Annotated in this window: 102 protein-coding genes and 3 pseudogenes (1 of these 105 only partly in view); 54 read left to right on the top strand and 51 right to left on the bottom strand. The window is 73.2% G+C overall.

Going from position 1 to position 112,189, the window contains the following annotated elements:
• Positions 1–24 precede the first annotated feature (24 nt).
• The 3 genes and pseudogenes from ACZ4V6_RS04620 (at position 25) to ACZ4V6_RS04610 (ending at position 3,454) form a co-directional block, all read left to right on the top strand.
• A complete protein-coding gene (locus ACZ4V6_RS04620) occupies positions 25–1,203 on the top strand; it encodes a GDSL-type esterase/lipase family protein (protein WP_467822471.1) in 1,179 nt (392 codons plus the stop codon).
• A 453-nt stretch (positions 1,204–1,656) separates the two neighbouring features.
• Positions 1,657–2,115: pseudogene (locus ACZ4V6_RS04615) on the top strand (NUDIX domain-containing protein); the annotation flags it as partial.
• A gap of 298 nt (positions 2,116–2,413) precedes the next feature.
• Entirely contained in the window at positions 2,414–3,454 is a 1,041-nt protein-coding gene (locus ACZ4V6_RS04610; protein ID WP_467822469.1) for a LacI family DNA-binding transcriptional regulator, read from the top strand.
• A 51-nt stretch (positions 3,455–3,505) separates the two neighbouring features.
• On the opposite strand, the gene ACZ4V6_RS04605 is transcribed toward ACZ4V6_RS04610, so the two are convergent.
• The 4 genes from ACZ4V6_RS04605 to ACZ4V6_RS04590 all read right to left on the bottom strand — a co-directional run bounded on the left by ACZ4V6_RS04605 (position 3,506) and on the right by ACZ4V6_RS04590 (position 8,912).
• Positions 3,506–4,216, bottom strand: coding sequence for a TSUP family transporter (locus tag ACZ4V6_RS04605; RefSeq protein ID WP_467822467.1), 711 nt, complete (start codon positions 4,214–4,216; stop codon positions 3,506–3,508).
• Positions 4,213–5,628 carry an amidohydrolase family protein gene (locus tag ACZ4V6_RS04600; RefSeq protein WP_467822466.1) on the bottom strand — a complete coding sequence of 472 codons (1,416 nt, stop codon included), beginning with the start codon at positions 5,626–5,628 and terminating at the stop codon, positions 4,213–4,215. The genes ACZ4V6_RS04605 and ACZ4V6_RS04600 overlap by 4 nt, the downstream gene beginning before the upstream one ends.
• Positions 5,625–7,139, bottom strand: coding sequence for a uracil-xanthine permease family protein (locus ACZ4V6_RS04595; protein WP_467822464.1), 1,515 nt, complete (start codon positions 7,137–7,139; stop codon positions 5,625–5,627). The genes ACZ4V6_RS04600 and ACZ4V6_RS04595 overlap by 4 nt, the downstream gene beginning before the upstream one ends.
• A 564-nt stretch (positions 7,140–7,703) precedes the next feature.
• The gene (locus tag ACZ4V6_RS04590) at positions 7,704–8,912 is read right to left on the bottom strand and encodes a Cmx/CmrA family chloramphenicol efflux MFS transporter (protein ID WP_467822463.1); all 1,209 of its coding nucleotides are present in this window, start codon (positions 8,910–8,912) and stop codon (positions 7,704–7,706) included.
• 289 nt (positions 8,913–9,201) lie between these two features.
• Here ACZ4V6_RS04590 and ACZ4V6_RS04585 point away from each other — a divergent pair, with 289 nt between their 5' ends.
• The 3 genes and pseudogenes from ACZ4V6_RS04585 to ACZ4V6_RS04575 all read left to right on the top strand — a co-directional run bounded on the left by ACZ4V6_RS04585 (position 9,202) and on the right by ACZ4V6_RS04575 (position 13,162).
• Entirely contained in the window at positions 9,202–9,798 is a 597-nt protein-coding gene (locus ACZ4V6_RS04585) for an ankyrin repeat domain-containing protein (RefSeq protein WP_467822461.1), read from the top strand.
• Positions 9,795–10,940: pseudogene (locus tag ACZ4V6_RS04580) on the top strand (YncE family protein); the annotation flags it as partial. The gene ACZ4V6_RS04585 and the pseudogene ACZ4V6_RS04580, both read left to right, overlap by 4 nt.
• Positions 10,941–11,080: 140 nt before the next feature.
• Positions 11,081–13,162 (top strand): SpoIIE family protein phosphatase, encoded by a 2,082-nt coding sequence (locus ACZ4V6_RS04575; RefSeq protein WP_467822459.1) that lies wholly within the window; start codon positions 11,081–11,083, stop codon positions 13,160–13,162.
• Between the two features lie 153 nt (positions 13,163–13,315).
• Here ACZ4V6_RS04575 and ACZ4V6_RS04570 read toward each other — a convergent pair whose 3' ends face one another.
• Complete coding sequence (locus ACZ4V6_RS04570; protein WP_467822458.1) at positions 13,316–13,801, bottom strand: GNAT family N-acetyltransferase; 486 nt, start codon at positions 13,799–13,801, stop codon at positions 13,316–13,318.
• 573 nt (positions 13,802–14,374) lie between these two features.
• Here ACZ4V6_RS04570 and ACZ4V6_RS04565 point away from each other — a divergent pair.
• Positions 14,375–15,046, top strand: a complete 672-nt coding sequence (locus tag ACZ4V6_RS04565; protein WP_467822456.1) for a CBS domain-containing protein — start codon at positions 14,375–14,377, stop codon at positions 15,044–15,046.
• Between the two features lie 80 nt (positions 15,047–15,126).
• On the opposite strand, the gene ACZ4V6_RS04560 is transcribed toward ACZ4V6_RS04565, so the two are convergent.
• The 4 genes from ACZ4V6_RS04560 to ACZ4V6_RS04545 all read right to left on the bottom strand — a co-directional run bounded on the left by ACZ4V6_RS04560 (position 15,127) and on the right by ACZ4V6_RS04545 (position 18,237).
• On the bottom strand, positions 15,127–15,735 hold the full coding sequence (locus ACZ4V6_RS04560) for a DUF998 domain-containing protein (RefSeq protein ID WP_467822455.1): 609 nt from the start codon (positions 15,733–15,735) through the stop codon (positions 15,127–15,129).
• A 52-nt stretch (positions 15,736–15,787) separates the two neighbouring features.
• Positions 15,788–16,363 (bottom strand): TetR/AcrR family transcriptional regulator, encoded by a 576-nt coding sequence (locus ACZ4V6_RS04555; RefSeq protein ID WP_467822453.1) that lies wholly within the window; start codon positions 16,361–16,363, stop codon positions 15,788–15,790.
• Between the two features lie 12 nt (positions 16,364–16,375).
• Positions 16,376–16,957, bottom strand: a complete 582-nt coding sequence (locus ACZ4V6_RS04550; protein ID WP_467822451.1) for a sugar O-acetyltransferase — start codon at positions 16,955–16,957, stop codon at positions 16,376–16,378.
• An 80-nt stretch (positions 16,958–17,037) separates the two neighbouring features.
• Positions 17,038–18,237: an MFS transporter gene (locus ACZ4V6_RS04545; RefSeq protein WP_467822450.1), complete on the bottom strand. Its 1,200-nt coding sequence runs from the start codon at positions 18,235–18,237 to the stop codon at positions 17,038–17,040.
• 166 nt (positions 18,238–18,403) lie between these two features.
• Between ACZ4V6_RS04545 and ACZ4V6_RS04540 the strand changes: the two genes are divergently transcribed.
• Positions 18,404–19,210 carry an SAM-dependent methyltransferase gene (locus tag ACZ4V6_RS04540; protein WP_467822448.1) on the top strand — a complete coding sequence of 269 codons (807 nt, stop codon included), beginning with the start codon at positions 18,404–18,406 and terminating at the stop codon, positions 19,208–19,210.
• A 65-nt stretch (positions 19,211–19,275) separates the two neighbouring features.
• Positions 19,276–20,178, top strand: a complete 903-nt coding sequence (locus ACZ4V6_RS04535; RefSeq protein WP_467823129.1) for an endonuclease/exonuclease/phosphatase family protein — start codon at positions 19,276–19,278, stop codon at positions 20,176–20,178.
• Between the two features lie 260 nt (positions 20,179–20,438).
• Here the strand turns inward: ACZ4V6_RS04535 and ACZ4V6_RS04530 are convergent, their stop codons facing one another.
• Complete coding sequence (locus ACZ4V6_RS04530; protein ID WP_467822446.1) at positions 20,439–20,939, bottom strand: GtrA family protein; 501 nt, start codon at positions 20,937–20,939, stop codon at positions 20,439–20,441.
• Between the two features lie 280 nt (positions 20,940–21,219).
• Between ACZ4V6_RS04530 and ACZ4V6_RS04525 the strand changes: the two genes are divergently transcribed.
• Positions 21,220–21,789 carry a tellurite resistance TerB family protein gene (locus tag ACZ4V6_RS04525; RefSeq protein WP_467823127.1) on the top strand — a complete coding sequence of 190 codons (570 nt, stop codon included), beginning with the start codon at positions 21,220–21,222 and terminating at the stop codon, positions 21,787–21,789.
• A 69-nt stretch (positions 21,790–21,858) separates the two neighbouring features.
• On the top strand, positions 21,859–22,794 hold the full coding sequence (locus tag ACZ4V6_RS04520) for an aminoglycoside phosphotransferase family protein (protein ID WP_467822445.1): 936 nt from the start codon (positions 21,859–21,861) through the stop codon (positions 22,792–22,794).
• Here the strand turns inward: ACZ4V6_RS04520 and paaE are convergent.
• The 5 genes from paaE to paaA are packed head-to-tail and all read right to left on the bottom strand — an operon-like array spanning position 22,782 to position 26,492.
• Positions 22,782–23,888: a 1,2-phenylacetyl-CoA epoxidase subunit PaaE gene (gene paaE, locus ACZ4V6_RS04515; protein WP_467822444.1), complete on the bottom strand. Its 1,107-nt coding sequence runs from the start codon at positions 23,886–23,888 to the stop codon at positions 22,782–22,784. The two genes, ACZ4V6_RS04520 and paaE, sit on opposite strands and share 13 nt — an antisense overlap.
• Positions 23,888–24,394 (bottom strand): 1,2-phenylacetyl-CoA epoxidase subunit PaaD, encoded by a 507-nt coding sequence (gene paaD / locus ACZ4V6_RS04510; RefSeq protein WP_467822442.1) that lies wholly within the window; start codon positions 24,392–24,394, stop codon positions 23,888–23,890. The genes paaE and paaD overlap by 1 nt, the downstream gene beginning before the upstream one ends.
• On the bottom strand, positions 24,388–25,215 hold the full coding sequence (paaC, locus tag ACZ4V6_RS04505) for a 1,2-phenylacetyl-CoA epoxidase subunit PaaC (protein ID WP_467822441.1): 828 nt from the start codon (positions 25,213–25,215) through the stop codon (positions 24,388–24,390). The genes paaD and paaC overlap by 7 nt, the downstream gene beginning before the upstream one ends.
• A 9-nt stretch (positions 25,216–25,224) precedes the next feature.
• The gene (paaB, locus tag ACZ4V6_RS04500; protein WP_356556211.1) at positions 25,225–25,518 is read right to left on the bottom strand and encodes a 1,2-phenylacetyl-CoA epoxidase subunit PaaB; all 294 of its coding nucleotides are present in this window, start codon (positions 25,516–25,518) and stop codon (positions 25,225–25,227) included.
• Positions 25,515–26,492 (bottom strand): 1,2-phenylacetyl-CoA epoxidase subunit PaaA, encoded by a 978-nt coding sequence (gene paaA, locus ACZ4V6_RS04495; protein ID WP_467822439.1) that lies wholly within the window; start codon positions 26,490–26,492, stop codon positions 25,515–25,517. Before paaA ends, paaB begins: the two co-directional genes overlap by 4 nt.
• A 243-nt stretch (positions 26,493–26,735) precedes the next feature.
• On the opposite strand from paaA, the gene paaI reads away from it, so the two are divergent.
• The 3 genes from paaI to ACZ4V6_RS04480 all read left to right on the top strand — a co-directional run bounded on the left by paaI (position 26,736) and on the right by ACZ4V6_RS04480 (position 29,947).
• On the top strand, positions 26,736–27,170 hold the full coding sequence (gene paaI, locus ACZ4V6_RS04490) for a hydroxyphenylacetyl-CoA thioesterase PaaI (protein ID WP_467823125.1): 435 nt from the start codon (positions 26,736–26,738) through the stop codon (positions 27,168–27,170).
• Positions 27,167–28,528, top strand: coding sequence for a phenylacetate--CoA ligase PaaK (gene paaK / locus ACZ4V6_RS04485; RefSeq protein ID WP_467822437.1), 1,362 nt, complete (start codon positions 27,167–27,169; stop codon positions 28,526–28,528). Before paaI ends, paaK begins: the two co-directional genes overlap by 4 nt.
• A 120-nt stretch (positions 28,529–28,648) precedes the next feature.
• Complete coding sequence (locus tag ACZ4V6_RS04480; protein ID WP_467822436.1) at positions 28,649–29,947, top strand: flavin-containing monooxygenase; 1,299 nt, start codon at positions 28,649–28,651, stop codon at positions 29,945–29,947.
• Between the two features lie 83 nt (positions 29,948–30,030).
• Here the strand turns inward: ACZ4V6_RS04480 and ACZ4V6_RS04475 are convergent, their stop codons facing one another.
• The 6 genes from ACZ4V6_RS04475 to ACZ4V6_RS04450 form a co-directional block, all read right to left on the bottom strand.
• Positions 30,031–31,158: a tryptophan dimethylallyltransferase family protein gene (locus tag ACZ4V6_RS04475; protein ID WP_467822434.1), complete on the bottom strand. Its 1,128-nt coding sequence runs from the start codon at positions 31,156–31,158 to the stop codon at positions 30,031–30,033.
• A gap of 204 nt (positions 31,159–31,362) precedes the next feature.
• Positions 31,363–32,712 (bottom strand): cytochrome P450, encoded by a 1,350-nt coding sequence (locus ACZ4V6_RS04470; RefSeq protein ID WP_467822432.1) that lies wholly within the window; start codon positions 32,710–32,712, stop codon positions 31,363–31,365.
• 14 nt (positions 32,713–32,726) lie between these two features.
• The gene (locus ACZ4V6_RS04465) at positions 32,727–33,320 is read right to left on the bottom strand and encodes a GTP-binding protein (protein ID WP_467822430.1); all 594 of its coding nucleotides are present in this window, start codon (positions 33,318–33,320) and stop codon (positions 32,727–32,729) included.
• Entirely contained in the window at positions 33,295–33,672 is a 378-nt protein-coding gene (locus ACZ4V6_RS04460) for a DUF742 domain-containing protein (RefSeq protein ID WP_467822428.1), read from the bottom strand. Before ACZ4V6_RS04460 ends, ACZ4V6_RS04465 begins: the two co-directional genes overlap by 26 nt.
• Entirely contained in the window at positions 33,669–34,070 is a 402-nt protein-coding gene (locus ACZ4V6_RS04455) for a roadblock/LC7 domain-containing protein (RefSeq protein ID WP_053126708.1), read from the bottom strand. Before ACZ4V6_RS04455 ends, ACZ4V6_RS04460 begins: the two co-directional genes overlap by 4 nt.
• A complete protein-coding gene (locus ACZ4V6_RS04450; RefSeq protein WP_467822426.1) occupies positions 34,067–35,239 on the bottom strand; it encodes a sensor histidine kinase in 1,173 nt (390 codons plus the stop codon). The genes ACZ4V6_RS04455 and ACZ4V6_RS04450 overlap by 4 nt, the downstream gene beginning before the upstream one ends.
• Before the next feature lie 325 nt (positions 35,240–35,564).
• Here ACZ4V6_RS04450 and ACZ4V6_RS04445 point away from each other — a divergent pair, with 325 nt between their 5' ends.
• A complete protein-coding gene (locus tag ACZ4V6_RS04445) occupies positions 35,565–36,314 on the top strand; it encodes a sulfite exporter TauE/SafE family protein (protein ID WP_467823122.1) in 750 nt (249 codons plus the stop codon).
• A 15-nt stretch (positions 36,315–36,329) separates the two neighbouring features.
• Here ACZ4V6_RS04445 and ACZ4V6_RS04440 read toward each other — a convergent pair whose 3' ends face one another.
• Together ACZ4V6_RS04440 and ACZ4V6_RS04435 are read right to left on the bottom strand one after the other, a co-directional pair.
• Entirely contained in the window at positions 36,330–36,989 is a 660-nt protein-coding gene (locus ACZ4V6_RS04440; protein ID WP_467822424.1) for a response regulator, read from the bottom strand.
• Positions 36,962–38,251: a sensor histidine kinase gene (locus ACZ4V6_RS04435; RefSeq protein WP_467822422.1), complete on the bottom strand. Its 1,290-nt coding sequence runs from the start codon at positions 38,249–38,251 to the stop codon at positions 36,962–36,964. The genes ACZ4V6_RS04440 and ACZ4V6_RS04435 overlap by 28 nt, the downstream gene beginning before the upstream one ends.
• 235 nt (positions 38,252–38,486) lie before the next feature.
• Between ACZ4V6_RS04435 and ACZ4V6_RS04430 the strand changes: the two genes are divergently transcribed.
• The 3 genes from ACZ4V6_RS04430 (at position 38,487) to ACZ4V6_RS04420 (ending at position 41,487) form a co-directional block, all read left to right on the top strand.
• Positions 38,487–39,203, top strand: coding sequence for a S1 family peptidase (locus ACZ4V6_RS04430; protein ID WP_467822420.1), 717 nt, complete (start codon positions 38,487–38,489; stop codon positions 39,201–39,203).
• A gap of 169 nt (positions 39,204–39,372) precedes the next feature.
• Positions 39,373–40,230: an ABC transporter ATP-binding protein gene (locus ACZ4V6_RS04425; RefSeq protein ID WP_467822419.1), complete on the top strand. Its 858-nt coding sequence runs from the start codon at positions 39,373–39,375 to the stop codon at positions 40,228–40,230.
• A 294-nt stretch (positions 40,231–40,524) separates the two neighbouring features.
• Positions 40,525–41,487: a YihY/virulence factor BrkB family protein gene (locus tag ACZ4V6_RS04420; protein ID WP_467822418.1), complete on the top strand. Its 963-nt coding sequence runs from the start codon at positions 40,525–40,527 to the stop codon at positions 41,485–41,487.
• 28 nt (positions 41,488–41,515) lie between these two features.
• Here ACZ4V6_RS04420 and ACZ4V6_RS04415 read toward each other — a convergent pair whose 3' ends face one another.
• The 4 genes from ACZ4V6_RS04415 to ACZ4V6_RS04400 form a co-directional block, all read right to left on the bottom strand.
• The gene (locus ACZ4V6_RS04415) at positions 41,516–42,391 is read right to left on the bottom strand and encodes an oxygenase MpaB family protein (protein ID WP_467822417.1); all 876 of its coding nucleotides are present in this window, start codon (positions 42,389–42,391) and stop codon (positions 41,516–41,518) included.
• 100 nt (positions 42,392–42,491) lie between these two features.
• A complete protein-coding gene (locus ACZ4V6_RS04410; protein WP_467822415.1) occupies positions 42,492–42,833 on the bottom strand; it encodes a transglycosylase family protein in 342 nt (113 codons plus the stop codon).
• Between the two features lie 154 nt (positions 42,834–42,987).
• Positions 42,988–43,524: a cysteine hydrolase family protein gene (locus tag ACZ4V6_RS04405; RefSeq protein ID WP_467822414.1), complete on the bottom strand. Its 537-nt coding sequence runs from the start codon at positions 43,522–43,524 to the stop codon at positions 42,988–42,990.
• 74 nt (positions 43,525–43,598) lie between these two features.
• The gene (locus ACZ4V6_RS04400; protein WP_467822412.1) at positions 43,599–44,411 is read right to left on the bottom strand and encodes a restriction endonuclease; all 813 of its coding nucleotides are present in this window, start codon (positions 44,409–44,411) and stop codon (positions 43,599–43,601) included.
• Positions 44,412–44,574: 163 nt separating this feature from the next.
• Here ACZ4V6_RS04400 and ACZ4V6_RS04395 point away from each other — a divergent pair, with 163 nt between their 5' ends.
• Together ACZ4V6_RS04395 and ACZ4V6_RS04390 are read left to right on the top strand one after the other, a co-directional pair.
• Positions 44,575–45,651 carry a right-handed parallel beta-helix repeat-containing protein gene (locus ACZ4V6_RS04395; RefSeq protein WP_467822410.1) on the top strand — a complete coding sequence of 359 codons (1,077 nt, stop codon included), beginning with the start codon at positions 44,575–44,577 and terminating at the stop codon, positions 45,649–45,651.
• A gap of 49 nt (positions 45,652–45,700) precedes the next feature.
• The gene (locus ACZ4V6_RS04390) at positions 45,701–46,732 is read left to right on the top strand and encodes a methyltransferase (RefSeq protein ID WP_467822409.1); all 1,032 of its coding nucleotides are present in this window, start codon (positions 45,701–45,703) and stop codon (positions 46,730–46,732) included.
• Positions 46,733–46,813: 81 nt separating this feature from the next.
• On the opposite strand, the gene ACZ4V6_RS04385 is transcribed toward ACZ4V6_RS04390, so the two are convergent.
• The 3 genes from ACZ4V6_RS04385 to ACZ4V6_RS04375 all read right to left on the bottom strand — a co-directional run bounded on the left by ACZ4V6_RS04385 (position 46,814) and on the right by ACZ4V6_RS04375 (position 49,635).
• Positions 46,814–47,974, bottom strand: coding sequence for a SchA/CurD-like domain-containing protein (locus ACZ4V6_RS04385; RefSeq protein WP_467822408.1), 1,161 nt, complete (start codon positions 47,972–47,974; stop codon positions 46,814–46,816).
• A 148-nt stretch (positions 47,975–48,122) separates the two neighbouring features.
• Positions 48,123–48,845, bottom strand: a complete 723-nt coding sequence (locus tag ACZ4V6_RS04380) for a class F sortase (protein WP_467822406.1) — start codon at positions 48,843–48,845, stop codon at positions 48,123–48,125.
• A 106-nt stretch (positions 48,846–48,951) separates the two neighbouring features.
• Complete coding sequence (locus tag ACZ4V6_RS04375; protein ID WP_467822404.1) at positions 48,952–49,635, bottom strand: hypothetical protein; 684 nt, start codon at positions 49,633–49,635, stop codon at positions 48,952–48,954.
• 255 nt (positions 49,636–49,890) lie between these two features.
• Here ACZ4V6_RS04375 and ACZ4V6_RS04370 point away from each other — a divergent pair, with 255 nt between their 5' ends.
• The 3 genes from ACZ4V6_RS04370 to ACZ4V6_RS04360 are packed head-to-tail and all read left to right on the top strand — an operon-like array spanning position 49,891 to position 53,950.
• The gene (locus tag ACZ4V6_RS04370; protein ID WP_467822403.1) at positions 49,891–52,089 is read left to right on the top strand and encodes an MMPL family transporter; all 2,199 of its coding nucleotides are present in this window, start codon (positions 49,891–49,893) and stop codon (positions 52,087–52,089) included.
• Positions 52,090–52,094: 5 nt separating this feature from the next.
• Entirely contained in the window at positions 52,095–53,315 is a 1,221-nt protein-coding gene (locus ACZ4V6_RS04365; protein WP_467822401.1) for a sensor histidine kinase, read from the top strand.
• Positions 53,312–53,950 (top strand): response regulator, encoded by a 639-nt coding sequence (locus tag ACZ4V6_RS04360; RefSeq protein ID WP_467822400.1) that lies wholly within the window; start codon positions 53,312–53,314, stop codon positions 53,948–53,950. The genes ACZ4V6_RS04365 and ACZ4V6_RS04360 overlap by 4 nt, the downstream gene beginning before the upstream one ends.
• A 162-nt stretch (positions 53,951–54,112) precedes the next feature.
• Here the strand turns inward: ACZ4V6_RS04360 and ACZ4V6_RS04355 are convergent, their stop codons facing one another.
• Positions 54,113–56,008, bottom strand: coding sequence for a SpoIIE family protein phosphatase (locus ACZ4V6_RS04355; RefSeq protein ID WP_467822398.1), 1,896 nt, complete (start codon positions 56,006–56,008; stop codon positions 54,113–54,115).
• Between the two features lie 168 nt (positions 56,009–56,176).
• On the opposite strand from ACZ4V6_RS04355, the gene ACZ4V6_RS04350 reads away from it, so the two are divergent.
• A complete protein-coding gene (locus tag ACZ4V6_RS04350) occupies positions 56,177–56,728 on the top strand; it encodes a GNAT family N-acetyltransferase (RefSeq protein WP_467822397.1) in 552 nt (183 codons plus the stop codon).
• 52 nt (positions 56,729–56,780) lie between these two features.
• On the opposite strand, the gene ACZ4V6_RS04345 is transcribed toward ACZ4V6_RS04350, so the two are convergent.
• A complete protein-coding gene (locus tag ACZ4V6_RS04345) occupies positions 56,781–57,221 on the bottom strand; it encodes an ATP-binding protein (protein ID WP_467822395.1) in 441 nt (146 codons plus the stop codon).
• Positions 57,222–57,659: 438 nt separating this feature from the next.
• On the opposite strand from ACZ4V6_RS04345, the gene ACZ4V6_RS04340 reads away from it, so the two are divergent.
• Entirely contained in the window at positions 57,660–58,043 is a 384-nt protein-coding gene (locus ACZ4V6_RS04340) for a hypothetical protein (RefSeq protein ID WP_467822393.1), read from the top strand.
• Between the two features lie 25 nt (positions 58,044–58,068).
• Here the strand turns inward: ACZ4V6_RS04340 and pgm are convergent, their stop codons facing one another.
• Positions 58,069–59,709, bottom strand: coding sequence for a phosphoglucomutase (alpha-D-glucose-1,6-bisphosphate-dependent) (gene pgm, locus ACZ4V6_RS04335; RefSeq protein ID WP_467822392.1), 1,641 nt, complete (start codon positions 59,707–59,709; stop codon positions 58,069–58,071).
• Between the two features lie 235 nt (positions 59,710–59,944).
• Positions 59,945–60,373, bottom strand: a complete 429-nt coding sequence (locus tag ACZ4V6_RS04330) for a hypothetical protein (protein ID WP_467822390.1) — start codon at positions 60,371–60,373, stop codon at positions 59,945–59,947.
• A 157-nt stretch (positions 60,374–60,530) separates the two neighbouring features.
• Between ACZ4V6_RS04330 and ACZ4V6_RS04325 the strand changes: the two genes are divergently transcribed.
• Positions 60,531–61,271: an SDR family oxidoreductase gene (locus ACZ4V6_RS04325; RefSeq protein WP_467822388.1), complete on the top strand. Its 741-nt coding sequence runs from the start codon at positions 60,531–60,533 to the stop codon at positions 61,269–61,271.
• A gap of 197 nt (positions 61,272–61,468) precedes the next feature.
• On the opposite strand, the gene ACZ4V6_RS04320 is transcribed toward ACZ4V6_RS04325, so the two are convergent.
• Positions 61,469–62,407: a LysR family transcriptional regulator gene (locus ACZ4V6_RS04320; protein ID WP_467822386.1), complete on the bottom strand. Its 939-nt coding sequence runs from the start codon at positions 62,405–62,407 to the stop codon at positions 61,469–61,471.
• A gap of 94 nt (positions 62,408–62,501) precedes the next feature.
• On the opposite strand from ACZ4V6_RS04320, the gene mdlC reads away from it, so the two are divergent.
• The 3 genes from mdlC (at position 62,502) to ACZ4V6_RS04305 (ending at position 66,943) form a co-directional block, all read left to right on the top strand.
• A complete protein-coding gene (gene mdlC, locus ACZ4V6_RS04315; protein ID WP_467822385.1) occupies positions 62,502–64,082 on the top strand; it encodes a benzoylformate decarboxylase in 1,581 nt (526 codons plus the stop codon).
• Between the two features lie 81 nt (positions 64,083–64,163).
• The gene (locus ACZ4V6_RS04310; RefSeq protein WP_467822383.1) at positions 64,164–65,618 is read left to right on the top strand and encodes a benzaldehyde dehydrogenase; all 1,455 of its coding nucleotides are present in this window, start codon (positions 64,164–64,166) and stop codon (positions 65,616–65,618) included.
• A 71-nt stretch (positions 65,619–65,689) separates the two neighbouring features.
• Positions 65,690–66,943, top strand: a complete 1,254-nt coding sequence (locus ACZ4V6_RS04305) for an MFS transporter (protein ID WP_467822381.1) — start codon at positions 65,690–65,692, stop codon at positions 66,941–66,943.
• A 75-nt stretch (positions 66,944–67,018) separates the two neighbouring features.
• Here the strand turns inward: ACZ4V6_RS04305 and ACZ4V6_RS04300 are convergent, their stop codons facing one another.
• Entirely contained in the window at positions 67,019–67,570 is a 552-nt protein-coding gene (locus tag ACZ4V6_RS04300; RefSeq protein ID WP_467822379.1) for a PepSY domain-containing protein, read from the bottom strand.
• Between the two features lie 279 nt (positions 67,571–67,849).
• The gene (locus ACZ4V6_RS04295; protein ID WP_467822377.1) at positions 67,850–68,839 is read right to left on the bottom strand and encodes a LysR family transcriptional regulator; all 990 of its coding nucleotides are present in this window, start codon (positions 68,837–68,839) and stop codon (positions 67,850–67,852) included.
• A 197-nt stretch (positions 68,840–69,036) separates the two neighbouring features.
• Between ACZ4V6_RS04295 and snpA the strand changes: the two genes are divergently transcribed.
• Both snpA and ACZ4V6_RS04285 read left to right on the top strand, forming a co-directional pair.
• Positions 69,037–69,720, top strand: coding sequence for a snapalysin (snpA, locus tag ACZ4V6_RS04290; RefSeq protein WP_467822375.1), 684 nt, complete (start codon positions 69,037–69,039; stop codon positions 69,718–69,720).
• Positions 69,721–69,851: 131 nt separating this feature from the next.
• Entirely contained in the window at positions 69,852–70,109 is a 258-nt protein-coding gene (locus tag ACZ4V6_RS04285) for a hypothetical protein (RefSeq protein ID WP_467822373.1), read from the top strand.
• A 74-nt stretch (positions 70,110–70,183) separates the two neighbouring features.
• On the opposite strand, the gene ACZ4V6_RS04280 is transcribed toward ACZ4V6_RS04285, so the two are convergent.
• Positions 70,184–70,873, bottom strand: coding sequence for an adenosylcobinamide amidohydrolase (locus tag ACZ4V6_RS04280; protein ID WP_467822372.1), 690 nt, complete (start codon positions 70,871–70,873; stop codon positions 70,184–70,186).
• Between the two features lie 243 nt (positions 70,874–71,116).
• Here ACZ4V6_RS04280 and ACZ4V6_RS04275 point away from each other — a divergent pair, with 243 nt between their 5' ends.
• Complete coding sequence (locus tag ACZ4V6_RS04275) at positions 71,117–71,467, top strand: hypothetical protein (RefSeq protein WP_467822370.1); 351 nt, start codon at positions 71,117–71,119, stop codon at positions 71,465–71,467.
• A 130-nt stretch (positions 71,468–71,597) separates the two neighbouring features.
• On the opposite strand, the gene ACZ4V6_RS04270 is transcribed toward ACZ4V6_RS04275, so the two are convergent.
• Together ACZ4V6_RS04270 and nsrR are read right to left on the bottom strand one after the other, a co-directional pair.
• Positions 71,598–72,794, bottom strand: a complete 1,197-nt coding sequence (locus tag ACZ4V6_RS04270) for a globin domain-containing protein (RefSeq protein ID WP_467822369.1) — start codon at positions 72,792–72,794, stop codon at positions 71,598–71,600.
• Positions 72,795–72,866: 72 nt separating this feature from the next.
• Complete coding sequence (gene nsrR / locus ACZ4V6_RS04265; RefSeq protein WP_467822368.1) at positions 72,867–73,313, bottom strand: nitric oxide-sensing transcriptional repressor NsrR; 447 nt, start codon at positions 73,311–73,313, stop codon at positions 72,867–72,869.
• A gap of 148 nt (positions 73,314–73,461) precedes the next feature.
• On the opposite strand from nsrR, the gene ACZ4V6_RS04260 reads away from it, so the two are divergent.
• Positions 73,462–73,893, top strand: coding sequence for a hypothetical protein (locus tag ACZ4V6_RS04260; protein WP_467822366.1), 432 nt, complete (start codon positions 73,462–73,464; stop codon positions 73,891–73,893).
• A gap of 12 nt (positions 73,894–73,905) precedes the next feature.
• Here the strand turns inward: ACZ4V6_RS04260 and ACZ4V6_RS04255 are convergent, their stop codons facing one another.
• Together ACZ4V6_RS04255 and ACZ4V6_RS04250 are read right to left on the bottom strand one after the other, a co-directional pair.
• Positions 73,906–74,589: an ABC transporter ATP-binding protein gene (locus tag ACZ4V6_RS04255; RefSeq protein ID WP_467822365.1), complete on the bottom strand. Its 684-nt coding sequence runs from the start codon at positions 74,587–74,589 to the stop codon at positions 73,906–73,908.
• Positions 74,586–75,671 (bottom strand): ABC transporter permease, encoded by a 1,086-nt coding sequence (locus ACZ4V6_RS04250; RefSeq protein ID WP_467822363.1) that lies wholly within the window; start codon positions 75,669–75,671, stop codon positions 74,586–74,588. The genes ACZ4V6_RS04255 and ACZ4V6_RS04250 overlap by 4 nt, the downstream gene beginning before the upstream one ends.
• Before the next feature lie 248 nt (positions 75,672–75,919).
• Here ACZ4V6_RS04250 and ACZ4V6_RS04245 point away from each other — a divergent pair, with 248 nt between their 5' ends.
• From ACZ4V6_RS04245 to ACZ4V6_RS04225, 5 genes and pseudogenes are all read left to right on the top strand, one after another.
• Complete coding sequence (locus ACZ4V6_RS04245; RefSeq protein ID WP_467823120.1) at positions 75,920–77,086, top strand: sensor histidine kinase; 1,167 nt, start codon at positions 75,920–75,922, stop codon at positions 77,084–77,086.
• Positions 77,083–77,727: a response regulator gene (locus tag ACZ4V6_RS04240; RefSeq protein ID WP_467822361.1), complete on the top strand. Its 645-nt coding sequence runs from the start codon at positions 77,083–77,085 to the stop codon at positions 77,725–77,727. Before ACZ4V6_RS04245 ends, ACZ4V6_RS04240 begins: the two co-directional genes overlap by 4 nt.
• 503 nt (positions 77,728–78,230) lie before the next feature.
• The gene (locus ACZ4V6_RS04235) at positions 78,231–78,920 is read left to right on the top strand and encodes a GAF and ANTAR domain-containing protein (protein ID WP_467822359.1); all 690 of its coding nucleotides are present in this window, start codon (positions 78,231–78,233) and stop codon (positions 78,918–78,920) included.
• Positions 78,921–79,035: 115 nt separating this feature from the next.
• Positions 79,036–80,231 (top strand): annotated as a pseudogene (locus tag ACZ4V6_RS04230) (cytochrome P450); the annotation flags it as partial.
• Positions 80,232–80,351: 120 nt separating this feature from the next.
• Positions 80,352–80,756 carry a hypothetical protein gene (locus ACZ4V6_RS04225; RefSeq protein ID WP_467823117.1) on the top strand — a complete coding sequence of 135 codons (405 nt, stop codon included), beginning with the start codon at positions 80,352–80,354 and terminating at the stop codon, positions 80,754–80,756.
• Positions 80,757–80,787: 31 nt separating this feature from the next.
• Here the strand turns inward: ACZ4V6_RS04225 and ACZ4V6_RS04220 are convergent, their stop codons facing one another.
• The gene (locus tag ACZ4V6_RS04220) at positions 80,788–81,936 is read right to left on the bottom strand and encodes an enolase C-terminal domain-like protein (protein WP_467822358.1); all 1,149 of its coding nucleotides are present in this window, start codon (positions 81,934–81,936) and stop codon (positions 80,788–80,790) included.
• Between the two features lie 112 nt (positions 81,937–82,048).
• The gene (locus ACZ4V6_RS04215; RefSeq protein ID WP_467822356.1) at positions 82,049–83,128 is read right to left on the bottom strand and encodes a PP2C family protein-serine/threonine phosphatase; all 1,080 of its coding nucleotides are present in this window, start codon (positions 83,126–83,128) and stop codon (positions 82,049–82,051) included.
• Between the two features lie 543 nt (positions 83,129–83,671).
• On the opposite strand from ACZ4V6_RS04215, the gene ACZ4V6_RS04210 reads away from it, so the two are divergent.
• Complete coding sequence (locus ACZ4V6_RS04210; protein ID WP_467822355.1) at positions 83,672–86,086, top strand: family 20 glycosylhydrolase; 2,415 nt, start codon at positions 83,672–83,674, stop codon at positions 86,084–86,086.
• A gap of 120 nt (positions 86,087–86,206) precedes the next feature.
• Here the strand turns inward: ACZ4V6_RS04210 and ACZ4V6_RS04205 are convergent, their stop codons facing one another.
• Positions 86,207–88,078, bottom strand: coding sequence for an exo-alpha-sialidase (locus tag ACZ4V6_RS04205; protein WP_467822353.1), 1,872 nt, complete (start codon positions 88,076–88,078; stop codon positions 86,207–86,209).
• 502 nt (positions 88,079–88,580) lie between these two features.
• On the opposite strand from ACZ4V6_RS04205, the gene ACZ4V6_RS04200 reads away from it, so the two are divergent.
• Entirely contained in the window at positions 88,581–90,383 is a 1,803-nt protein-coding gene (locus ACZ4V6_RS04200) for an RICIN domain-containing protein (protein ID WP_467822352.1), read from the top strand.
• A gap of 91 nt (positions 90,384–90,474) precedes the next feature.
• Here ACZ4V6_RS04200 and ACZ4V6_RS04195 read toward each other — a convergent pair whose 3' ends face one another.
• A complete protein-coding gene (locus tag ACZ4V6_RS04195; RefSeq protein ID WP_467822350.1) occupies positions 90,475–90,774 on the bottom strand; it encodes a hypothetical protein in 300 nt (99 codons plus the stop codon).
• Positions 90,775–90,978: 204 nt separating this feature from the next.
• Here ACZ4V6_RS04195 and ACZ4V6_RS04190 point away from each other — a divergent pair, with 204 nt between their 5' ends.
• Entirely contained in the window at positions 90,979–91,242 is a 264-nt protein-coding gene (locus ACZ4V6_RS04190; protein WP_467822348.1) for a hypothetical protein, read from the top strand.
• A gap of 314 nt (positions 91,243–91,556) precedes the next feature.
• Positions 91,557–92,357, top strand: coding sequence for a ribonuclease BN (locus tag ACZ4V6_RS04185; RefSeq protein WP_467822346.1), 801 nt, complete (start codon positions 91,557–91,559; stop codon positions 92,355–92,357).
• A gap of 76 nt (positions 92,358–92,433) precedes the next feature.
• Here ACZ4V6_RS04185 and ACZ4V6_RS04180 read toward each other — a convergent pair whose 3' ends face one another.
• The 3 genes from ACZ4V6_RS04180 to ACZ4V6_RS04170 all read right to left on the bottom strand — a co-directional run bounded on the left by ACZ4V6_RS04180 (position 92,434) and on the right by ACZ4V6_RS04170 (position 96,562).
• A complete protein-coding gene (locus ACZ4V6_RS04180) occupies positions 92,434–93,525 on the bottom strand; it encodes an SDR family oxidoreductase (RefSeq protein WP_467822344.1) in 1,092 nt (363 codons plus the stop codon).
• Between the two features lie 56 nt (positions 93,526–93,581).
• Positions 93,582–95,384: a thiamine pyrophosphate-requiring protein gene (locus ACZ4V6_RS04175; RefSeq protein WP_467822343.1), complete on the bottom strand. Its 1,803-nt coding sequence runs from the start codon at positions 95,382–95,384 to the stop codon at positions 93,582–93,584.
• A 110-nt stretch (positions 95,385–95,494) separates the two neighbouring features.
• Positions 95,495–96,562 (bottom strand): LacI family DNA-binding transcriptional regulator, encoded by a 1,068-nt coding sequence (locus ACZ4V6_RS04170; RefSeq protein ID WP_467822342.1) that lies wholly within the window; start codon positions 96,560–96,562, stop codon positions 95,495–95,497.
• 194 nt (positions 96,563–96,756) lie between these two features.
• Between ACZ4V6_RS04170 and ACZ4V6_RS04165 the strand changes: the two genes are divergently transcribed.
• The 5 genes from ACZ4V6_RS04165 (at position 96,757) to ACZ4V6_RS04145 (ending at position 104,382) form a co-directional block, all read left to right on the top strand.
• Positions 96,757–97,683 carry a carbohydrate ABC transporter permease gene (locus ACZ4V6_RS04165; RefSeq protein WP_467822341.1) on the top strand — a complete coding sequence of 309 codons (927 nt, stop codon included), beginning with the start codon at positions 96,757–96,759 and terminating at the stop codon, positions 97,681–97,683.
• Between the two features lie 7 nt (positions 97,684–97,690).
• Complete coding sequence (locus tag ACZ4V6_RS04160) at positions 97,691–98,641, top strand: carbohydrate ABC transporter permease (protein WP_467822340.1); 951 nt, start codon at positions 97,691–97,693, stop codon at positions 98,639–98,641.
• A gap of 101 nt (positions 98,642–98,742) precedes the next feature.
• Positions 98,743–100,086, top strand: coding sequence for an ABC transporter substrate-binding protein (locus tag ACZ4V6_RS04155; protein ID WP_467822338.1), 1,344 nt, complete (start codon positions 98,743–98,745; stop codon positions 100,084–100,086).
• Between the two features lie 87 nt (positions 100,087–100,173).
• Positions 100,174–102,219 carry a beta-galactosidase gene (locus tag ACZ4V6_RS04150; protein ID WP_467822336.1) on the top strand — a complete coding sequence of 682 codons (2,046 nt, stop codon included), beginning with the start codon at positions 100,174–100,176 and terminating at the stop codon, positions 102,217–102,219.
• A 126-nt stretch (positions 102,220–102,345) separates the two neighbouring features.
• Positions 102,346–104,382, top strand: coding sequence for an RICIN domain-containing protein (locus tag ACZ4V6_RS04145; RefSeq protein WP_467822335.1), 2,037 nt, complete (start codon positions 102,346–102,348; stop codon positions 104,380–104,382).
• 239 nt (positions 104,383–104,621) lie between these two features.
• Here the strand turns inward: ACZ4V6_RS04145 and ACZ4V6_RS04140 are convergent, their stop codons facing one another.
• Positions 104,622–105,080 (bottom strand): carboxymuconolactone decarboxylase family protein, encoded by a 459-nt coding sequence (locus tag ACZ4V6_RS04140; protein WP_467822333.1) that lies wholly within the window; start codon positions 105,078–105,080, stop codon positions 104,622–104,624.
• 88 nt (positions 105,081–105,168) lie between these two features.
• Between ACZ4V6_RS04140 and ACZ4V6_RS04135 the strand changes: the two genes are divergently transcribed.
• A complete protein-coding gene (locus ACZ4V6_RS04135) occupies positions 105,169–106,044 on the top strand; it encodes a sigma-70 family RNA polymerase sigma factor (protein WP_467822331.1) in 876 nt (291 codons plus the stop codon).
• 369 nt (positions 106,045–106,413) lie between these two features.
• The gene (locus ACZ4V6_RS04130) at positions 106,414–107,205 is read left to right on the top strand and encodes an SAM-dependent methyltransferase (protein WP_467822329.1); all 792 of its coding nucleotides are present in this window, start codon (positions 106,414–106,416) and stop codon (positions 107,203–107,205) included.
• Positions 107,206–107,227: 22 nt separating this feature from the next.
• Here the strand turns inward: ACZ4V6_RS04130 and ACZ4V6_RS04125 are convergent, their stop codons facing one another.
• The gene (locus ACZ4V6_RS04125) at positions 107,228–107,404 is read right to left on the bottom strand and encodes a hypothetical protein (protein ID WP_189229309.1); all 177 of its coding nucleotides are present in this window, start codon (positions 107,402–107,404) and stop codon (positions 107,228–107,230) included.
• A 179-nt stretch (positions 107,405–107,583) separates the two neighbouring features.
• On the opposite strand from ACZ4V6_RS04125, the gene ACZ4V6_RS04120 reads away from it, so the two are divergent.
• The 5 genes from ACZ4V6_RS04120 to ACZ4V6_RS04100 form a co-directional block, all read left to right on the top strand.
• Complete coding sequence (locus ACZ4V6_RS04120; RefSeq protein WP_467822327.1) at positions 107,584–108,777, top strand: spore photoproduct lyase family protein; 1,194 nt, start codon at positions 107,584–107,586, stop codon at positions 108,775–108,777.
• A 90-nt stretch (positions 108,778–108,867) separates the two neighbouring features.
• The gene (locus ACZ4V6_RS04115) at positions 108,868–109,431 is read left to right on the top strand and encodes an MSMEG_1061 family FMN-dependent PPOX-type flavoprotein (protein WP_467822326.1); all 564 of its coding nucleotides are present in this window, start codon (positions 108,868–108,870) and stop codon (positions 109,429–109,431) included.
• 100 nt (positions 109,432–109,531) lie between these two features.
• The gene (locus ACZ4V6_RS04110; protein ID WP_467822324.1) at positions 109,532–110,392 is read left to right on the top strand and encodes an ABC transporter ATP-binding protein; all 861 of its coding nucleotides are present in this window, start codon (positions 109,532–109,534) and stop codon (positions 110,390–110,392) included.
• Positions 110,389–111,372 carry an iron-siderophore ABC transporter substrate-binding protein gene (locus ACZ4V6_RS04105; protein ID WP_467822322.1) on the top strand — a complete coding sequence of 328 codons (984 nt, stop codon included), beginning with the start codon at positions 110,389–110,391 and terminating at the stop codon, positions 111,370–111,372. Before ACZ4V6_RS04110 ends, ACZ4V6_RS04105 begins: the two co-directional genes overlap by 4 nt.
• 7 nt (positions 111,373–111,379) lie before the next feature.
• On the top strand, positions 111,380–112,189 hold the 5' portion of the coding sequence (locus ACZ4V6_RS04100) for an iron ABC transporter permease (RefSeq protein ID WP_467822321.1). Its footprint extends 1,260 nt past the window's final position; the window shows 810 of its 2,070 coding nt (coding positions 1–810); the start codon lies at positions 111,380–111,382; the stop codon falls past the right edge of the window.

Genomic DNA, 112,189 nt, shown 5'->3' with positions numbered 1-112,189 from the left:
CGAGAACACCGACAGGCCGAGGCGATGAACACCGAAGACGACTGGGTCACCACACCCGTGACCGCGGACCTCCTGAGGGGCTTCCTCGACGTCGAGACGACCTCGCACGGCCTGCTGCCGCACCGCCTGCCCGCCCGGGCCCGCCGGCAGATCCCCGACGACCAGCTGGCCACGGCCGAGGCCCAGCCCTCCGGCGTGCGGCTGGTCTTCCGCACCCGGGCCACCGCCGTCGAACTGGTCACGCTGCCCACCAAGCGGGTCTACCGGGGCCTCCCGGCCCCGGCGGACGGCGTGTACGACCTGCTGGTCGACGGCCGCCTCGCCGCCCAGGCCACCGTGGCCGGGGGCAACGTCCGCACGGTCGTCGACATGGTCACCCAACGCGCCGAACTGAGCGAGGGACAGCCCGGCACCGCCCGGTTCACCGGTCTGCCGGCACGTGACAAGCACGTCGAGATCTGGCTTCCGCACACGGAGGTCACCGAGCTGATCACGCTGCGCACCGACGCACCGGTCGAGGCGGCACCGGACAGCGGGCGCCGGGTGTGGCTGCACCACGGCAGCTCCATCAGCCACGGCTCGAACGCCGCCCACCCCACCGCTGTCTGGCCGGCCCTGGCCGCGAGCCGGGGCGAAGTGGAGCTGGTCAACCTGGGTTTCGGCGGCGGCGCCCTGCTGGACCCGTTCACCGCCCGCGCTATGCGGGACACCCCCGCGGACCTGATCAGCGTCAAGATCGGGATCAACATCGTCAACGCCGACGTGATGCGCCTGCGCGCGTTCGTCCCCGCGGTGCACGGCTTCCTCGACACCGTCCGCGAGGGGCATCCGGCCACACCGCTGCTGGTCGTGTCGCCCCTCCTGTGTCCGGTGCAGGAGGACACCCCCGGCCCTCTCGCACCCGACTTCGGGGGCGGGACGGTGCGGTTCAAGGCCACGGGCGATCCCGCCGAGCGGGCCGCCGGACGCCTGACGCTCAACGTCGTCCGCGACGCCCTCGCCCGGATCGTCGAACAGCGGGCCGCCGACGACGCGCACCTGCACTACCTCGACGGCCGCGACCTGTACGGCGAGAAGGACTACGCGGAGTTCCCGCTGCCGGACGAGGTCCACCCCGACCCCGCCGGGCACCGCCGCATCGGCGAGAACTTCGCGCGGCTCGTGTTCGCGGACGGCGGTCCCTTCTCCGTCCCGGCCGGCTGACCGCGTCGCGCACGCGGCCGCCGGCCCCGCTCGGAGCAGGTCGCGCGGCATCCGGGGCAAGCGGGTCCTCGACGTGGGATCGGGACCCGGCCACCACGCCGTCCACCTGGCCCGCGAGTACGGCGCCCTCGTGGACGGTGCCGACCTGTCCCCACTCAGCACCGGCGCGCGCTGAACGATCACGGCCCGGAGCCCGGAGTCCGTTTCCTGTGCGCGGACGTCGCCGAGCACCTGCGGCGGGTGCGGCCGTACGACGCGGCGTACGGGCTGCGCACGTTCGCCTGCGTCGATCCCCGTCATCTGCTGCCGGCGCTGCGGGACGGACCGGTCGACGGCGCTCCCCTCGTCTTCTCCGCCCTGCACACCGACTCCGACGGGCTGGGTCCCTCCGAGGAGGTGGTGCCTCGCCCGGAGCTCATCCGGCTGCGGCGGGAGACGCCGATCCCCACCCTGATGTGGGTGCCCACGCCCCGGCTGTGGGGGGAGCTGCTGGGCGAGCACGGCTTCCGGGTGGAGGGGTGCGAACTCCTCCGCGCCCCGGACGGGGACGGCCCCGGGGTCCTCCAGCTGATCCGGGCCCGGCGCCACCGCACGGCCCGCGTCACCGCCCTGTCCGGCCGGCCGCGGACCGACCGGCCGCCCGCGCCCCACGCCGCGATCGGCGTCGGCGCCGTCGTGCTCGGACCGCGCGGTCTCCTGCTGGGCCGGCACCGGCACGGCACACGGGAGTTGCCCGGGGGCACCGTCGAGCCCGGGGAGGCCCTGCCGGAGACGGTCGTGCGGGAGCCGGCCGAGGAGACCGGGCTGCTCGCCCGCCCCGAGGACGTGACGCTGCTGGGCACGCTCGTCGACCACGTCGGCGACGTGGTGCGCGTCACCGTGGGCGCCGTCGTCGCGGCCTGGCGGGGCGAGCCCCGCGACCAGCCGGGCGAGAGCGTGGGCGACTGGCGCTGGTGGCCGCTGGACGGGCTGCCGCAGGGACTGTTCGAGTGCAGTGCCCAGGATCCTGACCTCCTGGCGTGCCGACCTGCCTCCCATCGACCGCCCACCCGCCCGTTTCACGCCGTTCGCGGATCCTCCGCCGCCGCCCGCGCGGCCGGACGGGACGGACTGACCCGGGCCCCGGCCCGGGGACCCTGTCCCGCCGGACGGCGCGTCGGCGAAGATGGTCGGCGTCAACCGCCCACGCCAGCGAGGAGTCCGAGCGCAGATGGCCATCTCCGCCCCCGGCCCGAAGCCGCCGACGATCGCCGACGTCGCACGCGTCGCCGGTGTGTCGCGCACGACCGTGTCGCACGCCCTGAACGGGCTCGGCAAGGTCGACCCCCGTACCCGGGAGCGCGTCAGGCAGGCCGCCGCGGACCTGGGCTACCGCCCCAACCTCCGGGCGCAGCGGCTGCGGCGCGGACAGGCGAAGGCCATCGCGCTGGCCTCCTCGATGCCGTTCGCGGTGGCGGGCGGGCCGTCCCGGCTCGGGTTCTACATGGAGGTCGCGGCGGCCGCCGCGGAGAGCGCCCTCCTCCACGACTACGCCCTCGTCCTCGTGCCGCCCGTCCAGTCGGGTTCCGCGCTGTACTCCGTCGACATCGACGGTGCCATCGTGGTGGAACCGGAGGTGGACGACGCCGCCGCCGCCCAACTGCGCGAACGCGGACTGCCGTACGTGGCGCTCGGCAGGCCGGTGTCGCCGCAGGAGGACGCGCCCTACGTGGACCTGCGGGGCGATCTGGTGGCGGAGCTGCTGCTCGCGCACCTGCACGAGCAGGGTGCCGTGCGGCCGGCGCTGATCGTCGGCTCCGGCACGCGGCACTCGTCCGTCGACGCGCTCACCGCCTACGGGCGGGCCGCCGAGCGGCACGGCTGGCCGCCGGTCGTGGCGAAGGTGCCGGAGTCGGGCGGTGAGCAGGCGGGGTACGAGCGGTGCGCCGCCCTGCTCGCCGAGCACCCGGAGGTCGACGCGGTGTGCGCCCTGGTCGACGCCTTCGCGGTGGGCGCGGTCCGGGCGATCCGGGACAGCGGGCGCAGGGTGCCGGACGACGTCATGGTCGTCACCCGATACGACGGTCTGCGGGCCCGTACCTGCGAACCGCCCCTGACAGCGGTCGACCTGCACCTGGACCGGGCGGCGTCCGACGCGGTGGAACTGCTGCTGGGACGGCTGCGCGGGGACACCGCCACCGCGTCGGTGGCGGTGTCCCCGCGGCCGCGGGTGATCGCCCGGGCCTCGTCGGTACGGACCGCCCGGGCCTGACGTCCCGTACGGGCCGCCCCGGCCCGAGCCGGTGACCGGCCCGTGGGCCCGTCAGGCCCCGAACATCAGGACCAGCCCGGAGACCAGCGCGAAGACCAGCACGAACAGGCGCATCCTGCGCGCGTCCAGACGGTGGTGCACCAGGCGGCTGAGCCAGGCGCCGACGGCGATCGCCGGCAGCAGCAGGGCCGCCTGGCCCAGCTCCGCGGCCTGTGCCTCGCCCGTCGCGAACAGCAGCACCAGGGAGGCGACCTCCCCCACGAGGAAGCACGCGGCGACCGTGGAGCGCAGTTCGGCGGGCGGCCGGTGCTGGTAGACCAGCGCGAGCGGCGGCCCTCCGACGCCGGTCGCGGTCTCCGTGAGCCCGGTGACCGCGCCCGCGCCGACGTAGGCGACCCGTCCGGGCGCGAACGCGGGCGCGGTCAGGCTGACGACGGCCGCGAGCACGGTGGCCACGCCCACGAAGAGGCCGAGACTGCGTTCCGGGATCAGCCACAGCAGCGCCAGCCCCGCAGGGGTGGCGGCGAGCCGCGCCCCGGTGATCCAGCCGGCGCCGCGCAGGTCGAGCGAGGCCCGTTCGCGCCAGGCGACGTACAGGTTGAGCGGGATCATCGAGGCCAGGACGAAGACCGGGACCAGTCCGGGGTCGACGATCCCGGCCACCGGCGCGACGATCAGCGCGAAGCCCAGTCCGCTGCTGCCCTGGACGAACGCGGCCACGGCCACCGTCACGCCGAGGACCGCCAGCACTTCCGTACTCATCGTGCCGTGCTCCGCCCCTGGGACACGCTCAGCGCCCGTGCCGCCGTCGACGTGGGGTGCACCCGGGTGACGCCGGCCCTGGCGACGGTGGCGCGGGCCAGTTCGGCGGCCCGTCTCACCAGTGCGGGCCCGTCCCAGTCGACCGGACGGCCGTGCCACACGCGCAGCCGTCCGGCGACGAAGACGGCGGTGATCTGGTCCCGGTTGCCGCGTCGTACGAGTTCCCACGGCAGGTCCCAGGAGAGCGCCGTCTCCGGGGTGTCCGTGTCGACGAGGAGGAAGTCGGCCGCCGCGCCCGGCGCGACGGTGCCGGTGCGGGCTCCGAGCCCGACGGCGTCCGCGCCCCCGCGGGTGGCGCGCTCCAGCCACGTCCAGCCGGCTCCGCACGACGAGTCGCCGGTCGCCAGGCCGTACGCCAGCCGCTGGGCGAACTCGGCGGCGTCCGCGAGCCGGAAGCCGTCGCCGCGGGTGCCGTCGGTACCGAGTCCGAAGCGGACACCGCGCTCGGCCAGGGCCGTCGCGGGGGCGACCGCGTTGCCCTTCCACGCGCTGGCGACGGGGTTGTAGCTGACGGCGGTTCCCGTGTCGGCGAGCAGGGTCAGTTCGCGCGGGGTGAGGAGCGTGGCGTGGGCTGCGAGCAGCTGGGGGCCGAGCGCGCCGACGCGGTGCAGGTGTTCGAGGGGGCGCAGCCCGTGCCGCACCAGGGAGCGTTCCACGCCGGCGAGGTGCTCGTTGACGTGGATCTGTACGACGGTTCCGGCCTCGGCGGCCAGGCGGGCGGTGGCGTGCAGGGTGCGTTCGGTGGCGGCCTCGGGGATCGAGACGGCCAGCGAGGGGTGGATCAGGGCGTCGCCGGTGTAGCGGGCGAGGTGCTTCTCGGCGTTCTCGAGGACGGCCGGACCGGTGCCGTCGCCGTCGTCCGCGTCGTTGCAGACCAGCCCGAGCACACAGCGGATCCCGGCGTCGCGCGCGGCCGACGCGATCACGTCCACGTCGACGTCGGCGCGGGTGCCGGCGTCGGCGACGGTGGTGAATCCGCCGCGCAGTGCTTCGAGAGCCGCCAGTTTGGCCGCCGTGTAGGCGGACTCCTCGTCCAGCGCGCCCTCCAGCGGTACCCAGACCCGGCGGAAGATCTCGGAGGGCTCCCCGAAGGCGAGTGCGGAGCCGAAGCTCTGGGTGAGGTGGTGGTGGGCGTCGACGAAGCCGGGCATCAGCAGGTGGCCGGGCAGCCGCACCGTCCGCGCGAGCGGGTGCGCGCGCTCCAGTTCGGCGGCCGGTCCGACGGCCTCGAAGCGGCCGTCGTCGACCAGGACCGCCCAGCCGTCGACGGGGCCTTCCGGCAGCAGGACCGCGCCGGGTACGAGGAGGAGCGGGCCGGGATGGGCGAGGGCGTCACGGTCGGTGGGGTTCATCGGTCGCTTCCTGTGCGTACGGAGGTCAGGCGGGCGACGACGCCGGGCCTGACGTGGTGGAAAAGGACGTTGAGGACGGCGGCGGCGAACGTGCCGACGGCGACGCCGCTTTCGAGGAGGATGCGGACGTTGGCGGGGAAGCCCCCGTAGACGCCCGGGACGAGGATCGGCAGCAGCCCCAGGGCGAGGGCGACGGCGCAGACGAAGGTGCTGGTGTGCCGGTCGAGGTCGGAGCGTCCGAGCATCTGGACGCCGAGCACGGTGATGACGCCGAACACGACCATGGCGGTGCCGCCGACGACCGCGGTCGGGATCACGCTGATCGCGCGGGTGACGGGGGCGAGGAATCCGATGACGACGAGCACGACGCCGGCCGCGGCGGTGACGAACCGGCTGCGCACTCCGGTGACGCGGACGATCCCGATGTTCTCCCCGCTGGTGACCATGAGCGGCAGACCGAAGAACCCGCCGAAGAGCGAGGTGAGCGCGTCCCCGCGGACGGTCTTCGGCACGTCGGTCCGCTGGTCGATCTCCTTGCCGACGGCTTCGGCGTTGATGACGGTCTGACCGGTGGCCTCGGCCATGGAGGCCAGGCTGTAGAGCATCAGCGGCAGCGCGGCGACGAGGTTGAACTGGGGGGAGCCGAAGGGCATCAGGTGCGGCAGGTTCACCAGGCCGCCGCCTGCCACGCCTCCCCCGTCGAGCGCGCCGGTCGCGGCGGCGAGCGCGGTGCCGGCGAGCAGGCCGAGCATCACGGCGAGTTGGCGCACCACGCCGCTGAAGAGCAGGTAGAAGGCGACGGTGAACCCGATCGTCGCCATGCCGAGACCCAGGTCGGTGGGGTCGGCGAAGCCCGGCGAGCCGGGTTGTCCGGTGACGAGGACCGCGCCGACCTTCACCAGGTTGACGCCGACGATGACGATCATCGTGCCGATGACGAGTGCGGGGAAGTACCTGAGCAGCCGGGAGAAGACCGGCAGGACGACGAAGGTGAACACCGCCGTCAGGACCACCGCGCCGGTGGCGGTGCGCAGGCCGTGCTGTTCGGCGATCGCGAGGAACAGGATGAGCGGTGCCCCGCCCGGCAGCATCACGAACGGCAGCCGCGGTCCGAACTTCCAGACGCCGAGCGACTGGAGGAGGGATCCCGCGCCGGAGAGGACGAAGGCGGCCGAGAGCAGGTCGACGGTGAGACCGGCGTCGAGCCGGAGGGTGGCGCTCATCAGGAAGATCGCCGAGATGGGGGTGGCGGCCATGACGAGGACGTGCTGGACGCCGAAGAGCAGGATCCGTCCCAGGGGACGCGCCTCGTCCACGGGGTGCACGGCGGGCGGGGCGGCGTCCCCGGGCGGGGTCCCGGCGCCGTCCGGGCGGAGGGTCTTCTCGGTCTCGCGGGGGTGGCCGGCCGTCCCGGCGGGAGCGGCGGGGTCGCCTGGCGGTCGTGCGGCCGCTTCGCGGCCGGTGGTCGGTGAGGCTCCGGCCGGGGGCCGGGTCTGGCGGGGACTGGACACGTTCGGGCTCCGTTCGGGCATACGGGCACGCTCGGATTTCAGCCGCGATCCGGCCCTGGACGGAGAGCCAAATCGATTTGGCCAAATCGATTTGGCCGTCAGTATGTTGTTCCGCCGACCGACCGTCAAGGGTGAGGGCGCCCCCGTGGTTCCCGGCGGGGGCGGCGAATGGGTCTGATGAGGGGGACGAGTGGTTCCCGGCCAGGGCGACGAGGAAAGGGGCGTCCCCCGGGCGGGTCCGCCCGGGACCGGTCCCGGAGCACCGGGTGCGGCAGGACGCGGACGGAGCGTCCGCCGGGCGTGCGCGCCGTCCGCGCGTCCGGCGACGGCGTCGATCCCCTCCACGCTGTCCAGGACCGCCGTGACCACCAGGTCCGGATCGGCCGGACCGAGCCCCTGCGGCACCTCGGCGACGCGCGGGGAGGACGCCGGCCCGTGGCCGCCGCTGCCGTGGCCGGACGCGGCGCCGGCCCGGCCCGGCGTCGGTGCGCCGCGCGGGCCGGACGCGCTGCGCGCCCGCACTCCACGGCGCGGGGCGGGCGGACCTTCCCGGACGGCCGGACGTCACACCCGCTGGGCGTGGTCCGTGTCCGCGGGTTCCGTGGCGAGGCTCCCCGCCACGATGCGGGAACGGCTGTGCAGACGCAGCGAGACGGCGACGAGGCCGATCGCGACCGCCGTCATCGCCGCGCCGGCCCAGGCCGTGGAGGAGAAGCCGAGGCCCGCGTCGATCACCGTGCCGCCGAGCCAGGGGCCGCCGGTGTTGCCGAGGTTGAACGCGGCGGTCGTCGTCGCGCCGGCGAGCGTGGGCGCGGCGCCCGCCACGTTGAACATGCGGGCGTTGAGCGCCGGGGCGGTGTAGAACGCGGAGACGCCCAGCAGGAACGACAGGGTGATCGCGACGGCGGGGCTGGAGGCGAACAGTGCCAGAGCGGCCAGCAGCACGGTCGAGGCGGTGGTGCCGGAGAGCAGCACGCCGAACAGGTGGGCGTCGGCGACCCGTCCGCCGATCGTCGTGCCGACCAGCGCGCCGATGCCGAACAGTGCCAGCACGGTCGGCACCCAGCCGTCCGCCAGGCCGGCCACGTCGGTGAGCAGCGGCGCGAGGTAGGAGAAGGCGCAGAACACGCCGCCCGCCGCGAGGGCGGTCACCGCGATGGAGAGCCACACCTGGCGGTCACGGTAGATCGCCGTTTCGCCCTTGAGCCCGGGCCGCCGCTCGGGCAGCGGGATGCGGGGGATCCTCGTCGCCACTCCGACGAGGGCGATCGCGGACGCCGCGCCCACGGCCCAGAACGCGGAACGCCATCCCAGGTGCTCGCCGAGGAACGCGCCCGCCGGGACGCCGAGGACGTTCGCGATCGACAGTCCGCCGATCATCACCGCCATCGCGCGGGCCCGCGAGGTCTGCGGCACCATCGCGATGGCCACGGCCGCGCCCACCGCCCAGAAGCCCGCGCACGCCAGGGCACTGACGACGCGTGAGACGAAGAGGACCTCGTACGTCGGTGCCAGCGCGCCCGCGACCTGACCGAGGCCGAAGACCGAGATCAGGGCGACCAGGGTGGTCTTCCGCGGCAGCCGCAGCGTCGCGACCGCGAGCAGGGGGGCGCCGATCACCATGCCGATCGCGAACGCCGATATCAGCAGTCCCGCCTGGGGGATGGACACGTCCATGTCGTCGGCGATGGGCGGCAGCAGCCCGGAGAGCATGAACTCGCTGGTGCCGAGGGCGAACACGGACAGGCCGAGGATGTGGACGGCGAGTGGCATGCGGGGCACCGCGGGCCGCGCGGAAGAGTCGGGCATGACAGGTGCCAACGAAGGCTTTCGTCCTGTCATTCCCGCCCGCCACCTCGTCTCACGGTGCGGTCGGCCCTCCGGCCGTCGCGCCCGTCGAGGCGCGGGGCCGCGGGGCGACCGGCCGGGGTCGTCCGATCGGACGACCCCGGCCGCCGGGCGAGGAGGTCAGGATGGACGTCGAGCGGGGCGGCGGTGGACCGGCCCCGGACGAGGGGCCGCCGGTGCGGCGACCGTCCCCGGGAACGCGAGGAGTGTCACGATGAACGATCCCGACCGCGCCCTCCTGGACGCCGCGGAGCGCGGTGACGCCGGGGCCGTGAAGGCCGCCCTGGGCGCCGGCGCCGCGGTGGAGGCCCGCGACGGGTGCGGCCGCACCCCGCTGCTGCTGTCCGTGCTCGGCGACCATGTGGCAGCCGCCGAGGTGCTGGTCGCCGCGGGTGCCGATCCCGACGCGCAGGACGACCGCCTCGACAGTCCCTGGCTGGTCACCGGCGTCACCGGCAGCGTCGCCATGATGCGGACCCTGCTGCCGGCCGGCCCCGACCTGTCGGTGGTGAACCGCTTCGGCGGCGTCTCCCTCATCCCGGCGAGCGAGCGGGGCCACGTGGACTACGTCCGTGCCGTGCTCCGCGAGACGGACATCGACGTCGACCACGTCAACAGGCTCGGCTGGACCGCCCTGCTGGAGGCGGTGATCCTCGGCGACGGCGGGGCGGCGCACCAGGAGATCGTGGAACTGCTGATCACCGCCGGCGCCACCCCGGACCTGCCGGACGGCGACGGGGTGACCCCGCTCCGGCACGCCGAACGGCGCGGTTTCACGGAGATCGCCGCGCTGCTGAGGGCCGTCCGGTGAGGCGGGCCGCCGTGCTCACCGCGCTCGCCGCGGCCGTCGCCCTCGGCGGCGGGTGCGCCGCTCCCCGGCACGACGCGGCCGGCACCGCCGCTCCCGCCGCGTCACGGGCGGACACGGCGGCACCCGGCACCGCCGGGGCCCCCGCGCCGTCCGCGCCGCCCGTGCGGACCCCGGCCGGTACGCTGCTCGTCGCCGACTTCGGCTCCGACACCGTCACCTTCGTCGATCCGGACCGGGGCGCGTTCGACTCCGTGGAGGTCGGCACCGCACCGTACGGACTCGTCGTCGGCCGCGACGGACGGGCCTGGGTCGCCACCGCCGAAGGGGTCGCCGTCGTCGACACCGGCACCCGGCGACGGCTCGCGCGCATCCCCTACGCGTCGGACGGCCTCGGGGAGCCGGCGCACGGCGAGTACCGGGGCGGCGGCATGGGGATCGCCCTCTCCCCCGACGGCCGCCGGGTGTACGTCGGCGTCAACCGGCCCGGCGGCGACGGCGCCCTGGAGGTGATCGACACCCGCGGCCTGGAGGTCACGGGCTCCGCCGGGGTGGGCCGCCGCCCCTTCGACGTCGACGTCTCGCGCGACGGCCGCGAGGTGTACGTGACGAACCACGACTCCTTCGACGTCACCGTCGTGACGGCCCGGTCGCTGCGGACCCGGCGCATCGAGGTCGCCCCCTACGGCACCGAGGGCGGGCTCGGTTCCTGGCTCAAGCCGCACTACGCCGCCGTACGCGGGTCGGACGGGAGGCTGCTGCTGCCGTTCGAGGGGGAGCGTCTGGTCGTCGTCGACCCGGTGACGGGCGCGTCGCGCGTCGAGAGGATGACCGCCGACACCCACCAGCACGGGGTGACCCTCACCCCCGACGGCACCCTGCTCGTCGTCGGCACCGGGGCGATCGACCCGGCGCGGGACGAGGGCCCCTCGCTGACGGTGCGCACCGCGCGGGGGCGGGAGAAGGTGATCCCCCTCGACGGCCCCCACGAGGCGGTCGCCGTGTCGCGCGACGGCCGCAGCGCCTACGTCACGGGCGGCTTCACCCGTGACGGCTACTGGAACGGCATCACCGTCGTGGACCTGGGCTCCGGCACGACCCGGCGCCTCGACGCGGGTGAACGGCCGCTGGGGATCGCGGTTCTCCGGGCGCCGTCCCCGGCGGCCGCGGACGCGCGCCGCGGACCGCGGGCGCGCAGAATGGGAGCAGGACATGCCGGCTCGGTGGCGTTCGGCCGCCTCAGGACGGGGCGCACCGATGCGACGCGACCTGCCGGGAGGCAGCGATGGAGCACTCCGGGGGCCGACGCGGCGATCCCTCCGCGCGAGGCGACCGGCGGGCCGCCGCGCATGTGGCTCTCGCCGTCAACGGCATGGGCAGTTTCACCTGGGACGTGCCCTGCGGGGTGATGCACTACGACGACGCCGCCCTCGCCGTGATGGGCTTCCGTCCGGGCGAGTTCGACGGCCGGCTGAGCACGCTCGGTGAACGCATGCTCCCGGCGGAGCTGCCCGCGGTGCAGGAGCGCGTGGACCGGGCCCTGCAGGACCGGTCCGGGTTCAGTCTCTACTTCCGCGTCCGGCATCCCGGCGGCTGGCTGCGCTGGACGCACACCCAGGGGCACGTCGTCTGCGACGCCCAGCGGCGTCCCCTCCAGGTCATCGGCATCGTGCGGGACGCCAGCCACGAGCTGCGGGCCATCGACCAGACCGAACAGCTGCGGCGGGCCAGGCAGGACCGGCGCCGGCAGGCCGACATCGTCGCCCACATCAGCGACGCGCTCATGCCCACGGTCACGGTGGACGACGTGGCGGACGCCCTCACCTCGACCCGGCTGCTGGAGCGGCTGGGCGCCTCGAGCATCGTCCTGGGGCTGGTCGACGGCGGCCGGATGGAGCTGATCGGCTCGAACGGTCTGAGCCGGCGGCTCGTCCGGGACTTCCACCTGTCCCGGCTGGACCAGCCGCTGCCGCTCACGGAGGCGGTGCGCACCCGCGAGCCCGTCTTCGTCACCGACCGCGCGGAGCTGACCGAGCGCTACCCGGCGCTGCTGCCGTACCTGAAGATGTTCTCCAGGGCGACGGCCGCCGTGTACCAGCCGTTGATCGCGCACGACACCCCGATCGGCGCCCTCGGCCTCACCTTCGACGGCAAGGAATCGTTCACGCAGGACGAGCGGACGGTCCTGAACGCCCTGGGCAAGGTGGTCGCCCAGTCGTTGCAGCGGGCCCTGCTGTACGACAGGGAGCACGAGCTGGCCGCCGGGCTGCAGACCGCGATGCTTCCCGGCCACATGCCGCCGACTCCCGGGCTGGTCACCGCCACCCGTTACCGTCCGGCGAGCGCCCGCGGCGGGATCGGCGGCGACTGGTACGACGCGCTCACGCTTCCGGACGGCCGGATCGTCGCCGTCGTCGGCGACGTGCAGGGCCACGACGTGACGGCCGCCGCCGTGATGGGCCAGCTGCGCATCGCCCTGCGGGCGTACGCGGCCGAGGGCCACCCTCCGACGACGGTCGTCGCGCGTGCCTCCGCCTTCCTCACCGAGCTGGACACCGACCGTTTCGCCACCTGCCTGCTCGTGCAGATCGACCCGCGCACCGGACGCACCGTGATCGTCCGGGCCGGCCACCTGGGGCCCGTGCTGCGGGGTCCGGACGGCACCTGTACGTGGCTGGACGTCCCCGGCGGCCTTCCGCTCGGTCTGTCGTCCCCGGGGTCGCAGCCCCTCCACCCCGCCGCCGAGACGGTGCTGGGCGCCGGTTCCACGCTCCTGCTGTGCACGGACGGGCTCGTCGAGTCGCGCGCCGCCGACATCGACGAGGGCCGCGACAGGCTGCTCGGCGCTCTCACCGCGGGGCCCGTGGAGCCGGAGAGCCTCGCCGACCACGTGCTGAGCTCCATGAGCGCCTACACGGGGGAGGAGGACGACGTGGCGCTGCTGGTCATCCGGCGCAACCGCCGCGTGCCCGAGGACACCGAGCTGCTGGAGGTCGCCATCAGGTCGGTCGACCCCGACTCGCTGCACACGGCCCGGCTGGCCCTGCGCAAGGCGCTGACCGACTGGTCGCTGGGGCCCCTGTCGGAGACGGCGGAGCTGCTCGCCTGCGAACTGGCCACCAACGCCCTGCTGCACGCCCGGGGCGACGCGACCCTCACGGTCTCGCCGGTGCCCGGCCGGGGCCCCGCCGTGCGGCTGGCCGTCACCGACGCGTCACCGGTCTCGCCGCGGCGCCGGGCCGCGACCGAGCGTTCGACGTCCGGCCGCGGAATGGTGCTGGTCGAGGAACTGGCGTCCGCCTGGGGGGTCGAGTCGCGGGGCACCGGCAAGTCGGTGTGGTGCGAGGTGACGCTGCCGCCGCCCTGACCGGCCGCGGCGTGCGCGGGCCGGACGGCGCGGCACTGGTGGCGGTGGCGTTGCGCGCGGCCCTGCGGCACACGCGGGCAAAGGCTCGTCCCCGGCCCTCCGGCGGGCAATGCCCGGCGGAGGACTCCCCGTCACGGCGAGGAGGGCCCTCCGTCATGGAAAGGCGTCTCCGGGACCGGAGACCACGCGGCGGTAGACCTGCCGGGAGCCGCCCTCCGGGCCAGGATCGGCGGCCTCGGCCGGGGTGAAGCCGAGGCGCTCGTAGAAGGCGCGCGCCCCGCTCGTCACGGCTCCCGGGTGATCGGCCCCGAAGGTCACCACCTCCACGGTGCCCGGTCCCCGCACGAACCTCCGCACGGCGTCCGTCATCAGTTCACGTCCGGCGCCCAGCCCCCGCGCGCGTTCCGAGACGACGAGCCAGTGGACGTGGTGGACGGGTCCCCGCACCCCGAACAGCAGCCCGCCGAGGACCTGGCCCGACGGCCCGGTGGCGGCCAACGCCATGGACCGGCGCAGGTGCTCCTCGACGGCGTCGTGGAAACCGGGCTCGTCGACCATCGGACCGAACCAGTGCTCCACCTGGGCGGCGAGGTCGAGGAACGCGGGAAAGTCGTCCTCCCCCGCAAGTCTGACGATCATCCCGCGAGTGTGGCAGACCCGGGGGCTCCCCCGTCGGCCCGCCCCGGGCCCTCCGGGCCACCGTGGCCGGCGGCGGTCGGCGGCTTCCCGGACGAAACCGTCCGGGTCGGTGAACGGGCCGGTGGTGCGGAGGAGAGCAGGAGCCGGTGCGATCCCGTGCCTTCGGCGGGGACGCCCGCGCCCTTGGCCGGCGCGCGGCGCTTGTACGGGGACAGCCCGACGTCGCCCGGCCCCGGGACACCACGAGCGGGAGGGTGAAACCGCGGAAGCCGGTCGTGGGCGCCTCGGAGCCGCGCAGCCGCACCCGCGACGGGCCCGGTCCGAGGGCGGCGACGTGGAAACGGGCGGCGGCCGCGGTGCCGGCCCCTTCCGGGGTGACGGAGCCGACGGCGTTCACGGCGTGACGGCAGGGGCGGCCCGGCCGCCGGCGCTTCTCGGGAACCGGCCTTTCCGGCCACCGCCCGTGTGCGCTGTCGGCGGACAGGGGCACGCTCGCGGCTCGCGGGGCGTTTCAGGTGGTGAGAAGGTCGGATGCCGGTCGACGCGGTCCGGCAGCGGAGAGGAAGTCCGGTGATGAAGCACCAGAGGGTGGGCGATGTGATGAGCGACGCCGTGGTCCGTGTGCAGGGCGGAACACCGTTCAAGGAGATCGCCCACCTGCTGCAGGACTACGACATCACCGCGGTGCCCGTGGTGGACGCGGCTGACCGGCCCGTCGGGGTGGTGTCGGAGGCGGACCTCCTGGAGAAGATGTGGGGCGGGGAGCCGGACGGGTCCGCGGGGCTCGGGGCGGGGACCGCGCCCGTCGGGGCCAAGGCCTCCGCCACCGACGCGGCGGGGCTGATGACGTCGCCCGCCGTCTGCGCGCGCGAGGACTGGAGTGTCGTCGAGGCCGCCCGCGTGATGGCGCGGCACGGCATCAAGCGGCTCCTGGTGGTCGACGAGGACGGGCGGCTGATCGGGGTGGTCAGCAGGAGCGACCTGCTGCGGGTCTTCCTGCGCAATGACCGGGCGATCCGGACCGAGATCATCGAGGAGGCCCTGGTGCGGACGCTCGGCCTGCCGCCCTCCTCCGTGCAGGTGGACGTGACGCACGGGCACGTCGTCCTGAGCGGCGGTCTCCCCCGGCACGTGTCCGTCTCCGTGCTGGAGGAACTCTGCCGGCGCGTCGACGGTGTCGTCGCCGTGGAGTTCCGGCCCACGGGGGAGCCCGGCGGCGACGGTACGGCGTCCGCCGCTTCCTGAGCGGCGGACGGGGAGCGGCCCCGTCCTCCGTGTGCCCCGGCGGCCGCCGGCGTCCGGTCGCGGCGCCGGCACCGCCCGTCCTACCGGTTCCGCCCGCCCCCTTCACGTCCCCCCGGACACGACAGGCAGGACGTGACCACCACGAAGGGCCACAGGGACTGCGCGAACGTCACCACCCGTTCGGCCACACCGGCCGCACCGTGCCGCGTCATCTCGAACAGGAACCACGCACCGCCGACGGCCATCAGGACGGTCGCCGTGACCGACGGCACGGGCCGCAGGGCCCAGGGGGCGTCCCCGTCGCCGTCGACGGCCAGGACCGGCCACAGCGCCAGCAGCGTGAACCCGACCACGGCCACCGTGCCGTGGCGCAGGGAGCCCCCGCTGCCCGGCGCCGGCAGCAGCACCACCGCGAACGCCGCCAGCCCGCCCCCGGCGAGCGCCGCCCGGCCGGCGGCCGAGGCCGCCCGCAGTCCCCACGCGGTCAGCAGATGGCAGAGCCCCAGTGCCAGGAACGCCCCGTTCATCACCCAGAACCCCGATGCCCCGTGGGAGCCCAGGACGCTGATCGTCTGGGTGGACGGGTCGTAGGCGGGACCCGTCAGCGACGCCGCGATCGCCCACCCTCCGGTCAGCAGGAGCGGTGCGCACCCCGACGTGAACAAGACCCATCTGGGAACGGTTCGCATCGAACCACCATAAAGCGGACGCTTCTCGGCGTCCCCGTACCCCGTTCGCGGCTCAGCACTGCACGTCGGCGCTTTCGGCGGACCGGCCGGCGGTGGTGATGCGGGTGACGGCTTCGAGGGTCAGGGCCCGGTCGTGCGGCGTGCGGGCCAGGGCGCGGTGGAGCGACAGGCCCTCGATGAGGGCGTCGAGCTGGCGGGCGGTGTCCGGGTCGAAGTGCTTCTCCAGGTGGATGCGGCTGCGCCGCATCCACTCGTGGGTGAGCTCCCGGTAGGCGGGCCGGCGCGCCGCGAGGGTGTAGAGCTCCTGGGTGAGCACGAGGTCGCGGGGGCTCCCCTCGGAGAGGGCGTGCACGAGGTCGGTCACCGCCCGCCGGGCCTGGTCGCGGTCGGCCGGGGCGGCGAGGTGGGCGTCGAACACGGCGACGATGTGGTCGGTGAAGCGGCCGAACGCTTCCCGGAGCACCTGGTCCATGCCGCTGAAGTGGTAGGTCATCGACCCCAGCGGGACACCGGCGCGTGCGGCGATCTTCCGGTGGGAGACCTGGGCGAGGCCCTCTTCGGCGATGAGGTCCAGGGCCGCGTCGAGAATGCGTTCACGGCGCTGGGGGTCCGCGTGTCCGGTAGCCATGGCGGAAGGATCTCAGAGGTCACGGACCGGGCGCGCGGGGTTGCCGACGGCGACGACACCGGCGGGGACGTCCTTGGTGACGACGGCGCCGGCGCCGACGACGGAGTCGTCGCCGATGGTGACGCCGGGCAGGACCACGGCGCCCCCGCCGAGCCAGACGTTGTCCCCGACGGTGATCGGCCGGGCGGCCTCCAGCTTGTCGCGCCGGGGCCGCGGCTCCAGCGGATGGGTGGGCGTGAGCAGCTGCACGCCGGGCCCGATCTGGCAGTCCTCTCCGATGGTGATCGCCGCGACGTCGAGTGCGGTCAGGTTGTAGTTGACGAAGGTGCGGGCCCCGATGGTGATGTTGCTTCCGTAGTCGACGTACAGCGGTGGCCTGACGTGTGCCTCCTCGCCCAGGAAGCCGAGCAGTTCGGCGAGGACCGGCCGGGCGGCGTCGACGTCCTCGGCGTAGGCGGCCTGGTAGCGGGCGGCCAGCCGCACGGCCAGTTGCTGCCGTCGGGCGATCTCGGGATCGTCGGCGATGTAGAGGTCGCCCGCCAGCATGCGTTCGAGGTTGGTGCGGGGGTCCTGTGCGAAGTGGTCCGTCGCCATGCGTACGACCGTACACCTCGGATCGGCGGACGTCCCGCATTCCGGCGGTGCCGTGGATCCCGCCCCGTCCCGGTGTCCGGTCAGCACTGGCGGGGCCGCAGCACGTGGGCGGTGAGGAGCACGGCCACCCCGGCGAGGGGCACCACGAGCAGACCCGCCCGGAGGCCGGCCGCGTCGGCGACCAGTCCGACGACGGGCGGCGAGAGCAGGAATCCCAGACGCATGAGCCAGGAGACGACCGTCAGTCCCGAACCGGGCCCCAGGCCCGGCAGTTCGTCGGCCTCGTGCATCGCGGCGGGCACCAGTGTCGCCACTCCGAGCCCGGCAGCCGCGAAGCCGAGGATCGTCCCGGGCACCGTGGGCACGGCCAGCGCCAGGCCCATGCCGAGCGCGGCGACGAGACCGCCGGTGCGGGCCACGGCGCGCTGCCCGAAGCGGTCGACGAGCCGGTCGCCGACGAGGCGGCCGACGAACTGGGCCCCCACCAGCGCGATGTAGCCGGACGCGGCCAGTGTCACCGACGCGTGCAGTGGGCCCGCGAGGTAGAGCGCGGCCCAGGAGTTGCCCGCGTCCTCGACGAGGGTCCCGGCGGTGGCGATGAGGACGAGCGCCGCCAGCACGCGGACGGTGCGCCGCGACGTCCGCCCCGGGCCCCGTCCGGGACCGCGGGCACCGGGTTCCGCGTCCGGTTCGGTGTCGGGACCGGGCAGGCAGTACCGCAGGGCGCCGCAGGCGACGACCGCGAACAGCGCCGCCGAGATCGCCAGGTGCTGCCCGAGCGACAGGCCGAGCGCGATCGCCGCGGCCGCCATGCAGCCGCCGGTGACGGCGCCGACGGACCAGACGGCGTGCAGGGAGTTGATGATGGAGCGTCCGTAGCGCCGCTGGACCCGCAGCCCGTGGGCGTTCTGCGCGACGTCGGTGACGGCGTCCATGGCTCCGGCCAGGAACAGCGCGGCCGCCAGCATCACCACGGAGTCGGCCAGGCCGGCGGCGAGGACTCCCGCGCCGGTCAGCAGCGTGCCGGCCGCCGCCGCGCGCGCCGAGCCGAGGCGGCGGATCACCGCTCCCGCCGCCAGGCCGGCCCCGATGGCGCCCGCCGGGAACGCCGCGACCGCCAGCCCGTAGGCGGTGTTGCCGATGCCGAGGTCCGCCTTGATCTGCGGGTACCGGGGCAACAGGTTGGCGAACAGGGCCCCGTTGGTGAAGAACAGCGCGGCTACGGCTGCGCGGGCCCTCCGTTCGACCGGGCCGGGCGGGCACAGGACATCAACAGTCATGCGCGGAGCCTACATGTCGAATGTACGAACGTACATTCCCTTCGGCCGGCCTCCACGGCGTGCACCCCGCGCAAAGCGGTGCGCGAACCCCCGTACGAGGAGGGAACGTTGGGACGTAGGTTGTGACGGAACAGTTCACGCCTCGGCCGAGAGACGGACCTTCCCCATGAGCGACCCTGCGACGACGCCCGGACCCGCGCACCAGAAGATCGACACCTCGGTGCCGCACTCGGCCCGGATCTGGAACTACTGGCTGGGCGGCAAGGACAACTACCCCGTGGACGAACAGGCCGGCGACGCCTACACCGCCGTCTTCCCCGGCATCGTCACCATCGCCCGCAGCAGCCGCGCCTTCCTGCGCCGCAACATCACCCATCTGGTCGCCGAGGCCGGCATCCGCCAGTTCCTGGACGTCGGGACGGGCCTGCCCACCGCGGACAACACCCACGAGGTCGCCCAGCGGATCGCCCCGGAGTGCCGGATCGTCTACGCCGACAACGACCCGATGGTCCTGGCGCACGCCCGCGCCCTGCTCACCTCCACCCCCGAGGGGGCGACGGCCTACATCGACTCGGACGTGCTCGATCCGGACCGCATCGTGGCGGCGGCCGCGGACACGCTCGACCTCGACCGCCCCGTCGCGCTCGTGCTGAGCAACATCCTGGGCCACATCCCCGACCACGACGTGGCGCGCTCCGTCGTCACCCGGCTGATGGACGCCCTGCCCCCGGGCAGCTACCTGTCCGTCAACGACGGTTCACGGGGCGTCGACCCGGACTTCGAACAGGCGCAGGACGCCTACAACGAGAGCGGAGCCGCGCCGTACGTGCTGCGCACCGTGGAGGAGATCACGGCCTTCTTCGACGGTCTGGAGCTCGTGGAGCCCGGCGTCGTGCCGGTCACCCTCTGGCGTCCCGACGACCCCTCCCCCGCTCCCATCGGTGAGCACGGCGGCCTCGCCCGCAAGCCGTGATTCCCGCGACCGGCCGCCGTCCGCCCTCCGCCGCCGCGTTCCCGCCGGCCCGGACGGGGGACCTGGTGGTGGCCGCGTCGGCGGTACCGGCCGCGGTCCTGCTGGCTTTCCCGGGGGCGGTGCCCAACTCCGTCGGGCGGGCGGGCAGCCTGCTGGAGACGTTCCTGCCGTGGCTCGGCCTGGTGGTCGTGGTGCTGCTCGGCCTGGCGCTGCTGCGCCGTTCGGCCCTCGCGCTGGTGGCCGTGCTGCTGCCGGTCGCCGTTTGGACGCACCACTTCGGCGGACTGCTGCTGCCCGCGGCACCGGGCGGCGGTGACGACCTGGTCGTGGTGCAGCACAACGTCAGCGACGAGAACCCCGACCCCGCCGGCACGGCCCGCGCCCTGGCCGGCGCCGGCCCCGATCTCATCGCGCTGGAGGAGCTGGTGCCCCGGGCGCTGCCGGTGTACGAGAGGACCCTCGCCGCCCGGTATCCGTACCACGCGGTCCAGGGCACCGTCGGGCTCTGGTCGAGGCATCCGCTGACCGGGGCCGGGCCGGTGGACATCAGACCGCGCGGGATCACGGAGGCCTGGGACCGCGGGCTGCGGGCGGTGGTCCACACGCCGCACGGCGAGATCGCCGCGTACGTCGCCCACTTGCCGTCGGTGCGCGTGCGGGCGAGCGGACTCGCGTCGTCGTGGCGCGACGAGAGCGCCCGCCTGCTGGGCGAGGCCGTCGACGGCGAGGAACGGGAGAAGGTGCTCGTGCTGGGCGACCTCAACAGCACGGTGGACGACCGTGGACTGCGCCCGCTGACCACCCGTCTGAACACCGCGGAGCGAGGACTCGCCTTCAGTTTCCCGGCCGGCTTCCCGCTCGTCAGGATCGACCAGGTCATGGCCCGTTCGGCGACGGTCCGGCACATCCGCGCCCTGCCCGCCACCGGAAGCGACCACCTGCCGGTCGCCGCCGGGATCGTCTTCTGAGCGGACGCACGCGAAACCCCCGCCCCCGGGAGACCGGGGACGGGGGTTCGATACGGAGCGCCGGGCAGGCCTTGCACCTGCATTTCCCCGCAGGAAGCGGGACGTCTTGCCTTAGACGACCAACGCGCGGACATCCGCCGTGTGGTGGCTGGACGACCTGGGACGACTCTAACGCAGTCGCCCGGAGGACGCATGCCGGGGGGGGGGAGGTGGCGGGCACCGGCCGCGAAGGCGGTTCGGGACCCGACGGAGGGGACGCGTCAGGGCCGGCGGCCACGGAAGACGGCCAGTCGCAGGACGGCGAAGCGCACGGCGGTGACCACGACCGACGTGCCGGTCAGGACGACGGCCTCCGCGGCCGGTGACGCCCCCGGGTCCGCGTGCCTGAGCCACAGCACGGCACCGGACGTCACCAGGTAGCCGAGCAGGAAGAGGCCCCCGGCGCCCAGATGGGCCCGGGCGGGTCGCACGGGGGCGTGCCGGAACGTCAGGCGCCGGTTGGCCTCGGTGTTGAGCACGGTCAGGACCAGCAGGGAGACGAGGTTGGCGACGACCGGGGGCCACCAGGTGCGCAGCAGCCAGTACACCAGCGCCTGACCGACGGTCGACACGATGCCGATGACGACGAACCAGCCGACCTCCCGCGACCACGCCCTTCCCCGAGGGGCGTCGCCGGGCGGCGGACCGCCCTGCCCGGTGTCCCCCGCCGGGCGGCGGACCGCCGTGGCGCGGGGGGTCCCGGGCATCCTCAGCCGAGCCATGCGTCACGCTCCCCCGCAGATCACCGGCCGTGGTACCACCACGTCGCCGTAGGTGTCGATGCCCTCCGTCCCCTTCCGGCACCCGTGGCTGCGGAGCCTACTACGGGCGCCCGCGCAGACTTCTCCGAGCCCGGCCGGGCTCCGTCCCCCAGGTGGCTTTGCTTTTCCTTTACGATTCGGGAACCGCTCCCGGCCCGGGAGCGTTCGACCTGACGGGTCGTGGCGTGACGCGATCACGGCCCACGACGGACACGCGACAGCAGAAGCCGAGGTGGCACGAGTGGCGATGTGGGACCGGATCAAGGACCAGGCCAGGACGTTCCAGCAGTCCCAGGGCGCGCGGGGAACGGGCGGGCACGGGCCGGGGCAGCAGCCGTCCGGCCGGCCGGGCTCGTCGTCCTCCGGTGGCTCCAAGGCCCAGTTGATCGGGTTGTTCAAGTCCCAGCTCGCGTCGGTTAAGACGGAGCTCAAGAGCGGCGCCTACCGGGACGCGAGCATGGCCATGTGCGCGCTGGTGGCGGCGGCCGACGGACGGGTCGAACCGGCGGAGCGGCAGCGGGTGGAGGAGCTCATCGTCTCCAACGAGGTCCTGCAGAACTTCCCGGCGGACCAGCTCCGGCAGCGGTTCAACCAGCACGTGGACCGGCTCCTGGGCGACTTCGAGGCGGGCAGGGCCGAGGCGTTGCAGGTGATCGCCAAGGCCGCCAGGAAGCCCGCGGAGGCCCGGGCGGTCGTCCAGACCGGCATGGTCGTCGCCGGCGCGGACGGGGTCTTCGAACCGGCCGAACAGTACGCGGTGCGTGAGGCGTGCACCGCGCTGGGGCTGTCTCCCGCGGAGTTCGGCGTCTGAGGGACTCTCCGGGCCGCCGGGCGGGAAAGCGTTTGACGCGCTTCGGCGTCCGGCGATCGGATGGCGTCCATGAGTTCAGGTCAGGCGCGTCCCGGCACGCACCCCGTCGACGACGACCTCGTGCGGCGCCTCGTCGCCGCCCGGTTCCCCCGGTGGTCCGGCCTGCCGGTGCGACGGTATCCGTCCGGCGGGACGGTCAACGCCATGTACCGGCTGGGCGACGGGTTGGTCGTGCGGCTGCCGCTGGTGGAGGGCGGGGCCGCGGACGTGGTGGCCGAGCGCCGCTGGCTGCCCCGCCTCGCTCCCCTGCTGCCCGCGTCCGTCCCCGAGGTGGTGGGCGCGGGGGAGCCCGCCGAGGGGTACCCGTGGCCCTGGTCGGTGTACCGGTGGCTGCCCGGCGAGATCCCCGAGGAGGGGGCGCTGAACGATCCGGTGGGTCTGGCCGGGGATCTGGCCGGGTTCGTGGCGGCGATGCGCGGGGTCACCCTGCCCGGGGCACCGCCGGCGTACCGCGGGGGGCCGCTCGCCTCCCTCGACGCGCCGACCCGGGCGGCGGTCGAGGAGCTGCGCCGCGTTCCCCAGGAGGGCGTCGACTGCGATGCCGTGACCGCCGTCTGGGACGACGCGCTGCGCGCGCCGGCCTGGGACGCGCCGCCGGTGTGGCTGCACGCCGATCTGATGCCGGGCAACCTGCTGGTCGAGGCCGGCAGGCTCTCCTCGGTGATCGACTTCGGTTGTGCGGGTGTGGGCGATCCGGCCTGCGACCTGTTCCCGGCGTGGAATCTGCTGCCGGCCGGTGCGAGGGAGGTGTTCCGCGAGGCGCTCGGCGTGGACGAGGCGACCTGGCGGCGCGGCCGGGGGCGGACGCTCTCCCAGGCGCTGATCGCGCTGCCGTACTACCGGGAGAGCAATCCGGCGATGGCGCGCACCGCCCGGCACGTGATCCGGGCGGTGCTGGAAGAGACCGGACTGCACGGTGCCGCGACGTCGCGTCAGCTGTCGTAGTCGACGGTCAGCGTGTCGGACGCCGGGTAGGACTGGCAGGTCAGGACGTAGCCGGCGTCGACCTCGGCGGGTTCGAGGGCGTAGTTGCGCCGCATGTCGGCCTTGCCGTCGGTGACCAGGGCGCGGCAGGTGCCGCAGACGCCGCCCTTGCAGGCGAACGGCAGGTCGGGCCGGGTCTGCTGGGCGCCGTCGAGGACGCTCCGCCCCCAGGACAGGGAGGCCGTCGTGGACCGGCCGTCCAGGACGACGGTGACCTCGCTGACCGGGCCCTCGGGTCCGGCCTCCTCGTGGCGCGCCTCGCGCACCGGCTCGTCGTCGGCGAAGAACAGCTCCCGGTGGACGCGGTCCGCGGGCACGCCGAGACCGGTCAGGACCCGCTGGGCGTCGAGGACCATGCCGTGCGGGCCGCACAGCCACCAGTGGTCGGCGTCCGGCACGTCGACCAGGGCGTCGATGAGCGCCGTGAGCCGTTCGGCGTCCAGGCGGCCGGAGAGCACCTCGGCCTCCCGGGGCTCGCGGGAGAGCACGTGGGCGAGCTGGAAGCGGGCGGGGTGCAGGTCCTTGAGGTCGGCCAGTTCGTCGGCGAACATCACCGTGTCGGTGCGGCGGTTGCCGTAGAAGAGGGTGACGGTGGAGCGGTCGTCGGCGGCCAGCACCGACTCGGCGATGGACAGCATGGGCGTGATGCCCGAACCCGCCGCGACGAGCACATGGTGGCCGGGAGCGGTCAGGTCGGGGGTGAACAGGCCGGTGGGGGCCATCACCTCGACCGTGTCGCCGGGCCGCACGTCGTTGACGAGCCACGACGAGAACAGGCCGCCCGGCACCACGCGGACCCCGATGCGCGGCGAGGAGCCGGCCGGCGAGCAGATCGAGTAGGAGCGGCGCTCGTCGCGGCCGTCGATCTCGCGCCGCAGCGTGAGCGACTGCCCCGGCGCGAAGGCGAACTCCGCGGCCAGTTCCTCGGGGATGTCGAAGCCGACGGCCACCGCGTCCGCGCACAGCCGCTGGACGGAGGCGACGCGCAGGCGGTGGAAGGCCGGGCGGCGGCGGACGCGTGCCGGGACGGCCGAGGCGGGGGCGGTCGGGGCCATCAGATCTCCTTGACGTACTCGAACGGTTCGCGGCAGGCCCGGCAGCGCCACAGCGCCTTGCAGGACGTGGCGGCGAAACGGGAGGTCTCCTCGGTGTCCGCCGCACCGCAGCGGGGGCAGGGCACCGTGCGCCGGGTGGGCGACAGCACGAGGGGGACCGGACCGCGGGGAGCGGCACCGGGCGGGGCGATGCCGTGCTCGGCGAGCTTGCGGCGGCCGGACTCGGTGATCCAGTCGCTGGTCCAGGGAGGGCTGAGCACCGTGCGGATCTCCACCCGCGCGTACCCCGCCTCCCGCAGCCGCGCGGCGACGTCCGCCCGCATCTCGGCCATGGCGGGGCACCCGGAGTAGGTGGGGGTCAGACTCGCGACCACCGTGCCGTCCTCGGTCGTCTCGACGTCGCGCAGGACACCGAGGTCGGCGAGGGTCAGCATGGGCAGCTCGGGGTCCGGTACCCGCTCGGCGATGCGCCGGGCGTGCCGGGCGTCCGGCCGGGTGGTCACCACGTCGCCTCCGGGTGGGCTCGGGCCACGCTCTGCAACTCCGCGAGCAGGGGCGCGAGGTGTTCGGTGTGCTCGCCGTCGCGGCCGGAGCCGGGCAGCGGCCGGTACACGGGCATGGGCAGTCCGGCCGCCTCGGTGACCTGGCGCAGGACGCCGGTGAGCTCGTCGCGCACGTCGTACGCGGTGTGCAGCTCGCCGAGGTAGGGGGCGACCTGCTCCAGTGCCGTGCGCATCCTGCGGTGGGACTCGTCCGTGCCGTCGCCGAGGCGTACCGCCCACTCGGCCGCGTACTGCCGGTGGTACGTCAGTTCCTTGACGCCCTTGGCCGCTACCGCCGCGAGGACCGGGTCGGGGTGGGTCACGAGCCGCTCGAAGTGCGCGAGCCGCCAGGCGGAGAGCACCAGCAGCCGGACGACGGCGAACGCGAAGTCGCCGCGCGGCAGTTCGGCCAGGCGCACGTTGCGGAAGTCGTCCGGGTCACGGAAGTAGGCGTAGGCGTCCTCGTCGCGGCCGGTGCCGTCGGCCTGGCCGGCCCGCGCGTAGAGCAGGCGGGCCTGGCCGAGGAGGTCGAGGCCGATGTTGGCCAGCGCCACCTCCTCCTCCAGCTCGGGGGCGCGGGTGACCCACTCGGCGAGCCGCTGGGCCGAGACCAGGGCGTCGTCGGCGAGCGCCACGCACTGGGCGGCCAGCTCGTCGGCGTCGACGCCCTCGGGCACGGTGGTGTCCACGCCGTGCAGCGGGTCCTCGAAACCGGTGCCGTAGGCCCAGCGGGTGTCGTCCTCGTGTCCCTCGGCGAGGGTCATGTAGACGTGGTCGTCGCTCATGCCCTGCTCCTAGATGTGGGGGACGTCGTCGGGGATGTCGTAGAAGGTCGGGTGGCGGTAGACCTTGTCGGCGCTGGGGGCGAAGAAGGGGTCCTTCTCGTCGCGGGTGGAGGCGGCGATGTGCTCGGAGCGCACCACCCAGATGCTGACGCCCTCGTTGCGCCGGGTGTAGAGGTCGCGGGCGTGGGTGAGCGCCATCGCGTCGTCGGCGGCGTGCAGCGAGCCGACGTGGACGTGGTTGAGGCCGCGCTTTCCGCGCACGAACACCTCGTACAGCGGCCAGTCCTGCTTCGCGGGGGTCATGCCGCCGCTCCCTTCTGCGTACGGGCGGCCTGCTTGGCCGCGTGGGCGGTGGCCGCCTCGCGGACCCAGGCGCCCTCCTCGTGGGCGGTGCGCCGCCGCTCCATGCGCCGGGCGTTGCACGGGCCGTCGCCCTTGATGACCCGCATCAGCTCGTCCCAGTCGGGGGTGCCGAAGTCGTGGTGCCCGGTCTCCTCGTTCCAGCGCAGTTCGGGGTCGGGCAGGGTGACGCCGAGCTTCTCGGCCTGGGGGACGGTCATGTCGACGAAGCGCCGGCGCAGTTCGTCGTTGCTGTGCCGCTTGATCTTCCAGGCCATCGACTGCGCCGAGTTGGGCGAGGCGTCGTCGGGCGGGCCGAACATCATCAGCGACGGCCACCACCAGCGGTTCACCGCGTCCTGCACCATCTCGCGCTGGGCGTCGGTGCCGCGCATCATCGTCATCAGCAGTTCGTAGCCCTGGCGCTGGTGGAAGGACTCCTCCTTGCAGATGCGCACCATGGCGCGCGCGTACGGCCCGTAGGAGCTGCGGCACAGCGGCACCTGGTTGCAGATCGCCGCGCCGTCCACGAACCAGCCGATCACGCCGACGTCGGCGAAGCTGAGGGTCGGGTAGTTGAAGATCGACGAGTACTTCTGCCGGCCCTCGATCAGCCGCTCGGTGAGGTCGGCCCGGTCGGCGCCGAGCGTCTCGGCCGCCGAGTACAGGTAGAGCCCGTGCCCGGCCTCGTCCTGCACCTTGGCGAACAGGATCGCCTTGCGGCGCAGTGACGGCGCCCGGGTGATCCACTCGCCCTCGGGCTGCATGCCGATGATCTCCGAGTGCGCGTGCTGGGCGACCTGCCGGATCAGCGTCCTGCGGTAGCCGTCCGGCATCCAGTCGCGCGGCTCGATCCGCTGGTCGCGCGCGATCGTCGCGTCGAAGTGCTCCTGCAGCCCCTCGGGGGGCGGCGCCTCGGCGGCGTGTGTCGTGGTCATCGATACCAGCTTCCCCTACCGACCATTCGTTCGGTATCAGTCTGACGTGTTTCCCCGGGCCGGGCAAGCCCCGGGGCCGGCCGCCTCCCCGGCCCGCGACGCGGGGCGGGCGTCCGCCTCTTGACAGGCCGCGATGCGGCTGGATTACTGGGCCGTGCCGCACGGTAACCGAATGGTCGGTCGGGACACAAGGTGGTGGATGGCGTGGCACAGGCCGCTGGGACGACGACGCCGGCGGAGGTGATGTTCGCCGCGGACGAGGCGTCCCGTCGCCTCGGCATCGAGCTGTTGGAGCACGGGGAGGGGACGGCCGTGCTCCGCATGACCGTGACCCCCGCGATGGTGAACGGACACCGGATCGCCCACGGCGGCTTCCTGTTCCTGCTCGCGGACACCGCCTTCGCCTGCGCCTGCAACAGCCACGGCCCCGTGACCGTCGCCGCCGGCGCCGACATCGTGTTCGTCGCCCCGGCGCGCGAGGGCGACGTGCTCGTGGCGAGGGCCGAGGAACGCACGCGGTACGGCCGCAGCGGCGTCTACGACGTGACCGTGCGGCGCGGCGAGGAAGTGATCGCGGAGTTCCGCGGGCGCAGTCGCAGCGTCCGGGGCTCGACGAAGGACACGGCGGCGGATCCGGCTGCGGACGGGACGCCGGGCACGACGAAGGAGTCGCGATGAGCAGCGAACCGACGACCGGCGGACCGACGGCCACCACGGCCACCGCCCCACGTGTCGGGCACCCCCTCCCCCAGGACCTGCTGGACGACGGCGAGCGTCTGACCGGCGGGCAGCTGCGCGAACTCCAGCTCGACCGTCTGCGCGCGACCCTGCGGCACGCCTACGAGAACGTGGAGCTGTACCGGAAGAAGTTCGACGCGGCCGGGGTGAAGCCCGACGACTGCCGCAGCCTGGCGGACCTGTCGCGGTTCCCCTTCACCACCAAGGCCGACCTGCGGGACACCTACCCCTTCGGCATGTTCGCCGTCCCGATGTCCGAGGTGCGGCGCGTCCACGCCTCCAGCGGCACCACCGGCCGCCCCACCGTCGTCGGGTACACGGACGGCGACCTGTCCATGTGGGCGGACGTCATCGCCCGCTCGATCCGGGCCGCCGGCGGCCGTCCGGGCCACAAGGTCCACATCTCGTACGGTTACGGCCTGTTCACCGGCGGCCTGGGCGCGCACTACGGTGCCGAGCGCGCCGGGTGCACCGTGATCCCCGCCTCCGGCGGCATGACGGCCCGGCAGGTGCAGATCATCCAGGACTTCCGGCCCGAGATCATCATGGTGACCCCGTCCTACATGCTCACCCTGCTCGACGAGTTCGAGCGGCAGGGCATCGATCCGCGCACCAGCTCCCTGGAGGTGGGCATCTTCGGCGCCGAGCCCTGGACCGAGGAGATGCGCCGCGAGATCGAGGAGCGCATGGACATCCACGCCGTCGACATCTACGGCCTGTCCGAGGTGATCGGGCCGGGCGTGGCGCAGGAGTGCGTGGAGACCAAGGACGGACTGCACGTGTGGGAGGACCACTTCTACCCCGAGGTGGTCGACCCGCTCACGGACGCGGTGCTGGCCGAGGGTGAGGAGGGAGAGATCGTCTTCACCTCGCTCACCAAGGAGGCGCTCCCCGTCGTCCGCTACCGCACCCGCGATCTGTCCCGGCTGCTGCCCGGGACCGCCCGGCCCGCCTTCCGCCGGATGCAGAAGGTCACCGGCCGCTGCGACGACATGATCATCCTGCGCGGGGTGAACGTCTTCCCCACCCAGATCGAGGAGATCGTGCTGCGCACCCCCGGTGTGGCGCCGCACTTCCAGATCCAGCTCACCGAGCGCGGGCGCATGGACCACATGGCCGTCCGTGTCGAGGCCCGCCCGGACGCCGGCCCCGAACAGCGCGAGGCCGCCGCGCGGGCGATCGGCCGGGGGGTGAAGGACGGTGTCGGCATCACCGTCGAGGTGGCCGTCGTCGACCCCGGGACGCTGGAGCGTTCGGTCGGCAAGCTCCGCCGGGTGAAGGACCTCCGCCGCCCCTGACCGGGGGAAACGTGAGCACCGACACAGCGGTTCACCATGCGTACTGGTGTGCGGGGAGATGCGGATGGGCAAGGAACGCATGATCGGGGGAGGTTCGTGTCCGTCCTGAGGGGAAAACCCGTGCGAGTGTGTGTGATCGGTGCCGGTCTGTCGGGGTTGGCTGTGGCCCGCGCCCTCGACGACCGCGGTATCGAGTTCGTCTGCCTGGAGAAGGCTCCCGACGTCGGGGGGATCTGGCGTCAGCCGCAGGCGGGTGAGCGCGGTCCGGGGTACCAGTCGCTGCACCTCAACACCGCCAAGCAGCTGACCTGTTACGCCGACTTCCCGATGCCCTCGTCGTACCCGCTCTATCCGCGGCACAGCGATGTCGCCGCCTACCTGCGGTCGTTCGCCGAATGGGCCGGGGTGCTGGACCGTGTCGAGCTGGGCACCGAGGTGGTCTCGGTGCGCCAGGAGGCGGACGGCACGTGGACGGTCACCGGCCGGGACGCGGACGGCGAGGTGTCCTCGCGTCGGTTCGAGCATGTGGTCGTCGCCTCGGGGCACCACAGCGAGCCCGCCCTGCCCGATCCCCTTCCGCCGGGCGCCGCCTCCTTCACCGGACGGATCCTGCATTCCCTCGACTACCGCGACGGCAGCGACTTCGCCGGGCAGCGCACCGTCGTGGTCGGCCTGGGCGCGTCGGCGGTGGACATCGCGGCGGACCTGTCCCGGCACGCCGAGCAGACCGTGCTGTCGGTGCGCCGGGGACTGCACATCGTGCCCAAGCAGCTCTTCGGGATGTCGGTCGACGAGATCGCCAACGCCCCCTGGTGGGCCGCGATGTCCTTCGACGAGCAGCGCCGCTTCGTGGAGCAGGCCCTGCTCGTCGCGCGGGGCAGGCTCGCCGACTACGGACTGCCCGAGCCCGACCACCCGGTCTTCTCCTCGGCCGTCACCCTCTCGGACGAGATCCTCAGCCGGATCCGGCACGGCGCGGTGACCCCGAAGCCGGCGATCGACTCCTTCGACGGCAGCCGGGTCGTCTTCACCGACGGCACCGGCGTGGAGGCGGACACGGTCGTCTACTGCACCGGCTTCCACATGGCCTTCCCCTTCCTGCCCGCGGGCTGCCCGCTGGGGCCGGACGGCTCGGTGGAGCTGTACCGGCGGATCGTCCCGGCCGACCGGCCCGGGCTGTACTTCGTCGGCCTGGTCCGGCCCGTGGGCGCGATCACCCGGCTGGTGGAGGCCCAGGCGCAGTGGGTGACGCGGATCATCGACGGCGAGGCGGCGCTGCCCGGGGCGGACGAGATGCGCGAGGAGATCGGCGCGTACCTCGACGGGATCGCCCAGCGCTACGGCAGGACCCGGGGCGCCTCGATCCAGGTCGACGTGGGCCCGTACCTGAGCGAGTTCCGCGAGACGCTCAACGCGTAGCCGCCCCGGCGCGCTCCGTCCGTGCCGGGAGGGCCCCTCGGTGACGTCCGCCGAGGGGCCCTCGGCCGTGCCGGGCGCTGCGCTCAGCGCGCCGCCACCGGGTCCCGGACCTCCCGGACGGCCGGCGGCCTGACCGCGTACGCCTCCGAGGAGAGGTACGCCGTCACCCGCGGCGCGCGGTCCTGCTGGTGGGCCAGCGCCAGGTAGGCGATCAGGCCCACGCCGTCCTCCGGCCGGCGCCCGGTCAGCGCGGCCAGGGACCGGCGGAGCACGGGGGTGTCGACGCCGTACCGGCGCAGCACGCTCACGCCCCGCGCGAGGGCCTCCCCGTCGTGCCGGGCGTAGTCCCGGACGGGGATGTGGAGGGTGAAGCCGCTCGGCCGCGCCGTGCCGGTGTCGGTGAAGGAGTGGCACGTCAGGCCGGGCCGCCCGTCGAGCCGCGCCACCCGGGTCGCGGCGCCCGCCGCCGTGAGGAAGAAGTCCTCGACCGCGGCGGGGTGGGGGCCCGGGTCCATGCGGGACAGCCGCCCGGCCCGTCCGGCCGTCAGGTTGTCGTGCCGCAGGTAGACCTTCACCCGGGGCTCCTCCCAGTCCCCCAGGTCGAGCGCGACGAACGGGTACCCGTCGGCGGCGGGCAGCGTGGCGAACGCCTGCCGGTGCCCCAGCCGGTGCAGGGCCTCGCGCACCGTCTCGACGGTGCGCTCCGGTCCGGAGGCGGCCGGGTTCAGGTACACCTTGACCTTGGGCACGCCGCCGGGCCGCAGTTCCAGCGCGCACCACAGGGCCAGCGGGCCCTGCGGGGAGCGTGGCAGGAACAGGTCCCGGACCGCGTCGAGCGGGCCGGTGGTGAAGTTCCAGCGTCTCGCCATCGCCCGCACCGTCTCGAGTCCGATGCGGCCGTTGTGAGCCAGGCTGTCTGCGCCGCAGCCGGGTTCCAGGAGCACCCGCAGTGCGGGGGCCGCGTCCGGCTGGAAGGAGAGGGAGAACTCCACCGGGGTGTGGTCGTCGGACAGGAAGGTGCGGTTGGGGGGCGGCAACGCCAACGACCTGTCGCTCTGGTCTCCCAGGGCATCCGTCAGGACGCGGGCGTAGGTGTCGGTGTCGGCCTCGGACAGACCCGCGACCGCGCCGAGTCTTCGCAGCTGACCGCTCGTGAAGGCACCGAGGGTCGCCGGGTCCGGCGGTCCGCCGCCCGTGGACGCCCCCGTCACCGGCCCGTCCCCCGTCGCAGGCGTACAAGAAGATACCCGCCCGTGCGGGCGGGTATCGGAGGGAGCGACTGCGGGAGAGCGGCGTTCGTGGATATGTGGTCCACGACACCTCCTTTTACTCGTGAGCAACTTGAGCCGCGTGCTCACTACCCGCGCCGCTGAACGTTTATGCGAAAGCGGCTGGTCGGGCGGATGTTGCGGATGTCACCGCGTGAGCCAGTTGAGGAACTGGCTCCACATACCTCCGCGTTCGGGCGTGCGCGCCGGTCCGGCCGTGGTCTCCTGCGTGGCTGCCGCGGAACCGTTCCGGGGGCCGGCGCTCCGGCCCGACCGCACCGGCGTGAAGCGGGCCGGAAGGGTGGCCAGGGCCCGGTTGAAGGGACCCGGCCGCCAGGTGAGGCTGTCCTCGGGGACGGCGAGTTCGACGTCGGGCAGCTCGTTGAACAGGTTCTCGATGGCCGTGACGGTGATGTGCCGGGCGGGTTCCTTGGAAGGACAGGCGTGCGGGCCCGCGCTCCACGCGAGGTGGGCGCGGTTGCTGCCGGCCTGCCGGGCGGCCCGGAGGGCGGGCCCGGTGTTGGCCGCGGCGAAGCTGACCAGCACCAGGTCGCCCGACTGCAGTCGCTGACCCGCGAGTTCGACGTCACCGGCCGGGTAGTGCGGTGCGTAGTTCGACATGGGAGGGTTCTCCCACAGCGTGTCGTCGAGGGCCTCGTCGATGAGCCCGCCCTCACGGGCGTACCGGTCGTGGGTGAGCAGCCGGTGCAGGGTGTTCCCGATGAGGTTGCGCAGCGGTTCCGCGCCGGCGCCCAGCAGCAGCGCCAGCTGGTGGACCATCTCCTCGTCGGTCAGACCCGCCTGGTGCTGCATCAGCCAGGAGGTGACGTCGTCGCCCGGCTTGCCGCGCTTGAGCGCGACGAGCTCGCCCGCGGCCTGGAACAGCACCTCGGTCGCCTTCTCCGCGTTGACCCCGTCGAACATGCCGGAGATGCCGAACAGCACCCGGTCGCCGATGTCGGCGGGGCAGCCGAAGAGTTCGTTGAACACGAACAGCGGCAGCTGCTTGGCGTAGTCGCCGAGCAGGTCGGCCGAACCCCGGGCGGCGAACTGGGAGATGAGGTAGCCGGAGATCTGCTCGGTGCTCCGGGTCAGCCGGCGGGTGTCCACGCGCGCCATGCTGTCGGTGACGGCCTGCCGCAGCCGCAGGTGGTCGGCGCCGTCGGTGAACATGCAGTTGTGCCGGTAGGCGAGCAGCGGGACGACCGGGCTGTCCGGGCCGACCTTGCCCTCGTTGTACGCCCGCCAGCGGCGCGCGTCCTTGCGGAAGGTCCCCGGGTCCTGCAGCAGCTGCAGGGCCGCCGCGTAGTCGGTGACCAGCGTCGCCTCCACGCCGGGGGCGAGTTCGACGGGGGCGGCGGGCCCGTAGTGGCGCAGGTACTCGTAGTACGCCTGGGGGGCGGCGGCGAACTCCGGCCCGTACAGCGGTACCCGGCCGCCGGAGCCGTGGGCAGGGCACCCGGGCGGGGGCACGGGGACCGTGTCGTGAGCGTCCATGTTGCTCTCAGTTCCTAGCGGGTGTGGTCCAGCAAGTAGCGGACCAGAGTGGTCAGTGCGGCGGCCGAGGACCTCTCGTCACGGGCGTCGCAGGTGACGACGGGGGTGTCGTCGAGCAGGTCCAGGGCTTCGCGCAGCGCCGCCTCGTCGCGCAGCGGAGCGCCGTCGAAGTGGTTGACGGCGATGGCGTACTGGAGTCCGTACTGCTCGATGAGGTCGATCACGGGGAAGGAGTCCGCCAGCCGTTCGGGGTCGACCAGCACCAGGGCGCCGAGCGCGCCGCGGGCCATGTCCTCCCACATCTGGACGAAGCGTTGCTGGCCGGGCGTGCCGAAGAGGTAGAGGACGACGCGGTCGCTGATGGTCAGACGGCCGAAGTCCATGGCGACCGTGGTGGTGGTCTTGCCCTGGACCCCCTTGAGGTCGTCGACCGACTCGGCGGCCTGCGTCATCGTCTCCTCGGTGGACAGGGGCTCGATCTCCGAGATGGACCCGATGAGGGTGGTCTTGCCCACGGCGAAGTGCCCGACGACGAGGATCTTGACCGCGGTCTGGGTCGCTCCGCCGCGGACGTAGGCCCGCTCATCCAAACTTGGCGCGGAGACCATTGAGCACCTCCTCCAGTATCTCCTTGTCCGCGAGGCGGGCGCGGGCCACCGGCGGGCGGGTCGTGAGGTAGCCGCCTTCCATGAGGGAGGCCAGCAGGATCCGCACCACGCCCAGCGGAAGGTGGCTGTGTCCGGCGATCTCGGCGACCGAGAGGTAACCGGCCGAACAGAGGTCGAGCAGGCCCTGCTCCTCGGGGGACAGCCGGGTCGGCCGCTGCGCGTGGTCGGCGGAGGCGGTGACCAGGGTGATGAGGGAGAGCTGCCCGTCGTCGGGCAGGCCGCGGCCCTTGGTGATGACGTACGGCCGTACTAATTCCGCCGCCTCCGGCTCCCAGCCGTCGTGGCCGGTCATGAGCGGGTGCCGAGGTTCTCGCGCGGCGGTGTCGTCAGCCGCTTGCCGAGCTGGGCGACGAGCTGCTGCATGCGGAAGGTGATGTCCGCCATGTCGACCTCGGGCGAGGCGGAGACGCCGAGGTAGGCGCCCTCGCCGGCGGAGATCAGGAACACCCAGCCGCCGTCGAACTCGACCAGGGTCTGCCGCCACGCCTGGTGCGGGTCCTCACAGAAGAAGGCGAGCGTCCGGCTGAGCGACTGCACGCCGCTCATCGCGGCGGCGACCCGGTCCGCGTCGTCCTTGTCGAAGTCCTGCGTCCGGGCCATCAGCAGGCCGTCGGCGGATATCAGGACCGCGTGCAGAGCCCCGGGAATCTCCAGGGCGCTGTCGAGCATCCATGACAGATCGTCGTTCACGAGACTCCATGTCCTTCGCTGCTTGCACCGGGTGTTCTGCTCGTGCCGTCCGCGTCCTGTGGCCGGCTGACGCGGCCGGACTGCGTGCCGCGCTGGAAGGCACCCATGATCTGTGCCTGTTCGGATTCGGAGCGGCCGGCGGGACGCTGGGCCGGGGTGTTGCCGGGCACGATGGCCATCGGCCGCTTGCGGCGCCGCCGGGGAAGTCCGTCACTGGTCCGGGACGGGGTGAGCGCGGCTTCCGGTCCGCCGTCCAGGACCGGCCGGGCCGTGCCCGCGGCGCCCGGGGCCGGTGCCTTCTTCTCCGGCATGGCGGTGAGCAGTTCGTGCGGCAGCAGGACGACCGCGCGCACGCCGCCGTAGGGAGAGGAGGAGTCCACCGACACCTCGAAACCGAAGCGTTCGCACAGCAGGCCGATGACCGCGAAGCCGAACTGCGGGGGGTTGCCGAGCCCGGCCACGCCCGAGGCGCGCTCGCTGGAGAGGAGCTTCTCGGCGCGGGTGCGCTCCTCGTCGCTCATGCCGACACCGGCGTCGTCGACGACGACGCAGATGCCCTTGGGCACGGTGCGGATGTTGATCTCGACGACCGTGTCCGGGCTGGAGTAGCTGGTGGCGTTGTCGAGGAGTTCGGCGAGGGCCAGGGCGACGGGTTCGACGGCGCGGCTGGTGATGCCGAAGTCGACCTGGGAGAGGATCTCCACCCGCCGGAAGTGCCGGATCCGGCCCTGGGCGCTGCGGACGACGTCGTAGACGGAGGCGGTGTCGCGCCGGCCGCCCAGCCAGCCGTCGCACAGGACGGCGATGGACTGGGCACGCCGGCCGAACTGCGAGTTGGTGTGGTCGATCTCCAGCAGGTCCTGCAGCAGGGCGGAGTCGCCGTACTTGGTCTGGAGCCGGGTGAGGACCAGCTGCTGTTCGGCGGCCAGGCCCTGGAGGGTGCGCATGGCGGATTTCAGGACGGTCTTCGTCTCGTCCTCGGCCCGCTCCTGAGCCGCCTGCACGGACTTCCCGTAATCGTTCTCCAGCTCTGTGTAGTGGTCCTTCAGGCCCCGTACTTCCTGCCGCAGCGCTCGGGCCGCCCTGCGCTGACGGCTGATGAGCACGGCGGCGGCGACCAGGGCGACGAGAAGGACCCACACCAGTGGGTTCCCTGTGTATTCCGTCATAAGACTCTCTTCAGGCGACTGACGGCTTGCTGAATTCCGTCCGTGCGGGCGGCCCGACGGACCGCCCGCACCGGGTTGCTGCCCGAGCCGTCCCTGAAGTCGGGGATGCCGTCTTTCACCCATCCGCCGCTCCGCAAACGCGGTGATCGTATCACCGCCGGATCTTGTGAATTAACGTCAAGAAGTGTGTGTGGAAGACCGGTTGGGGACCGACAAGGATCATGTCGGAGTCGGTCGGTACAGTCGGCCGCGTGACAGAAGCACAGGGCGCCCTCCGGCGGAGCGACCGGCCGGCCCGGGGCGGTACGACGTGACGCCGGAGGCCATGGCGGCGGTGTTCGCCGCGGGCGCCGGGGCCGGGGCGGTCAACAGCGTCGTCGGCTCGGGGACGCTGATCACCTTTCCCGTGCTGCTGGCCGCGGGACTGCCACCCGTCACCGCGACGGTGTCCAACGCCCTCGGCCTCATACCCGGTTCCGTCAGCGGCGCCATCGGCTACCGCGAGGAACTGCGCGGCCAGCGCCGGCGCGTCCTGAAACTGGGCACCGGCGCCCTGCTCGGGGGGCTCGCGGGGGCCACGCTGCTGCTGTCCCTGCCCGCCGACGCGTTCGAGACGATCGTGCCGGTCCTCGTCGGACTCGCCCTCGTGCTGGTCGCGTTCCAGCCCCGGCTCTCCGCCCTGGTGCGCCGGCGCCGCGAACGGACCGGTGGCGTCGCCCGCCGCGACGGCGGCCCGCTGCTGTTCGGCGGACTGACGCTGGCCAGCGTCTACGGCGGCTACTTCGCCGCCGCGCAGGGAATCGTCTACCTGTCCCTGATGGGCATGCTCCTCGACGAGCCCCTGCAACGCCTGAACGCCGTGAAGAACGTCCTGGCGGCCGTCGTCAACACCGTCGCCGCGCTCTTCTTCCTCTTCGCCGCGGACTTCGACTGGACGGCCGTCGTGCTCATCGCGGCCGGCTCCGGGCTCGGTGGCCACCTCGGGGCCAAGGTGGGCCGCCGCTTCAGCCCCGCGGTCCTGCGGGCCCTCGTCGTGACGATCGGCACCGTCGCGCTCGTCCAGCTGCTGCGCTGACCGGCTCCGCCGGCCTCACGCCCGCAGGTAGGCGAGGACCGCCAGGACCCTGCGGTGGGTCTCGTCGGCCGGGGGCAGGTCCAGCTTGGCGAGGATGTTGCCGATGTGCTTGCCCACGGCCGCCTCGGACACCACCAGTGCGCGGGCGATCGCGCCGTTGGACCTGCCCTCCGCGACCAGCGCCAGCACCTCCCGCTCGCGCGGTGTGAGCCGCTCCAGCGGGTCCCGGCGGCGGCGCAGCAGCTGACGTACGACCTCGGGGTCGACGACCGTGCCGCCGGAGGCGACCTCGGACAGGGCCTCGACGAACTCCTCGACCTGACCGACGCGGTCCTTCAGCAGGTAGCCGACGCCCGTGCCGTCGCCGGAGTCCAGCAGCTCGGAAGCGTAGGCGCGCTGCACGTACTGACTGAGGACCAGCACGGGCAGCGTGGGCCGCTTCTCGCGCAGGCGCACCGCGGCGTGCAGGCCCTCGTCCTGGAAGCCGGGGGGCATGCGGACGTCCGTGACGACGGCGTCGGGGGCGTGCTCCTCGACCGCGGCGAGGAGGGCCTCCGCGTCGCCGACCGCCGCGACGACCCGGTGCCCGCAGCGGTCGAGCAGGGCGATGAGCCCGTCCCGCAGCAGCACACTGTCCTCGGCCAGCACTACACGCAGCGGTCGGTCCACTCGCACGGCATCTCCACACGCAACAGGGTCGGTCCGCCCGGCGGGCTGGACAGGGAGAGTCTGCCATCGAGCACCGACACCCGGTCGGCGAGCCCGGTCAGTCCGCTGCCCTCCCCCGCCCTGGCGCCGCCCCGCCCGTCGTCCCCTATGTCGAGGACCAGCCGCCCGGCGCGGTGCCGGCCGCGCACCCGGGCCCGGCCGGCCCCGCTGTGCCTGGCGACGTTGGCGAGGGCCTCGCACACCACGAAGTAGGCGGCCGCCTCCACGGCCTGCGGCATCCGTCCGGGCAGCTCCAGGTCGAGGTCGACCGGGACGGCGGAGCGGTCGGCGGCGTCGGCGACGGCGGCCTCGAGGCCGTAGTCGGAGAGGACCTTGGGGTGGATGCCGTGGATGAGTTCGCGCAGTTCCTCCAGGGCCCGGCCCGCCTCCTGGTGGGCCTTGGCGAGCTGGTCGGCGAGCGGTCCGGGCGGGACGTCCAGGCGGGCCAGGCCGAGGGTCATCGTCAGCGCGACCAGGCGTTGCTGGGCCCCGTCGTGCAGGTCGCGTTCGATGCGGCGGCGCTCGGCCTCGAAGGCGTCCACCAACCGCACCCGGGAACGGGTGAGTTCGACCACCTCGGCGTCCAGGCCGCCGCCGCGCGGGGCGACCAGCAGGCGGGTCAGCCCGGCCCGGGCGCCGGCCGCCACGGCCAGGACGTAGGCGCCGAGGGCCAGCAGGACCAGCCCGAGCACAGCGGCCCCGCAGGCGGCCGGCCAGGTGGTGACCAGCCACTGCTTGAGCACCTTCGCCTCCTCGCCGTCGCCGGCCGTGGCCATGAGCAGCGGGGTCGCGACCACGGACAGGGGGAGGAACAGGGCGACGGTGAGCACGAGGGCGTCGAGGGGCCACAGCAGCACCGCGAACAGCAGGGCGTGGCCGAGTTCCTGCCAGGTCGCCTGCTCCCGCAGCCGGGTCGTCAGCCACGCCCACGGTCCCCTGCCGTCGGCCGGGCGGTGCGGGTCCGGCGCGGGTCCGGCGTCGACCAGGCGCAGCCGACGGCGCTCGACGCGGGCCACGGGGAGGCCGGCGAGGGCGGTGAGGAGCAGCAGCGGCAGGCCGACCAGGACGAGGGAGAGGACGGCGCCGAGCACCGCCGTGGTCACGATGCCCGCGAGAGCGGCGGCCCCCGCCGGCACACCGGTGAGCAGGTACCCGGCCGAGCGCCACGGCCACGGGGACAGCAGGAAGCCGGGCCGGGACATGGCCTGCCACACGTTGCGAGGATGCATGCGGCTCACCGTAGGAGGTCCGCCCCGGCGGCGGCCATCGGTCCAGGGGGTGCGGCGGGGTGGTGCCTGCCCCACCCCCGGGCCCGTCCCGCCACGCTCCTCGTCCGCCGAGTCCCCTGGCATAACGGCGCGTTATGGAAAACCGGTAGTGGTGGTGCCGATGCCCCGGCCGGAATGCTGGGCCGCCCCCACACACCTCACGCGCCGCGGCGCGTGTCGTCGGAATCGAGGAGCCTTGCGAATAACCAGACTCGTCCCCGCCGTCCTGGCCGCCCTGCTGTCCGCCCTCGCCCTCGCGCCCGGCGCCTTCGCCGCGGAGCAGCGGCCCGGCGCCGGCGGACCCCAGCCGATCATCGGCGGCGGATACGCGCAGAACGCCCCCTGGGCGGCCCGGCTGTTCTCCAACGGCGCCGAGACCTGTACCTCGACCATCATCTCCCCCAACTGGATCCTGACCGCCAAGCACTGCGTCGGCGGCGGCGGGCTGTCCTTCCGCATCGGCAGCCTCGACCAGCGGTCCGGCGGCACGGTGGCGAACGGCGTGCAGACCACCACCCACCCCTCGGCCGACCTGGCGCTGGTCCGGCTGGACCGTTCCGTCTCCGCCTCCTACGCGCAGCTCGGACAGCCGGGCACGGTGCGGGTGGGCCAGACCGTGCAGGTCTACGGCTGGGGCGCCACCTCCCGGTGCGGCTCGGAGATCAACTGCCAGTCCCCGTACCTGAAGGTCGCCAACGTCAGTGTGACCAACGGCTGCTACGACGCCTACTACGGTTCGGCGATCTGCGCGCGTCCCGTCGACGGCATCACCGCGGGCGGTGACTCCGGCGGCCCGATGATGGCCGGCGGCGTCCAGGTCGGCGTCGCCTCGACCAGCGACCGGCAGACCACGACGGCGTACACGAACGTGACCGCGTACCGCTCCTGGATCCAGTCCGTGGCGGGCGTCTGACCGCTCCCCTCCCGGCCTTCCTTCCGCGCCCGCCCCCGCCGCCGGGGGGCGGGCGCGGGCGCGTCCCGCCCCCCGGTGGCGTCCAGGAACCGGACGCCCCGGCAAGAGCATGGTGGATGCATCTACCGTGCACGGTGAACGACGGCGTCGCGAGTGGAGGAGCTCCTGCATGGCCGGGCGGACAGCACAGTTCCAGACGGACGGTCACGAGGCGGCCGTGCTTCTCCTCGAGGACGTGGGCGTGCGCCGCCACACGACGGACCGGCTGATCCTCGACGGGATCGACTGGACGGTCCGGCCGGGCGAGCACTGGGCCCTGCTGGGCGCCAACGGGGCCGGGAAGACCACGCTGCTGCGGCTGCTCGGCGCCCTGATGCACCCCACGACCGGCAGCGTGGAGGTCCTGGGCAGCCGGCTCGGCCGGGTGGACGTCCGGGAGCTGAGGGCCCGCATCGGCCACGTCACCTCGGCCCAGCGGGTGCCGCAGGACCTCAGCGCCCACACGGTCGTGCTCACCGGGCACAGCGGAACGGTGCAGCCGCTGTGGCGGACGTACGACGACGAGGTCCGGCTCCGTGCCCGCGACCTGCTGACGGAACTGGGCGTCGAGGAGCTGGCGGACCGGCCGTACGGTGTCTGTTCCGGCGGACAGCGGGCGCGCGTCCTGATCGCCCGGGCGCTGATGGCCGATCCCGCGCTGCTGCTCCTGGACGAGCCGTTCAACGCCCTGGACCTGCCCTCCCGCGAGGACCTCGTGGAGGCCATGCACCAACTGGCCGAAGGACGCCCGCGGCTGGCCACCGTCACGGTCACCCACCATCTGGAGGAGCTGTCCCCGGCCGTCAGCCACGCCCTGCTGCTGCGGGAGGGACGGATCCTGTCCCGGGGGGCCGTGGACGCGGTACTGACCGACTCCCTGCTGACCGCCTGCTTCGGCCGCGACATCACGGTGACCCGGCGCGACGGCCGCTGGTCGGCCTGGTCGGGCCGGCGGGCGGGCCGGAGCGCGGTGGTCACACCGGGTTGACCGGGGTACCCCCTGGGCGTGCACTCGTGCCGGTGACCGCCGCGCCCCGTTTCCGCGTGGCGGGGCCTGGGCAGCCAGTTGCGGGGGAGCCGACGGGCGGTCCCGGACGTTGCGTACGCCGATACGTCCGGGGCCGCCCTCGTACCGGGCCCGCCGCCCCGCGGGGCAGGCCGGTGAGGCCCCCCTCCCCCGCGCGGGACGAGGACGGTCGTCCGCTCCGCGCAGCTCCGTGCGCTCACGGGGCATCCGGACGGTGGAAGACCTCGACCGTCCCGACCCGAGGAGCAGCCGACCGTGGGAACCGCCGTGCACGTGCCGCAGACGCGGGACATGATCGGGGACGAACTCTCCGGCGACGAGGCCCTGACCGCGCTGAGACGGTACGGCGGCCTTCGGCTGCTGACCGACTCCTTCGCCCGGTTCCGTTACGCGGACGGCTTCACCAACGCCCGGGCCCTCGCCTTCCAGGTGGTCCTCGGCCTGGTGCCGTTCACCGTCGTGCTGGTGGGCCTCGCGACGTCGGTGCACACGGAGGGTGTGGGCCGGGTCGTCGAGCTCACGCTCGGCCGGATCGTGCCGGGTGCCAGCGCGGATGTCGTGGAGAAGGCGTTCGAGGGCACCCGGCGCAGTGCCCACAGCGACGCCTGGAGCACGCTCGCGCTGTGGCTGGGCCTGGGGTTCGCGCTGCTGAACCTGGCGTCGGCCATGGGCCAGATCGAGCGGGGCGCCAACCGCATCTACGGCATCGAGCGGGACCGGCCCGCCCTCCGCAAGTACGGCAGGGCGCTGGTCCTCGCGCTCACCGCCGGGCTGCCCATGGTGCTGGGGTTCGTCGTGCTCGTCGCCGGTGAGGCCGTCGGGGACGCGGTGGCGGAGTCGGCCGGCGGCACGGGCGGCGCCGGCTGGTGGGGCGCCCTCGAGGTGCCCGCGGGACTGCTGCTGGCCTGGGTCGCCTCCGCGGTGATCCTGCGCTGGTCGCCCCGCCGCGACCAGCCGGGGTACACCTGGCTGGCCTTCGGCTCCGCGGTCCACCTGGTGCTCTGGGTCTCCGCGACGTGGCTGCTCGCGCTGTACGTCGGGCGCAGCGGCGCGTTCGGTGCCGTCTACGGTCCGCTGACCGCGTTCATCGCGCTGCTGCTGTGGGCCAATCTGACCGCGGTGGCGCTCTTCCTCGGCATCGCGTTCGCCGCCCAGCTGGAAGCGGCCCGGGCCGGCCTGCGGACACCGGTGCGGCCGGATCCGGGGCCGGGGGACTGACGCCCCGTTCCGTCGGCGGGGCCGGGTGTCACGCCGCGTCGCGGGGCGGGGCCATGGCCCAACGGATCCCGGCGGTGACGGCCGTGCCCAGCGGCCGTACGCACACCGCTTCGGCCGGCGGCACCCTCGGCAGCCACAGGGCGCGTGAGGCCCACCGCGGCAGCAGTGAGACCGCGTTGGCGGCGATGACGCCGTACGGGAGGCGGGCGAGGAGCGGGACGGGCGGGTTCAGCAGCAGGAACCGGGCGGTGCTGCGCGCCTCGTCGGTGGCGCGCAGCTCGCCGCGGTAGGCGGCCAGCCGCTCGGCGAGACCGGCGCGGTCGACCGGCGGGTCGGGCACGCCGAGCGCCGTGGCGACGCGTGCCATGTCGGACACGTAGGCGTCGCAGCCCTCGTCGTCCAGGGGCCGGGCTCCGTAGCGCTGGTGGGCGCGCAGGAAGCTGTCGACCTCCGCGACGTGCACCCAGCACAGCAGGTGGGGATCGGCCGCGGAGTACGTCTGGCCGGCGGCGGTGGTACCGCGCACCCTGTCGTGGACGGCCCGCACCCGGTCGCAGGCCTCCTGGGCGCTGTCGGCCGTCCCGAAGGTGGTGACGGCCAGGAAGGTGCTGGTCCGCTGCAGTCGCCCCCAGGGGTCCGAGCGGAACCCGGAGTGCGCCGACACGGCCGCCATGGCCAGGGGATGGAGCGACTGGAGCAGCAGGGCGGACAGGCCCCCGATGAACATCGAGGCGTCACCGTGCACCCGTCTGACGGGCCGGTCGGGACCGAACCAGCGGGGGCCGGGCGTGCCGTGGATGCGGGCCCGGTTGTCCCGGCCCTCGGGCCCCGCCACTCTGGAGAAGATCATGTCCCCGATCCGTGCGCGCGCACCGGGAAGCCGGTCTTCCGGGGGACGTCTCATGGCTGCCGAGCCCTCCTCTGCCTGCGGGGACCGGACGGGTCTCATGAGTAGTCTGCCCGGGTCCGCCCGAAGGAGGCATCGGCGCCGCCCGCCCGCGGGGTCAGGCGCAGGTCCAGGCCGACATTCCCTGCATGCGGGCCAGCCGCTCGGCCACCTTGATCTGTTCCTCGCGGGTGGCCAGGTCGGCGCGCGGCGCGTATTTCAGGCCGCCGGCCGCCTTCCAGCTCGACTGCGTGAACTGCAGGCCGCCGTAGTGGCCGTTTCCGGTGTTCGCCTTCCAGTTGCCGCTGGACTCGCACGCGGCGATGGCGTCCCAGTCGGTCGCGCGGAGGACCGACGGCGAGGCGGCCGCCTGCGCGGCCGTGCCCAGGACGGTGGCGGCGGCCAGGGCCACCAGGGCGGACGGGACGCCGCGGCCGGCCGCGCCGGACCATGTGCTCATACGAGCATGTCGTCTACAGATCATACAAAGACTGTTACACCAGGTGACCGCCGGTCGCCGCGCCGGCCACGTCCGGGTTGCGCCGGACGGAGCATCCGGACGCCCCCCGCCGACGGCGTGCGACCGTACGGCTCCCCTCCGCGACCGGCTCCGCTCACGCCCACAACTCGTCGCTGTCGCACACCTGGGCGCCCATGTTGCGCTGCATCATCCGCAACGCGGCGTCCGCGAGGTCGGCGTGGATGTGCGCGACCGCGTCCCGCGGCACGACGACGTCGAGGTGGCGGATGTGGGCGTCGAGCGCCGAGTAGAGCACGCACTGCTCGGTCACCTGACCGCACAGCACGAGCCGGTCGATGCCCTGCTCGTGGAGCAGGTACGTCAGCGGGGTCTCGAAGAAGATCGAGTGGCGGGCCTTGACCACGAAGAGCGAGGACTCGTCGGGACGCAGCGGCTCGACGAGCCGGGCGTGCGGCCCCGACAGGGCCTTGTCGAGGATCTCCCCGTGGTGCGAGCGCCACTCGCCGAAGTTGTCGTTGACGTAGATGACGGGTACGCCCTTGTGCCGCGCTCGGCGCAGCAGGCCGGCCACCACCGGCACCACGGGCTCCGCTGACGGGAGCAGCTGGTCGGCGTCCTTGTGGTCGTAGGTGTTGATCATGTCGATGACGATCAGCGCGGTCTTGCTCATGCCGTCCAGGTTGCCACCTGGGAGCGAGGTGCGGACCGCGCCGGGCCGACGACGCGGCGCGGGACCGTGGGACATCACCACGCCACCCGGCCGGACAGGTCCGTTCCCTGCTCCGCGCCGGGTTCCGCGGCCCACGGCCGGGGCCCCACGCCCTCGCTCCACGCGCGCAGTCGCCGCTGGTCGACGCAGACTATTCCGCACTGCTCGGCGTAGTCGACGGCGGGCGCGGTGAAGTCGCTGCTGGTGACCAGGATCGCCACGTCCGCCCCGTGGACGGTGAAGCAGGTGCCGCCGAAGCGCTGCAGTTCCTCGGAGCCGACCTTGTTGTCCTCGCCGTAGCGCTTGCACTGGATGACGAGGCGCCGCCCGTCGGGGGTCACCGCCAGCACGTCGGCGCCGAGGTCTCCGGCCCCGCCCACGACCTCGACCTCGGCGCATCCGTCCCGTGTGCAGAGGTCGGCTATCGCCCGCTCGAACTCGTCCGGGCTCAGGGCGCCGTGGTCGATGACCTCCACCGCGGGGACCTCCGCCACGGGCCGTTCGCCGCCCGGCGCCGCCACCGGGACCGGTTCGGCGGGGCGCTCCGCGTCCAGCGCGTCGAGCGCCGTGGCCGTGGCCCGTTCCAGGGCGTCCGTGGTGCGGCGGGCCAGCCTCGCGGTGGAGAAGCCGGACCGTCCGCGCCGGCCGATGACGAGAGCCGCCACCACGCCGAGCGCCAGGAGCACGGCCCATGCGGGACGGCGCTCGGCGACGTCGAACGCCATGCGCACCACCAGGCCGACGAGGCCGAGGCCGAGGGCGGCCAGGCCGAAGAACATGGCGGTCGCGCGCAGGTCGAAACGGCGTCCGGAGGGCAGACGGCGTGTCCGTTGCTCGGGCGAGGTCACGGTGGGTCCTCCTCGGGGAGCCGGTGTGAAGATCACCTCTGCGTCTGCCCTCGGGGGGCGTGGCCAGTCCCGGTGAACGCCCCGTGCGCACCGGTCACATGACACGCCGTCGGATGGCTCATCGTCCGCCGCCCCGGTACCCGCCGGGCATAACGTGCGGAATATGAAGAAATGCCATGTCGTGTACCTGGTGTGCACCGCTGCGATGGTCGGAACGGGTCTTGGGGCGGCTCCGGCGGGCGCCTTCCCCGGCGTCCCCCACGTCCCCGCGGTCCACGTGGTCCACCCCGGAGAATCGATCCAGAAGGCCGTGGACGCCGCCGAAGCGGGCGACACCGTCCTCGTCAGCGTCGGCACCTACCGCGAGAGTGTCAGGGTGAGCACCCCCGGGCTCACCCTGCGCGGCATGGGCCGGTACACGGTCATCAAGCCGAGCACGAAGAAGGCCACCGGCATCTGCGCCGAGAACGGCAACGGCATCTGCGTGGTCGGGACGAAGGACAAGAAGGTCGAGGACGTCACCATCGCCTCCCTGAGGGTGACCGGGTTCGCCCGCGCCGGCGTGTTCTCGATGGCCACCGACGGGCTGACCGTGCGCGACGTGACGGCCGACAAGAACGACGTCTGGGGCATCGCCCAGGAGCGCTCGGTCCGCGGCGTCTTCCGGGACAACACGGCCCGGGACAACGGCGACGCCGGCATCTTCCTCGCCAACACGATCAAGGCCGAGGAGGGCGCCGAGGACACCCGCGGCACGGTCGTCGAGGACAACCGGCTCGAGGGCAACCGGATCGGCGTCACCGTGCGGCGGCTGCGCAACCTCGCCGTGGCGGACAACCACATCACGGGCAACTGCGCGGGCGTCTTCGTCGTGGGCGACGAGAACAGCCCCAAGGCCGGCGACCTCGTGGTGCGCGGCAACCACGTGGCGCGCAACAACAGGTCCTGCCCGAAGACCGAGCGCCTGCCCGCCCTGCAGGGCTCCGGCATCGTCCTGACCGGCACCGAGAAGGTCCTGGTCACGGCCAACACGGTCGAGGGCCACGCCGGCACCTCCCCGCTGTCGGGCGGCATCGTCCTGTTCAAGTCCCTCGTGGGCGTCACCGGCGAGAAGAACGAGGTCAGCCGCAACACGCTGCGCGACAACTCGCCCGCCGACCTCGTCAGCACCGAGACCGGCAAGAACAACACGTTCAGCGGCAACTCGTGCCGGGCCTCCAGGCCCGCGGGACTGTGCTGACCGCCCGGCCGTAACCACCCGTGGACCGAAGAAGGAAGGAAAGCGGCACATGACGACCGTACAGACCGCCCCTCCCCCGCCGATGCGGCTGAGGGAGCTCGCGTTCGGGGCGGCATGCGCCGCCGCCCTGCGCGCGGCCGCACGCCTCGGCGTCGCCGACGCCCTCGGCGAGAGCCCCATGGCCGTGGAGGACCTCGCGGCCGCCGTGAAGACCGAACCCCGGCCGCTGCGCCGGCTGCTGCGCGCCCTGACGTGCTACGGCGTCTTCGCCGAGCACGAGGACGGGACGTTCACCCACACCGACATGTCCCGGCTGCTGCGCGAGGACGACCCGCACAGCCTGCGCTACATCACCCTGTGGTGCACCGAGCCGTGGACCTGGGACGCGTGGCCCCGGCTGGACGAGGCCGTGCGGACCGGCCGCAACGTCGTCGAGGGCCTGTACGGCAAGGAGTTCTTCACCTACCTCAACGAGGACGCCCCGGAGTCGGCCGAGGTCTTCAACCGCGCCATGACGACGTCCAGCCGGCAGTCCGCCGAGGACGTCGCGGCCCTCCTCGACCTGTCGGGGAGCAGGTCGGTCGCCGACATCGGCGGTGGGCAGGGACACGTGGTCGCGAGCCTGCTGGAGAAGTACCCCTCGATGCGGGGCGTCCTGCTCGACCTTCCGCGCGTCGTCGAGAACGCCGACCCGCGGCTGCGCGAGGGGGGCGCGCTCGCGGACCGCGTGCGCATCGTGCCGGGCGACTGCCGCGAGGCCATCCCCGTCCAGGCCGATGTGTACATCATCAAGAACATCCTGGAGTGGGACGACGACAGCACCGTCCGCGCCCTGCGCAACGTGAGGGAGGCGGGCGGCCCGGGGACGCGGGTCGTGGTCATCGAGAACCTCGTCGACGACTCGCCCTCGATGCGGTTCAGCACCGCCATGGACCTGCTGCTGCTCCTCAACGTCGGCGGCGCCAAGCACACCACCGACAGCATGGTCGCCCGGCTGACCGACGCGGGCCTCGTCATCGACGACATCCGCCCGGTCAACCCCTACCTGCACGCGTTCGACTGCACCGTGCCCGCCCGGTAGGCCGGCCGCAGGCCCCGGCACACCGGCCGCCGGACCGCGCACGTCGCGGTCCGGCGGCCGGTTCTTCGTCCCGGTGCCGCCTCAGGTACCGGGCGAGCGGCGGTCGGTGACGGGGACCATACGGGCACCCCGGAGGGCTCGGGCGAGGTCGTCGCCGCCTTCCCCGGCGGCGGCCTCCGTGGCGGCGGGACCGTCGAGGAGCGTCGTGAGTTCGGCCGCCTGGCCGGCGTCGGGCAGGCCGAGGGCGACCGCCGGGTCGCAGGCGTCGAGACCACCGCGTACGTCGATCAGCCGGACCACGACGTCGTCGCGCTGGAAGATGGTGCTGCACAGGACCGGGCTGCGCGGATCGTCCGCCGCCGTCTCGTCCCGCTGGGCCAGCAGCCGGGCCAGCCGCATGCCACGCCCCGGGCGGGCCGGGTACGACAGCGCGTGCCGCCCCGCCTCCGGTTCCTCCTGCCCCGCCGTCACGTGGTGGACGGCCGGCAGCGCGGCACGGGTGTAGAAGACCCGGGCCGACTCGGGGTCGCTCAGGTCCCGGTCCTGCTCCAGGTACGGGTTGATGGCCTCCTCCAGAGCCCGCACCTCCGGCTGCTGGGCCACGTGCCGCAGCGCCGCGAGCAGGTCGCCCCGCACCTCGATGGCCCGCACCACGCGGTTGCCGTGCATGAACAGGGAGGTGCGCAGCAGCCGGGTGTTGACGTCGACCTGCGGCTCGGGGGCGGCGTAGTCGGCGAGGAGCTTCGCGACGGCCTCCTCGCTGCCCGGCTCGACCGTGAAGGTGAGCGCGTGGCGGATCACGCCGTCACCCACCCGGGGCGACGTCTGGAAGCCGCCCCTGCGGGCCTCCGCGCCCGCGGTGGGGCCGCCGGTCTCGCGGACGACGTGGAAGCGGAGCGACCTGGTGTCCCGGACGCATCTGTGCAGCGGCCTCACCATCCGCACGTGCTCCTCGCTGCTCACCCAGTCGAGGAACGGCGGCGCGCTCTCCCACTCACTGGTGATGAGCCACTGGGACGGGTTCTCGATGGACTGGCACAGCTGTTCACTGACGTGTCCGGGCACGGACTCGACGTGGCTGCACAACTGCTCGTACGTCTCGAGGAACTGCTGCTGGGCTCCGTCGTTGACGTCCACCAGCAGGACGACGCGGAGCCGGGAGCCGTCGAACACGGACTGGGAGACACGGTGCGACATCTGTCGCGTCAGCGGTTCAGAAGCAGGGGCGGACATGATGGTCATCCTGCGCACAACTCCTTCGCGGGGGGGGCGGTACTGAACGTCGGCCGCGGTGATGCGACACCAGCGCCTCGATCCTGTGCCCGCCCCCGGGAGCGCGCGAGTCGTATGCACTACGCGGGTGACCGGTGCGGGCGGGCCCTGGACGGCCTCAGACGAGGTGCGCGAACACCACCAGGTTGTCCGTGTAGTCCTTGACCTTGCGGTCGTAGTCACCGGCACAGGTGATGAGCCGCACCTCCGGCCGGTCCACGTCGCTGTACACACGACTGCTGGGGAAGGCGTCCTTGGCGAAGGTCTCCAGGCTGTCGACGACGAAGGTCGCCGTGCGCCCGTCGGCCCGTTCGACGTGGAAGACGTCCCCCTCGTCCAGTTGGTCGAGGCGGGCGAAGACGGCCGCGGACGTCTTGGTGTCGACGTGTCCGGCGATGATCGAGGTGCCGGTCTCGCCGGGGGAGACACCCTTGGCGTACCAGCCGACGAGGTTGGTGTCGTGCGCGGGCGGAGGCTGGAGCTGCCCGTTCTCACCGATGGCGAGATCGGTGAAGGGGGCGTCGACGGAGATCTCCGGGATCAGCAGGCGTACCGGCCTCGACCGGGGCAGGGCCGCCGTGCGGTCCGCGCCGGTCGGGTCGGCGGTCGGCGGATCCTCGGCGGGCGGGTCGGCGGCTGCCGTCGGCCCGCCGACCGCCGGGGCCGACGCTCCGGTCCCCGGGGCGAGCGGCGGGCGGGAGGAGTCGGCCGACGTGTCGTGACCGCCGAACAGGCTCATCGCCAGGACCAGGAGGGCGACGGCGCACAACACCATCAGGCCCCCGCGGGAGCCGGAGGGGGCCGGCGCGTCACCGGCGGGAGAAGAGGGGGGTACTGCCATCGGGAAACACCTCACTAGGCACGGCAGCGGGGCGGGGACGGGCGGCGAGCCGGGCCGCCACGCGGTGCGCGGGTGGCGGCCCGACTGCTATCACGCCCGGCATGGCTCAGGCCGCTCCGTGAGACTTCCTGCGGCGCGCGGCGTACAGGCCCGCGGCGGCCACGCCCAGGACGGCCAGACCGCCCGCGGTCGCGCCCGGCTGGGCCAGCCCGCCGCCGCCGGTGTGCATCCCGCCGCGCGGCTTCTCCTCGTCGCCGCCGCGCCAGGACCGCTCACCGCCGCCGTCGCCGGAGCCGCCCCAGTCACCCTCGTTCGCCACGGTCAGCGCACCGCCACCCGTGTGCATCCCGCCGCGGGGCCGGTCCTGCTCGCCGCCCCGGGACCGCTCACCACCGTCGTCACCCCGGGACCGCTCACCGCCGTCGTCACCGGAGCCGCCCCAGTCACCCTCGTTCACCGAGGCCAGCGCACCGCCGCCGGTGTGCATCCCGCCGCGCGGCTTCTCCTCGTCGCCGCCCCGGGACCGCTCACCACCGTCGTCACCCCGGGACCGCTCACCACCTTCGTCACCGGAGCCGCCCCGGCCACCCTCGTTCACCGAGGTCAGCGCACCGCCACCCGTGCGCATCCCGCCGCGCGGCCCGTCGTGCTTGCTTCCGTTGTCCTGCTCCTTGCTGTAGGAAGAGTTGTCGTGGTCCCAGTCGCCACCGGCCGCGTAGGCGCCGGGGGCACCGAGGACGAGGACGGTCGAAGCCGCCGCTGTGGCCAGGAGAGTGCGAGTAGATCGCATCTGAGGTTCCTTCCGCCACGACCGGGCAGCTGGTGCTTCGTCAGCTGATGTGACCCGGTCCTGACGTGATTTACCGTCAGCCAACCGCCCGGCTTCCACCACTCAAGGCGCTCACCCGGGTGAACCCCGTCGGCCGGGACGTGCGGCCGGCGGACGCGGGGGGCTTCCCCCTGCCGCCGTCCACCGATCGGTGGACGGCGGGTTCAGCCGGACACCTCTGTCCGTCAACTGCCTTGCCCGGCAAGGATTTCGGTCATGAATTCCATGACTGTGCGCATGGCGCGCTGGAGCGCACGACACCCCTGGCGGGCCGTCACCGGCTGGCTCCTGTTCGTGGTGCTGTGCCTGGTGACCGGTACGGCCGTCGGCACGAACAGCGCCAGGACGGCGGACTACCGCGTCGGCGAGGCAGGCCGCGCCGAGGCCATGGCGGCCGAGGGGCACCTGGAACGCAGGTCCACCGAGCAGGTGCTGATCTCCGCCCGTTCGGGTGCTACGGGCGGGCGGGAGGCCGAGGCGGCGGCACAGGATCTGACGGACCGGATGGCGGCGCTGCCCGAGGTGGCGGGCGTGGCCGCCCCGGTGTGGTCGGGCGATCACCGGATCCTGATGACCGAGGTGACCCTGAAGGGCGAGGAGCGGGACGCGAAGGACAAGGTGGACGCGCTCCTCGCCCAGACCGCCGCCGTGCAGAAGTCCCACCCCGGACTGCTGCTGGAGGAGACCGGGAGCCCGTCCGTCAGCAAGGGGGTGGACCGGCAGCGCGGTGAGGACCTGGCGCTGTCCGAGAAGATCACGCTTCCGGTCACCCTGGTCACCCTGCTGGTCGCCTTCGGCTCGGTGGTCATGGCCGCGGTGCCTCTGCTGCTCGCGCTGTCGTCGATCGCGGCGGCGGTCGGGCTGTCGATGGTGGTCTCCCACCTCTCCCCCGACGCCGGGGTCGGCACGAACGTGATCCTGATGATCGGCCTGGCGGTCGGCGTCGATTACACGCTCTTCCACCTCAAACGGGAGCGGGAGGAACGGGCCCGGGCCGGCGGCCGGCTGAGCAGCGAGGTGCTGGTGGAGCTGGCGGCGGCCACGTCGGGCCGGGCGGTCGTGGTGTCGGGCCTGGCGGTCGTCGCCTCCACGGCCACGCTGTACCTGGCCTCCGACGTGATCTTCTCCTCGCTGGCGACCGGCACCATCGTGGTCGTACTGGTGGCCGTGGCCAGTTCCCTGACGGCGCTGCCCGCACTGCTGACCGTGCTCGGCCGGCGGGCGGAGCGCAGGGCACTGCGCCGGGCGGAGCACGGGAAACCGGTCCGCCGGGTGCGCGGCGACGGCGCCGGCCGGATCTGGACGGCCCTGCTGCGGCCCGCCACCGGGCACCCGCTCGCCACCCTGTGCGTCTCGGTGCTCGCGCTGCTCGCCCTCGCGCTGCCCCTGGCCGGACTGAAGATCACGGAGATGAGCCGGGACACGCACTCCCGGGAGATCGCCGCGATGCGGGTGTACGACCGCCTCAACGAGGCGTTCCCCGAACGGCGGGCCACCCACGACGTCGTCGTGCGCGCCGACGCGGAACACGGCGGGGAGGTCACCGAGGCGCTGCGCGGGCTCGCCGGGCTCGCCGGTGAGGACCCGCTGTTCTCCGGCGCCTCGGCCATCAGCACCTCGGCCGACCACCGCGTCAGCGTGCTGCGGCTGACGGTGCCCCACCTCGGCGGCTCCTCCGAGGCCCGCGACTCCCTCGCGCACCTGCGCGACGACTACCTGCCGGCCACGGTCGGCCGGGTCGACGGCGCGGAGTACGGCGTCAGCGGGGACGTGGCCCGCTACGCGGACTACCCGGCCCACCAGAACAGCAGACTCCCCCTGGTCCTCGGGGCGTTGCTGCTGGTGACGTTCGCGATGACCGTGTACGCCTTCCGTTCCGTGGTGCTCGGTCTGATCGGCGTCGCGCTGAACCTGCTGTCGGCGGCCGCGGCGCTCGGACTGCTCGTCCTCGTCTTCCAGGGCAGCTGGGCCGAAGGGCTGCTGGACTTCCACTCCACGGGCTCGATCGGCTCGCGGGTCCCGCTCTTCCTCTTCGTGATCCTGTTCGGCCTCTCCATGGACTACCAGGTGTTCGTGGTCAGCCGGATCAGGGAGGCGGCGCTCGCCGGGGTGCCCACCCGGCGGGCGGTGCTCGACGGGATCCGGACGTCGGCCGGCGTGGTCACCAGTGCCGCGGTCGTGATGACGACCGTCTTCGTGAGCTTCGTCCTGCTGCACATCATCGAGATGAAGCAGATCGGCTTCGTCCTCGCGGCCGCGGTGCTGCTCGACGCCTTCGTGGTCCGGATCGTGATCCTGCCGGCGGCGCTGCTCCTGCTGGGCGAGAAGACCTGGTGGCCGTCGCGTCCGGGGCGGCCGGGCGCCGCCGAACCGGACCTCGCCGTACCCGGCCGGCCGGTGGTCGACGTACGTTGACCGGCATGACCGCTCTCACCGGGCCCTCCGCCGACGCCCTCTGGTCCGCTTCGCTGCGCCGCTGGAACGCCGTGTGCTGGGTGCTGTTCGCCGCCATGGCCGTCGGTCTGGCCACGATGGACGGGCCCGGCGGGAGCAGGTACCGGGCGCTCGCGCTGCTCGGCTGCGTGGTGCTCTGCTACGCGGTCCTCGACCGTTTTCCCGACAACCCCGTGGTGCGGCCGCAGGTCTACCTCTCGGTGCTGGTGGGCGCGCTGGGCGGCCTCGCGTACCTGGGCGGCAGCTACGCGGCGCTGTTCATGGTGACGCTGCCGCACTACTGGATGTTCGCGCGGACCCCCAAGGCGTCCATGGGTTTCCTGGGACTGGCGACCGCCACGACGCTGGCGGGGAGCTGGTTCCGGCAGGGCTGGTCGCTGGAGTTCCTCGGCGAGACGACGGTGTCCACCCTGATCGTCGTGGCCGTGGGCGTGCTGATCGGGCTGTGGGCGCACGCGGTGGTCGCGCAGAGCAGCGAGCGGGCGCGTCTGATCGTCGAGTTGGAGCGGACCCAGGCGGAGCTGTCCCGGGCTCACCAGCGTCAGGGGGCGGCGGACGAGCGGGAGCGGATGGCGCGGGAGATCCACGACACCCTCGCCCAGGGATTCGCGTCGATCGTGGTCCTCGCGGAGGCGGCCCGGGCGGGTCTTGACACCGAACCGGAGCGCAGCGCCCAGCAGTTGCGCTCCATCGAGGCGACGGCCCGCGAGAACCTCGCCGAGGCGCGGGAACTGGTGGGCTCGGCGCAGCGGCGGGGCGGCGCGCCGGCCGGCACGGTGGCGCAGACGCTGCGCCGCGTCCTGACCCGCTTCGCGGAGGACACCGGGCTCTCGGTGTCCGACGACCTGGCGGACGTCCGGTGCGACCAGCAGACCCGGATCGCGCTCGTGCGCTGCACCCAGGAGTCCCTCGCCAACGTCCGCAAGCACGCGCGGGCCTCGACGGTCGGGGTGGTCCTCGCCCGCCGGCCCCACGGAGTGGAGCTGGAGGTCACCGACGACGGCATCGGCTTCGTGCCGGAGGAGTCGACGGGCTTCGGACTCGACGGGATGCGCAAACGCCTGGCGGAGCTGGGCGGCAGGCTGACGGTCACCAGCTCGGTCGGCGACGGGACGCGGGTGCTCGCGGTGATTCCCCTGGACGTGCCGGCCGAGGCCGGCGACACGGAAGGCGAGGCGACGCGGTGACGGACGGACGGATCCGGGTGATCGTGGCGGACGACCACACCGTCATGCGGGCGGGTGTGATCGCGCTGCTCGCTGGTGAGGAGGACGTCGAGATCGTCGGGGAGGCGGGGGACGGCGGGGCGGCCCTCGACCTGGTCGAGCGGCACGCCCCCGACGTCGCGCTGGTCGACCTGAGGATGCCGGTGCTCGACGGGGTGGGGACGACCGCCGAGATCGTCGCCCGGTATCCGCGGACCCGGGTGCTGATCCTGACGACGTACGACACCGACCAGGACATCGAGCGGGGAGTGGAGGCCGGCGCCATCGGCTACCTCCTCAAGGACACCACCCGTGCGCAGCTCGCCGACGCGATCCGCGCGGCGGCGCGGGGTGAGACGGTGCTGGCGCCGCGGGTGGCCGAGAAGCTGATCGCGCGCATGCGCCGCCCGGTCCAGGACCCGCTCACCGCCCGCGAGACGGACGTGCTCGGAGCGGTGGCCGACGGTCTCACCAACGCGGAGATCGGCAGACGCCTCGTCATCTCGGAGGCGACGGTCAAGACCCACCTGCTGCGCCTGTTCGCCAAGCTCGACGTGAACGACCGGACGCGCGCGGTGGTGGTGGCCATGGAGCGGGGACTGCTGCGACGGCCGTAGGACGGCGGCCCGTCTCTCGTCGCGGGCCGGGTCCAGGACCGTCGTCCGGACCGGACCGGACCGGACCGGACCGGCTCCGGGCGACGGTGCCCTGCGACCGACGACGACGCCGCAGATGCGCGTGCCGGCCCCGCGCCCCCGGCAGGATCCGGACGGCGCCCCCTAGTCCTCCGGGTCGTCGTGGGTCGGGTCGGTGACCTCGGGGTGCTCGCGGCGGGAGCCGGGGGCGGCGCGGTCGGGGGCGGCCTCGCTGTGCGGGGACTGGGGCGGCGGGGGCGGTGCCGTGTCGTCGGCGGCGCCGACGCCCGCGGCGGGCAGGCGCAACGCGAGCAGGGCCACGTCGTCGCCGCGGGGCGCGATGCGGGCCAGCAGCTCGTCGCAGAAGTCGTCCACGGTCCGCTCCCCCAGCCGGCGGGCCAGGACACCGGCGTGGTGGCGGAGCTTGGCCATGCCGAGGTCGATCGGGCGCTCACGGCTTTCGACCAGGCCGTCGGTGTAGAGCAGGAGGATGCTCTCCGGCGGGAGTTCCTCACGGGCGTCGGGCCATTCCAGATCGAGGCGCAGGGTCTCGCTCATGCCGATCAGCGGGCCGTGGCCGCCCTCCAGGTAGCGGGTCCCGCCGTCCGACGTGATCAGCAGGGGCGGCGGGTGACCGGCGTTGACCCAGTGGAGCTGCCAGGGCCCGCCCTCGGGACCCTCGACGCGGGCGAAGACGAGCGTGGCCATGGGGGCGTCACTGGTGTGGGTGACGGCCTCGTCGAGACGGTGCATGATCACGCTGGGCGGCTCCTGATGGTCCCAGGCCAGGGCGCGGAGCATGTTGCGCACCTCCGCCATGTGGGCGGCGGCCTGCAGGTCGTGCCCGACGACGTCCCCGATGACCAGGGCCATCACCCCGTCGGCGAGCAGGAAGGCGTCGTACCAGTCGCCGCCGATCTCCATGGCGCTCTCCGCGGGCCAGTAGCGGGCGGCCATGCGGACGTGGTCGACCTGCGGGAGGGGGGTGAGCAGCTGGCGCTGCATGGTCTCCGCGACGTTCTGCTGCTCGTGGTAGAGCCGGGCGTTGTCCATGACCAGTCCGACGCGGCGGCCGATGTCGGCGAGCAGGGCGATCTCGGCCTCGGTGTGGGCGGGCGCGTCCCCGGCGCGGGCCACGGTCAGGATTCCGTAGGACCGCTGCCGGGTGCGGAGGGGGACGACGACGGCGGTGTGGCCGCCGAGCTGTTCGAACAGTGCGCGGTGGGAGGCCGCGAGCGGGGCCCGCGGGTCGCGCAGCAGGTCCTCGGCGGTCAGTACGACGGGACGGTCGCCGTTGACCAGCCGTGCCAGCGCCGCGCGTGACGGGTCCGGCAGCGGGGTCAGCGGTCCTCGCAGGCGCCGGGCCCGGTGCGGGTGGGCGCTGCTGCGGACGGCGCGCCGTTCCAGGACGTCCTGTCGTTCCGGGAGGACGTCGAGGGCGGCCCACTGACCGAGTTCCGGCACCAGCAGCCGCAGGAGGCGGCGGATGGTGACGGAGGTGTGCTCGGTGGGGACCAGCACCGTCGAGATCTCGGCCACCAGGTGCAGCTGGGCGGTGAGGGTCTCCAGGGCCGCGGTGCGTGCTTGCGCCTCCTCGGCGGCGCTGCGGTGCAGGCTGAAGTCGTGGAAGACGAGCACCAGGCCTTCCCGGCGGCCGTTCATGACCAGTGGGGTGGTCGCCCAGATGATCGGCACCGTGCTGCCGTCGGCCCGCTGGAAGTACTCCTCGCTGCCCTCCTCGGCGGGCACTCCGCGCAGGGGGTTGCGCAGGTCGCACCGGTCCCGGGGGACGGGGCTGCCGTCGGCGTACCGGTGCAGCAGGTCGTGCGCGTCCTGCCCGGTCATCTCCGCCGCCGACCGCCCCAGCATCTGTTCGGCCCACGGGTTCACCGAGGTGACGCGGCCGGACGGGTCGAGGGTGAGGACGCCGGCGCCGAGGTCGCGGAGGACGGCGCGGGCGAAGCCGGGCTCCGGGACACCGTCCGCCCCGTCGTGCCCTGGTCCGTCGCCCTCCCGGTGGCCCGCCCAGCGTGGCGTCACGACCCTCACAGCCTTCCGATGCCGTCCACCCCGCCAGGTTCCCCCGGGGGGCGCGGGCGAACCGCCCCGAAGGCGGCCGATGGGGGGAACGCCGCCGCCCCGGCGGGCGGCAGCCGGGCGAGCCGTTATTCGGTCGCCGCGCGGGCGCGGTCCCTCTAGGTTGGCGTGATGTCCGAGCTGTGTACCGATCGTCTCGTGCTGCGCGGGTGGCGGAAGTCCGACCTGGCCCCGTGGGCGGCCATGAACGCCGACCCGGTGGTCCGCGCGTACTTCCCCGGGGTGCTCACCAGGGAGCGGAGCGAGGCGTCCGCGGCCGGTTTCCAGGCCGATCTCGAGCGGCGGGGCTGGGGATGGTGGGCGGTGGAGGTCGTGGCCACCGGTGAGTTCATCGGGTTCACGGGGCTCGATCCGGTCGAGGACGGCATGCCGTTCACCGGGATCGAGGCCGGCTGGCGGCTGGCCCGTCCCGCCTGGGGGCACGGCTACGCCACCGAGGCCGCCCGTGCCGTGACGGCCTTCGCCTTCGAGGAGCTGGGGCTGGAGGAGGTCCTCGCGATCACGGCGGCCGGCAACCACCGCTCGCGGGCGGTGATGCGCCGCCTGGGCATGACCCGCGATCCGGCCGACGACTTCGACGACCCGGGCGTGCCCGAGGGGCCCCTGCGCCGGAGCGTGCTGTACCGGCTCCCGCGCCCCGGCGGGCGGCCCGCCGGGGGGTGACGGAGGGCGTCCCGGGCCGGCCCGCCCAGTCCCCCGTTTCACGGCCGGTCCCTCACGCGTCGGCGAGCCGCACGACGGCCGTCGTGCGCTTGCCGACCGGCTCCCTGCGCACCTCGAACGTCTGGCAGACGGCCATGACGATCTCCAGCCCGTGCCGGCCGATCCGTCCGGGGTCCGAAGCCGCGGGCACGGGCAGCACCGGGTCGCTGTCCCACACGGACACCTCCACCCGGTCCTCGGCCAGCTCCAGGTCGACCAGGGACGGTCCGGGCGCGTACTTGCAGGCGTTCGTCAGCAGCTCGCTGACCACGAGCTGCACCACGTCCACCGTCCGGTCGGGCACCGCGATCCCGTGGACCGCCCGCGAACGCGCCAGCAGTCTCCGGGCCAGCTCGCGGCCCCGGGCGATGTCACCGGGAATGCCCTCGTACTCCGCCGAAACCCTGACCGGCGTTCTTGCGAGCCGGTCCCCGTGGTGGGCAGCCCCGTTCATCCGATCCGCCCTCTTCCTGAGCCTTGACCGTTACGCCAGGCCGTCTACCCCGGATTCCCGGGGAACATCAGGCACGGTCGCCATCGGGCCGTCCGGAGCGTCCCCCGTGTCACCGCGGGCACAGCACCGGACGGAGGAAGCCCGGCACGCCCCGGTAGCCACGCAGCCGCCCGTCACGGTGCCCGGCGGCCACCTCGGGCACCGCGGCGCTGTCCGGACCGGTGGGACGGTCCAGTGCCCGGGAGACCGGCGAGCCGGTCCGGGCCCACTCGGGGTCGTCGTGGTCGTCGGATTCCCGGCGGGTGCCGGTGTGTGTCCGTCGACCGGTGTGCAGCCGTCCGCGGTCACGCTTGGCCGCGGGATCGGTGAGGTCCGCCGAGCGTCTCGACGGCCTCGGCGGACGGCTCCCGCTCCCGGGAACCGTCCGCCGGCCGGCCGGTGGTCGGGCAACTGCGCCGCCGGGTCACCGAGGAGCTTCGGCTCGACGCGCCGGACGGGCCCGTAACGGTGTGTCCGGGCCAGCACGTCGAGATCCTGCTCGACCACGCCGACGCCGACCCGCGGGCCGTGGGCGACGCCCCCCTGCCGGTCCGGCCCGGCAGGACGCCGGAGGTCGACGCGGGGCTCTCCTTCGGCGACGGTCCGCACCGGTGTCCCGGAGTGCACATCGCCCTTCCGGAGACCGATGTGTTCCTCAGCCGCCTGTTCGCCCTCGACGGCCTGCGGATGACCGGCCGGCCGCACGTCGGCCTCCGGGGGGCGATCGGCGGCTACGAGACCCGCGGGCTGACCGTGGCGCTCCCCCGGGCCGGCCGGGACTGACCGGCCCGGGGCCCGGATGCGGGCCTCAGCCGCCCAGGGCGCCGAGGACGACGGACTTGGCCTCCTCCTGCACCTGCCGGAGGTGGTCGGCGCCGAGGAACGACTCGCCGTAGATCTTGTAGACGTCCTCGGTGCCCGAGGGGCGGGCCGCGAACCAGGCGTTCTCCGTGGTCACCTTGATGCCGCCGATGGCCGCGCCGTTGCCCGGCGCCTCGGTGAGCACGGCGGTGACCGGTTCGCCGGCGAGGGTGTCGGCGGTGACCTGGGCCGGGGACAGCTTGGCCAGGCGGGCCTTCTCCTCACGGGTCGCGGGGGCGTCGATGCGGGCGTAGGCGGGTTCGCCGAAGCGGGCGGTGAGGGCGGCGTAGCGCTCGGACGGGGTCTCGCCGGTGACGGCGGTGATCTCGGAGGCGAGCAGGGCCAGGATGATGCCGTCCTTGTCGGTGGTCCACACGGAGCCGTCCCGGCGCAGGAAGGAAGCGCCGGCGGACTCCTCGCCGCCGAAGCCGAGCGTGCCGCCGACCAGTCCGTCCACGAACCACTTGAACCCGACGGGCACCTCGACCAGCCGCCTGCCGAGGTCGGCCGCGACCCGGTCGATCATGCCGGAGGACACCAGCGTCTTGCCCACGCCCGCGTCGGCGGGCCACTCGGCGCGGTGGGCGTACAGGTAGTCGATGGCGGTGGCCAGGTAGTGGTTGGGGTTCATCAGGCCGGCGTCGGGGGTGACGATGCCGTGCCGGTCGGCGTCGGCGTCGTTGCCGGTGGCGATGGTGAAGCGGTCGCGCTGTTCGATGAGGGACGCCATCGCGTGCGGCGACGAGCAGTCCATGCGGATCTTGCCGTCCCAGTCCAGCGTCATGAACCGCCAGGTGGGGTCGGTCAGCGGATTGACCACGGTCAGGTCGAGGCGGTGCTGCTCGGCGATCCGGCCCCAGTACGCGACGGAGGCGCCGCCCAGCGGGTCGGCGCCGATGCGCACGCCGGAGGACCGGATCGCGTCGAGGTCCAGGACGCTCGGCAGGTCGCGGACGTACCGGTCGAGGAAGTCGTAGCGGCCGGTGCCGGGCGCGGCGAGCGCCCGGGCGTAGGGGACGCGCCGGACGTCCTTCAGGCCGGCCGCGATGATCTCGTTGGCCCGGTCCTGGATCCAGGAGGTCGCGTCCGAGCCCGCGGGGCCGCCGTTCGGCGGGTTGTACTTGAAACCCCCGTCGGCGGGCGGGTTGTGCGAGGGGGTCACGACCACGCCGTCGGCGAGGCCCGAGGTGCGGCCCCGGTTGTGGGTGAGGATGGCGTGGGAGACCGCCGGGGTGGGGGTGTAGCCGTCCGCGGTGTCGATGAGGACGGTGACGTCGTTGGCCGCGAACACCTCCAGTGCGGTGATCCTCGCCGGCTCGGACAGCGCGTGGGTGTCGGCGCCGAGGAAGAGCGGGCCGGTCGTGCCCTGGGCCTCGCGGTACTCGCAGATGGCCTGGCTGGTGGCGGCGATGTGGTCCTCGTTGAAGGCCGCCGCGAGGGACGATCCGCGATGCCCGGACGTGCCGAAGGCCACGCGCTGCGCGGGCTCGGCGGGGTCCGGGCGCAGGGCGTAGTAGGACGTCACCAGCCTGGCGACGTCGATCAGGTCTTCGGGGCCGGCCGGCTTGCCGGCTCTCTCGTGCTGCATGCGCCCATTCCTCCGCATCGGTCGGACATTCGCTCGAGGTATCCATCTTCCCCCGGACGGGGAGTGCGAACGGACCTCGGCGCACGTCATGACCGGGTGGGCGGTGGGCGGCGGCACCCGGCCGGCCGTGCCCCCGCCGCCCACCGGAGTGCGCCGGCGGTGGCGCCCGGCGTCGGCACGGGCGCGGCCGGGCGGCGGGCTGCCCCGCCGTGGCGGCTCCGCCGTGCGGCGGGCGTCAGATGCGGCCGCCGGTGAGCCGGGTGAGGGGGCCGTGCGTGTGGCGCACCGCTCGGCGTCCCATCGCGTACGAGGCGGCGCTCAGCGCGGTCAGGCCGGCGCCCACACCGGCCGCGACGAGCCTGCGCTGGGAGATGACCGTCCACGCCGTCTTCGCCGTGGTGGCGACATGGCCCGAGGTGGTGATGACGGCCCGGCGGCCGGCCTCGACGCCCTTGGCCGCCGTCTGCATCGCCCCGGCCGCGGCCTGTGCCGAGCGTTCGGCTCCGTCCTTGGCCGCTGACCCCGCGTCAGCGGCCTTTCCGCTCGCGGCCTTCGCGGCTCGCGAGGCGGGAGCGGTCGCCCGGCCCGCGGCGCCGCGGGCCTTGGACCCGGCCGTCCGGGTGGTGTCGGGTTTCTGCTTCGTGTCCTTGTTCGGATCGCTCATGGACACCGCTTTGCCTGTCACTCCGGCGGCAAACACGCGTCGCGTCCGGCCGTCGCGGAACCGGACGCCGCCTTGTGCCGTTGTCGTGCGCCCCGGCGCACCGGGGGCCGGCGAACGGCGTCGCCTCCCTGGGAAGCGGAAAGAGACGGAGAGAACGATGAGGATCGTGGTCATCGGCGGTACGGGGCTGATCGGAACGCAGGTGGTGCGCCTTCTCGGCGACGGCGGCCACGAGGCCGTGGCCGCCTCGCCCAGCACGGGCGTCGACACGCTCACCGGCCAGGGGCTGAGCGAGGCGCTGCGGGGCGCGGACGTCGTCGTGGACGTGACCAACTCCCCCTCCTTCGAGGAGGACGTCGCCCGGGACTTCTTCGTCCGGTCGACGCGGAACCAGGTCGCCGCCGGGAGGGAGACGGGCGTCCGCCACCATGTGGCCCTGTCGATCATCGGCATCGACCGGCTGCCCGGGATCGGTTACTACCGGGCGAAGGTCGCCCAGGAGGAGGCCCTGCGCGAGGGCGGTGCGCCGTACAGCGTCGTGCGGGCCGCCCAGTTCTTCGAGTTCGTCGGTCCGGTCATGGACATGGGCACCGAGGGCACGGAGGTGCACCTGCCCTCGACGCAGCTGCGCCCGATCGCCTCCGCGGACGTCGCGCGCGCGGTGGCCGGCGCGGCGCAGGGCGACCCGCTGCGGGGCTTTTGCGAGATCGCGGGCCCCGAGATCCACCGGCTCGACCGGCTCGGCGAGATCACCCTCGCGGCCCGCCCGGACGGCCGCTCGGTCGTCACCGACGAGGACGCGGGCCTCTTCGCCGGCGTCCCGGACGGCGTCCTGACCGGGGACGACACCGTGGAGACGGCCGCGACGCGGTACGAGGAGTGGCTGGAGCGGAGCTGACCGGGGCGGCGCCGCCGAGGCGGAGGACGTCGTCCGGGAGGTCCGGCCCCGGTGGCGGGGCACCGGCCACGGCACCGCCCGGGAATCCGCCCCCCACCCGGCGAAGACCGCGGCTCCGGCGAGGACGAACTCCCCGCCGGGGCCGCCAGGTTCGGCGGAGCGGTCCGCAAGGCGCGAGGCCGCCCGGGCCGTGACGGCTACGGCACCGCCGTGGCCGGCGGGAGCTGGGCGGAGCTCACCTGTTCGCCCAGCACCTGGGCCATGAACCGCACGAGCCACCGCTGCGCCGGGCTGCGCGAGGACTCGTGGCGGGCGTACAGGGCCACCTCGATCGGGTCGGTCTCGAACGGGAGCCGTACCAGGCGCACCCGGTGGGAGGCGGTGAAGACCTCGCCGACGTACTCGGGGACGATGGCGATCAGGTCGGTCTGCTCCAGCAGGTAGGGCAGCATCGAGAAGCGGGTGGCGTCCACCGCCACCCGGTCGAGCAGCCCGTGCGCGGCCAGTACGGCGCGCGGCGTGACGTGACCGCTGGGCCCGAACACGGTCGCGTGGTGCTCGGCGGCGAGCTCCGGCAGGGTGACCGCGTCGCCCCGGACGCGGGGGTGGTCGGCGGCGACCATGAGGACGTAGCGCTCCTGGAAGAGGGGGATGCGCACGGTCCGGTGCGAGGTCAGCACCGGTGTGGCCACGAACGCGTCGAGGTCGCCGCGGCGCAGCTGGCCCTCGGCGTCCTCCACGTCGAACGGGCGCACGGTGAAGGACACCCCCGGCGCCCGCTCGCGGGCCGCGGCGAGGAGCCTCGGCAGGAGGGTCGCCTCTCCGAGGTCGGACAGGGCGATGGTGAAGCGGCCCGACATCGTCTCCGGGTCGAAGGTGTCTGCCTGCCGGACCGTCCCGTCGATGTCGGCGAGGGCGCGTTGCAGCGGCTCGTACAGGCGCCGGGCGCCCGCCGTCGGCGTCAGCCCGCGCCCGGTGCGGCGGAACAGCTCGTCGTCGAAGTGCCGGCGGAGCTTGCCCAGGCTGTAGCTGACGGTGGGCTGCGTGACGTGGAGCGTCTCCGCGGTGGCCGTGACGCTGCCGGTCTCGTACAGCAGGACGAAGACACGGGCCAGGTTGAGATCGAAGGTGCCCATATCGATCGACTCTATATCGGGGCGCCGAAACATCTATTGGTGCCCATGTCGCGGGATGCCTAGCGTGTCGGACGTCACTTCGAAAGGAACGCCCGTGCCATCCGTGCGCCGTGTCTCCCACGAGTTCCTGGAGCGCCAGGGCCTCACCACCGTCTTCGGCAATCCCGGCTCCAACGAGCTGCCCTTCCTCGCCGGTCTGCCCGAGGGCTTCCGCTACGTCCTCGGTCTGCACGAGGGTGCCGTCGTCGGCATGGCCGACGGGTACGCCCAGGCGACCGGCCGTCCGGTGCTGGTCAACCTGCACGCCGCCTCCGGCTCCGGCAACGCGATGGGTGCCCTGACGAACGCCGTGGCCTCCCGAACCCCCCTCGTGGTCGTCGCCGGCCAGCAGGTGCGGCCCGCCATCGGCCCCGAGGCCAACCTGGCCAGCGTCGACGCCCCGGCCCTGATGAAGCCGCTGGTCGGCTGGGCGGCCGAGCCGGCGTGCGCCGAGGACGTCCCGCGGGCGCTCGCCCAGGCCGTCTTCGAGGCGCGGCTCCAGCGGCGGCCGACGTACCTGTCCGTCCCCTACGACGACTGGGCCGCCGAGGCCGGCGACAACGGCCCGGCCGTCCTCGACCGGCAGGTGCTGCGGGCCTCCGCGCCCGACGGGGAACAGAGCCGCTGGCTCGCCGAACGGGTCGCCGCCGCCCGGCGGCCCGCGCTGGTGCTGGGCGGGGACATCGACTCGGCGGGCCTGTTCGACGACGCGGTCCGGCTGGCGGAGCGCCTGGGCGGTCCGGTGTGGGCGGCCCCGTCGCAGTTCCGGCTGCCCTTCCCGAACCGGCACCCGCTGTTCCGGGGCGTGCTGCCCGCCGGGATCGCTCCGATCTCACAGGCGTTCGAGGGACACGACCTGGTGCTCGTGCTGGGCGCACCGGTGTTCCGCTACCACGAGCACCTGCCCGGCCGGTACCTGCCGGAGGGCACCCGGCTCCTCCAGGTGACCGAGGACGCCTCGGCCGCCGCGCGGGCTCCGATGGGCGAGGCGCTGGTGGCCGACCCGGGCGCGGTCGTCGGTCTGCTCCTGAAGGCCCTGGAGGCCCCTGCCGAGCCGGCCGGTCCCTACCGGCCGGCGCCCGAACCGCTCACCGCCGAGGGGACCGCGCTCCACCCCGAACAGGTCTTCGCCGCGCTGCGCGACGAACTGCCCGAGGACACCGCGTACGTCGTCGAGTCGACGTCGACCAACGCCGCGTGGTGGCGCCAGATGGACCTGCGCCGCCCCGGCTCCTACTACTTCCCGGCGGCCGGCGGCCTCGGCTTCGGGCTGCCCGGCGCGGTGGGCGTCGCCATGGGACAGCCCGGCCGCCCGGTCGTCGGCGTGGTCGGCGACGGTTCGGCCAACTACGGCATCACCGCCCTGTGGACGGCCGCCCAGCACCGGGTCCCGCTGACCGTCGTGCTGCTGCGCAACGGCACGTACGGGGCGCTGCGCTGGTTCGGCGGCCTGCTCGGCGTGCCGGACGCGCCCGGACTGGACATCCCCGGGCTGGACTTCACCCGCATCGCGGAGGGCTACGGGGTGCGCGCCCAGCACGCCGGTGACGTGGCGGAGCTGCGTGCCGCGCTCGCCGAGCGGCCCGACGGGCCGCGGCTGATCCAGGTGGACACGGCGCTCACCACGCCGTCCTGACCGCCCGGCCCGAACGACCTGACGAGCGCCCGGAGCCGCCGAGGCGCCCGGCACCCGAAGATCCCGACGAAGGGGAGGACGATGACATTCCTGGACAGCGACGTCTGGGGCGGGAAGTTCTTCAGCGACGGCTGGCAGGACTCCCCCGCCGAGCATCCGGTCGTCGAACCGGCGACCGGCGACCGGCTCGGCGCGGTGGGCCTGGCGACCGCCGAGGACGTGGGGCGCGCCGCCGCACGGGCCGCGAAGGCCCAGCGGGAGTGGGCGGCGACCTCCCCGCAGCGGCGGGCGGCCGTACTGCGCCGTGCGGGTGAGCTGTTCACCGAGCACGCCGCCGAGGTGGAGGACTGGCTGGTGCGCGAGGCCGGCTCGGTGCGGTCGAAGGCCGGTTTCGAGGTGGGGCTCGCGATCGGCGAGTGCTTCGAGTGCGCGGGCCTGCCGACGCATCCGCAGGGCGAGGTGCTCACCTCCGAGGAGGTCCGCTGGTCGTTCGCCCGTCGCCGTCCGGCCGGTGTCGTCAGCGTGATCGCGCCCTTCAACTTCCCGCTCATCCTCGGTCTGCGCTCGGTGGCCCCCGCGCTCGCCCTGGGCAACGCGGTGCTGCTGAAGCCGGATCCGCGCACGGCGGTGAGCGGCGGTGTCGTGATCGCCCGGATCTTCGAGGAGGCCGGGCTCCCCGCCGGCGTCCTCCACCTGCTGCCGGGCGACGGCTCGGTCGGCAAGGCGGTCGTCGAGGCCCCCGAGGTGCGGGTCGTCTCCTTCACCGGCTCGACCCCGGTGGGCCGGGCGATCGGCGAGCAGGCCGGCCGGCTGCTGAAGCGGGCCCACCTGGAGCTGGGCGGCAACAACGCGCTGGTCGTGCTGCCGGGCGCGGACGTGCAGAAGGCGGCCTCGGCGGGGGCCTTCGGCTCCTACCTGCACCAGGGCCAGATCTGCATGACGACCGGCCGGCACATCGTCCACGAGTCGCTGGTGGAGGAGTACACCGCCGCGCTCGCCGCGAAGGCCGAGGCGCTCGCCGTCGGCGACCCGGCGCGCGAGGACGTGGCGCTCGGCCCGATCATCGACCGCCGTCAGCTGGAGCGGGTGCACGGCATCGTCACCGACTCCGTCGCGGCGGGTGCGAAGGTCGCCGCGGGCGGCGAGATCGTCGGCGCCTGCTACCGCGCCACCGTGCTGTCCGGCCTCACCACCGACATGCCGGCCTGGCGCGAGGAGATCTTCGGCCCCGTCGCCCCGGTCATCTCCTTCTCCACGCCGGAAGAGGCCGCACGGATCGTCGACGACTGCGAGTACGGACTGTCCGTCGGCATCCTCGGCGACGTCGGCACGGCGATGAAGCTCGCCGACCGGATCGACTCCGGCAAGATCCACATCAACGAGCAGACCGTGGGCGACGAGCCCAACGCCCCCTTCGGCGGGGTCAAGGCCTCCGGCACCGGCTCCCGCTTCGGGGGCGCCGCGGCCAACGTCGAGGCGTTCACCGAGACCCAGTGGGTCACGGTCCGCCCGGACATCGCCGACTACCCGTTCTGAGCCGGCTCCCCGCCCCTCCCCGCCCCTCCCCGTCCGCTCGCCCACTCCCGTCCCCTGGGGGGAACGTCACCATGGCTTCCGCCACCACGTCCGACGCGCCGGCCCGCACCGGCGCCACCGGGAACAGCAGATGGACCGTGCTCCTGTGCTGGATCACCGTCCTGCTCGAGGGCTACGACCTCGTCGTCCTCGGCGCCATCATCCCCACCCTGCTCAAGACCCACCACCTGGGCATGACCGCGGGTGACGCGACCACCGTCGCGACGCTCTCGCTCGTCGGCGTGGCCATCGGCGCGGTCTGCGTCGGCCCGCTCGCCGACCGGCTGGGACGCCGCCGCCTGCTCATCGGCTCGGTGGTGGTCTTCTCGGTCTTCACCCTCGTGGTGCCGCTGGCGAACTCCGTGACGATGTTCGCCGCGCTGCGCCTCGCCGCCGGTCTCGGCCTCGGCGCCTGCATGCCCGTCTCGCTGACGATGATGGCCGAGCACATGCCGGCCGACCGCCGGGCGCGGGCCAGCACCCTGACGATGACCGGCTACCACACCGGCGCCGTCATCACCTCGCTGCTGGCCCTCCAGGTCACCGACGACTGGGAGGTCCTCTTCTACGTGCTCGGCGTCGTCGGCCTCGTCGTCGCCGCCGTCCAGTGGTTCAGGCTGCCGGAGTCGGAGGCCTTCGTGCGGGCCCGGCGGGACGGGGCTGCGCGGGTGCCGTTCACCGAGCTGCTGAAGCCGGCGTACCTGCGGGCGGGCATCGGCGTCTGGGTCGCCTCGTTCATGGGCCTGCTGCTGGTCTACGGCCTCAACACGTGGCTGCCGAAGCTGATGAACGACGCCGGCTACCCCGTCCCCACGGCCGTCACCCAGCTCCTCGTGCTCAACGTCGGCGGCGTCGTCGGCCTGGTCCTCGGCGGGTGGGTCGCCGACCGGCGGGGCATCAAGGGCACCACGATGGGCTGGTTCGCGGTGTCGGTGCTCATGCTGGCCTGCCTGAGCGTCAGGATGGACAGCGACCTGCTGCTCAACGCGGTCGTCTTCCTCACCGGCGTGTTCGTCTTCTCCGCGCAGGTGCTCGTCTACGCCTACGTGACCAACTTCTACCCGGCCTCCGTACGCGGCACGGCGCTCGGCTCGGCGTCCGGCATCGGCCGGATCGGTTCGATCGTCGGCCCCTCGATCACCGGCGCCCTGGTCTCCTCGGGGATCGGCCACCCGTGGGGCTTCTACTTCTTCGCCGCGGTCGCGGTCTGCGGCTTCCTGGCCGTGCTGACCCTGCCGGGCCGGACGCGGGGCGAGGGGGCGCGGGCCGTCGAGGCCGCCGCCTGACACCGAACGGCACGAAGAGAGGGAGCAGCCGGGCGATACGGCCCGCTGCTCCCGGAGTGCTCGTCGGGCCGGCGCTCAGTCGGTGTCGACCTGCTGGCTCAGGATCTTGCCGTTCGTGGCGTCGACGTCGAGGGTCGTCTTGTCCCAATTGTCGGTGTTCACGACGTCGACGGCCCACATGACCTGCTGGTTGTCGTTCTCGTCGAGTTCGACGCCGGTGACGGTGCCCTTGACCTTTCCGGTGGCCGCCTTCACCGCCTGCTGCGGGGTCTGGGTGGCCTTCTCCAGCCGGTCGGCGATCTCCTTCTTGTCGTCGGCGTCCTGGTCGGCGTCGACCTGGGTGCGGAAGACCTTGCCGCTGACCGCGTCGATGTCGACACGGTGCACGGTGCCGTCGGAGGTGGCGACCTTGGCCTCCCACTCGGGGGCGCCCTGACTGGGAGCGGGGTTCGGGGTGCTCGGCATCGGCGAACCCGTGGACGAGGTCGCCTCGGACGAGGTCTTCTTCAGTTCGAGGTCGACGAGCTTGCTGCCGGACACCTCCTTGACGGCGGTGTCGGCGGCCTTGTCCCAGGTCACCTTGGCCATCGGGACCAGAGCCTTGCGCTCGGCCTGGTCCTGGTTCATCGAGGCCGAGGGAGAGGCGGAGGAAGGGGAGGCGGATTCGGAGACGGAGGCGGAACCGGAGGGAGATCCGGTCGGTGCCGCCTCGGCGACACTCGAGCGTGTCGTATCGGCGTTGGTACAGGCCGTCATCAGCAGTACGGAGCTGCCGAGGGCACACGTCACGGCCATCGAACGCAGGGGAAGTCGTCGCACAGAGCTCATGACCCTCTCCGTAACCGTTCGGCCCTGTTGTCATACCGGTTCGCGAGGGAAAGCACCCGAACGGCCGGATGGTCCGGTTCAGCGGACGGGAACGAACTTTGTCCGGTCGCTCCCCGCACCGGTCACCGGTGAGCACGGGGCCACGGCGGGCGGCCGGCGGCCCTCCAGCCACTCCCGGTACGCGGAGGACTGGCGGGCCACCTCCCAGTACGCCTCCTCCAGCGCGGGGTAGACCGCGTCCAGTTCGGCCCGGGTGCGCGCGGCGAGCAGCAGGCGCACGCCGAGGGGGTCTCCGTGCAGGCGCCGTACCGCCATGTCGGGGCGGGACTGGGAGCTGGGCTGGCAGACGGTGACGACTTCGCCGGTCGCGACGAGGGACGCGGCGGTGTGGTAGTCGCCGTGCAGGACGCGCGGGTCGAGGCCGACGGCGCGCAGCATGCGGTGCACGCCGTCCCATTCGCCGTCGACGGTGGGGTCGACCATCCACCGGTCGTCGGCGAGGTCGGCGAGGTGGACGACGGGGCGGGCCGCCGCCGGGTGGTCGGCGGGCAGCATGACGAACTGCGGTTCGCGCTCGATCAGGACCCGCAGCCGCAGGCCCTCGGGGACGTGCAGCGGGCAGCCCTCCACCTCGTGCACGAAGGCGACGTCGAGCTGGCCGTCGCAGACCCTGCGCAGCAGTGCGTTGGCGGAGACGTCCATCTGGAGCGTCGGTTCCAGGCCGGGGCGTCTGAGCCGGCGCAGCCACCCGGCGAGGGCCCGGCTCGCGGTGGAGCCGACGCGCAGCCGGCTGTCGCCGCCGGCCGCGGCGGAGCGGGCCTCGCGGACGAGGGTCCGCATGTCGGCCAGCAGCGGGCGGGCCCGGCCGAGGACGGTGCGGCCGAGCGGGGTGGGGCGGCATCCGGTGCGTTCCCGGACGAACAGCTGACCGCCCAGGGCCTGTTCGATGCGGCTCAATTGTGCGCTCAACGTGGGCTGGGCGACGCCCAGTTGACGTGCCGCCCGGTGCAGGCTGCCGGCGTCGGCGATGGCGCACAGCGCGCGAAGATGCCTCACCTCGAGCTCCATGCGGGGAGCGTAGAGCGGAACAGTTGGTTGCGCCAGGTGAACAAAAGGCGGCGGAACAGGGCGAGTTCTGCACTCCCGGAGAACCTGGGTGATAGCCCGGTCCTATCGCCTGTTGCCATCATCACAGCGGGCTCATGGGCGCTCCACACTCACCGGTGACGACTTCTCCCCACTCCCCCACACCCAAGGAGTCATCGATGCGCATCACCCTGCCCCTGCTGTCCACCGCGGTCGGCCTCGGCCTGACCGTCGCCGCGCTCGGCGCCGGCCCGGCCGCGACGGCCGCCGCGCCCCAGCCCCAGGCCCCCGCGGCGCAGGCCGGGTACCAGCCGTCGCCCGGCTCGGGCGAAGACGCCCGCGCCAACCGGGAGTTCTTCGAGGCGGTCGTCAGGTCCGTCGCCGAGAAGCGGGCGGCGAACCCGTCCGCGACGGCCGCCGTCACCGTCTACTACAGCACCAGGAACGCGCCGAGCTTCCGCACCCAGATATCCCGCAGCGCCCAGATCTGGAACAGCTCGGTGTCCAACGTGCGCCTCGCGGAGAGCAGTTCCGGCGCCGACTTCTCGTACTACGAGGGCAACGACTCGCGCGGCTCGTACGCCTCCACGGACGGGCACGGCAGGGGCTACGTCTTCCTCGACTACACGCAGAACCGGCAGTACGACTCCACGCGCGTGACCGCGCACGAGACGGGGCACGTGCTCGGCCTGCCCGACCACTACTCGGGCCCGTGCAGCGAGCTGATGTCGGGTGGCGGCCCGGGCACGTCCTGCACCAACGCGTACCCCAACGCCACCGAGCGCAGCCGGGTGAACCAGCTGTGGGCGTACGGGTTCGCGGCCGCCCTGGACAAGGCGCTGGAGAAGAGCGGACAGCGCTGAGCGGTACGTGAGGACAGTCGTGGGGACGGCCCGCCCGGGCCGTCCCCGCGCACGTGTGCCCGGACCGCTTGCGGGACTTCCGAGGGGGTACCCGACGCCCACTGGTGAGCACTCCAGCGAAGGAGCCCTACGTGGACGACCTGAAGGCACACGCCGGCGGTCTCGGCGATCTGGAACCCGGCACGCGGCAGCGCGCGCAGTTGCGTGCCCGCGTGGCCGACATCTCGTGGACGGCGCTGTGCGTGGTGCTCGCGCTGTGGGCCGTCTGGAGCGCCGTGGGGGTGGCACGGGGTGCGACGGCGTGGGCGTACTGCGCCGTGGCCTGGGTGCTGCTGGCCGCGGCACTGGCCCTGCGCGCGGCGGCGATCCGGCGCAGGAACTCCCTGTGACCGCCCGGGCCCAAGTCCCCCCGGCCGCAGCTCACTTCCGCGGCCGGGGGGACTTGGGCCCGGGCCGTGTCGGCTCAGCGGTGTGCGGCGGCGGGCAGCGCGTCCAGCACGGCGCGGTGGACGGCCCGCGCCAGCCGGGCGCCCCACTCGGAGCGGGGGCCGGCGAAGGCGTGGACCTCCGTGCCGGGACGCGGTGCGCGGGCGGCGACGCACACGGCGTCGGTGGGGGTTCCGGAGCAGTCGAGGCCCGCTTCGACCAGCGCCTGCACCTTGGCCTCGGTCGCCGTGATGACCGCGTTGACCAGGGCGGCGTCGCTCAGGACCACCGGCAGGGCGGCGAGGATGTTGATGGTGCCCGGCCCGGGTGTCCCCGCGCCGTCCTCCCGCGGTGCCGCCGCCCACCCGCGCACGGAGACGCCCGCGGTGACGACGGCTTCCGCGCCGCCGTCCCGCGCGCGGCCGGGGTCGCGGACGTCGGCGGCGGTCATCAGACCCATGCCCCGGCCCTCGGCCCCGACGGCGCGGGCCAGGTCGGCGAGGTGCCGGGCGGGGTCGGTGCGCCGGTAGCCGTGCGCCACCTGGGCGTTGAGGACCCACGCGCAGTCGGCGATGCCGCCGCCGAGCACGGCGCTGCCGGCCATCCGCCAGCCCGGTCCGGGGCGCCACAGCAGGGCGTGCAGCCGTTCGCCGTCCTCCACGCGGGCCAGACGCTCCAGGTCCAGCAGACGGGGCCCGGTTCGGGGGGAGGGGAGGAGGGCGGGCACCGGTCGGGGCTCCTTGCCGGTTCGGGGACGGACCGGACGATCGTACGCGGCGACGGCGCGAAGGCCCGCCGGGCCCTTGGGGGAACGGGTTCGCCCCCGCCTCGTCGGCACCCCGTGCCGCGGCACGGGGACGTCGTCGCCGCGCCGTTCACGGCGCCGCCGTCGCCGCGCATTGCGGACCGGGTCCGGGGCACTTTCACTGAAGGCACTTCGCCGTCAGGCGTCAGATCGGAGGCCACCACGATGCTGTCCCACACCCTGGAGCACGGAGTCCTCGTCATCACGGTGGATCAGGATCCGGGAATCGACGGGCGGGCCGCGCTGTCGACGCACATCACCAACCTCGTCGACGCCCATCAGCCGGCCCCGGTCGTCATCGTGCTGACCGAGGAGGCCTCCAGTGGTGCCGCGGTCAGTGCCGTGCTCCGGGCCCATCAGTGGTGCGGTCGCCTCGGTGTCCTGATGAGCGTCGTCACCCACAGCGCCCCGGTCCGGCGGCTGCTGGAGGACAACGCCGACACGTCCGGCCCCCGCCTGGTCGTGCACGCCCGGATCGACACGGCCATCACCACCGCCTTCACCGCAGCGGCCTAACGCCGTCCCGGAAGGTGCGCGGTGGCGGCGCGGTCCGGCGGCGGCACCCGGTGCCGCCGGCGGGCACCCGGTCCCGGCGCGGTGCGGGCCGCCTCCCGAGGGGCTGTCCCGTACCGCGCCGGCGCCGGTTCTACTGCTGTCCGAGCCAGAGGTCGGGGCCGAAGACCTCGTAGTGGACGGCCTCGGCGGGCACTCCGCGGCGCAGCAGGCCGCCGCGGACGGCGCGCATGAAGGGGACCGGTCCGCACAGGTAGACCGTGAGCCCCTCGGGCAGGTCCAGGCTGTCGACGTCGACGAGTCCGGCCGACGCCTGGGGCGCCTGGTCGCCGGGCTCCTCGTACCAGAGGTGGAGCCGTGCGTCCGGGAGCGCGCGTATCAGGTCGAGCTGCTCCTGCCGGTGGGCGTGGTCGGCGGGGGTGCGGTCGGCGTGGACGACGGTGACCGGACGGCCGGTGCCGGTGGCGGCCAGGTGGTCCAGCATCGCCAGCATGGGGGTGACGCCGATGCCGGCGGAGACCAGCAGCAGCGGGCCGTCTCCCTCGGCCAGCGCGAGGTCGCCGAACGGCTCGGAGACGGTGAGCACATCGCCCTCGCGCGCGGTGGCGTGGAGCCAGGACGAGACCTCGCCGTCCGGCCGTCCGCCGCCCTGGACGCGCTTGACGGTGATCCGCCGGTCGGACCGGCCGGGTGCGGCGGACAGGCTGTACTGGCGGATCTGGTGCGATCCGTCGGGCAGTTCGGACCGGACGCTGACGTACTGGCCCGGGCGGAACGGTCGCGCGGGACGGTCGTCGGCCGGCCGCAGCACGAAGGAGACGGCGTCGGGGCTCTCCTCGCGCCGCTCGACGATCTCCATGCGGCGCCAGACCTGCCCCTCGGCGACCTCGGCCTCCTGGTAGAGGCGGGTCTCGACGGCGACGAGCGCGTTGGCCATCAGCCAGTAGACCTCGTCCCAGGCGGCGGCGACCTCCGGGGTGACGGCGTCGCCGAGGACCTCCACGATCGCCGCGAACAGATGACGGTGGACGATCTTGTACTGGTCGGAGGTGACGCCCAGGGAGGCGTGCTTGTGCGCGATCCGGGAGAGCATCGCGTCGGGCCGGGCGTCGGGACGCTCCAGCAGCATGCCGGCGAACGCCGCGATGGATCCGGCCAGGGCCTTCTGCTGCTCTCCGCCGGCCTGGTTGCCCCGGTTGAACAGGTCCCTCAGCAGCTCGGGGTGGGCCTCGAAGAGCTTGCGGTAGAACAGCTCGGCGATGTCACCGATGGCCGCTCCGACCGCGGGGAGGGTGGCCCGGACCACGGGGACGGACTGTTCGGAGAGCACAGCGACTCCTTAATTGGTAGATTATTTTCGTGTTTTGAGTCACAGGCCGGCACGTGCCGCGCCGCCCACCCGTCAGCCGGGTGGGCGGACCGTCAGGCCGACCAGGACCGGGCCGGTCGGCGAGGCCACCAGGTCGGCGACGGTCAGCGGGTCGAGCGCGCTGTAGAACGCCTCCTGGGCGGCGCGCAGGGCGCCTCGCAGCCGGCAGGCCCCCCGCAGCGGGCACGGCGTCTCCCCCTCGCAGGCGACGACCTCGCCGTCGCCCTCCAGTTCCCGGACCAGCCAGCCGACCGAGGCGTTCCGCCCCAGGTCGGTCAGTGTCAGTCCGCCGCCGCGGCCTCGCCTGGCCTCCACCACACCGAGGTGCCGGAGGCGGGTGATGGCCTTCGCGGCGTGCGTGTACGGCACGCCGATGACCTCGGCCACCTCACGGGTGGCGAGGGGGTCGTCGCCGTCCTTCACGACCGCCAGGCGCATCACGGAACGCAGCGCCAGATCGGTGAACTTCGTCAGCCGCACGCCCGGACCCTAACAAATACGCATGTTAGATTCCCCTTTGCCTGCGGCCTGGGCCCTGTGGAGTGCGCCACTCGACGGGCCGTGCCGGGACGGCCGCCCAACGGGGCGGCGGGCGGCCGCGGTCGGACACGGCGGACGGTGACATCCGATGACAGCGGAAGAAGGCGGCTCCCCCGCCCCGGCCGGGGGGACTCCTCTCCCCCGGGTCCTGTGCGACACCGCGGAGCTCCTGGCCCGCGCCGAGGGCGCGGGGGCCGGCGCCCTGTGGCGGCTCGCGGAACCGGGACGCCAGTTGGACGCCAACGTCGTCCGCGTCCCCGCGTCAGGGCGGGTCGGCACGCACACCGAGCCGGACCTCGACGTCCTGCTGCTCGTCCTCGACGGGTCGGCCACCCTCGTCCGCGCCGACGGCGATCGCCCGCTGCGGCCGGGGCTCCTGACCTGGCTGCCGCACGGTTCGACGCGCGCCGTCCAGGCCGGGCCCGAGGGGGTGACGTACCTGACGGTCCATCGACGCCGTCCCGGCATGCGGATCCAGCCGCCCGGCGCCGCCGGCCGGCTCCGGCCCGGCGGCGCCTGAACGGCGGTCCGGTCAGCGGGCCGGCACGGACACGCTCAGGTGTCCGTCCCTCATCTCGGTGACACGGTCGGCCGCGGCCAGATGGGCGTGGTCGTGGGTGACCAGCACGGTGGCCGTGCCCCGCTCGCGGGTGAGGCGGGTGATCAGGCCGACGACGGCGGCGCCCCGCTCGTGGTCGAGGGCACTGGTGGGCTCGTCGACCAGCAGCACCCCGGGGTCGTTCATCAGGGCACGGGCGATGTTGACGCGCTGGCGCTGGCCGCCGGAGAGCTGGTGGGGGCGGCGGTCGGCCCGGTCCGCGAGGCCGACGGCGCCGAGCAGGTCCAGCGCGCGCTCCCGGGCGGCGCGGGGACTGCGGCCGTCGATGTGGGCCATGACCTGGAGCTGCTCGGCCGCGGTGAGGGACGGCAGGAGGTTGGGCTGCTGGAAGACGATCCCGATGCGGCGCCGGCGCAGGTCGGCCAGCTCTCCGCGGCTCATCCCCCCGGTGTCGGCGCCGTCGACGGTGACCGACCCGGCATCAGGGGTGATGAGGGTCGCGGCGACGGCCAGCAGGCTGGACTTGCCCGATCCGGAGGGGCCGACGACGGCGGTGAGGCTGCCGCGCGGCACCTCCAGGGTGACGCGGTCCAGGGCGGTGAGACGGCCGTCGCCGTCGGGGTAGGTCAGGGTGATGCCGGTCAGGTGCAGGCTCATCGGGCGCTCCCCAGGGCGGTCAGCGGGTCGACGGACGTGATGCGGCGGACGGCGAGCGCCGCGCCGAGCCCGCCGAGCAGGATCATCACGGCGGCCGGGACGAGGACGGTGGCGGGTGCCAGGACGAACGGCACCGAGCCGGAGACCGCGGCGCCGACCGCGACGGCGGCGGCGGTGCCGGCGAGGGTGCCGCCGGCCAGCAGGACGACGGCCTGGCCGAGCGCGTCGCGCAGCAGCCCGGCGGTGGAGGCGCCCAGGGCCTTCAGGACGGCGATGTCGCCGCTGCGCTGGATGGTCCACACGGTGAAGAAGGCTCCGACGACCAGGGCGGAGATGACGAACAGGAAGCCGCGCATCAGTTGCAGGGAGCCGTTCTCGGAGGAATAGGAGCCGATCGCGGACAGGGATTCCTCCTTGGTGACGGTCTCGGTGCCCGCCGCCCGGTCCGTGGCCGCGAGGTCGGCGCCGGGGCCGGTGTCCAGGGCGATCACCGTCGCGACGGGTCCGTCCGCGGCGCCGGCGGGCGGGGCGACCGCCTGCCAGGTCCGCAGGCTCGTCCACACCACCGGTGTGTGGCTGAAGGAGGCGTCACCCCCGGCCGCGGCCACGGTCAGCCGCCGGCCGGCGACGGTGACGGTGCCGCCCGCCCGGACGCCGAGTTCGTCGGCGACGGCGGCGGACAGCACCACCGTACGGTCGTCGATCCGGGCGCCGCCGGGCGCGAGCGGGGAGCCGGGCCGGACGCCGAAGACGGACACGCCGGTGCTCCGGTCGCCCGCGCGGGCCCGGGTGAGGGTGATGCCGAGCGGCTCGGCGCCGCGGACACCGGGGGCGTCCGCCCACCGGCGCCACTGTGCCTCGGTGACGGCGGAGTCGGCGTACGACAGGTCCTGACCGCCGCTCGGGGCGGCGAAGGCGATCCGGTCGGCGGGCAGGGACGTGACGGCGGAGACGTTCTCCCGGGCCAGGCCCTCGGTCAGTCCGGACAGCAGCCCGACCAGCAGGGTGATCAGTACGACGACGGTTCCCATCAGGGCGAACCGGCCCTTGGCGAACGTCAGGTCTCTCAAGGCGACAAACACGTCTTCGCCCGGCCTTTCGAAGCGGTGTGGTGGAGGAAACAGGGGGGTGTGCCGCCGCGGAATCGGCGACACCCCCCACCGTCGTCGTCCGGGGGCCGGTCGGGCATCGGTCCTGAGCGGGCACTTCGCGGGCCGAAGGATGCGGGCCGGTCTCTCACTTTCGGCAGATGCCCGGCCCGCCGGGAGGTCCGTAGGCTGGGACGATCGTGAACGCGCTGACTCCCACCCCCCGCTCCCTGGCCTGGGCCATGCACCTGCTCGTGGCCGGCCTGCTCGCCCTGGTGGCGCTGCGCGCGGTGGCGGACGGCCGGCCGCACGCGCCCGCCGTCGTCGCCGTCGCCGCGGTGCTGGGCGCGGTGTACGCCGTGGGCCCCGCCCACCCCGCGGTCAGCGCCTCCCGCCGCGCCGCGGCCCTGTGGCTGGCGGCCGTGGGCGCGGTGTGGCTCGTGCTGCTGGCCCTGTCCGCCGAGGCGGTGTGGCTGGCGTTCCCGCTGTACTTCGTCCAGCTCCATCTGCTGCCGCGCCGGGCCGGGCTGGCCGCGGTGCTGGGCACGGCCGTCGCGGCGATCACCGCCTTCTCCGTCCACGCGGGCACCTTCACCGCGGCCACCGCGATCGGCCCGGTCCTCGGCGCCGCCGTCGCCGTGGCGGTGGTGTGGGGCTACCAGGCGCTGTACCGGGAGAGCGAGCAGCGCCGCCGGCTGATCGAGGAGCTCACCGTCACCCGTGCCGACCTGGCCGACGCCCAGCGTGCCGCGGGCGTCCTCGAGGAACGCGAGCGTCTGGCCCGGGAGATCCACGACACCCTCGCCCAGGGGCTGTCGAGCATCCAGCTGCTGCTGCGCGCCGCCGAGCGGGCCCTGCCCGGCCGGCCGGAGCCCGCCGTCACCTACGTGGGCCAGGCCCGGCAGGCCGCGCTGGACAATCTCGCCGAGGCCCGTCGCTTCGTCGCCGCCCTCTCCCCGCCCGCGCTGGACGACACCCCCCTGGCCGACGCGCTGGAGCGGCTGTGCGCCACCACCGCCGACCGGCACCGGCTCGACGTGCGGTTCCGCCTCGCCGGCCCGCCCCGCCCGCTGCCGACGGCGCAGGAGGTCGCCCTGCTGCGCGTCGCCCAGTCGGGCCTGGCCAACACGGTGGGGCACGCACGGGCCGGAACGGCCGAGGTCACCCTGAGCTATCTCGGCGACGCGGTCGTCCTCGGTGTCGTGGACGACGGCGTGGGCTTCGACCCGGCCGCCGTGCGGGTGCCCGGCGCGGACGGCGGTGGCGGGTTCGGGCTGGCCGCCATGCGGGCCCGCGTGCACGCCGTCGGCGGCACGCTCACCGTCGAGTCCTCCCCCGGGCAGGGCACCGCGCTGTCCGCCCGGATCCCCTCCGCCCCCACCGACGACGATCCGGAGGACCGGCCGTGACCGAGACCGCCCCGACGCCCATCCGGCTGCTGCTCGCCGACGACCACCCCGTCGTCCGGGCGGGGCTGCGCGCGGTGCTGGAGACCGAGGAGGGCATCACCGTGGTCGCGGAGGCGGCGACCGCGGAGGAGGCCGTCGTCCGGGCCGGTCTCGGTGACGTCGACGTCGTCCTGATGGACCTCCAGTTCGGCAAGGGCATGAACGGCGCCGAGGCCACGGCCGCCATCACCGCGCGTCCGGGCGCCCCGCGCGTCCTGATCGTCACGACGTACGACACCGACGCCGACACGCTGCCCGCCATCGAGGCCGGTGCCACCGGGTACCTGCTCAAGGACGCGCCGCCGGAGGAGCTGGCCGCCGCCGTGCGCACCGCCGCGACGGGCCGGACCACGCTCGCCCCCGCCGTCGCGGACCGGCTCATGACCCGGCTGCGCGAGCCGCACACCTCGCTGACCCGTCGTGAGACGGAGGTCCTCGCGCTGGTCGCCGAGGGGCTGTCCAACCAGCACATCGCGGACCGGCTGCACCTGACCGAGGGCACGGTGAAGTCCCATCTGGCCCGCGTCTACGCCAAACTGGGCGTCGACTCCCGCACGGCCGCGGTCGCCGCCGCCACCGGCCTCGGTCTCATCCGGCGCTGAACCGGACCGGTCCGGCGCTCTTCGGCGCGCGGGCCGGACAGGGCGGCGGCGGTGACGATCAGGCGGCTGTTGAACGGCGGGGAGACCCGGCTGGGCGTCGCGCCGGGGCTCTCGGCCAGGGCGGGCGGGATCGGGTCGGCCGGCCGACGCCCCTGCACGGGACCACGCAGGCGAACGCGGCGGAGACGGCAGGCTGCCGGAACGGACGTGCGGCCTTGCCGCGCGGCGCACTCACGCGCGGCCGAAAGACGCCCTCGCCCGTGACGAGTCCGGTCAGCCGCCGGGCGCCCCGCGGCCCGGCCGGGCCGGCGCCGAGGAGGCGTCGGGCTCGCCGGAACCCGTGGCGCGCACGTCCACAAGCGCGTGGTGGATCCGGAGGCAACGGGGAACAAGACGGCCGTGCGCGTCCCCCGCACGGCTCCCGACGCTTTTGCGTCCGTTCGTCTCCGGGCACTCCTAGGGAGCCGGTGCGACGAAGCGGAGCGGCGGAACAGGAGGACGGTATGGACTGGCGAGCGTTCGCCGAGGAGATGGCCTCGATGGCGCGGGAACTGCTGGCCCAGGAGTCCGTGCACGACACGCTGGAGCGGATCACCGGCTCGGCCACCGAACTGGTCGAGGGCTGCGAGGCCGCCGGCATCCTCCTGCTGCGCGGCGGACGGGTGCAGTCGCTGGCGCCCACGGAACAGTTGGTGATCGACAGCGACCAGCTCCAGGAACGCGTCGGCGAAGGGCCGTGCTTCGACGCCGCGCGCACCTCCGAGGGCGAGCGGCACTTCCGGATCACCGACTTCACCGACGTGGCGGAGCGCTGGCCCGCGTACGTGCCCGAGGCCCGCAAGCTGGGACTGGGCAGCATGATGGGCATCCTGCTGTTCACCGAGGACGAGAACCTCGGCGCGCTGAACTTCTACTCACGCCGGCCCGGCGCCTTCACCGAGGCCAGTGAGACCGCCGGCTGGCTGCTGGCCTCGCACGCCGCGGTCGCCTTCTCCAGCGCGCGCACCCAGGCCCAGCTGCAGGAGGCCATCGGCACCCGGCACACCATCGGCGAGGCCATGGGCATCCTGATGGGCAGTCACCGGCTCACCGAGGACCAGGCCTTCGCCGCGCTGCGCCGCTACTCCCAGGACCGCAACGTGAAGCTCCGCGACGTCGCCCGTCAGGTCTGCGAACGGGGCGGTCTTCCCTGAGTCCGGCCCCCTTCCGGCGACCACGAACTCTCGTACAGTGACCGCCCGCCGGACGCCGCACGGAAACTTCCCGTTCCCCGTGCCGCCGACCGCCGGCCGGGGAGGCCGCGCCGGCATGACGACCGGTACCGAAGAAGCCCGGACACAGCTCGACCCGTTCGTCGCCGGCCTGGACGGCGAGAGCGCCCGGCTGCGCGCCGCCGGGCCGCTCGCCGCCGTGGAACCGCCGGGCGGCGTGCCCGTCCGGGCGGTCACCCATCACGCCGAGGCCAGGGCCCCTCTCACGGACCCCCGCCCGGTGAAGGACATCAACGTGTGGGGAGCATGGCGGCGCGGGGAGACCCCCGCGGGCCGGCCGCTGACCGGCCCGGCCGATCCGGGGCGCCCCATGCTCACCGTGGACGGCGCCGAGCACCGCCGGCTGCGTGCGCTCGTCGCGCAGGCGCCCACCGCGCGCCCCGTCGAGCACCTGCGGGGCCGGATCACCGAACTCACCGGCCGGCTGCTGGACGGACTGCCCGCCGACGGCGTCGTCGTCCTCGAGGCGGCCTTCGCCCATCCGCTGCCGATGTACGTCGTCGCCGGCCTCATGGGCATCGAGGAGGCCCGGCTGCCCCGGCCGAAGGTGCTGTCCGAGGAGTTCTTCCCGGCCCGGACCCCGCCCGAGGAGGTCGTCGCGACCCTCACCGAGCCGGCCGGGACCATGGCGGAGAGGGTCGCCGCGAAGCGCGCCGCGCCCGGTGACGACCTGACCGGCGCGCTGGTCACGGCCTCCGAGGACGGTGGCCGCCTCACGGACGAGGAGAGCGTCTCCACCCTCCGGCCGATGGCCGCCGCGGGCCGTGAGACGACGATCTCGCTGATCGTCGGCGCCGTCGTCAGCCTGCCCGCGCACCCGGAGCAGCGGGCCCTGGCGCTGTCCGGCGAGGCGGACCGGTCCGCGGTGACCGAGGCGGGGCTGCGGTACTCGTCCCCGGCCTCGCACGTCCCGATCCGCTTCGCGACCGAGGACGTCCCGGGCGGCGACAGGGTGCTGCCCGCCGGGGACGCGCTGATCGTGTCGTACGGGGCGATGGGCCGGGACGGGCGGGCGCACGGACCGACGGCGGGCGCGTTCGACATCACCCGCGCCTCACGGAACCGGCACGTCGCCTTCGGGCACGGCCCGCACGTGTGCCCCGGCGCGGCCCCCTCCCGCCCGGAGGCCGGTGTCGCGCGCCGCCCGGGCTGGACCTGGCGGTTCAGGTGGCCGAACCGCGCCACAGACCGGTGGTCACGCGGAACGGCCTCTTCGAGCTGCCGGTCCGCCTGGCTCGGACGGGTCCCGTGGGGCGTTTGCCGCTTCCTCACCGGGTAACTCCGGAATTCCGGACGCCGGCCCCACACGGCATACGGCGTCGACGCTGCTGGACGGTGATTCCAGGAGGCGCGATGTGGTGGAACCGTAAGCGCGGGAAGGGCCGCCGGACCGCACGGACCGCTCCCATGGAGCTGTGCGATCTGTGCGCCAGGGTGTTCCCCGAGGACGAGGCCGTGCGCGGGTACGTGCCGGACTCCTCCTCCGCGCACGAGACCAACGAATGGTTCGACGGGCTGCGGCTCATCACCGCGTGCAGCGACGACCACTTCGACGTGGTCAAGCACGGCTATCAGGACCGGCCCTTCGTGCAGGAGGAACTCTGGGCGGCGAAACTGACCCGCGCGCTGACCACGGGGCCGCCGACGCTCTCCATGGATCAGCTCGCGTGCCGGACGGGCCTGCACGAGCCGCAGATCCGCCGCGCGATCGCCTGGCACAACGAGCAGATGCGGCAGCGGCAGCGCATGGACCCCTGAGGCGGACACGGCCGTCCCTTCCGCGCGCAGGTCAGGACGGTCGCGCGCCGTGGACCCGGTAGGGCTCCGCGTCGGCCCACCTGACGTCCAGACCGAGTCCCGGCCGGCCGGTGTCGGGCCGCAGGGTCCCGTCGACGGGCGACAGGGTGCCGTCGAACAGCAGGCGCTCGACGCGCACGTGGTCGTGGAAGTACTCCAGGTGCCGCAGCCTGCGGACGGCGCAGAAGGCGTGGGCGGAGACCGCCGGGGCGCAGTGCGCGGACAGGTCGAGGTGCCGGGCGGCGGACAGCCCGGCGATCTCCAGCACGCCCGTGATGCCCCCGCACCGGGTGACGTCGGCCTGGAGGCAGTCCACGGCGGGTCCGTCGACCAGGTTGGCGAAGTCCTGCGCGGTGAAGGCGTACTCCCCCGCCGCGATCTCCAGGCGCTCCGGCCCCCGGTCGCGCAGCATCCGCAGCCCCTCCAGGTCTGCGGAGGCGACGGGTTCCTCGAACCAGCGCACGTCCCACTCCTCGTGGAACCTGCGCGCCCAGTACAGGGCCTCCTTGCGGCCGAGCGCGCCGTTGGCGTCGGTGAACAGTTCGGTCCCGTCGCCGACCGCTTCGCGCACGGCGGTCAGGCGCCGCGGATCGGCCTCCGGTTCCCGCGAGGTCTTCAGCTTCACCCGCCCGATGCCCTGCTCCACCCAGCCGGCGAGCTGGCCGGTGAGGCGGTCCGGCGCGTAGTTGGTGAAGCCGCCGCTGCCGTAGACGGGCACGCGGTCGTGGCAGGCCGGCAGGAGGTGCACCAGCGGAAGGTCCAGCAGCCTCGCCTTGAGGTCCCACAGCGCCACGTCGACGGCGGACAGGGCCATGGCCCCGACACCGGGACGCCCGGCGTTGCGGATCCGGGCGCCCATCCGCTGCCACAGCGCCGGGGGCGAGGCGGCGGAGCCGCCGTCGATCACCGGCACCAGTTGCGACCGCACGAACGAGGCGACCGAGGTGTCCCCGTAGGTGTAACCCAGCCCCGTCCTTCCGCCGGCGTGGACCCGGACCAGGACCACGGTCGTGGAGTCCCAGTCGAGCGTGCCGTCCTGCTCCCTGCCCTCCGGGCCGTCGGTGGGGACCTCGAAGGCGTGGACGTCGACCGCGTCGACCGTGCAGTCGTCCAGCGCCGTGGTGCCGGCGGCCCGCGTCATCACCCAACTCCTTCGAAGGCACCTCTGACGTCATCAGTGAGTGACCCGTTCACCGCTCACGCAAACGGAGCGGGCGGCACTGCATCTCCGCCCCCGCGTGCCGGATCCGGATTCACTCCTCCAGGGTGGCGGCGAAGAGCGCCGCGTCGTCCTGCAGGTCTCCCCCGGTGTGCCGGAGGACGGCGCGGAGCACGGTGTCGACCACCACGTCCGGGTCCGCCGGGAGGGGGCGGGACAGTACGGGGATGGGATCGAAGAAGACGCCGTCCGCGTCCCGGGCCTCGTTGATGCCGTCCGTGTACAGCAGCAGAGTGGCCCCGGCGGGCGGATCGAACAGGTCGACCACGACGTCGTCGCCGTTCAGGAGCCCCAGACCGAGCGGCACCGACGGAGTGCTCGGTGTCAGCGGGGTCACCCGGCCGCCCCGGACCAGCAACGGCGCCGCGTGACCGCGGTTGGCGACGCGCAGTACGGAGCAGTCCGGGGGCAGCTCCGCGACGACGGCGGTGGCGAAGGACTCGGCCTCCGCCCCGCTCGACCCCCTGATGACCTCCTGCATCCGGTCCTCCATCTGCTGCACGACGCCCGGCAGGCCGGGCCGGTGGTGGCAGGCCTCGTGGAAGGAGCCGAGCAGGGCGTTGACCGTGCGGACCGCCTCGAGTCCCTTGCCCCGCACGTCGGCGATGAGCATGCGGATGCCGTGGTCGGTCTCGTGGATCGCGAAGAGGTCGCCACCGATGGCCGCCTCCTCGTGGGCGACCTCGTACCGGGACGCCACGGACAGTCGCCCCACCCGGCGGGGCGGATCCGGGAGCACCGCGTGCTGGACCGCGGCGGCCACCTCGCGACTCGTCCTCAGCTGCCGCCGGTTCCCTGCGAGCTGGACGTTGAGGACCGCCGCGATGACGGTGAGAAGGACCAGACTGCTGAACACGGCGATGTCCTGGCGGACCGGCTCCCTCTCCAGATGCACCAGGGCGAGTCCCACGAGGTTCACCGCCACGCCGGTGGCGATCGTCCCGCGCAGGGAGAGGACACTGGCGGCCACCCCGGGGGCGGCCGCGAGCAAGGGGAACGTGTTGACGCCTCCCCGGGTGGCGACGTCGAGGACGAAGGCCCCCGCGATCACCACGGCAGGCAGCCATCGGAGCCGCAGCTCCCTCGCCGGCGCTTCCGTGCGGCCGTCGCGCATCCCACATCCCCAACGTGATCGCTTCCGGGCGGCGCCGTCCCGCGGAGCGTCCTGCCTGCGAGCAGGGACCCCCGGGAACGGGAAGAAGCACGCGCCGCCGAGGCGCCCGTCCACGCGCGGCGGGCACCGCAGTCCCCGGCAGTCTCTCCGTCACCAGCGCGCCCGGACCGTCGGCCGTGCCACCGGGGCGCGCGGTTCCCCCCGGTGGCCCAACCGGGAGGCGTACCGGAGCGCGACGACCGTCTCCGCGCGTGCACGCCCCGCAGGAGGGACGGCCGGCCCCCACCGGGTCACCGCGAGGGTGTCCCGCCGTCGCCACCGCACGCTCCTTGTCATCCGGCGGCACGGGCCCTTACGGCGCTGCGGACGGCAGACATCTGACGTCTACTCTCCAGGCTCGATCCGTTTCCCCGGTACGGGAGGACGAGGCCGCCGCGGCACGGGCCGCGGACCCGCGGCGGTCGCCCCGGGCCGTCCCGCCGCCCTTCCTCCTGAACCGACGCACGCCTTCCCCGCCCACCGAAGCTCAGGATGGTCATCCGCATGAAACGAGCGATCGGTCGTCTTCTGACGGCCGCTCTCCTGGCCACAGGACTGCTCCCCATGGGCGCCGCGGGCGCCGCCTCGACCGACGACGCCGGCAACTCCGCTCCGGCCGTGTATCCCGCCCTGCGCGAATGGCAGGGCGGCCAGGGCCGGTTCAGCCTGACGCCCGCCTCACGCATCGTCCTCGACCCCGCGGAAGGAGTGCTCCTGGGCGACACAGCCCGCACGTTCGCCACCGATCTCGCCGCCCTCACGGGGCGCGTCCTTCCCGTCGTCACCGGGAGCACCGCACGGGCCGGCGACATCACCCTGAGCGCCGGCAGCACCGACACCCGCCTGGGGCCCCAGGGGTACGCCCTGAGCGTCGGCGACGCGCTGGCCGTGGAAGTCGCCTCCGACACGGGGGTGTTCTACGCCACCCAGACCGTCGAGCAGGCCTTCAAGCTCGACGAGTACCGCGCGTCGATCCCCCGTGGCACCGCCCGTGACTGGCCGGATGTCGAGCAGCGCGCCGAGATGCTCGACGTGGGCCGCAGGTTCTTCCCGGTGAACGACCTCAAGGCGCAGATCCGCGAGATGGCGTGGCAGAAGCTCACCACGTTCCACCTCCATCTCACCGACTGGTCCGGTTTCCGCATCCGGCTCGACGAGTTCCCGAAACTGGCCTCCGCCGACGCCTACACCCCCGTCCAGCTGCGGGAGTTGCAGGACTACGCCCGCAAGTACCACGTGGAGATCGTGCCGGAGGTCGACCTGCCCGGTCACGCCAACGCCATCACGTCGTACGACCCCTCGCTGCGCTTCGCCTGTCCCTCGATGGACTACGGCGCCTGGCCCGGCGGTGAGCGCGGCGGCTGGACCCTGGACATCACCGAGGAGCACACCCGCGACTTCGTGCACGACCTCCTGGAGGCCGTCATCCCCTTGTTCGACAGCCGGTACTTCCACGTGGGCGGTGACGAGATCGGTCTGGACGACCGCAAGAACGCCTGCCCCGAGCTGGTCGCCCACCAGAAGGCACGTGGGTTCGCGTACGCCGGGGACGTCTTCGTCGACTTCCTCAACACCCTCAACGACCAGGTGCGTTCGCACGGCAAGACCACCCAGGCGTGGGAGTGGTGGGACCAGTACGGCCAGCAGTCGTCGATCGAGCCCGACCGGACGATCGTCTTCGACGACTACATCGACCGTGATCCGACCCCGCTGGTGGCCAAGGGCTACACCGTGGTCGCCGCCCCGGAGTCCCTGCTGTACGTGAGTGCCGGCATGGGCCAGAAACTCGGCCAGTACGGCTACGTGGACATCCAGGAGGTCTACGAGAAGTACGGCTTCCCGGCGCCGGAGCGGTCGGGCGGGCGGGTGCTCGGCCACAAGGTGGCCCGCTGGGGCGACGGGGCCGAGTCGCGGAGCACCGCCTTCTTCGACCACTTCGCGCGCAGACCGCTGCAGGTGATGGCCGAACGCACCTGGGGGTCCCCGCGTTCCGCGTCCGTGTGGGCGTACCTGGCGCGCGTGGACGCCGTCGGCGGTCCGCCCGGCTCCCCCGCGGGCCACCTCACCGCGGTGCCCACCGCGGGGATGACCGCCACCGCCGACAGCGAGGAGACCACCGGTGAGGAGGGCCGCGCCTCCCAGGTCCTCGACAGCAATCCGTACACGGCCTGGCACACCGCCTACACGCCCACCGCGACACCGATGCCGCACCACGTGACCGTCGACATGGGCGCGCGGCGGCAGCTCGCCGGGTTCCGCTATCTGCCCCGGCAGGACGCCGCGGGCAACGGCCGGGTCGGCGACTGGACCTTCGCCGTCAGCGACGACGGCACGGCCTGGCGCACGGTGGCCAGGGGCACGTTCGCGAACGACCAGCTGGAGAAGGAGGTCGTCTTCGCGCAGACCCCGGCGCGGTACGTACGGCTCACGGCGACCTCCGCGGCGAACGGCCTCAGCCACGCGGGGGCGGCCGAACTCACCCTGTTGCGGCCCGCGTCGGCCCTGCCGGGGACCTCGTTCCGCATGCTCAACGCCGGTTCCGGAAAGGCGGTCGACGTTCCCGCGTCGGCCTCGGCACCGGGTACGCGGCTGGTCACGTGGACGGCACACGGCGGGGACAACCAGAGTTTCACCGCCGTCGCCCATGCCGACGGCGGTCATTCGATCAGGGACACCCGCAACGGGCTGTGTCTCGACGTGCCCGCAGGAGTGTCCACCGCCGGCACGGAGATCATCCAGTGGACCTGCACCGGCGGCGAGAACCAGCGCTGGCTCGTCACCGCGGCGGCGGGCGGCGGCTTCACCGTGACGTCGAAGAGGAGCGGTCTGGTGCTGACGGCGGCCGGCGCGGCCGACGGCACACCGCTCACGCAGCAGCCGGACGCGTCGGCGGCCGACCGGCGCTGGTCCTTCGGCTGACGCCACGCGGCGCCCGCGGGACCGCGGCGGCCCTCCCCCGTGGAAGGGCCGCCGCGGTCCGGAGGCCCGGGACCCGGCCGGTCGCGGTACAGCGGTTCGGCAGGGTCCCGGAGGCGGCGCTCAGTGGATCTCGGTGCGGTCCCCGGTCGCCGTGGAGGACGTCCGCGACCCGTCCGGGGCGATGGCGGACACCGTGAGCGCCGGCGCGAAGCCCTGCTCGAGGTCGGCCCCGACGACGGTACGGGTGCCGCTCGCTCCGCCCTTGCAGACGTACTCGGCGCCCGGGGCGAGCGTGGCACGGGCGCACGCCGCCAGGTTGCCCAGGTTCCCCGCGAGCTGCACCTGGGTCAGCGTGGTGTTGCCGGTGTTGGACACCCGGATCCAGTACGCCATGACGTCGTCGAGCGGACCGGCCGCTCCCGCCGCCTGGATGTTGTCCAGGACGGGGAGGGCGGAGATCCGGGGGACGGCGGCGGCGCCGGCCGCGGGGGTGACGCCTGCCGTCGCGGTGCCGTAGGAGTGCGCGTCGCGGACCGAGTAGACGCCCGTGACCTTCTGTGCGCCGCCGGCGGTGAGGGGCACGTCGACCGGCACCTTCACGGTGGCGCCCTGCCCCGGATCGAGGGCCGATACGGTCACGGAGGCGCCGGTCCATCCGGCGGGGAGGTCCAGCCGCACGCTGCCGGCGGGCAGGGGCCGGTCGTTCTGGTTGACCACGCGCACGTCGAACCAAGCCTGCTCTCCGGCCTTCACCTGCGCCGGTGCGCCGACCGTCACCGGGGCGCAGACCCCGCCGAGCCACTTGAGGTCGAAGGAGGAGTAGGTCATGTGCTGGTAGCCCTCGCGTTCCCAGAGCATGCCGACGCGGGGGTTGGCGCCGGTCCCGTCCGTCAGCGGTGTGAGCGTCGAGTACGCGGACGCCCCCGTGTCGACGACCTTGCGGATGGGCCAGGTCCTGCCGTCGTCGCAGGACATCTTCACGGTGAGATTGCGCCGGATGCCGGTGTCCTCCGTGTTGCTGAACAGCAGCCACTTGGCTCGGGGGTGGCCGGCGGGCACGTCCGGTGCGAAGCGGGTGACCGACCCGTTGTTCGCCGGGTCGGGGAGCGCGGTGTCCTGCTGGTAGGGCGTGTAGGTGACTCCGCCGTCGGTGCTGAAGGCAACCGTGCGGTAGGGCGCGGAACGGTTGTTGAGCAGGATCCGGCCGTCGGACAGTTCGACGGTCTTGTTCTCGTCCCCGCCCCCCGCCGTCGGTGTGCCGGCCCTCCACGTCTCGCCGTGGTCGTCGCTGTACACGCTCACCGCGCGGTTCGCGCCGTCCGCCCGGACCGCGTACTGCTGGATCAGCCTCCCCCTGTGAGGGCCCTGCCTCAGCTGGATCCCCTCTCCCGAGGCGGCGAACATCCCGGCCCAGGCCGGGTTCTTGACCTGCCGGGTGATGCGCCGGTGCGTCCAGGTGACCCCGTCGTCGTCCGAGTAGCTGTAGTCGGCCTGCTGGACGTCCGGGTCGTTCTCGTCGTTGCCGGTGTGCGAGCCCGCGAAGCCCTGGTTCACGGTGGACGCGTAGAAGAGGAAGATCCTGCCCGTCTCGCGGTCGACGAGAAGACTGGGGTCCCCGTTGCCGTGGGGCGCCGGCTCGCCTCGGACCGTCCGCTGGGTCTGCCAGGTGGCGCCGTTGTCCTCGCTCCGGCGGACGACCACCGAGATGTTGCTGGGCAGGTCGGCCATCGAGGGGCGGGCGTCGTAGGCCGCGATGAGCGTGCCCTTGACGGTCCTCGTCAGTGCCGGGATCCGGTAGACGGGAGCTCCCTCGTTGCGGGTCGCCAGATCCTGGGTGACCAGGCTGCCCCCGGCTGCCGCGGAACCGGCGGACTGTGCGGTGGGGCCGGTGGAGGAGGCGTGCGCGGTGGAGGAGGCGTGCGCGGTGCCGGTGGCCGTGAGTGCGGCGGCCACGGTGAGGGACAACAGGACGGGAGTGGTTCTTCGCTGCATGGGCGCCCTTTTCTGGAGTCGGAGGTCCGGCAGACCTGCCGAATCGGTCACCGTCTCCTGGCGCGGCACCCCCGACCCGATACAGCAGACGTCTGATGTTTGGGTCGGCAGGGACGCTAGGGCGACACGGTCACCCCGTCAAGGGATCCGCACGAGTCCGACCCGATCTGCCGCTTCGTCAACGGCTCGCTCACGCTGGGCACTTGACGGCCACCCCGGGGCTCCCTAATCTCCCCAGAGGTTTAGACATCAGACGTCTACTCAAGCGCCACGCAGACCGAGCACCACCCGTACCTGGTCCACACGACGACCCAGCAGGGAGCCCTCTGTGCAGGCGAAAAGACTCACCCTGGCCCTCTCGGCCCTGTGTCTCCCCCTCACCCCCCTGGCAGTCGCTTCCCCCGTCCATGCGACGGAGCAGGCCCAGTCCTTCCACGTGGACTGCGGTGCCGCGGCAGCGGGTGACGGCAGTCAGGCCAGTCCCTGGAACAGCCTCGATCCGGTGAACGCCCACACGTTCCGGCCCGGCGACTCGATCCTCCTGAAACGCGGTTCGACCTGCACCGGGGCGCAACTGTTCCCCAAGGGCTCGGGAGCCGCGGGACAGCCGGTCACGATCGACGCGTACGGGTCGGGCGCCAAGCCCCGGCTCGCCGGGGACGGCAAGGTGACGGACGTCGTCCGGCTCGCGGACCAGCAGTACTGGGAGATCCGCAACCTCGACATCTCCAACAAGGGCGACGCCGCCACCCGGCGCGGCGTCCACATCACGCGCACCGACTCCGGCACCGGCACGCACTACCGCCTCAGCGGCCTGGACGTCCACGACGTCAACGGCAACCAGACCAAGAAGGACGACGACGCCAGCGCGGGCATCTTCTTCGAGGTCCTCGGCACGGCGAAGGCCACCCGGTTCGACGACGTGGTGATCGAGAACAACACGGTCAGGACCGTCGACCGGTACGGCATCCACTTCTGGACCCGCTGGATGCGGCGCCCGGAACTGAACAACCCCAGCTGCGGTGCCGACTGTGGGACATGGACGCCGCAGACCGGTGTCGTCATCCGCGGCAACACCGTGACCGACATCGGCGGCGACGCGATCGTCCCGCACCACACCGAAGGCGCCCTCGTCGAGTACAACAGGGTCGACGGCTTCCGCGAGCGCGAACCGGCCCACTGCGCCGCCGGTATCTGGGGCTGGAACACGAACCGCGCCCTGTACCAGTACAACGAGGTCAGCGGCGGCAGGAGCGAGTGCGACGGTCAGGGTCTCGACATCGACGAGTCCAACATCGGCACCGTCTACCAGTACAACTACAGCCACGACAACGAGGGCGGTTTCATCCTCGTGTGCAACGGCTCGGGCTCCACGACCGCCGACAACATCGTGCGCTACAACGTCAGCCAGAACGACGGCGGACAGCTCTTCGACATGGTCTGTGCCAAGACGGCCAACACGCAGATCTACAACAACACCTTCTACCTCTCCGAGCCGGTCGACATCATCAACAACGCCAACGGCTCCACCGGCGCCAACGTGACGTTCACCAACAACGTCTTCCACGTGGCGACGTCCGAGGCCGCATACGTCAACGCGGGCACCCTCGCCTTCGACTCCAACGTCTTCTACGGCACCCATCCCGCCGGTGAGCCCGTCGATGCCGACAAGGTGACCACCGACCCACGGCTGACAGCGCCCGGCACTGCCACCTCACGCACCGACGCGGACGGTTACCGGCTTCAGGCCGGCTCCTCGGCCCTGGCCAACGGCCGCCCCATGCCGTCGCCCGGCACCCGTGACTACTTCGGCGGCCCGGTGAAGGCGGGCTGCGCACCCGACCGCGGCGCCCACCAACTGTCCACGACCTGCACCGCTGCGCCGAAGCCTGCGAACGGCGTCCACCGCATCGCGGCCGGAGAGCTGGCGATCGACGTGCCCGCCAACTCCCTCGAGCCGGGGACCCGGTTGATCGGCTGGGGATGGCACGGCGGCACCAACCAGAAGTGGGCCGTGACGGCGAACCAGGACGGCACCCACACACTGAAGAACCAGCTCTCCGGTCTCTGCGCCGACGTCGACGCCAACTCCACGCGGGCGGGGGCGGCGGTCATCCAGTGGACCTGCACCGGCGCGGCGAACCAGCGCTGGATCCTGACGGCGAAGAACGGCGGCTACACGCTGGCGGCCAAGTCGAGCGGCCTCCTCCTCACCGCCTCGTCCAGTGCCGACGGAGCATCGCTGACCCAGCAGCCGGCGGCCACCACCGCCATCCAGACCTGGACCTTCACCAGCCAGACCTGAGACCGCGGGCCGACCGAGGAACCCCCCGTTTCTCCGCACCCCGGCGCGGTGCCGACAGTTGGCCGGCACGGGGCCTGGGGTGGCCTTGCGGTCAGCCGTCGAGCGCGGCGGAGGGCTCGTTGCCGTTCTGGGCCTGCTGGGACCGCTTGGCGAGCATCGTGGCCAGGTCCCGGACACCGTCCTCGTCGATGTCGCCCTTGTGCGCTGCGGACTCCGTGGTCCACAGCAGCGTCGTGCCGGCCCGGGCCTGGGTCACGGCGCCGGGCTCGCCGTGGAAGCCGGAGGTGGCGAGCCGGGCGTCGCTCTCGTCACCGATCGGGCCGAGCTCCAGGGTCTTGGCTCCCTGGCCCGTCCGGCCGGCCTGGTTGGAGTGGTAGCCGCCCCAGAGCACGTCGTACGCGTCCCTTGCGGCCTGTTCGCTGGCGCAGGCGACGACCTGGAAGGTGACGGTGGCGGGAGGGTTCTCGCGGCGGAAGACTGCGGCGCCGAAGAAGCGGGCATTCTCGCAGCCCGCGTTGCCCTTGCCGGGGCAGGCCTGCGAGCGGTGGAGCTCGTTCAGCTCACCCGCGTGAACCGGAAGAAGAGGTGCGCGACGGTGGCCGAGGCGATCGTGGGGAAGGGCCGGTGCTCAGCGCTCGGGGCGCGGTTCGGCCTTCGTGGCGTGACGGGCGGCCTTGCAGGTCTCGGGCAGGAAACGGTGTTCGATGGCGGTGCGCTTGGTGGCGGCGTCGCCGCCGGCGATTTCGGCGCGGCCCTCCATCATGGCGACGAAGCCCTGGCGGGCGACTTCCTTACGGCTGTTCTTCTTCGCGCGGGTGAGGGCGCCGAGCGAGCGCTCAGGCAGTCGTCGCCTCCGTGACCCGGCCGGTCACCGCACCGTCGACGTCGCCGCTGGGCCGCTACGGCCGCCTGGACCGGCTCCGCTTCATGGCGCGGACGGCCCCAGTGTCTGCGACGGCGCGGCGAAAAGCCGGGGCACCACTGCCCGGCGCCGCGGGACACCCGTGGGTGGGGCGTCGTACGGCCCCGAGGAGGAACGCGCACGGGTTCCCCGTTTCGCAGTCCGGCCCGGTGCGGACTCGCGCGCATACTGGTGTCACGTTTGTCCCGCCGGCCACGGGTCACTCAGTTCCGCAGCGGCGAGTCAGTCCCAGGACCGCCCGAGGAGTACCCGTGAACCGGTACCGGCGCCCCTTCGTCCGCCTGTGGGACGGGTTGGCCGCGTCCGCGCTGGTCCGGCGCGGCCGGGACCTGGAGCTGATGCACCGGGCGATGGGCTTCGCCACGCTGGCCCTGGTCACACTGGCTCCGCTGCTGATCGTGGTGGCCGCCGCCGACCCCCTGGGACACGGCGGTTTCGCGTCGTGGCTGGCCGACGGCATGGGACTGTCCGGCCGGTCCGCCACGGTGCTGACGGACATCATCAGCCCGCCGACCAAGGTGATCGGCACCACGAGCGTGTGGGGCGGTATCGCCCTCGCCGTCTTCGGCGTGTCCTTCGCGGCGAGCGTGCAGAACGGCTACGAACGCATCTGGGGTCTGCCGTCCGGCCCCTGGCACCGGGTCTGGCGACAGCTGACCTGGGTGATCGCCCTGACCGCGTACCTGTACCAGGAGGTGCAGACCCGGACCGCCCTGCACGGCTCGGCGCGGATCGCCCTCTCCACGTCGGCCGGCATGCTGTTCTTCTGGTGGGGGCAGCACTTCCTGCTGGGCGGGCAGATCCGCTGGCGGGACCTGCTGCCGGGGGCGCTGGCCACCATGGTGGGCCTGGTCGGCCTGCGCGGCTTCTCCTACCTCGTCTTCACCCCGCTGATCCTCGACAACGCGATCAGTTACGGCGCGGTCGGCATCGTGCTCGTGGTGGAGTCCTGGCTCATCGGGGTCGGGTTCGTCGTCTTCGGCGGTGCGATGGTCGGCCACTGGTTCTGCGAGCACCACTGGTGGACGCGCACCATCGACCGGGAGCGGTGATCCGGTGCGGTCGAGCGCGCCCGGACGGCCGGTGGCTCGTCCGGGCGCTCTCCCGGGGGGCGGGGCGCCGGCGGCGTCAGCCTCGCGGCGGCCCGCCCCAGCCCTTCGCGCCCGCGCTCCGGCAGGTGTGCGCGACCCGTCTCCAGGCCGCCTCGGCTCCGCCGGTGCGAGCGCGTCGGCCCGTCCCGGCGGCCAGCGTCGCGGTGACGGCTCCGGCGGCCGCCACGGCCAGGGCGAGCGGGCGGCGGTGGCGCGAGAGCCAGAACTGGAGGCTCCGCGGGTGCGACTCGTCGTCGAAGAGGCCGTGGGCTCCGTAGTCGACGGGCGCGGCGTCGTCCACCGGCTCGTAGAGGTTGACCGGCCGGGAGGGATCGACGGGGTCGTCGGTCTGCTGCGAGTCGTAGCCGGTGCGGGCCAGGTAGCGGTCGAGCAGGCCCGGGGCGATCCGCTGGCCGAGGAGGGTCGCGACGGTGGAACCGCCGACCCAGTACACGCGCCTGCCCGGATGGCCGGCCGCGTGCAGGACGGCCTCGGCGGCGACCTCGGGCTGGTAGACGGGGGCGACCGGGCGCGGGTGCCGGGGCAGCCGGGTGAGGACCCAGCTGAACTGGGGCGTGTTCAGGCCGGGCATCTGCACCATGGTGACCCGCACGCCGCTGCGGTCGTGCAGCAGTTCGCAGCGCAGGGACTCGGTGAAGCCCTGGATGGCGTGCTTGGCCCCGCAGTACACCGCCTGCAGGGGCACGCTGCGCTCGGCGAGGGCCGAGCCGACCTGCACGATGGTGCCCCGGTCACGGGGCACCATCCGCCGGAGCGCGGCCTGGGTGCCGTGGACGAAGCCGAAGTAGGTCACCTCGGTGGCCCGCCTCAGCTCCTCGGGCCGGACCTCCATGACGGGTGCGAAGACGGTCGTGAAGGCGGCGTTCACCCAGACGTCGATCGGACCGAGTTCGTCCTCGACCCGGGTCGCGGCGGCGTCCACCGCCTCGGGGTCGGAGACGTCCACCACCAGGGGCAGGGCGCGGCCGCCGGCCTTCCTGACCTCCTCGGCCGTCCGCTCGAGCGCGTGCTCGCCGCGCGCGAGGAGCGCCACGGCGGCGCCGCGCGCGCCGAAGGCACGTGCCGTGGCCCGGCCGACGCCGGCGGTGGCGCCGGTCACGACCACCACCCCGGGGCCGTCCTTCCGGCGGTGCCGCCCGCCGCGCCCGTACCGCCCCGCGCCGGTCACTTCTTGCCCCGGCCGGGGAGGTGCTCGGCGTACTCGGTGAGTTTCTGGCGGACGCCCCTGGCGGCGATGCCGGCCCGCTCGGGGTCGTGCACGGCGGCCTTGGCGGCCTTCTCGCCCTGTTCCTTCATGATGCGCGGCGGGATCGGCGCGATCTCCGCGTCCACCTTGAACTCCAGCACCACCGGCCGGTCCGAGGCCAGCGCCTCCTCCCAGGCCGCACCCACCTTCCTGGGCTTGTCGCAGACGATGCCCTTCAGACCGAGCAGTTCGGCATAGGCGGCATAGGGCACGTCGGGGATGTCCTGGGAGCCGGGATACTTGGGGTCGCCGGACATCGCGCGCTGCTCCCAGGTGACCTGGTTGAGGTCCTGGTTGTTGAACACGCAGAACACCAACGGAGCCGGGCCCGAGAGCCGGTCCAGGTACCGCTTGACGGTGATCATCTCGTTCATGCCGTTCATCTGGAACGCACCGTCACCCACGAAGGCGATCACCGGACGGTCCGGATACGCGAACCGCGCCGCGATCGCGTACGGCGTGCCGGGCCCCATCGTCGCCAGCGTCCCGGACAGCGACGCGCGCATGCCGTCACGGAGCTTCAGGTGCCGGGCCCACCAGTTGGTGCCGGAACCCGAGTCCGCCGTCAGGATCACCCCCTCCGGCAGCCTCGGCGACAGCTCGGCGGCCACCGCCTGCGGGTTGATCCGGCCGCCGAAGTGCTCCGCCGCCCAGCGGTTGCACAGGTCGTTCCACTCGCGGACGTCCTTCTCGATCTTCTTCCGCCAGCTCTTGGCCTTCTTCCGCTTCAGCAGCGGGATCAGCGCCCTCAGGGTCTCCTTGGAGTCGCCGACGAGGTGGGCCTCCATCGGATACCGGATGCCGATCATGCGGCCGTCGATGTCGATCTCCACGCCCCGGGCCTGCCCCTCGTCCGGCAGCCACTCCGAGTACGGGAAGCTCGTGCCGACCATGAGCAGGGTGTCGCACTCCCGCATCATGTCGTCGCTGGCCTTGCTCCCCAGCAGACCGATCGGACCCGTCACGAACGGCAGGTCGTCGGGGAGCACCTCGCGACCCAGCAGGGCCTTGGCCACCCCGGCACCCAGCAGCTCCGCCACCTCGATCACCTCGGCCTCGGCGGCCGCGGCACCCTGACCGACCAGCATCGCGACCTTCTCGCCCTCGTTGAGGACGTCGGCGGCCCTGCGCAGCTCGTCCGGGTCGGGCAGGACCCGGGGACGGCTCCAGCCGACGCTGGAGAAGACCGAACCGTGCGTCTTCGGCGGGGACGGCACCGCCTCCTCCTCCTGCACATCGTTCGGGATGATGATCGTGGCCACACCCCGCGTGGTCAGCGCCGTCTTGAACGCCCGGTCGATCACGTGCCGGACCTGACCCGGATGCACCACCATCTGGCAGAACTCCGACACATCCGCGAACAACCGGTCCAGAGCGATCTCCTGCTGGTAATGGGTGCCCAGCGACAACCGCTTCTGCTGCCCCACCACCGCCACCACCGGCTGATGATCGAGCTTCGCGTCGTACAGACCGTTCAGCAGATGCACCGCACCCGGACCCGAAGTCGCCACGCAGCAGCCCACCTCACCGGTGAACTTGGCATGCGCACACGCCATGAACGCGGCCATCTCCTCGTGCCGCGTCTGGATGAACTCCGGACTGCCCCCCGCCCGGTCGAACGCACCGAGCAGACCGTTGATGCCGTCACCCGGATAGCCGTAGACCCTTTCGACGCCCCACTCGGCCAGGCGCTGCAGAACGTAGTCGGCGACTTGAGTCATGGGCTCTCCCGGGCACGCGTGAAGAACAGTGGGTTGTGGAGTGCCTTCCCGTGCGGTTCATAAACCGGTCGGTATTCACCCGTTCGGCCGTCCGTGCCGGATGCGCGCCCTCAGCGTCCGCGCGCCGGGGGCGGTGCGGTGCTCGCGCGGGTCACCAGCCGGGTCGGCACGAGCGTCGTCCCCCGCTCGGGACCGTCCTGGCGCATCTTGCGCAGCACGGCCCGCACGCAGAGCCGTCCCACCTCGGCGAAGTCCTGGTGCACCGTGGTCAGCGGCGGCAGGAAGGAACCGGCCTCCGGGATGTCGTCGAACCCGATGACGCTGACGTCCTCCGGGACGCGCCGGCCGCGTTCGTGCAGGGCGCGCAGGAGTCCCAGGGCCATCTGGTCGTTGGCCGCGAAGACGGCCGTGCAGCCCTCGCGGCCGGCGAGTTCGAGGCCGGCCCGGTGACCGGACTCCGCGGACCAGTCGCCCCGGGTGAGGGGCGGCGGGGTGCGGCCGGCCTCGGCGAGCGTCCGGCGCCAGGCGTCCGCGCGGCGCTGGGCGGCGAAGGAGCCCTCGGGCCCGGCCAGGTGCCACACGGTGTCGTGCCCGAGGTCGAGCAGGTGCCGCACGGCGGCGCGGGTGCCGCCGGCCTGGTCGGTGTCGACGACCGTGTAGTGGTCGCCGGCGTCGGAGTCGACCACCACGACCTGGACGTGGGGCGGCAGGGTGACGGTGGCCGCGTCCAGCAGGTGGACCTCCATGATGACGATCACCGCGTCGACGGCGAGCTCCTCCAGCCGGGAGAACGCGCCCCGCACCTCGTCCTGTGTGGGGACGGCGACCGGCAGCAGCGTCACCGCGTACCCCTCGCTCGCCGCGGAGGTGGCGATGGCCTCCAGGGTGCGCACGTTGCCCGTGGTGGACAGCGAGAAGGTGATGACGCCGATGGTGCGGAACTCACCGCGTTTGAGCGCCCGGGCGGCGCTGTTGGGGCGGTATCCGAGCTCCTTCATGGCCGCCAGGACCTGCTGCCGGGTCTCCTCGGTCACCCCGGCGTATCCGTTGGAGACGCGGGAGACGGTCTGCGAGGAGACCCCGGCCAGCCGGGCCACGTCCGCCATGGAGGCCGTGCGCTCCCGGCCGCGCCGGGGACGCGCGGGTGCGCCCGTCGGGACTTCCTCAGCCGTGCTCACTCGGCGTCAGCCACCTCTCCGTCGCTGTCAGGCCCTGGTGCGAAAGGACCCTTGACCGTCGTCATCGGGGCAGTGTAGACATGCCGCCATCAGATGTTTACGTAAACATAACAGCCCGGGCGTCTTTTCGCGGTCCGCGATGTTTGCGTAAACATCACGCAGTTCCAGGACGTGGACGAGCGAGGAACGACGACATGACGACGCTGCAACCGCCGGCCGCCGCCGAGCCGCGGCCGGCACCGCCACCGACGAGACGGGACCGCCGGTCCTGGACCGGGTGGGGTTTCCTCGGTCCGTTCGTGGCCGTGTTCGCCCTGGTCTTCCTCGCGCCGATCGCCTACTCGGTGTACCTCAGTCTCTTCCGCGACCAGCTCATCGGCGGGACCACCTTCGTCGGCCTGGACAACTACACGCAGGCCTTCCAGGACGACCGGTTCTGGGCCTCGCTCGGCCGGGTCGCGCTCTTCCTGGCCGTCCAGGTGCCGGTCATGCTCGGCATCGCGCTCCTGGTGGCACTGGCCCTGGACAGCGGCCGCCTCTACGGCCGGGACTTCTTCCGGATCTCGGTCTTCCTGCCGTACGCCGTGCCCGCCGTGGTGGCCACCCTGATGTGGGGCTTCATGTACGGCACCCGCTTCGGCCTGGTCGGCGACATCGACGACGCGCTGGGCGTCACGCTGCCCGACCCGCTCTCCCCCGATCTGGTGCTGGCCTCCATCGGCAACATCGTGACCTGGGAGTTCATCGGCTACAACATGCTGATCTTCTACGCGGCCCTGCGTGTGGTGCCGCACTCGCTGTACGAGGCCGCCGAGATCGACGGTGCCGGACAGATCCGCGTGATCACCGCCATCAAGCTCCCGGCCATCCGCGGGGCGCTGGTCATCGCGACGATCTTCTCGATCATCGGCAGCTTCCAGCTCTTCAACGAGCCGAACATCCTGCAGCCGCTGGCGCCCAACGCCATCACCACCGACTACACGCCGAACTTCTACACGTACTCGCTGTCCTTCAACGGACAGCAGCACAACTACTCCGCGACGGTCGCCATCGTCATGGGGCTGATCACCATGGTCATCGCCTACGTCGTCCAGCTGCGCGGCATGCGCAAGGGAGTGTGAAGCAGCGATGACCAGTCCTGTCGTCACCGTCTCCGACCGTCCCGCGCCCACTCCGTCCGGCGCCCGCCGCGCCGCGCCCAAGCTGCGCGCCGCCCGCCGCCGGCACACCCCGGGCAGGCCCCGGCGCAGCGTCCTGCTGACCGTGCTCACCGGGCTGGTGGCGCTCTACAGCCTGGTGCCGCTGCTCTGGCTCGTCATCAGCGCCACCAAGACGCAGGAGGGCCTGTCGGACTCCTTCGGCCTGTGGTTCGACGGGGACTTCGCCCTGTGGGACAACATCACGCAGACGTTCACCTACGACGACGGCGTGTTCACCCGCTGGCTGCTGAACACCCTGCTGTACGTGGGACTGGGCGCGGGCGGCGCCACCTTCCTCGCCGTCCTCGGCGGTTACGCGCTCGCCAAGTTCGACTTCCCCGGCCGGCGCGGCGTCTTCGCCGTCGTCATCGGCGCGGTGGCGGTGCCGGGTACGGCGCTGGCGGTGCCGACCTTCCTGATGTTCAGCAAGATGGGCCTGACCGACACGCCCTGGGCGGTGATCATCCCCTCGTTGATCTCGCCGTTCGGCCTGTACCTGATGTGGGTGTTCGCGAGCGAGGCCATCCCGACCGAGCTGATGGAGGCCGCCCGCATCGACGGCGCCGGCGAGGTGCGCACCTTCTTCCGGGTGGCGCTGCCGCTGCTGGCGCCCGGCATCGTCACCGTCCTGCTGTTCACCATGGTGGCGACCTGGAACAACTACTTCCTGCCGCTGATCATGCTCAAGGACCCGGACTGGTATCCGCTGACGCTGGGCCTGAACAGCTGGAACCAGCAGGCGCAGACCGCGGGCGGCGAGGCCGTCTTCAACCTGGTCGTCACCGGGTCCCTCGTCACGATCCTGCCGCTGATCGCCGCGTTCCTGCTGCTGCAGAAGTACTGGCAGTCCGGACTGGCCGCCGGAAGCGTCAAGGAATAGCCCGGCCCCCTCCCCCGCGCTCCGGCTCCCCCGCCTTCCGCCACGTTTCTCCGACCCTCGACCGTGCCGGTTCCCGGCCACGAAGAAGTGGAAGCTCGCCCATGCACAAGCACTCGCGCCGCCTGTTGCGCGGCATCGGTCTCGTCTGCGCCCTCGCCCTGGGAGCGACCGCCTGCGGCGGCAGCGACGACGGCGGATCGAGCGGGAAGTCGGTCTCCCAGGAGGACGTCCAGGCGGCTCTGAAGAAGGGCGGCACCATCACCGTCTGGGCGTGGGAGCCCACGCTCAAGCAGGTGGCCGCCGGCTTCGAGAAGGAACACCCCGGCGTCAAGGTGAACCTGGTCAACGCGGGCACCAACAACGACCAGTACACGGCGCTGCAGAACGCCATATCGGCGAAGAAGGGCGTGCCCGACGTCGCCCAGATCGAGTACTACGCGATGGGCCAGTTCGCCCTGACCGAGCAGCTCACCGATCTCAAGGGCTTCGGCGCCGAGAAGCTCGCCGCCCGCTACTCGCCCGGCCCCTGGAACGGCGTGCAGGCAGGCGGTGACGGCGTCTACGCCCTGCCGATGGACTCCGGTCCGATGGCGCTGTTCTACAACAAGAAGGTCTTCGACACGTACGGCATCGAGGTGCCCACCACCTGGGACGAGTACCTCACCGCCGCCCGCGACCTGCACAGGAAGAACCCGAAGGCGTACATCACCGCCGACACCGGTGACGCCGGCTTCGCCACCAGCATGCTCTGGCAGGCCGGTTCGCACCCCTACACGGTGAACGGCACCAAGGTGAAGATCGACTTCTCCGACGCGGGCGCCGGGAAGTTCACCGCCGTCTGGCAGAAGCTCATCGACGAGAAGCTGCTCGCTCCCGTCACCAGCTGGAGCGACGAGTGGTACAAGGGCCTCGGCGACGGCAGCATCGCGACCCTCGCCACCGGCGCCTGGATGCCCGCCAACCTGGAGTCGGGCGTGAAGAACGCCTCCGGTGACTGGCGCGCCGCCCCGCTCCCGCAGTGGACGGCGGGCGACAAGGCCGGCGCCGAGAACGGCGGCAGCGCGCTCGCCCTGCCCGAGCTCGGCAAGAACGAGGCACTGGCGTACGCCTTCGTCGAGTACGCCAACGCGGGCAAGGGCGTGCAGACCCGCCTGGCGAACGGCGCCTTCCCGGCGACCACCGCGGATCTGCAGTCCAGCACGTTCCAGGACACGAAGTTCCCGTACTTCGGCGGTCAGCAGGCCAACAAGATCTTCGCCGAGGCGGCCGCGAACGTCGCCGACGACTGGTCGTACCTGCCCTACCAGGTGTACGCGAACTCGATCTTCAACGACACCGTCGGCAAGGCCTACGTCTCCGGCACCACGCTCGCCGAGGGCCTGAAGTCCTGGCAGGACGCCTCGGTCGAGTACGGCAAGGAGCAGGGCTTCACCGTCGAGCAGTAGCACCAGCACGCGATGCGGCAGCCCGCACGGGGCGGCGCGGCATCCGCGCCGCCCCCGCACCGCACGCACCCCACTGGAAGGACCGCCATGATCTCCACCCTCCTGTCCCGCCTCCAGGGCGGGCCGGACGGCGCGCCCGCCCCCCGTCTCGCCTTCGGCGCCGACTACAACCCCGAGCAGTGGCCCCGGGAGGTGTGGGAGGAGGACGTACGGCTGATGCGCGAGGCCGGCGTCAACATCGTCTCCGTCGGCATCTTCTCCTGGGCCCGGATCCAGCCCGGCCCGGACACCTGGGACTTCGCCTGGCTCGACGAGGTCATGGACCTGCTGCACGCGAACGGCGTCGGCGTCGACCTGGCCACCGCCACCGCGTCCCCGCCGCCCTGGCTGACCACCGCGCACCCGGAGATCCTCCCGGTCACCGACCGGGGGGAGACGCTGTGGCCGGGAGCACGCCAGCACTGGCGTCCGACCTCGCCGGTCTTCCGGGAGCACGCCCTGCGCCTGGTCCGGCAGATGGCGTCCCGCTACGCCGGCCACCCGGCGCTGGTCGCCTGGCACGTCAGCAACGAGCTCGGGTGCCACAACGTCTACGACTACTCGGACGACGCGGCACGCGCCTTCCGGGACTGGCTGCGCGCCCGGTACACCACGCTGGACGCCCTCAACCACGCCTGGGGGACGGCGTTCTGGTCTCAGCGCTACAGCGACTGGGAGCAGATCCTGCCGCCGCGGCTCGCCGCCTCCCACCCGAACCCGACCCAGCAGCTGGACTTCAAGCGCTTCTCGTCGGACGCGCTGAAGGACCACCTGCGGGCCGAGCGTCAGGTGCTGCGGGAGCTCACGCCGGACGTTCCCGTCACCACCAACTTCATGGTGATGCCCGGCACCACGGGCATGAACTACGCGGACTGGGCGGGCGAGGTGGACTTCGTCGCCAACGACCACTACGTCGTCCCGCACCCGCAGGCCCGCGACGAGCTGTCCTTCTCGGCGAACCTCACCAGCAACATCGCGGGCGGCCGGCCCTGGTTCCTGATGGAGCACTCCACCAGCGCCGTGAACTGGCAGCCCGTGAACCTGGCGAAACGGCCGGGTGAGCTGGCCCGGGACTCGCTGACGCACGTGGCGCACGGCGCCGACGCCGTCTGCTTCTTCCAGTGGCGCCAGTCCGCGGCCGGCGCCGAGAAGTACCACTCGGCGATGGTGCCGCACGCCGGTGCCGACAGCGACCTGTTCCGCGCGGTCACCGCGCTCGGCGACACGCTGAAGGCGCTGGCGCCGGTCGCCGGGAGCGAGCGGGAGCCCGCCGAGGTCGGCATCCTCTTCGACTGGGAGTCGCGGTGGGCGAGCGAGCAGGACTCGCACCCGACCTCGCTGCTCGACTACCACCAGGAGGCGCTCGACTGGTACTCCGCGCTCCTCTCCCTCGGCGTCCGCGCCGACGTGGTCACCACCGGCGCCGATCTGAGCCGTCACCGGGTGCTGATCGCGCCCGTGCTGCACATGGTCCCCGCCGACCTCGCCAAGGAGCTCACCCGGTACGCCGAGCAGGGCGGGCACCTGGTCACCACCTACTTCTCCGGCATCGTGGACGAGAACGACCACGTCTGGCTCGGCGGCTACCCGGGTGCCCTGCGGGACCTGCTGGGCATCCGCGTCGAGGAGTTCGGTCCGCTGCCCGACGGAGAGACCGTGGAGCTGGACGACGCGGCCACCGGCGCCCTGTGGACCGACCACGTCACCGTCACCGCGCCCGAGACCGAGGTCCTCGCCCGCTACCGCACGGGCACGCACGCGGGCCGCCCGGCCGTCACCCGGCGCCCGGCGGGCAGCGGTTCGGCCGCCTACGTCTCCACCCGGCTCGGCGCCGACGGCCTCGCCGCGCTGCTGCCGCGGCTGCTGGCACCGGCCGGCGTGGCGAGCGACCTGCCCGCCGAGGTGCGCGGGCTGGTCGAGGCCACCGTGCGCCGCGGTCCGGGCGGGCGCTTCCTGTTCCTGGTCAACCGGACCGACGAGACCGTGACCGTCCCGGGGCTCACCGGAGAGGTCCTGGTGGGCGGCACCGGTGACGAGGGCGCCGTCGTCCTCGCGCCGCGGGGCGTCGCCGTCCTGCGCACGCCCACCGACTGAGCGCACACCCCGCACCCCCCTGTCTCCCCGGAGCGGCACGCACCCGCTCCGGGGCCATCCCCTCCTGCCCGGAACCAGGCGGAAGGGGCCACCGCAGCGACCACACCTTCCCGTTGGGAGCACACGATGGCACGCCGTACCCGCAGCAGACGCCTCCTCGGAGCCGCTGCGCTCACCGCCCTGGCCACCGGGGCCGCTCTGATCAGTGTCCCCGCGCAGGCCGAGCCCGCCGCGGCCGCCGCCGTCACCGTGCGGCCGGACCCGTCGTACCAGCAGGAGGAGTTCGAGGGCTGGGGCACCAGTCTCGTCTGGTTCGCCAACGCCACCGGCGACTACCCGCCCGAGATCCGCGAGAAGCTGGCCCGGCTCCTGTTCGGCGACGACGGTCTCGGGCTGAACATCGCCCGCTACAACATCGGCGGCGGCAACGCGCCGGACGTCAAGGACTATCTGCGCGCCGGCGGCGCGGTCGAGGGCTGGTGGAAGGCGCCCGCGGGCACCACTCGCGAGGACACCGACTGGTGGAGCGCCGAGGACCCGGCCGACTGGAACGAGGACGCCGACGCCACCCAGCGCTGGTGGGTCGGGCGCATCAAGGACGACATCGACCACTGGGAGACGTTCAGCAACTCGCCGCCCTGGTTCATGACCGTCAGCGGCTACGTCTCCGGCGGCTTCGACTCCTCCGCCGACCAGCTGAGGACCGACTCGGTCGACGACTTCGCCGCCTACCTGGCGGGTGCGACCAGGCGGCTGGAGCAGGCGGAGGGCATCGAGGTCGACACCGTCGATCCGTTCAACGAGCCCAACACGCCCTACTGGGGAACACGGCTGGGAGCCGACGGCGAGCCCGTCGGCGGCCGGCAGGAGGGCGCCCACATCGGGCCCGAGCTCCAGCGCAAGGTCCTCCGGGCCCTCGCCCCCGCGCTGAGGAAGGCGAAGGTCAAGGCGGACATCTCGGCGATGGACGAGACCAACCCCGCCACCTTCGCGAAGAACTGGAGCGCGTACTCCCCGGCCGACCGCGACCTCGTCGGCCAGATGAACGTCCACACCTACGGCACCGGCCAGCGCACCACCGTGCGCGACCTCGCCAAGGCCGCGGACAAGCCGCTGTGGATGAGCGAGGTCGGCGGCGACTGGGGTGACGGGCAGGACTTCGAGGACATGCGGCCCGGCCTCGGCCTCGCCCAGCAGATCGTCGACGACCTGCGCGAACTGGAGCCCCGCGCCTGGGTCTTCTGGCAGCCCGTCGAGGACTACGACAACATGAAGCCGGGCGGTGAGTCCGCCGGGGGCGGCAACTGGGGCAGCATCCAGCTACCGTTCAGCTGCACCGCCCGGGACACCCTCGAGACCTGCCCGATCCGGACGAACACCAAGTTCGACACCGCGCGCAACTTCACCCACTTCATCAAGCCCGGCGACCGGCTGATCAGGACGGACGACACGTCCAGCGCCGCCGCCGTCACCCGCGACGGCAAGGGCGCCTCCCTCGTCCACGTCAACCGCACCACCGAGCCCCGCACGGTCACCATCGACCTGTCGAAGTTCCGCGACGTCAGCCGCAGGGCCACCGTCACCCCGGTGGTGACCAGCGCCGACGGCAGGCTCGCGGAGCAGGCCCCGATCAGGGTCAGCGACCGCACGGCCACCTTCACCGTGCCCGCGCAGTCCGTGACCTCCTTCGGGATCGAGGGCGTCTTTGGTGTCGCGAAGGACGCCCCGGCGCTCCGCAAGGGTCACACCTACACGCTGACCGGCGTGCAGAGCGGCAAGGCCGTCACCGTCGCGGACGACGGCTCGGGCCTGGTCCTCGGCTCCGGGAGCGGCACCGACGCTCAGCAGTGGCGGCTGAGCGCGGTACGCCCCGGCAGCGGAGTCCGCGACCGCTATGTCTTCACCGACCCGCGGGGCGGCACGCGGCTGGCCGTACGCGACGACGTCCCGGTGGCCGAACCCGACACCGGCAGGCGCGACGCGGCCACCGAATGGCTCCTGTCGACCACCGGCGACGGCACCTGGACGCTGGTCAACGCCGCCACCGGACGCCTCCTGGAGGTCGGCGGCCAGGCGACGCACGCGGGCGCGGCCGTCACGACGTGGCCGCCCAACTCCGGCGCCAACCAGCGCTGGACGGTGACGGACGTGTCCGCCGGCTGATCCCTGCCCGCGCGAGCGGCTCCGTCCGCACCGCGGCGGCGGCGCGGACGGAGCCGCGGCCCGGGCCGCGAGACACGAGGGGGCGGCATGACCACCGGCCCCCGCGAGCTCGGCGTACGCGGCAGGACGGCGGCGCGGGAGCTCTGCTCGGACGGCGCACCGGGCCTCGCGGGCCTGGCCGAGAAGCGCCTGCGGGGCAAGGAGTCGGCCGACGCCCGCAACCAGGAGCCACGTCGGGCTCAGCCCCAGGTCTGGCCGGCTGGTTCCTTGATGGTGCGGTTGATCCTGTTGAAGAAGTTGGTCAGCGCGATCTCCAGGTTGATCGCGCCGATCTGCTCCTCGGTGAAATGGGCGTTGACCTCTTCCCAGATCTCGCCGGTGACTCCCTCCGCGCCGTCCTGCAGCCGGGTGGCGGCCTCGGCCAGCGCCAGTGCCGCGCGCTCCGCATCGGTGTAGAACGGCGCCTCACGCCACGCCGCTACGTTGTGCAGCCGCTCGTCGGTGTCACCGGCCTTCTTCCCCCCGGCGACACTGGCGTAGACGCACGCCGAACAGCTGTTGATCTGGCTGGCGCGCAGGTGGACCAGCGCGAGCAGTTTCGGGTCGACGCCCCCGGCTGCGATCGCCTTCTGCAGGTGCCCGATCGCCTTCCACACGTCGGGGTTGTCGGTGTTCTTGTTCTTCAGTCGGTTCTGCATGGCAGGCTGCTCTCCTCGGTCGGTTGTTACCTTGCGGGGCTGGTGCCCGTCACCCCTATGACGGAGCAGCTTCCAGGGAGGTAACACCATGTCCGGCGCCCATCCCGCCGATCCGATCGCCGATGCCTTCGAGGCGCACCGCGACCGGCTCACAGCCGTTGCCTACCGCGTGCTCGGCTCGCACGCCGACGCGGACGACGCGGTGCAGGAGGCGTGGCTGCGTCTGTCCCGCCAGGACGCCGGCGCCATCGACAATCTCGGCGGCTGGCTGACCACCGTGGTCGGCCGCATCAGCATCGATCTCCTGCGCTCGGGCCGCACGCGCCCGACTGTCCCCCTCGACGACCGGCTGCCCGAACTCACCGTGACGCTCGACGACGGCCCGACTCCGGAAGAGCTTGTGGCACTGGGCGAATCGGTGGGCTTGGCGCTGTTGACGGTCCTGGACTCGCTGCGCCCCGACGAGCGCCTGGCGTTCGTGCTGCACGACGTGTTCGCCGTGCAGCACGAGGAGATCGGCACCATCCTCGGCAGGTCCACCGACGCGACCAAGATGCTCACCAGTCGCGCTCGCCGGAAGGTGCAGGCCGTCCAGCAGTCGGCAAGCGACCGACAGCAGCAACGCGAGGTGGTCGGAGCGTTCTTGGCCGCGGCCCGCGAGGGCCGGTTCGAGCGGCTGCTGGAAGTTCTCCACCCTGAGGTGGAATTCACCGTACACACCCCCGGCGGACGGTTCGTCACGATCGGGGCCACTGAGGTCGCCAGTCGCGCCCGAGTGGCCGGCGGCGCGGCACACGGACATGCGGCGACCGTCAACGGGCGCCCCGGCGTCATCGCCTGGAACGAGGACGGCACCCCGCTGTCCCTGCTCGCCTTCACCGTCACCGACGGTCGCATCACCGAGATCACCGCCGTGGTCGACCCGGCCGAACTCGCGCTCATGGACCTGCCGGACCCGGTGTGACTGTCCACCGGCGACGGCTGGTCGTCCTGGATGTGGTCCATGCCGGTCCCGCAGAGACGGTCGACGTAGCCATCCGGTGGGCGGAGAGGGCGGGGATCCGGGATTGCCGTGAGCGCCCCGTACCCATCGGCGGGGAGTCCTGAAGGACAACGACCGCCCGCCCCCAGTGCCGGGCGGTCGGCATCCCTCCCGCGAGATCACCGACGCGGACCGGGAGCGGACGTACCGTCCGCCCCGGACCCTGGGCCGGGACGGATGAGGGACCGGGGAGCAACTCCCGTCGCAGGGGCCGCACATGGCACGTCCGCAGGGCAGTACGATGATCGAAATCAGCGGCGAAGCCTCACCTCCCGGACGACGGAGCGTGCCATGACGACGGACCATTCCCAGCCCCCTCGCCTCGACACCGGCCGGGCCCATCCCGCGCGGGTCTACGACTGGCTGCTGGGCGGCAAGGACAACTACCCCGTCGACGAGGCGGTGGGCGAGACGCTGCCGCCCGAGGCACGGGACGCGGCGCGACAGAACCGCGCGTTCATGAACCGCGCGGTGGCCCACCTCGCCGCGCAGGGCATCGACCAGTTCCTGGACATCGGCACGGGCATACCCACCGAGCCCAACCTCCACCAGATCGTGCAGCGGACGGTGCCGTCGGCCCGGGTCGTCTACGCCGACAACGACCCGATCGTGCTGCGGCACGCGGAGGCGCTGTTGGTCAGCACCCCGGAAGGCGCCACGGACTACATCCAGGCCGACGTGCGCGAGCCGGAGGAGATCGTGCGGCACGCCCGCGAGATCCTGGACTTCGACCGGCCCGTCGCCCTGTCCCTGATCGCCCTGATGCACTTCGTCCCGGACGACCAGGACGCCCACGGCATCGTCCGCGGCCTGGTCGCCACCCTGCCGCCGGGCAGCCACCTGGTCCTCTCGCACGCCGCGATCGACCTGTTCCCCGAGCTGGCGGAGCGAGTGATCGCCCAGTACGCCAAGGGCGGCATCCGGCTCGGCTTCCGCACCCGGGCGGAGGTGGCCCGGTTCTTCGACGGACTGGAACTGGTACCGCCGGGGCTGGTCACCGCCACCGAGTGGTACGGCGCGGACCAGGAGCCGCCGGCGGCGGAGGAGAGCGGCATCTACGCGGGCGTGGCGCGCGTCCTCTGACGCCGGGGCGCGGGGCGGTGACTCAGCGGCGGCGCCCGCGCGCCGCCCAGCCGCTGCCTATCCCGGCGACGTGCAGGGCCAGCAGGGCGAGGCCGATGAGCATGACGTTGGTCGAGGTGAAGACGTCGTTGGTCGAGATCTCCGCCGCGTTGATCAGCCAGGCGATGAGGAACAGAACCGCCGCGATGATGGCGAGCACGGTGTACACCCCTTCGGATCGGTGGCACCGGGCCGGTGCCGTGTCACGCGTATGCCCCCGACGGGACGGGTGACACGGCGTACGGCACCGCGCGCTCTCGTACAGTGGAGGGACCGGGGCCTTCCGCGGCACGCCGAGGCCGGGAGGGTCCGTCCTGGCACTCGCGCACCGGAGCTGACATGCACGACCCGTCCACCGCACCGGACGACGGCTCCGGCACCCTGTTCGGCCTCGACGCCCTGTCGCCCGCGTCCCCGGCGGCCGCGCCCTCCGCCACGCCCGTTCCCGGTCCGCTCTTCCGGGACTCGGCCGCGGCCCGCCGGCTGCTGCCCGTGCGCGAGATCCACGCCGAGCCGGCCGCCGCGGGGTCCCCGCGCGGCCGTCAGGTCGTCGCCCGGTTTCCCGACGCCCGCGTGATCGAGGTCGACTCCCACTGGCACATCCCCGGCCTGCACGGCAACGAGGGCAACGTCGAGCGCTGGGTGCGGGTCAAGGGCGAGACGCTCGTACTGGGTGAGAAGAAGACGCTGACCACGCGTCCCAACGGGCGCTCCGCGGACTGGATCGCGCCGGGCGCCTCCAACGGCTGCGCGATGGCCTGCGCCTACTGCTACGTGCCCCGGCGCAAGGGGTACGCCAACCCCGTCACCGTCTTCACCAACATCGACCCGATCATCGCCCACCTCGGCCGGCACATCGCCCGCCAAGGACCCAAGACCGAGCCGAACCAGTGCGACCCCGAGGCCTGGGTGTACGACATCGGCGAGAACGGCGACTGCTCGGTGGACGCCCTGATCTGCGACAACACCGCGGACCTGGTGCACGCCTTCCGGCAGTGGCCGACGGCCAAGGCGTCCTTCGCCACCAAGTTCGTCAATCCGGACCTGCTCGCTCTCGACCCGCGGGGCCGGACCCGGATCCGCTTCTCGCTGATGCCGCCGGACGACTCACGGCTGCTCGACCTGCGCACCTCCCCGGTCGCCGAGCGCATCGCCGCGGCGGGCGACTTCCTGGACGCCGGGTACGAGGTGCACTTCAACCTGTCCCCCGTGGTCGTGCGACCGGGCTGGGAGGAGGCCTGGGCGGAGCTGCTGAGGCATCTCGACGACGTGCTGCCGGACCGGGTGAAGCGGCAGGCCGCCGCCGAGGTGATCATGCTGACGCACAACCGGGAGCTGCACGAGGTCAACCTCGGCTGGCACCCGCGGGCGGAGGAGACGCTGTGGCGGCCGGACCTCCAGCAGGCCAAGCGCTCCGAGAACGGGGCGCTCAACGTGCGCTACCGCAACGACGTCAAGGCCGACGCGGTCGCCCGGCTCCGTGCGCTGATCGCCGCCCACGCGCCCTGGCTGCGCATCCGGTACGCCTTCTGACCCGCCGGCCGGTTAGGTAAGCCGAACCTAACGTCAGTTAATGTGCTGCGTGCAACCATCCGCCCGGAGCACACCTGTGGGGAGTCGGCCTTGCCGCACGCGATCGACACGACCGGAGAGCGGCCCGGCGCCGTCAACGACCAGGGGTGGACCGAGGTCGGCTCCCGCGCCGAACTGCGCGAGCTGCTGGGCGAGCCCTGGCCCGTCGTGATCGACAAGGTCCATGACCGGCTCACGGACGACGACCGGGGCCTGCTGGCCCGCTCCCCCTTCTGCCTGCTCGCCACCTCGGACGCGGACGGCAACTGCGACGTGTCGCCGCGCGGCGACGCCCCGGGCTTCACGCACGTCCTGGACGCCGGGACCCTCGCCCTGCCGGACCGGCCGGGGAACCGGCGGGGGGACAGCTTCCACAACATCCTCGACAACCCGCACGCCGGGCTCCTGTATCTGATCCCCGGCGGCAAGGAGGTGCTGCGGATCAACGGCCGGGCCCGTGTCCTCACGGACGCGCCGTTCTTCGACGCGATGGCACGGGACGGCCGGCGCCCGGACCTGGCGCTGCTCCTGGAGATCGACGAGATCTACCTCCACTGCCCGCAGTCCCTCAACCGCGCCGGGTTGTGGAAGTCCCTTACCTCACAGGCGAGTTGACACCACACCCAGAAGGCCCGGCCGGGCGCGCGCCCTCGCGGCCCGCGGGGCCCGCACCCCCCGTCACCAGCACTTCTTAGGTTAGGCTAACCTTCGTCATGTGAGATCTGGTGAAGTCGCAGCCGGTACCCCGCGCCTGCGGGGCCATGAGCTGTCGGCCACGGGCGTGACCGTGTCGTACGACGGCGTCGATGTCGTACACGACGCCGCGGTCGGGCTCAGGCCCGGTGAGGTGACCGTCCTGGTGGGTCCGAACGGCAGCGGGAAGTCGACGCTGCTGCGGACGATCGCCCGGCTGCAGCGGGCCCGCAGGGCCACGCTCAGCATCGACGGCACCACCGACGGGCTGGCGCTGACGGCACGTGAGTTCTCCCGCCACGTCGCGCTGCTGACGCAGGGCAGGCCGACCCCCGGTGGGCTGACCGTGCGGGACGTCGTCGAGTTCGGCCGCTATCCGTACCGGGGCCGCTGGGGCCGGCCGGATCCGGACGGTCCGGCCGCCGTGGACCGGGCACTCGCGCTCACCGGGGTCGACGGCCTCGCCGACCGCGGTGCCGACCACCTGTCCGGCGGACAGTTGCAGCGGGTCTGGCTGGCGAGCTGCCTCGCCCAGGAGACCGGCGTCCTGCTCCTCGACGAGCCGACGACCTACCTGGACCTGCGCTACCAGATCGAACTCCTCGACCTCATCCGCGACCTGGCGGACGACCACGGGATCGCCGTCGGAGTCGTCCTGCACGACCTCGACCAGGCGGCGGCCGTCGCGGACCGGATCACGCTGCTCGAAGCGGGCCGGATCGTCGCCGACGGCCTGCCCGAGGACGTCCTGACGCCGGAACGGCTGACCGCCGTCTACGGCATCCGGATCGACGTCGACACCGACCCCTTGACCGGCCGACTGCGCACCCGCCCGATCGGCCGCCACCACATACGAACCGAAAGGCTCGGCACCACCTCATGAGACGCCTCCTGCTCACCGCGGCAGCCGCCACCGCCGCGGCGCTGACCCTCGCCGCCTGCGGCACCACCGAACCCGCCGCCGACAAGACGGAGAAGAGGGCCTCCGAGGCCATCACGCTCAAGGACGGCAAGGGCACCGAGGTGAAGCTCGACGGCCCGGCCACCAAGGTCGTCGCCACCGAGTGGAACGTCGTCGAGAGCCTCGTCCAGCTCGGTGTCGACCCGGTCGGCGTCGCGGACGTCAAGGGCTACCGGACCTGGGACACCGCCGCCCCGCTGAAGAACCAGCCCAAGGACATCGGCACGCGCGGCGAGCCGAGCATGGACACCGTCGCCTCGCTCGCCCCCGACCTGATCGTCGCCACCACGGACCTGCCGCCGGCCGCCGTGAAGCAGCTGCGCGAGGTCGCCCCGGTGCTGGAGGTCACGTCCGCCGACGGCACCGACCAGATCGGCCAGATGCTCGAGAACGTCGACCTCATCGCCAAGGCCACCGGCACCACCGACAAGGCCAGGACGGTCCGCGACGGCTTCGAGGCGAAGGTCGCCGAGGGCAAGAAGGCCTTGGCCGACGCGGGGTTGGCCGGCAAGGAGATCGCCTTCGCCGACGGCTACGTCACCTCCAACCAGGTCTCCGTCCGCCCCTACACGGCGACGTCCCTCATCGGCGAGGTCAACGAGGCGGTCGGCCTGAACAACGCCTGGAAGGTGAAGGGCGACGAGGCGTACGGTCTCGGCTCCACCGACGTCGAGGGACTGACCGCCCTGCCCGGGGACGTCCAGTTCGCCTACATCGGCAACGACGACGACCCGAACGCCACCCCGTTCACCGGCGCGCTGGCCAAGAACTCGGTCTGGAAGTCCCTGCCCTTCGTGAAGGCCGGCGACGTGCACCGGCTCGACGACGGCATCTGGATGTTCGGCGGCCCGGCCTCGATGTCGGCGTACATCGACGCCCTCGTCGGCGCGCTGACGAAGTAGCGGGGTCATGGCCGTCACCGCAACGAAGCCCGCCGCCCGTCCGTCGACGGCTCCCACGTCCCGGCCGGGCGCGGCCGCGGTGACGGCCGGGCTCGTCCTCCTGGTCGCCGTCCTCGCGGTCGTGGACATCACCCAGGGCACCGCCGCCGTCGGACCGGCCGAGGTGTTCAAGGCCCTGACCGGGCGGGCCGACCCCGACGACGCGTCCGTCGTCGTCGCGTCCCGGCTGCCGCGCATGACCGCCGGTCTCCTGGTCGGCGCCGTGCTCGGCGCGGCCGGCGCCGTGCTCCAGGCGGTCAGCCGCAACGTCCTCGCCTCGCCCGACACCCTCGCGGTGAACGCCGGTTCGTACCTGGCCCTCGGGCTGGTCGGCGCCACCGGCGTCTCGCTCCCCATGATCGCCTCCTCCGGTGTCGCCTTCGTGGGCGGCCTGGCGGCGGCGGCCGTCGTGCTCGGCCTGTCCGGCCTCGGCACGGGCACCGTCCGGCTCGTCCTGGCCGGCACCGCGCTGATGCTGGGCCTGAACTCCGTGACCGAGGGACTGCTGCTCCTGTTCCCGGAACAGACCGAGGGCCTGTACCAGTGGAACCAGGGAAGCATCGCGCAGAACGGGTTCGACGGCGTCCTGCAGATGCTGCCGGTCGCCGCGGCCGGCCTCGCGGGCCTGATGCTGACCGCCCGCCGGGTCGACGCGCTCGCCCTCGGCGACGACGCGGCACGCGGCGTGGGCGTCCCGGTGCGGGCCACGCGCGTCACGGTCGTCGTCCTGGCGGCGCTGCTGTCGGCGGCGGCGGTCACGCTGGCCGGCCCCATCGGC

This window comes from Streptomyces sp. NPDC029152 (genome assembly GCF_055564355.1).
This window is presented reverse-complemented; position numbering and strand designations above follow the sequence as displayed.

Bases quoted from the DNA above. Each gene is read 5' to 3' on its own strand.
- ACZ4V6_RS04620 (WP_467822471.1), top strand. From the start codon at position 25: ATGAACACCGAAGACGACTGGGTCACCACACCCGTGACCGCGGACCTC.
- ACZ4V6_RS04610 (WP_467822469.1), top strand. From the start codon at position 2,414: ATGGCCATCTCCGCCCCCGGCCCGAAGCCGCCGACGATCGCCGACGTC.
- ACZ4V6_RS04605 (WP_467822467.1), bottom strand. From the start codon at position 4,216: ATGAGTACGGAAGTGCTGGCGGTCCTCGGCGTGACGGTGGCCGTGGCC.
- ACZ4V6_RS04600 (WP_467822466.1), bottom strand. From the start codon at position 5,628: ATGAACCCCACCGACCGTGACGCCCTCGCCCATCCCGGCCCGCTCCTC.
- ACZ4V6_RS04590 (WP_467822463.1), bottom strand. From the start codon at position 8,912: ATGCCACTCGCCGTCCACATCCTCGGCCTGTCCGTGTTCGCCCTCGGC.
- ACZ4V6_RS04585 (WP_467822461.1), top strand. From the start codon at position 9,202: ATGAACGATCCCGACCGCGCCCTCCTGGACGCCGCGGAGCGCGGTGAC.
- ACZ4V6_RS04575 (WP_467822459.1), top strand. From the start codon at position 11,081: ATGGAGCACTCCGGGGGCCGACGCGGCGATCCCTCCGCGCGAGGCGAC.
- ACZ4V6_RS04570 (WP_467822458.1), bottom strand. From the start codon at position 13,801: ATGATCGTCAGACTTGCGGGGGAGGACGACTTTCCCGCGTTCCTCGAC.
- ACZ4V6_RS04565 (WP_467822456.1), top strand. From the start codon at position 14,375: ATGAAGCACCAGAGGGTGGGCGATGTGATGAGCGACGCCGTGGTCCGT.
- ACZ4V6_RS04560 (WP_467822455.1), bottom strand. From the start codon at position 15,735: ATGCGAACCGTTCCCAGATGGGTCTTGTTCACGTCGGGGTGCGCACCG.
- ACZ4V6_RS04555 (WP_467822453.1), bottom strand. From the start codon at position 16,363: ATGGCTACCGGACACGCGGACCCCCAGCGCCGTGAACGCATTCTCGAC.
- ACZ4V6_RS04550 (WP_467822451.1), bottom strand. From the start codon at position 16,957: ATGGCGACGGACCACTTCGCACAGGACCCCCGCACCAACCTCGAACGC.
- ACZ4V6_RS04545 (WP_467822450.1), bottom strand. From the start codon at position 18,237: ATGACTGTTGATGTCCTGTGCCCGCCCGGCCCGGTCGAACGGAGGGCC.
- ACZ4V6_RS04540 (WP_467822448.1), top strand. From the start codon at position 18,404: ATGAGCGACCCTGCGACGACGCCCGGACCCGCGCACCAGAAGATCGAC.
- ACZ4V6_RS04530 (WP_467822446.1), bottom strand. From the start codon at position 20,939: ATGGCTCGGCTGAGGATGCCCGGGACCCCCCGCGCCACGGCGGTCCGC.
- ACZ4V6_RS04520 (WP_467822445.1), top strand. From the start codon at position 21,859: ATGAGTTCAGGTCAGGCGCGTCCCGGCACGCACCCCGTCGACGACGAC.
- paaE (WP_467822444.1), bottom strand. From the start codon at position 23,888: ATGGCCCCGACCGCCCCCGCCTCGGCCGTCCCGGCACGCGTCCGCCGC.
- paaC (WP_467822441.1), bottom strand. From the start codon at position 25,215: ATGAGCGACGACCACGTCTACATGACCCTCGCCGAGGGACACGAGGAC.
- paaB (WP_356556211.1), bottom strand. From the start codon at position 25,518: ATGACCCCCGCGAAGCAGGACTGGCCGCTGTACGAGGTGTTCGTGCGC.
- paaA (WP_467822439.1), bottom strand. From the start codon at position 26,492: ATGACCACGACACACGCCGCCGAGGCGCCGCCCCCCGAGGGGCTGCAG.
- paaI (WP_467823125.1), top strand. From the start codon at position 26,736: ATGTTCGCCGCGGACGAGGCGTCCCGTCGCCTCGGCATCGAGCTGTTG.
- paaK (WP_467822437.1), top strand. From the start codon at position 27,167: ATGAGCAGCGAACCGACGACCGGCGGACCGACGGCCACCACGGCCACC.
- ACZ4V6_RS04470 (WP_467822432.1), bottom strand. From the start codon at position 32,712: ATGGACGCTCACGACACGGTCCCCGTGCCCCCGCCCGGGTGCCCTGCC.
- ACZ4V6_RS04465 (WP_467822430.1), bottom strand. From the start codon at position 33,320: ATGGTCTCCGCGCCAAGTTTGGATGAGCGGGCCTACGTCCGCGGCGGA.
- ACZ4V6_RS04460 (WP_467822428.1), bottom strand. From the start codon at position 33,672: ATGACCGGCCACGACGGCTGGGAGCCGGAGGCGGCGGAATTAGTACGG.
- ACZ4V6_RS04450 (WP_467822426.1), bottom strand. From the start codon at position 35,239: ATGACGGAATACACAGGGAACCCACTGGTGTGGGTCCTTCTCGTCGCC.
- ACZ4V6_RS04445 (WP_467823122.1), top strand. From the start codon at position 35,565: ATGGCGGCGGTGTTCGCCGCGGGCGCCGGGGCCGGGGCGGTCAACAGC.
- ACZ4V6_RS04435 (WP_467822422.1), bottom strand. From the start codon at position 38,251: ATGCATCCTCGCAACGTGTGGCAGGCCATGTCCCGGCCCGGCTTCCTG.
- ACZ4V6_RS04425 (WP_467822419.1), top strand. From the start codon at position 39,373: ATGGCCGGGCGGACAGCACAGTTCCAGACGGACGGTCACGAGGCGGCC.
- ACZ4V6_RS04415 (WP_467822417.1), bottom strand. From the start codon at position 42,391: ATGAGACGTCCCCCGGAAGACCGGCTTCCCGGTGCGCGCGCACGGATC.
- ACZ4V6_RS04410 (WP_467822415.1), bottom strand. From the start codon at position 42,833: ATGAGCACATGGTCCGGCGCGGCCGGCCGCGGCGTCCCGTCCGCCCTG.
- ACZ4V6_RS04405 (WP_467822414.1), bottom strand. From the start codon at position 43,524: ATGAGCAAGACCGCGCTGATCGTCATCGACATGATCAACACCTACGAC.
- ACZ4V6_RS04395 (WP_467822410.1), top strand. From the start codon at position 44,575: ATGAAGAAATGCCATGTCGTGTACCTGGTGTGCACCGCTGCGATGGTC.
- ACZ4V6_RS04390 (WP_467822409.1), top strand. From the start codon at position 45,701: ATGACGACCGTACAGACCGCCCCTCCCCCGCCGATGCGGCTGAGGGAG.
- ACZ4V6_RS04385 (WP_467822408.1), bottom strand. From the start codon at position 47,974: ATGACCATCATGTCCGCCCCTGCTTCTGAACCGCTGACGCGACAGATG.
- ACZ4V6_RS04380 (WP_467822406.1), bottom strand. From the start codon at position 48,845: ATGGCAGTACCCCCCTCTTCTCCCGCCGGTGACGCGCCGGCCCCCTCC.
- ACZ4V6_RS04375 (WP_467822404.1), bottom strand. From the start codon at position 49,635: ATGCGATCTACTCGCACTCTCCTGGCCACAGCGGCGGCTTCGACCGTC.
- ACZ4V6_RS04370 (WP_467822403.1), top strand. From the start codon at position 49,891: ATGAATTCCATGACTGTGCGCATGGCGCGCTGGAGCGCACGACACCCC.
- ACZ4V6_RS04365 (WP_467822401.1), top strand. From the start codon at position 52,095: ATGACCGCTCTCACCGGGCCCTCCGCCGACGCCCTCTGGTCCGCTTCG.
- ACZ4V6_RS04350 (WP_467822397.1), top strand. From the start codon at position 56,177: ATGTCCGAGCTGTGTACCGATCGTCTCGTGCTGCGCGGGTGGCGGAAG.
- ACZ4V6_RS04345 (WP_467822395.1), bottom strand. From the start codon at position 57,221: ATGAACGGGGCTGCCCACCACGGGGACCGGCTCGCAAGAACGCCGGTC.
- pgm (WP_467822392.1), bottom strand. From the start codon at position 59,709: ATGCAGCACGAGAGAGCCGGCAAGCCGGCCGGCCCCGAAGACCTGATC.
- ACZ4V6_RS04330 (WP_467822390.1), bottom strand. From the start codon at position 60,373: ATGAGCGATCCGAACAAGGACACGAAGCAGAAACCCGACACCACCCGG.
- ACZ4V6_RS04325 (WP_467822388.1), top strand. From the start codon at position 60,531: ATGAGGATCGTGGTCATCGGCGGTACGGGGCTGATCGGAACGCAGGTG.
- ACZ4V6_RS04320 (WP_467822386.1), bottom strand. From the start codon at position 62,407: ATGGGCACCTTCGATCTCAACCTGGCCCGTGTCTTCGTCCTGCTGTAC.
- ACZ4V6_RS04310 (WP_467822383.1), top strand. From the start codon at position 64,164: ATGACATTCCTGGACAGCGACGTCTGGGGCGGGAAGTTCTTCAGCGAC.
- ACZ4V6_RS04305 (WP_467822381.1), top strand. From the start codon at position 65,690: ATGGCTTCCGCCACCACGTCCGACGCGCCGGCCCGCACCGGCGCCACC.
- ACZ4V6_RS04300 (WP_467822379.1), bottom strand. From the start codon at position 67,570: ATGAACCAGGACCAGGCCGAGCGCAAGGCTCTGGTCCCGATGGCCAAG.
- ACZ4V6_RS04295 (WP_467822377.1), bottom strand. From the start codon at position 68,839: ATGGAGCTCGAGGTGAGGCATCTTCGCGCGCTGTGCGCCATCGCCGAC.
- snpA (WP_467822375.1), top strand. From the start codon at position 69,037: ATGCGCATCACCCTGCCCCTGCTGTCCACCGCGGTCGGCCTCGGCCTG.
- ACZ4V6_RS04275 (WP_467822370.1), top strand. From the start codon at position 71,117: ATGCTGTCCCACACCCTGGAGCACGGAGTCCTCGTCATCACGGTGGAT.
- ACZ4V6_RS04260 (WP_467822366.1), top strand. From the start codon at position 73,462: ATGACAGCGGAAGAAGGCGGCTCCCCCGCCCCGGCCGGGGGGACTCCT.
- ACZ4V6_RS04255 (WP_467822365.1), bottom strand. From the start codon at position 74,589: ATGAGCCTGCACCTGACCGGCATCACCCTGACCTACCCCGACGGCGAC.
- ACZ4V6_RS04245 (WP_467823120.1), top strand. From the start codon at position 75,920: ATGCACCTGCTCGTGGCCGGCCTGCTCGCCCTGGTGGCGCTGCGCGCG.
- ACZ4V6_RS04235 (WP_467822359.1), top strand. From the start codon at position 78,231: ATGGACTGGCGAGCGTTCGCCGAGGAGATGGCCTCGATGGCGCGGGAA.
- ACZ4V6_RS04225 (WP_467823117.1), top strand. From the start codon at position 80,352: ATGTGGTGGAACCGTAAGCGCGGGAAGGGCCGCCGGACCGCACGGACC.
- ACZ4V6_RS04220 (WP_467822358.1), bottom strand. From the start codon at position 81,936: ATGACGCGGGCCGCCGGCACCACGGCGCTGGACGACTGCACGGTCGAC.
- ACZ4V6_RS04215 (WP_467822356.1), bottom strand. From the start codon at position 83,128: ATGCGCGACGGCCGCACGGAAGCGCCGGCGAGGGAGCTGCGGCTCCGA.
- ACZ4V6_RS04210 (WP_467822355.1), top strand. From the start codon at position 83,672: ATGAAACGAGCGATCGGTCGTCTTCTGACGGCCGCTCTCCTGGCCACA.
- ACZ4V6_RS04205 (WP_467822353.1), bottom strand. From the start codon at position 88,078: ATGCAGCGAAGAACCACTCCCGTCCTGTTGTCCCTCACCGTGGCCGCC.
- ACZ4V6_RS04175 (WP_467822343.1), bottom strand. From the start codon at position 95,384: ATGACTCAAGTCGCCGACTACGTTCTGCAGCGCCTGGCCGAGTGGGGC.
- ACZ4V6_RS04165 (WP_467822341.1), top strand. From the start codon at position 96,757: ATGACGACGCTGCAACCGCCGGCCGCCGCCGAGCCGCGGCCGGCACCG.
- ACZ4V6_RS04160 (WP_467822340.1), top strand. From the start codon at position 97,691: ATGACCAGTCCTGTCGTCACCGTCTCCGACCGTCCCGCGCCCACTCCG.
- ACZ4V6_RS04155 (WP_467822338.1), top strand. From the start codon at position 98,743: ATGCACAAGCACTCGCGCCGCCTGTTGCGCGGCATCGGTCTCGTCTGC.
- ACZ4V6_RS04150 (WP_467822336.1), top strand. From the start codon at position 100,174: ATGATCTCCACCCTCCTGTCCCGCCTCCAGGGCGGGCCGGACGGCGCG.
- ACZ4V6_RS04145 (WP_467822335.1), top strand. From the start codon at position 102,346: ATGGCACGCCGTACCCGCAGCAGACGCCTCCTCGGAGCCGCTGCGCTC.
- ACZ4V6_RS04140 (WP_467822333.1), bottom strand. From the start codon at position 105,080: ATGCAGAACCGACTGAAGAACAAGAACACCGACAACCCCGACGTGTGG.
- ACZ4V6_RS04135 (WP_467822331.1), top strand. From the start codon at position 105,169: ATGTCCGGCGCCCATCCCGCCGATCCGATCGCCGATGCCTTCGAGGCG.
- ACZ4V6_RS04130 (WP_467822329.1), top strand. From the start codon at position 106,414: ATGACGACGGACCATTCCCAGCCCCCTCGCCTCGACACCGGCCGGGCC.
- ACZ4V6_RS04120 (WP_467822327.1), top strand. From the start codon at position 107,584: ATGCACGACCCGTCCACCGCACCGGACGACGGCTCCGGCACCCTGTTC.
- ACZ4V6_RS04105 (WP_467822322.1), top strand. From the start codon at position 110,389: ATGAGACGCCTCCTGCTCACCGCGGCAGCCGCCACCGCCGCGGCGCTG.